Raw genomic sequence first — 115,343 nt, forward strand, 5'->3', positions numbered from 1 at the left:
CCTTGTCGATGATGACGCAACGAAAAAGCACCTGCGCCTGAGTTCGGTAGGTGTCCTCGGTGGCGGCGACGAGCTGCCTGAACTGATCAAGCGCACCAAGTCAACCGTGGTGGTCTTGGCCATGGCGCACCTGAGTTCCAAGCGGATCCGGGAGATTTCCGACAGCGTTGCCGGCCTGGGCGTCAAGGTCTTGATTCTGCCGCCGCTGCAGGAAATGCTCACCCCCGACACCAACCGCGACAAGCAGGGCGGGCTGACCGATTTCCGGGAAATCGATGTTGCCGACCTGATTGGCCGAAGCCCCGTGGAAACCCAGGTGGAGCAGATTGCCGGCTACATCAAGGGAAAGCGTGTTCTTGTCACGGGTGCTGGTGGTTCCATCGGTTCGGAGCTGTGCCGCCAGCTGAACGGGTTTGAGCCTGCCGAATTGGTCATGCTTGACCGTGACGAGTCCGGGCTGCAACAAACGCAACTTTCCATCGAGGGCCACGGCCTGCTCGACAACCAAAACATTGTTCTGGCCGATATCCGGGACGAGGAGGCCTTGGACAAGATCTTTGCGCAGCGCCGCCCGGAAGTGGTGTTCCATGCTGCCGCGCTTAAACATGCGCCGCTGTTGCAGATGTACCCGCAAGAGGCTTGGCAAACCAACGTCCTAGGTTCGCTGAATGTGCTGCGCGCAGCCCAGAATGTAGGCGTTGAAACGTATGTGAACGTTTCCACTGACAAGGCCGCCAGCCCCACGACTGCCCTGGGCCACTCCAAGCGTGCAGCCGAGAAGCTCACTTCCTGGATGGCAGGGGAGACGGGCCAGCGCTACGTGTCTGTGCGCTTTGGCAACGTCATCGGCAGCCGCGGGTCAATGCTGCCGCTGTTCACGGATCAGATCAACAAGGGTGGCCCCGTCACAGTGACCCACCCCGATATCACGCGCTTCTTTATGACCATTCCCGAGGCTTGCCAGTTGGTCATCCAGGCTGGCGCCATAGGGCATGGAGGTGATGTTTTGATCCTGGACATGGGCGAACCCGTACGCATTATGGACGTGGCCGAACGCATGATTGCCATGTCCGGGCGTGATATTGAAATTAAGATCACGGGCCTGCGTCCCTCCGAAAAGCTGCACGAACAGCTCACCGGTGACGACGAAACCAAGGACCCCGACGGGCACGCCAAAATTTCGCACACTTACGCCCCGCCGCTGAATCCGGCAGATCTGGATCTTTCGCTGTGGCTCCAGCGCTGCAAGGATGAGGCTGGTCCCAACGGAGCCAGCATTGATGAGTCCGACGGCGACGTTGCGGCAGGTGCCTGATGGAGACCTGGGCACAAATCACCGTAGGCGCCATAGCGTTGACGCTGGCGCTCGTGCTGCCAGCCTTCGTGCGACCGCTCTTGGCACGCGCCGGCGTCCTGGACGTTCCCAATGCGCGTTCCTCCCACACCCGGCCCACCATTCGCGGCATGGGAATTACAACAGCGGTGGCCCTGCCTGCCGCTGTCCTGGCGGCCGTGTTTTTGCCCCAGTCGGGGAACGGGCGCCAAGGTTCCTTGACCTTGGTAGTCATCCTCGGCGTCGTAGTCGCCGCCTCCGCGATTGGCTGGATTGAAGACATTCGAGGCTTGTCGGTCAAGCTTCGCGCCGGCGCACAGCTGGCCGTGGGCGGATTGGCAACCGCTGCCGTGGCGATTCTTGATCCGGGCGAACAGCAGCTGTGGCTGATCCCTATTGGTGCGATCGCCGTGGCCGCCTATATCAACGTTGCCAACTTTATGGATGGCATCAATGGAATCTCAGGCACGCACGGACTCATTGTGGGCGGGTTCTACGCCTATGCGGGACATGTGGCTGGTCACGCATGGCTGGTCTACGCGGGGATTGCGATCGCACTGGCGTTTGCGGGTTTCCTGCCATGGAACCTTGGCCGCAACAAAGTATTTCTGGGTGATGTCGGAAGCTACCTGTTGGGTGCTTCGATCGCCGTGACGGCAATGTGTGCCTTCCTGGCCGGCGTCCCCGTGGAGTACATTTTCTCGCCCGTACTGATTTATCTGGTGGACACCTTTGTGACATTCCTGCGCAGGCTGCTCGCCGGTGAACGTTGGTATGTGGCGCACCGCCAGCATGTCTACCAGCGCTTGAACATCGTGGGGCTGAGCCATATTCAGGCCACCGGGGTTGTGGGCTGTGCAACCATTCTGGTGAGCCTGTTGGGTATCCTGGCGGCCGAGGGCGGCAACGTAACCCAGGTGGTGGCCACCGCGGCAGGATTTGCGGTGGTGCTGGGCTACCTGCGAACACCGACGTTGTTTCAGGGTTATCTGCGGCGTCGGGCTGCGAAGGCTGGATCTTAGCGTCGCCTCGTGCGCGGCTCCTCCACGTCGCGATCAAGTTCTATCTCGTGTAGAATTGTGGTTGGTGACACTCACCGCCCTCTCTCCGTGCCCTCCCTCAGTCGTGCCGCCCGGCGGCAACGTAACCTGCGGGAATGTGACGGGAGAGGAATCTCCCTGACGATGGAGTTCACATGAAGGACGCAAGCGCCAACAACAGCGCTGAGCGGGGCCCGCTAACGGCCTCGGGTCCCACTGCGAGCCCCAGCTGGAACATCTTGAAAAAATGCCTTCTGGTTGCCGGGGCTGCCGTGGTGATCATGGTGGTTTTGGCGTTCATTTTTACCGATGTTCAGGGCGTCCTCAGCGTACTGTTCGGTGCCCTTTTGGTGATTGTCTTCTTCGGGCTCAGCCTGTTGGTAGGACACATCGTTGGAAAGAAGATGCCGTCAGCTGTTATGGGCGTCTTCGTCATGACCTACTTTGTCAAAGTGGTTGGTTTTGCCGCAGTTCTTTATGCCATGGGCACTCCTGGCTGGCTCAACAAACCTTGGTTTGCCGGAGCCGCCGTTGCGACTGTCCTGCTATGGCAGGCAACCGAGGTAGTTAACTTCACCAAACAACGTTTCTTGGTGTTTGACGAGAGTGCTGCTCAGGCTCCCACCGCCGGCGGCACTGCTGCCGATGGCGAAAAGAAAGGCACCCTTCCGTGACGGACAATGCCCCTGATGCGAATGAGCCAACACATGTGGTAGTTCCACCAAAGTCCAATGCTGGAAAGCTGGACTATACCTACATCATTGGCGGAATCCTGCTCTGGGGTTTGATAGGGTGGGGAGTGGACAATTTGTTGAATACTGGCTGGATTTTGTTCGCCGCCTTGCCTGTTGGCGCGGTGTGCGGTTACTTTCTGGCCCGGCATCATCAAAGGCATGGCCGCCTCGATGACGGGAAACAACAATGATTGCCACCATCAGAACTTCTCACGGTGCTGACCATCCCTGGATGGAACACCATACTTGCCCTATGACCGAAACTGCAGAGAGGACAGCGCGTTGACCGCGTTTGCGCTCCCGATGGCCTCGAATGACGGTGGCTTCGTTCCACCGACGATTAGCGATACCCACCTCCCCGATATCTTGCCTTGGATGTCCGAATACGGCACCGGTATTGGCAAGCAGATGATCATGATCATCTTGTCGGTGGTTTTGATCGCTTGGTTCTTTAAGGCCGCGATCCGAAACCCGAAACTTGTTCCGGGCCGTGCCCAGTTCTTTGCTGAAGGCTTTTACAGCTTCGCCCGCAACACTGTTGGCCGCGACATCATGGGTGAGAAGAACTTCCGCCCCTGGGTACCGCTGCTGTTCACCGTCTTCATGTTTGTTTTGGTGAACAACATCTTTGGTGCCATCCCGTTCCTACAGCTCCCGTCCTTCTCCCACGCCGGCAGCGCTTATGCGATTGCTGCAATCATCTACTTCACGTGGATTGCTGTTGGCGTCAAGAAGAACGGCATCCGCTTCTTCAAGCTTGCAGTGGTTCCCTCCGGTGTTCCCGGTTGGATTTTGCCGCTGCTCGTGCCGTTGGAGATTATCTCCAACTTCATCGTTCGCCCCCTGACGCACTCACTGCGTTTGATGGCAACGATGCTGGCCGGCCACATGATCGTGGTTTTGGCCGGTAGCGGTGCACAGTACCTGATCATGGAACAGGACAACATCCTGCTCAACGCCACTGGCGTTGCCGTGATCGCCGGTTCTGTTGCCATGTATGGCTTGGAATTGCTGATCATGGTCCTGCAGGCCTTTGTGTTTACCCTGCTGACCGCGATCTACATCCAGGGCAGCCTGGAAGCGGATTCACACTAAGTTTTCTTCGCAAGACCCCCAATTTTTCTCGAATACAGAATCACCTCACAACCTGCCGGCACAACGTCGGTATCTTGAAAGGAACGAAATGGAACTCCACGGCTCGCTCAACATGATTGGCTACGGCCTGGCATCAATTGGTTCAGCCATTGGTGTGGGTATGATCTTCGCCGCTTACATCAACGGTGTAGCTCGTCAGCCGGAAGCTCAGCGCATCCTGCAGCCCATCGCACTGCTTGGCTTCGCCCTTGCAGAAGCACTGGCCATCCTTGGCCTGGTCTTCGCCTTCGTCGTTGGCGTCTAGTCTAAAGACTTTTTATCCCGTATTTGCGGGCTGAATTGTTTATGGACGAATATCAGATTAAAGGATAAGTGAGAAATGATTACCGCAGAAGTAATCCTTGCTAGCGAGGGTGTCAACCCGCTTGTTCCCAATTTGTGGGAACTGCTAGTCACTGCCGTAGCTTTCGCTGTCCTGCTCTTTGTGGTGAAGAAGTTCATCGCTCCAACCTTCGAGAAGTCATACACGGATCGTGTAGAAGCCATCGAGGGTGGGATCGAGAAGGCAGAAGAGGCTCAGGCCGAAGCTAATGCCCTCTTGGAGCAGTACAAAGCTCAGCTGATGGAAGCTCGCACGGAAGCCAATGGCATCCGTGAGGCCGCCCGTTCAGAAGGCGCCCAGATCCTGGCCGAGCTGAAGGCGAAGGCTGCAGAGGAATCTGCACGCATCACCGCCCAGGCTCAGGTTCAGATCGAATCCGAGCGCGTTGCCGCCGTGAACTCCCTCCGTAGCGAGGTTGGCACACTGGCAACGTCACTGGCAAGCAAGATCGTCGGCGAAGCGCTTAACGACGACGCGCGTTCAAACCGTGTGGTTGAACGCTTCCTGGCCGACCTGGAAAACCAGTCGAACGCGGGTGCATCGAAGTAATGGCAGGTGTATCGAGCAAGTCATTGGCAGCGGCTCTTGAGTCGCTGGAACCTAAGCTTGCCACTGCGTCGATCGCATTGGCTCAGGACCTCTTTGCAATTCTGGGGCTTCTGGACAGCAACGCCGGCCTGCGCCGCGCCTTGACCGATCCCACCCGCGAGGGTGCGGAGAAGTCAGCACTGGCCACCAGCCTTCTTTCAGGCAAGGTCGGTGCACCTGCACAGGCCGTGTTCCTGGAGCTGGCTGCTGCACGCTGGAGCTCAGCTCGTGACCTGGGCGATGCACTGGAAGTCTTGGCAGCAACATCGGCGATCGCGGTTGCTGAAGGTCAAGGTGACGGCTCTGCCAACCTGGACAAGCTTGAAGAGGAACTCTTCGCGTTCATCCGAGTTGTTGGATCCAGTCATGATCTGCAGCGTGCCTTGGACGATGCGCAGGCTTCGGCAACGGCCAAGGGCGCCCTGGCGCTCAAGGTTGTTCCGCAGGCAGGCGACGTCGCTGCGCTGTTGATCCGCCAGGCCGTAACCGCCCCCCGCGGGCTCAAGCCCACGGCCTTGGTGCAACGTTTCGTGGAATTGGTTGCCAAGCGCCAGCAGCGTTGGATTGCCTACGTCAGTGTCACTCGTGACCTGAGCGCAGAGCAGATCACTCGACTGCAGGCTGGCTTGAACAATCTCTATGGTCGCGATTTGAAGATCAATGTCAACATCGACCCGACATTAGTCGGCGGGATCAAGGTAGTTGTAGGGGATGAGGTTGTTGACGCAACCGCAGCCACTCGACTGTCCGATCTTCGCCGCCGGTTGGCAGTGTAGGAAACGTTTAGTTTTCTTGACAGCCAGTCCACAACAGACTGAATCAAACACTTAGGCTGCCACCACCGAAAATATTTTGGTGGTAGCCACAACTTAGGAGAGCAGGGACTGCAGATGGCCGACTTGACCATCAATGCCGACGACGTCCGGAATGCCTTGAATGAGTTCGCAGCGTCCTATGAACCGGGCAACGCGGAGCGCGTCGAGGTTGGCCGCGTCACCACGGCAAGTGACGGCATTGCCAAGGTGGAGGGTCTTCCCTCCGTCATGGCCAACGAGCTTCTTCGTTTCGAAGACGGCACACTGGGCCTGGCCCAGAACTTGGACACACGCGAGATCGGCGTGGTCGTCCTTGGCGACTTCAACGGCATCGCCGAAGGCCAGCAAGTCCACCGCACCGGAGAGATCCTCTCCGTGCCGGTTGGCGATAACTTCCTTGGCCGCGTCGTTGACCCCTTGGGTCAGCCGATTGACGACCTGGGCGAGATCGAATCCGACACCCGCCGTGCGCTGGAACTTCAGGCACCCGGCGTTACCGAGCGCAAGTCGGTTCACGAACCGCTGCAGACCGGTATGAAGGCTATCGACGCCATGATCCCGATCGGCCGTGGGCAGCGTCAGCTGATCATTGGCGACCGTCAGACAGGCAAGACGGCCCTGGCCGTTGACGCCATCATCAACCAGAAGGCCAACTGGGCTTCCGGAGATGTCAAGAAGCAGGTTCGCTGCGTTTACGTGGCAATTGGCCAGAAGGCATCGACGATCGCTGCTGTTCGCCAGACCTTGGCTGATCACGGCGCACTGGAGTACACCACCATCGTGGCCTCTCCGGCGTCTGACCCGGCCGGCTTCAAGTACTTGGCTCCGTACGCCGGTTCGGCCATTGGCCAGCACTGGATGTACGCCGGCAAGCACGTCCTGATTGTGTTTGACGATCTGTCCAAGCAGGCTGAGGCCTACCGCGCGGTTTCACTGTTGCTGCGCCGCCCGCCGGGACGCGAAGCCTACCCCGGTGACGTGTTCTACCTGCACTCCCGTCTGCTCGAACGTTGTGCAAAGCTCTCTGACGAGCTCGGCGCAGGTTCAATGACCGGTTTGCCGATCATTGAAACCAAGGCAAATGACGTCTCGGCTTACATTCCGACCAACGTCATCTCCATCACCGATGGTCAGATCTTCTTGCAGTCGGACCTCTTCAACGCCAACCAGCGTCCCGCTGTTGACGTGGGTGTCTCTGTCTCCCGCGTTGGTGGTGCAGCACAGGTCAAGGCCATGAAGAAGGTTGCCGGTACTTTGAAGCTTGAACTGGCTCAGTACCGCGACATGCAGGCATTTGCCATGTTCGCCTCCGACCTGGATGCCGCTACCAAGCAGCAGCTGACCCGTGGAGCGCGTTTGATGGAGCTGCTCAAGCAGGGCCAGTACGCACCGTTCCCGGTCGAAAACCAGGTTGTTTCAATCTGGATGGGTACCAACGGCTACCTCGATGACGTTCCGGTTGAGGATGTCCTCCGCTTTGAGAGCGAATTCCTCGAGCACCTGCGTCACAAGACGTCGATCCTGACCACGTTGGCTGAAACCAACTTGTTGGAGCCTTCGACTGTGGACGCGCTCAAGTCCAATATCGACTCCTTCAAGAAGGGCTTCTTCGCGGAGGGTGACGACCAGTTGGTCGGCGCCGGCCACGAAGAGTTCAATGCGCTTGCCGCCGAAGCAGTCGACCAGGAAAAGATCGTCAAGCAGAAACGCTGACACCATCTAATGCTTAGCTTGTCGGTCCTCAGGGGCCGGCAAGCTAAGTAAAGGACAAGGAAAGGACAAACATGGGAGCCCAGATACGGGTTTACCGCCAGAAGATCTCATCGACCACGTCGATGCAAAAGATCTTCAAGGCGATGGAACTTATCGCCGCGTCCCGCATTGGTAAGGCACGTGTACGTGTCACGGCTTCGTTGCCGTACGCCAATGCGATTACCCGTGCCGTTTCTGCCGTTGCGTCCCAGTCCGAGGTTGACCACCCGTTGACCACCGAGCCCGCGCAGATCCGCAGGGCTGCGGTATTGGTCATGACCTCAGACCGTGGTCTTGCCGGTTCCTACTCCGCCAGCGTTTTGAAGCAGGCAGAGCACCTTATCGAATTGCTGCATGAAGAAGGCAAGGACGTCTCGACCTATTTGGTCGGCCGCAAGGCTCAGGCGTACTTCGACTTCCGTGGCCGCGATTACGCCAAGGTGTGGACCGGCGGAACCGACGCCCCGCAATTTGAAACAGCACGTGAACTGCGCGAGGTCCTGCTGCAGGACTTCGCAACCGACTTCGAAGAGGGTGGCGTGGATGAAATCCACGTCGTTTACACCCAGTTCAAGTCAATGGTTGTTCAGGAGCCGACCGTCATTCGTCTGCTGCCGCTGGAAGTTGTTGAGGAAGAAGTTGAGTCCTCGGCCGACTTGTTGCCGCTGTACGAGTTCGAACCGCAGGCCGAAGACGTCTTGGACGCCTTGTTGCCGCGGTACATCGAGTCACGTATCTTCTCAGCACTCTTGCAGGCTGCAGCTTCCGAGCTCGCGGCACGTCAGCGGGCCATGAAGACTGCAGGCGACAACGCCAGCGATCTGATCAAGAAGTACACGCGTCTTCGTAACAACGCCCGTCAGGCCGAGATTACGCAGGAGCTCTCCGAGATTGTTGCGGGCGCAGATGCGCTCAACGCGTCTTAGCAGCCCAATTCATACTTATTCAATGCCATCTACACAAGTGAAGTGAGAGAGATGACTGCCCAACTTAACGAGCAGGGAACCGCTGCGAAGGCCGGTGCCACAGGCCGCATTGCGCGCGTCATCGGCCCGGTTGTCGACGTCGAATTCCCAGCCGACGGCATTCCCGCCATTTACAACGCACTCACCACCGAGATTAATCTCAACGGTGAAACGAAGACCATCACCTTCGAAACCAGCCAGCACCTCGGAGACGGCCTCATCCGCGCCATCTCCTTGCAGGCTACCGACGGACTCGTCCGCGGTACCTCCGTGCAGGACCTGGGCGCACCGATCACCGTGCCCGTTGGCGACGGCGTCAAGGGTCACATCTTCAACGTCTTGGGCGAACCCCTTGACGTGAAGGAATCGGAGCTCAACATCTCCGAGCGCTGGCCCATCCACCGCAAGCCTCCGGCATTTGCCAGCCTCGAGGGCTCCACGGAGATGCTCGAGACCGGTATCAAGTCCATCGACCTTCTGACCCCCTACATCAAGGGTGGAAAGATTGGTCTGTTCGGTGGTGCCGGTGTCGGTAAGACCGTTTTGATCCAGGAAATGATCACCCGTGTTGCTCGTAACTTCGGTGGTACCTCGGTATTCGCCGGTGTTGGTGAGCGAACCCGAGAGGGTAACGACCTTTGGGTTGAAATGGAAGAAGCAGGTGTTCTTAAGGACACCGCGCTAGTCTTCGGCCAGATGGATGAGCCGCCGGGAACGCGTCTGCGCGTTGCCCTGTCAGCTCTGACCATGGCTGAGTACTTCCGTGACGTGCAGAACCAGGACGTGTTGCTCTTCATTGACAACATCTTCCGTTTCACGCAGGCCGGTTCCGAGGTTTCCACGCTGTTGGGCCGTATGCCTTCAGCCGTGGGTTACCAGCCCAACCTGGCCGACGAGATGGGTCTCCTGCAGGAGCGCATCACCTCGACCAAGGGTCACTCCATCACGTCCATGCAGGCCGTTTACGTGCCTGCTGATGACTACACGGACCCGGCCCCGGCCGCGACCTTCGCCCACTTGGATGCGACCACGGAACTTTCCCGTGAAATCGCTTCACGTGGCCTGTACCCGGCCATCGATCCGCTGACGTCCACGTCACGAATCCTTGACCCGCAGTACGTTGGCCAGGCTCACTATGACACGGCTGTCCGCGTCAAGCAGATCCTGCAGAAGAACAAGGAACTTCAGGACATCATCGCGATCCTCGGTATCGATGAGCTCGGTGAAGAGGACAAGATCGTTGTATCGCGTGCTCGCCGTATCCAGCAGTTCCTCTCTCAGAACACCTACACTGCAAAGCAGTTCACCGGTGTCGAAGGCTCCACGGTTTCCATTGCGGACACCATTGAAGGCTTCACCGCGATCTGCGACGGCGACGTTGACCACATTGCTGAGCAGGCGTTCTTCAACATCGGTGGCATGGATGATGTTGAGCGTCAGTGGGCTGCAATCCAGGAATCGACGAAGAAGTAATCATGGCTAATCTCGAAGTTGAAATCGTAGCGGCTGACCACGCTGTGTGGTCCGGTGCGGCGACCCTTGTGAAGGGGTTCACCAGCGAGGGCGAGATCGGCATTTTGCCCGGTCACTCCCCGTTGCTTGCTGTTTTGGCGCCGGGCTTGCTGGAGATCGCACCTGCTGACGGAGCACGTTTCTTCGTTGAAGTAGACGGTGGCTTCTTCTCAGTTGACGAGAACCGTGTGGTAATCGTTGCCGACAATGCGCAGTTGAAAGACGGCGCAACGTCTGGCTCAGGGATTCGCTAGCAATCAATTGATGGACGGAGCCGTTATCGCGTTCATCGCACTGGCCGGAGTTTTCCTGCTGGTTGTTATTACACTGTGCCTGTTCGGGGTGCGCCGCATGATGTTGCGGCGCGCCCTGGGCACAGTTGACGCCTCCATTTGCACAGCGGGCAATCGCTGGGCAATGGGGGTTTGTCGTTACCGGGAGTCGGGCCTAGAGTGGCTGCGGCTTTTTTCGTTAAGCCCCCTGCCCGCCAAAACCATGGCGCGCAGCAAGATCACCATGATTGGCCGCCGCGAACCCAGCGAGCTGGAATTGACGCGGGTTCCGCCAGGGGCGGTCATAGTGGTCTTGTCCTATGAGGGCAAAGAGGTCCTGCTGGCCATGAAGTTTGGCGCCTATGCGGGCTTGTCGTCGTGGCTTGAAGCCGGACCACACACTGGCGTGGGCACCTGGCGCTAGCCCCTCTGCGTCCACTGTGTCTTGGGCCGCCCGGCTTGCACTCAGCTGTTGTGCAGCTCAGTCCCAGCCACGGGCGCTAGTCTCTCTTTGCTTCCCCACACCGTGCTGATCTACGCCTCTGTGGAGCACCTTGAGAGAATGTTGCGAACCTGTGCCCTGGATCAATGAACTGAGCCTGATTGACGGGCCGATCCCCATCGTCTCAGCCGTGATGGCTGCCGTGGCCATCCTCTTTCTTCTCATCCGCCGTTCACCGCGATGGTGGATTTTTGCCGTCAGCACCGCTGCCGCCGCCACTTTGCTGGGCGTGCTGGGCTGCTGGGCGGTGATCCATGTCTTTTATTGGTGGGCCGAAGACCTTCCTGCCACAGTGGTTTCCTATGTAGCGCTCTTGCTGTGGGTCATCACCTTGGGAGGTGCGACGGCGCTGGCTGGCTTGCGTGGCCGGCAACGCAACCGAGTTCTCACCCGGGCGGGCTCGCTGCGCCGGACGTTCGCTGCTGCCGCGACACTCGTTGTCTTGATGTTCATTGGCATTCAGGTCAATGCCTCTTTTGGCCAGTACCCAACGGTAGGGACATTGATTGACCCGCCAGCCCAGATTGCCCAGGCCGCGCCCCCTCAAATGCAGTTTGCGCCAGGTTCGCAGTTTATGACCAGCCCTGTTGCGCAACGATGGACGTCCAAGGGTGCACTTCCAGCCACTGGCAGCGTTGTCTCCGTGAACATTCCAGGAACTGCCTCGGGGTTTCAGGGGCGGAATGCGCTTGTCTACCTGCCACCGGCCTATTCTGCGCCAGATAGGCCAGTGCTTCCGGTCCTGGTGTTGGTGAGCGGCCAGCCGGGTTCTCCGGATTCATGGCTACGGTCCTCAGATTTAGTGGATTCACTTAATGAATACGCCGGCACGCATGGGGGAGTGGCACCATTGGTGGTGATTCCGGATCCCAATGGCAGCGATGCCGCCAACACCATGTGCCTGAACTCCGATCTTGCTCAGGCCGATACCTATATGGCCATCGATGTTCCGGCATGGATCAAGGCGAATCTTGATGCCGATGCCAATCACGCGCACTGGGCCGTGGGAGGCTTCTCCTACGGGGGCACCTGCGCAGTGCAAATGGTGACACGCCACCCTGAAGTGTTCACCTCATTCATGGCTGTTTCTCCTGAACGTGAGCCAGCGCTGGCCGTCAACCGCAATGTGACGATAGAGCGAGCCTTCCACGGCGATGCTGCCGCATTCGACGCGCAGCTTCCCTTGACGCTCCTGTCAGAAAAAAGGTATCCCCACGTGCGCGGGTTTTTTGCTGCTGGCGAGCAGGATGCACAGTATTCTGCCAATGTGAAGATACTTCAAACAGCCAGCCGCCAGGCGGGCATGACGGTGGAAGCCGCGAGCTATCCGGGAGGCCATTCCTGGACAGTGGTTAGTGCCGCACTGCCTCATGGGTTGGCATTCATTTTCAGTGGTCTGGGGCTGCCATGACGGAGCCCCAAGCGACGGGCGTGCAGAACATGGTCCGGCGCCTCTTGCGCTTATGCCGCCGCATGCCCTTGACCCTGGCCCTCATGGCCGCCACGGTAGTTGTCCATGTGGTCTCGGGAGCATTCCTTGACAGGCTGGGCGGGCACGCGGCGGGATTCTGGGGATTCCAGGCCACCGATCTGCTGGGGGTTTCATGGTGGAACGTTTTTTCTACGCTTCTCCTGAGCTCCAATACTGCTTCGATGCTGCTGGCCGTCGCCGTGCTGGCCCTGGTGCTCGGGCTCGCCGAATCCACCGTAGGAACCACCCGAGCCGCGGCACTTTTTATCGGAACCCAGGTGGCCGGCGTCGTCCTCTATGGCGTGCTCATGGCGGTGACGAATTGGACCGGGCTGCACATGCCAGCCGGGCTGGATCACGCCACGCTGCTTGGACCTTTTGCGGCCTCGGCCGGGACGTTGATGGCCGCCAGCCAAACCATCAGCCTGCTGTGGCGGCGGCGCCTGCGGGTTCTGATGCTGGCCATCTCGCTTATGCTCAGCGTTTATGTTGGCCACGCGCAGCACGTTTTTATCCTGTTGGCAGTGGTGGCGGGGCTGGCTCTGGGGAGACTCTTTCTGCCTGCCGTCGGTGAGGGCGTCATCAGCCGGTCCACCTCCCGGGAAGTCCGAACCAATTTGGCCTTGATTGTTGCTGTCTTCGCGATTGGCCCCCTCGTCGCAGCGCTGGCTCATATTCCCGAGGGTCCGCTCGCGGTGCTGCGGACCTGGATCACGAGTCAGGAACCAAACACGCAGCAGTGGCCCGGCGGATGTATTGACAGCGCCTGCCGCAACGCGGCGGACAACCTGGGCTTGCTGGGTTTCGGTGGGCACGCCGTGGCACTGATGCCCATGGTGCTGTTGCTGGCGTGTGCCGAAGGGCTGCGACGGGGAAATAAGTTGGCTCTGTGGGTGGCCGTATATGCGCATCTGTTGATCGGGATCATCTCCGCCTTTTACTTTCAGGTTTTTGCCGGGCTCGGCATGCCCGTGCGCCACGGCCACAGAACCCTCAGCGTGAATGAATCGGTGTGGAATCTTTTGCCGGTGGTTCTTGTCCCGGTCGTCATTGCCGGGCTGCTGATCGCCGGCAGGCGCCACTTCCGTGTTGATCCGGATCCAATCTCGCGCCGGCGCCAAGCCGTCTTCTTGCCGTTGTTCGTTCTGGCCTTTGTTGGCCTCTACACGGCTGTGTGGTTTGCCGAAGGGAATCTGCACGGACGGCTGGGGATCCTGGGCCTGCTGGCCGGCATCCCGCGGATCGTCCTGCCCTATCCTTTTCCTTTTTCCTTCGCGGAAAGTGTCTATCCGCATGGGTTCTTTTCAGAAGTGCTGTTTAGCTTTGGCGGGGCGCTGCTGTGGCTAGTCAGCGGGATCAGTATTTTGAGCGTGTTCCTGAGCCGGGCTCGCCGCAGCGGCGTGGGACAACATGCGAAGGCGCAGTCGCTGGTGCACCAAGGCGGTGGATCCCTGTCGTGGATGACCTTGTGGCCGGGCAATCAATACTGGTTCAACACGGCCGGAACGGTGTGCATCGCCTTCCAGGTCCACAATGGCGTGGCCGTCACGGTCGGTGGCCCCGTGGGGGATGCAGGGCAGGCAGAGCACGCCGTGGCCGAGTTCCTGGACTATTGCTCGCATGAGTCACTGACCCCTTGTTTCTATTCGGTAGCAGAAGAAACGGTTCAGATACTGGCTCAACGTGGATTCAACCGAATTCCCGTTGCTTCGGAAACCCTCCTGGACGTGCGGACCATGGACTTCAAGGGCAAGGACTGGCAGAACATTCGGACGGCCGTCAACAAGGCCGGGAAACTTGGTGTGAGCTCCCAATGGTGCACTTATGGCTCGTTGACCCCAAGCCAACGCACTCAGGTTCACGAGATCTCCGAGGATTGGGTCTCTGGGCAATCCCTGCCTGAACTGGGGTTCACCTTGGGCGGATTGGAGGAACTCAAGGATGACAGCGTGCAGTTGTGCCTGGCCATTGATGAGTCTGGACGCATTCATGCGGTCACGAGCTGGCTGCCTGTCCATGCCGAGGGACAGGTGGTGAGCTGGACGTTGGACTTCATGCGCCGCAATTCCGGCGCCTACAACGGCGTGATGGAGTTCCTGATCGCTGCGGCAGTACAGCACTTCAAGGAATCTGTGGAGTACATTTCACTCTCGGGTTCCCCTTTGGCCAACACTGAGGAACAAGACAACAGCCTTGGCAAGGTCTTGGGGCTGCTGGCCCGAACACTGGAGCCGGTGTACGGCTTTGCCTCCTTGGCAAACTTCAAACAGCGTTTCAAACCCCGCCACGCGTCGTGGTACCTCATGTACCGGGATCCATTGTCGCTACCGGCGATGGCTGGCGCCGTGGCGCAGGCCTATATGCCCAATATCTCGGTGCGTTCCGTGGCCAAACTCCTGCGGACCACAAGGTGACGGTAGAACTCAGCGGGGGCGCACAACAGCCCCCGGCCGTGCGGCCGGGGGCTGTTGTGAAAGAGACGTGGCCTAGAGCGTTGTGACGCCAGTTGCCTGGGGACCCTTGGCACCCTGGCCAACTTCGAACTCCACGCGAGCGTTTTCATCCAAGGTCTTAAATCCACCGCTCTGGATCTCCGAGTAGTGAACAAAGACATCTGCCTCGGAGTTATCCGGGGTGATGAAGCCGAAGCCCTTTTCAGCGTTGAACCACTTGACGGTTCCCTGTGCCATGTATTTTCTCCTTGTGATGAACGGCAACACTGGATTTTCCTGTACTGCCCTGTACTGCCCTGTACTGCCAGGTGTATTGCCCTGCCGTGGCCATGATGCCGGAAGCTGGCGCAATGTCAGCATGGCACGAGTCACTTGCAAGGTCAACGAAGCGGGGCAAAGAGTCTCAATTGTTAACTAGTTCAGCCAGTGACCGGCACGCATGACCCGCTGCAGGGCCAGCTCGGAGTCGACAATCAAAATATCGGCTCGCAGTCCGCGGCGCAGGGAGCCAACCTCGTCCGTGAGCCCGAGGACGGCCGCGGGGACTGTTGTGGCCGAGGTGAGCGCATCGACAAAGTCAACGCCCGCGGCCGTGGTGCGCCGAACAACGTCCAGCAGAGTCGCCGTCCCGCCGGCGATGGATCCGGTGGCGTCCAGGGTGGCAACACCATTGGCCACCGTGACAGGGGAAGGACCCAGCATGTACTGGCCATCGGCCAGGCCCGCCGCCGCCATGGAATCGGTCACCAGCAGGATATTTGCGGCGCCCACCAGGGCAAAGACGGTCTTGACTGTCTCGGGGTCCAGGTGGGTGTTGTCGGCAACAAGTTCGACGGCGGCGTTCCCGGCGCTGGCAGCACGCAGGCACGCCGCGACGGGCCCGGGGGACCGGTGGTGCATGGGCGGCATGCCGTTGAAAAGGTGAGTGACGGTGGGGCGGCCGGAGACGCCGTCGAACCCGGCGGAGTCCATGCCTTCACGAGCCTGCTCCAGGGACTCTGCCGCCGTGACAGTGTCAGAATCGGTGTGGCCCAGCGACGGGGTGATGCCATGGCTCGTGAGCAGGTCCACGAGTTCATCGGCTCCCGGCAATTCCGGGGCGTACGTCATGGTGGTGATGCTTCCGCGGCCGGCCTCGATGAGTGCAGCCGTGAGTTCGAGGTCCGGCTCAAGCAGGAACGCCGGGTTTTGGGCTCCGCAGCGGGTGTGGGAAAGGAACGGACCCTCGAGGTGAATGCCAGCCAGAAGACCCTCATCGGTCATTTTGGCGTAGACGCCGATGCCCTTCAGGAGGTCCTCGGGGGAGGCGGTCACCATGCTGGCCAGAAGAGTGGTGGTGCCAGCCCGGTGCAGGAAATCAACAGCCACCCGGGCAGAGGCCTCATCGCCGCTGGGGAAGTCGCCGCCATTGCCACCGTGGTTGTGAACATCGATCAAGCCGGGCAAAATCCGGTGACCGGCCGGAAGCGAGATGATGTTGGCGGCGCGTAGGTCATGGTCGCCGAAGCCCGGCTCGTCAAAGTGATCGGCACGCCCGGCATAAACGATCCGATCGCCCTCTATGGCCAGCAACCCGTCCTCAACAATGCCGTTGTCGGTGACAACGTCGCCTTGGATGAGGAATTTTTCGGACGTGGGCGCAGCAGTGGGATCAGTCATGCCTCAAGTCTAGTCAAACCAGACGCCCAAGGACGTTAGAACAGGCGGGAAGCGCTGTCATCTACGCCGCGCATGGCGTCGTAGTCAAGAGTTTTGCACTCGATCCCGCGATCAGTGGCCAAGGTTTTGGCCTGCGGCTTGATCTGCTGGGCCGCAAAGATGCCGCGGACCGGGGCTAGCAGTGGATCGCGGTTAAGCAGTTCCAAGTAGCGGGTGAGCTGCTCCACACCGTCGATGTCGCCGCGGCGCTTGAGCTCAATGGCCACGGTGGCGCCCTTGGCGTCGCGGGCCAGAATGTCAACGGGGCCAATGGCCGTGAAGTATTCGCGCCGGATCAAGGTGAATCCATCGCCCAACAGACCAATCTGCTCGGCCAGCAGACGCTGCAGATCAGCCTCGACGCCGTCCTTGATCAGGCCCGGATCCACACCCAAGTCATGGCTGGAATCGCTGACGTGCTCATAAATGTTGATGATGAGCCTGTCGTCGGTCTTGCTCGACTGCACAATCCACTGGTCGATCACGCCGTTCTCAAGTTCGGCGTCGTCCGGGGAAACAGTCCGCATGGTGGCCGGCGGGCTCATCCAGTTCAACGGCTTGTAGGAACCGCCGTCAGAGTGCACCAAAACTGAACCGTCGGCCTTAACCAACAGCAGCCGAACGGCGAGGGGAAGATGGGCTTTGAGGCGTCCGACGTAATCGACGGAGCACTTGGCAATCACTAAACGCACGCCCTCCACTCTAGTCCCCACGCCCTCCCAAGACTAAGCCGCTGGCGCGTCTTCGTCTTGGGGCCCTCGGGCGCGGGGCCCCATGACGCCCTCCCAAGACTAAGCCGCTGGCGCGTCTTCGTCTTGGGGCCCTCGGGTGCGGGGCCCATGACGCCCTCCCAAGACTAAGCCGCTGGCGCGTCTTCGTCTTGGGGCCCTCGGGCGCTGGCTTCGCGCGGCGCGCGCCGGTGCGGCACAATGGTGAGATGCCCCGCTCCAATCAGCCCCGCCGCCGAACATCGCCACGACGGCCCGGCGAACACTCTGACGACGGCGAGGCGGACCTCAACCGGTCGCGCCTGGGTATTCCCGCCACCGAATCTGCGCCGGACGGCGTCTGGGCAGTAAGAACCATCAGCTCCGGCAATGCGCAAAAGGCGTATACCTGCCCAGGATGTCATCGCCAGATCACCCCCGGCACGCCCCACCTGGTCGTGTGGCAGGAAGATGCCCTCTTTGGCGACGAGGCTGGTCTGCGCGACCGTCGCCACTGGCACAGCAACTGCTGGCGCGGACGCAGCTACCGCTACAGGTAGTCTGGATGGCATGGTATTTGACCCCGCCTCCCTCATTTTTAGCCCAGCATCTGGCCCCGTCCGGGCTTCGAGTATCCTGCCGGCCGTGCGGGAAAACATTGAGCTGCATACCGCCGATGGCCTGACGCTGGTGGGGGAGCTGGCATTGCCGGCCGACGGCGTCGTAAACGCCACGCTGATCACGCTCCACCCATTGCCCACGCATGGCGGGTTCATGGATTCACACGTCTATAAGAAGGCTTCCTACCGGCTGCCCGCCCTGGCCGGCATTGCCGTGCTGCGCTTCAACACACGGGGCACGTCCTCGCCGCGCGGCACGAGCGAAGGCATCTTCGAGGAAGGCGTTGGCGAACGGCTGGACCTTGAGGCTGCCGTTGCTTTTGCCGTGGATCGAGGATTGCCCAACCGCTGGCTCGTGGGCTGGTCCTTTGGCACGGAGCTCGTGCTGAAGTATGGGGCAGTGCAGCCGGTAGCGGATGCGGTTGAGGGTGCCGTGCTGCTGTCGCCGCCGCTGCACCGGGCCCAGGACACCGATCTGCGCAGCTGGGCACAAGCTGGCAAACCCCTGACGGTCTTAGTCCCCGAATTTGACGACTACCTGCGCCCGCTGGAGGCAGCACAGCGGTTTGCCCTGGTCCCACAGGCCAAGATGGTGCCGGTGGACGGAGCCAAGCACCTCTGGGTGGGCGAAAAATATGCTGCCCGAGCCCTCAATGAAATTGCCTCTACCGTTTTGGGAACAAAAGTGTCCCTGCCAGTTGAGTGGGACGGGCCTGTTGCCGCGCTTCCCGCCTTTTAGCGCAGGCAGCGGCTACATCTTGTCCTGACGTGCAACGAAGACTTCCTTAACCAACAACATGACGGCCGCTGCTGTCGGGATGGCAATCAAGGCGCCAAGCACGCCGAGCAGGCTGCCACCGGCAATAACGGAGATGACGGCAACGGCACCGGGCACAGCAACAGCTTTTTGCATGATGCGGGGCGATACAAAATACGCCTCAAACTGCAGGTAGGCGAGGTAGCAGATGGCGTAGATGAGTGCAGTCTGCCATCCAACGGTCAAACTCACGGCAATGACAACCACGGCCGCGATCGTGCCACCCACCAGCGGGATGAATGCCATCAGGGCCACCATGAAGGCCAGCAGGACCGTGAACGGGACGTTCAGAATTGTCATGACAATAAAGGCGTAGGCGGCGTTCAGAACAGCAACGCAGACCTGGCCAATGACGTAGTTGCCCACGCCGCGGGTAATTTCCTCGCTCAGTTCTTCAACCCGGGCCCGCCGTGAACGCGGCGCGAGACGGTATCCCCACTTCTTGATCGATGGAAGTGAAGCCAGGAAATACAGGCTCAACACCAAGACAATCAACGTGCCAAAAAGCCCGTTGGCGATGGTGGTTCCAACGCCCACGACACCGCCAAAGATGCCGCCCACGGCTTGGGCGTCCTGGAAGAACTTGGCGACCTGCTCATTGATGGTATCGAGGACGTGATACTGGACATCGAGTTGCTTGAAGAAGTCCGAATTCAAAAAATCGCTGATCCACACCGGGGCCTTGTTCACCAACTGCGTGGTTTGCTCAATGATTGTGGGGATGAGTGTGGCGAAGAAGATAGCCACGGCGCCCAGCAGCGCCACCAACACGATGACAATGCCAAGACCGCGCGGAACCTTCCGCTTTTCCAGCCAGCGGACCACCGGATCCAGTCCCAGGGCAATGAAGAGAGCCGTCACAATCCACAACAGGAGGGACTCGGTATTAGCCAACATGTAGTTCAGGAACAAGGCGATGCCAACGCCTACTGTGCCCATGAATCCGAAATAGATGGGGTGCCGGACCATGCTGGAGGTCTGTGCAACTTCCGGGGTAGTGGCCCCACCCTGCACGCCGGGCTCCATAGGGAGGTCAAAGCGGACTCGTGGCTGGGCGCCGGGAATGGGCTGGCTCACAGCTTTCATAATCCAGGCGCGCCATCCGCGAGGAACCGCGCGGGCGCTCTGACGCGATGCCGCAATATCCGCGGCAACCGGGGCAGCTACGGTCCTGGCGTCGGCATCGACTGCAACAGATGCGCTGTCAGCCGCAGCGGCAGGGGACGGTGTTCCGCCGTCGGAGGTGGCCTTGGCCTCAGCAGTTTGGGGGTTGTTCACGGTGGGAACGGCCGGGGTGTCCTCCGGGCCGGCTGCACTTGATTCAGGGGACGAGCTCACGGGATTGCCTTTGGATCGGTGCGGGCGCAGGTATTGCGACTCTCATATGTGCCTCGAGAGTACCAGCGAGGACCTCTCCGGCCAGCGAGCCACGAGCGGGTAAACGTGAGAATAGTCAAAGATACATGACCATAAGATAACGGTTCGGTTACCCTTGAATTAACGATCACAGCAGTGTTCCGTCGATGTTAGGTAAGTTCTTGCGTTCAAAAATTGCAATCGTCCTGGCCGTGTTAGGCCTCTTGGTGTTGGGTACTGGCATAGGCCAACGCACCATCTGGCTTCCGCCTGCCACGCTGACGGCCAGTGTCCCGGCAGTCTCCAGCCCCGCGCCGTTGACAGTCATTGGTCCCGAACTGCTTAATACGCGCGATGGCAAGTTCACCATGACCATTAAGAACGATGGCCCCATCCAGCTAGCCGTTGCCCGCGAAGGCGACATCACCGGCTGGATTGGCGATGCCGCGTACACCGAGGTTGGTGCAGCCACTGAGGACTTCTCTGCCCTGAGCAGTGAAAGCAAGACCGGTGCCGCATCCGTGCCGAACCCGAGTGGATCTGACATGTGGGTCAGCGAGGAAAAGGGCTCCGGCGAGTTGAGCTACACGTGGCAGGCACCCGGTCACGGTGATTGGGCACTGCTGCTCTCATCTGACGGAAAGGCTCCGGCCCCCACCGATATTTCGATCACGGTTGAAAATCAACAGGGCACTCCATGGGCCGTGCCGCTCATGGTGATTGGTTCAGCATTGCTCGCGCTGGCTGCCCTCCTGTTCCTGGTTGCACCCCGCAAGACCCAGGACGCCGCGGCTGTGGCAGGACGCCGTTCGGCCGTCCGCCCGGCCGATCCGGCCACGGGGGCCGTTGAGGTTGCGAAGATTCTGGCGGCCCGCGAGGGATCCGAACCTGCACCGGAAGCCCCTGCGCACCAGACCATCGCAGATATCAGGCGTGCCGCCGCTGCGGCCAAGAACAACCCCGCGGATGACGGCGGCGCTGCGGCAGCTGCCAAGGCGCCGGCTAACGACGCCACGTCCGCTTTGCCGCTTTCCCTCCGTGGCGAACCCTTGAAAGACGAGTCCCCGCTCGGCGAAGAAGCAGCAGTGGAGCCGGCCAAGGACGATTCCGGATCCAAGAAGGATGCCGACAAGAACTCTGACAAGGACTCCGGAAGCGGTTCGGATTCCGGTCAGGGCGGCAGCCCCAAGGCGGGCAAGCCGACGCGTTGGTCCGCCGCCGCACGCAAGAAGGCAGGGGAAGCGAAGGATGAGAAGAATGAGTTCCGCGCTTCCGGTGAACAGCGTCGAGTCAAGGCTGTGAAGGCCACCACCCGTTGGGGTGCAGCATTGGCCGCCGTGCTCCTGGCCGGAGGTGTCAGCCCGGCCATGGCCGCTGATTCGACCACACCCGCGCCGAGCAACAGTGCTGAGGCACAGCCCAGTGCCGCCGCTGAGACTCCAACGGGATTCCCAAACCTCCTGGACAGCCAGGTTCAACGCATTGCCGACTCGGTGGCCTCGGTTGTGGCCACAGGCGACAATGCCAAGAACGCCAAGGAATTGGAATCACGTGTTGGCGGCACGGCCCTGGAGGTCCGAACCGCCAACTACAAGATCCGCTCGGCCGTTGACACGCAGGCCGCCGTTGAACCGGTCAACGCCACCGTCTTGCTGGCCAAGATCGTCACCACCACGCAGACCTGGCCGCGCACGGCCATGTTCGTAACCAAGGGTGAAAACAACCAGCTGCCGCAAATGCTGACGCTGGTCCAGGCCAGTGCCCGCGAGAACTACAAGCTGATCAAGGCAACCCCGTTGCTTCCGGGCCAGACGCTTCCCAAGGTGGACAAGGAAGGCACAGCTGCCGTAGCCAAGGACGATGCCAAAGGGTTGCTAATGAGCCCCGATGCGGCCGTCTCTGCGCTGAGCGACCGGCTGACCAAGGAGGACAGCTCGTTCAAGGCCAGCTTCAAGGACAGCATCTACATCACGAGCGTCTTTGACCTGCAGAAGAAGGTCGCTGCAGATGCCAAGGACGCCAACTACGTGTTCAGTCACAAGGCCAATACCGAGCAGATGGTTTCGTTGCGAACGGCCGACGGCGGCGCCATGGTGGTGGTTGGCTACACCTTCGGAATTGACGCCACGAGTAAGGAAAACGCCAACCTGACTGTTGGTGCCGATGCAGCGGTATTCACTGGAGGCACGGAAACCACCAAGGGCTTCACCTTGAACTACGCCGAGCCGGTTGTCATGTATGTACCCCCGGCCGGTGGCGAGGACCAGATCACCATCTTGTCCGCTACCCGCGACCTGGTGGGCGGATCGTTCAAGTAGCCTTCGGGCCGCCTTGGTCCTTGGCCAGCCAGCTTCGTTAAGTTTCACCCGCGGCGAGAATGCGCATCGCCGCGGGTCGGCACAGTTAGAGTGAAACCATGAGTCAAAACACCCCCATGCCGCCCAACGCGACGCCCGGGATTAACCTTCGTGGCGCCGTCGACCTTTCAGCCCTGAAAAATAGGGCCACGTCCCCGAGCACACCCTCTGCAGGCTCGCCCTACGCAGTTGACGTGAACGAGGCGAGTTTCCAGGAATTCGTCCAGCTGTCGCAGAAGGTTCCCGTGGTGGTGTCCCTGGGATCGGGTCGCTCGCAGCAATCGGCCCAGATTAACGCCGTGCTGGAAAAGCTGATGAACGACTACAGCGGAAAGATTGCGCTGGGCCGGGTTGATGTTGACTCGAGCCCGCAGGTCGCTCAGGCTTTTGGCATCACCGCCGTGCCCACCGTGGTCGCCCTGATCAACAGCCAGCCGGTTCCCATGTTTGAAGGGGACCTTCCGGAAGCCCAGATCCGGGAGTTCCTGGACGAGCTGCTCAAGGTGGCCGCCAGCAACGGTGTAACCGGGAATCTAGGTGGAGCGCCGGATCCGGAGGCAGCAACGGAACCTCCTTTGCCACCGCTGCACCAAGCCGCTCGTGACGCCATCGACGCCGGTGATCTCGAAGGCGCCGAGGCAAGCTATGAGAAGGCGCTTGCCGAAATGCCCAACGACGCCGCAGCCAAGGTTGGCCTGGCACAGGTGCACCTCATGCGCCGCGCGGCCGAGATCAACGTGGTCCAAGCCGAGGAATTCCGGACCCGGGCGGCAGGAGATCGAGACGATCTCGAGGCGGCCCTGGCCGTGGCAGACCTGGATGTCACAGGTGGCCACGTTGAAGATGCCTTCGCCCGTTTGGTGAAGTTCATCGGCACTCATTTTGGTCCCGAGCGCGACACCGTCCGGGTTCGCCTCCTGGAACTGTATGACGTAGTGGGTGTCAGCGACCCGCGTGTCTCAGCATCGCGACAGGCACTTGCAAGGGCCTTGTTCTAACCAAACAGTATTTTCACACCGGCTTCGCCGCAGCAGATCTGAAGAATCAACTTTCCTCAGAACTGCTGCGGCGAAGCTGTTGCGTTTAAGCGCCAAGCCTCGCGGGGAAGGCAATCTCATCCTTTAGGATCAGGCGCATCAGCACAGCGATTGTTAGTGTGTGGTCATGAACACTTCATTTGCACAATCTCCCAGCGACGGGCGGCCGCCTGCCCTGTCAATCCGCGGATTGACCAAGCGATTTGCTTCCAAGACCGCCGTCGACAGCATTGATCTGGACGTCCCCGCAGGATCCTTCTATGGCCTGGTCGGTCCCAATGGGGCGGGCAAGACTACCTCGCTGTCCATGGCCACTGGCCTGTTGCGTCCGGATGCCGGGCAGGTTCATGTCCTCGGTGTGGATGTGTGGAAGGAGCCGCTGGAGGCGAAACGGCTTATGGGGTTGCTGCCCGATGGCGTGCGTCTTTTTGACCGCCTAAGCGGAGAGCAGCTGGTGAGCTATGCAGGATTGCTGCGCGGCATGGACAAGGACACCGTGAGCTCCCGGGTCAAGGACCTGCTGGCGGCCCTTGACCTCACCCGTGATGCCGGGACCTTGGTGGTGGATTACTCCGCCGGCATGACGAAGAAGATTGCTCTTGCTGCTGCCTTGATCCACGCACCTAAACTCCTGGTGTTGGATGAACCGTTTGAGTCCGTTGACCCGGTTTCGGCCGCCAATATTCGTGACATTTTGGATGACTATGTGGCTTCTGGCGGAACCGTGATTGTTTCCAGCCACGTCATGGATCTGGTGCAGCGCATGTGTGATCATGTGGCAGTGATTGCCGGTGGTCACGTTTTGGCCGCAGGAACGGTCGCCGAAGTCCGTGGCAACCAAAGCCTTGAAGAGAAGTTTGTTGAGCTGGTTGGCGGCCGCAATGAGAGTGCAGGGCTGGCATGGTTGCGCACCTCGTAAGGCTGAAGCTGACGCTGCTGCGGAATTCACTTAAACGCAGTCCCTGGCAGTTGGTGGGGCTCATCATTGGTGGGCTCTACGGTCTGGGCATGCTGGTCACCGTGATCGTGGCCCTTGCTGCGTTGGGAACAGGTGAAGCAGACTTCATTGGCACCGCAGTAGTCCTTGCCGGAGCTGCACTGATTTTGGGCTGGTTGATCATCCCCGTGGTGGCTGCCGGTCTGGACATGACCCTTGACCCGGCACGGTTCACCACTTATGCCATCCCCATGAAGTCACTTCTGGCCGGTTTGCTGGTCTCGAGTTTCATCGGCATACCCGGTGCCATCACCTTGATCGCCTCGATAGGCACGGCGGCCTCCTGGTGGAAGCATCCACTTGCCGGGCTGGTGGCCCTGGTGTGTGGCGTGTTGGGGGCGCTGACATGCATTGCCGCCTCACGTGCCATCACTGCCGCCAGCGCAAGCCTTGCCTCAACCCGGCGTTTCAAGGACTTCAGCGGCATTGTCTTGTTGCTTCCGCTGATGTTCCTTGGCCCCATCATCACCAGCGTGGCCGACGGCGTGAGCAACCTTCGCGAGTACCTGCCGGCGCTGGCGGACACCGTCTCGTGGACCCCGCTGGGGGCCATCTGGGCAGTTCCTGCCGAAGTGGCCCAGGGGCATTTTGGTGCTGCCGGGTTGAAGTTTCTGATTGCCATCGGGACCCTTGGTGTCTTGATCTGGGTATGGAAGGTGTGCCTTTCGCGTGCCTTGGTGACCCCGGCCTATACCGGTGGTGGACGCCGTCGTGGGGGGAAGCTTGGCTTCTTCACCTGGTTCCCGGCAACGCCCGCGGGAGCCATTGCCGCCCGCTGCCTGAGCTACTGGTTCCGCGACCCGAGGTACAGCGCAGGGCTGCTGATCGCCCCGTTGATGCCGCTGATCTTTGTCTTTGCCGGCTCTCAGGCCGGAACCGGTGACACCCTCGGGGTGGCGCTGGGATTTGGCGGGGCGCTGGCTGCGTTCCTGGTTGTCTGGTCCATCAGTGCGGACATTTCCTATGACAACACCGCGTTTGCCCTGCACATCGCCACAGGAGTTGACGGCCGGGCCGATCGTTTGGGGCGTGCCATGGCTGCTGGGGTTTTGGCGCTTCCGCTGGGACTTGTGTACTCCGTGGTCGGTGGAATCGTCATCGGTGACGTGGCTCAGCTGGTGGCCACGGTGGGTCTGGTACTCGGTGTGGTGGGCTCGGGACTGGGATTGGCCAGCGTTTTTTCAGCGCGGTTCACCATGAACGCCCCGTTGCCGGGGGAGAGCCCCATGAAGACTCGTCCGGGAAATGGACTCTCCAGCGCCTTGATCCAGATGGCCGGATTCGCCGGGCTCGGCGTGCTGGTGCTGCCGGAACTGATCCTGGCGATTCTAGCCGTAACGACGGGACAAATTCTGTTCGCTTGGCTGGCCTTGCTGGTGGGCGTGGTGCTTGGCGGCGTGTTCTTCACGATTGGCGTCCGCATGGGTGCCCGAATCTACAACGAGCGGGCACCGGAATTGTTGCTTGCAGTATCGGCCGACCGGTAACCGCCAGTGGTCACCGTTAGTCGAAGACGGCTGACAATCGCTACAGTAGGAGACAGCAACGATCAGCATTAATGAGCATTGCACAGACATCTGTGTGCCCTGAAAGGAAGCGTGTTACATGGAGGTCATCATCCTCCCCAGCAGCAAGGAAGTTGGCGCACTGGCTGCCGACGCCATCGAGGCCTTGGTGCGCAACAAGTCCAACGCTGTTATCGGTCTGGCCACGGGTTCCTCCCCGTTGCCGATCTACGACGAACTGGCGCGCCGCCACGACGAAGAGGGCCTGAACTTCACTCAGGTCAGGGGCTTCGCGCTCGATGAGTACGTGGGTTTGCCTGTTGGCCACTACGAGTCCTACCGCGAAGTGATCCGCCGCGAATTCACGAACCGCGTGGACGTTGCGCCCGAGAACGTCCACGGCCCGGACGGCGCAAGCGAGAACATCACGGCAGCCTGCCAGCAGTACGAGGACGCCATTGTTGCTGCCGGCGGCATCGACCTGCAGATTCTGGGTGTTGGCACCAACGGCCACATCGGCTTCAACGAGCCCGGCTCATCGCTGGCCTCACGCACCCGCATCAAGACACTGGCCGAGCAGACACGCCAGGACAATGCGCGCTTCTTTGACAACATCGAACAGGTCCCGCATCACGTGGTGACGCAGGGTCTTGGCACCATCATGGACGCCCGCCACCTGGTTCTGGTTGCTTCCGGTGCTGGCAAGGCCGACGCCGTCCGCGACTTCGTTGAGGGCCCCGTGTCCGCTTCGTGCCCGGGCTCAATCCTGCAGTTCCACCCGCGGGTCACAGTCATCATTGACGAGGCTGCGGCTGCCAAGCTGGCCGGTGCGGCAACGTACCGCCACGCTTACGACAACAAGCCGGTTTGGCAGGGACTCTAAAGATTTTTAGTTCCGACGGCGGGAGGCGGGTTGCGCAGGCGACTGGCCTCCCTCCGTGCATTGTTGTCCCAGGTCTCAAGAACGTGAACCGCTCCTCGGTGAGTCGCGGAGCCGGAGACGCTAGAATGGTTTCATGAGTTTGCCTCCAGACCCCTTCGAAAACGACCCTGCATACGGTGGTGGCCAGACCGGTGGGTCAACTGCCGTCATTGAACGCCAAGAATTGAAACAAGAAGTTGAGCCGGGCGACAGCGAACGGTTCTCGCACTATGTGCGCAAGGAAAAAATCATGGAATCGGCCATGACCGGCGAGCCCGTCATTGCCCTGTGCGGCAAGGTCTGGACACCGGGGCGCGATCCCCAGAAGTTCCCCGTCTGCCCCGAATGCAAAGAGGTCTACGACGGACTTCGCCCCGAGGGCGGCGGCAAGGGCAAGGGCCCGAAGAAGCCCAAAGAGTAGCAACAGCTACCACCAGTAATTTTCTGCGGCGCAAGCCGTTGTTTGGCCGTGCCCGGATTCGGGTGCGGCAGCGTGAAAGATGTGACGAGGATGGCGGGAATTTTTTGACGGAGACTTTGTTTGGCGGACCGTCCCTGCCCCCGGCCTACCCTGAACGCGCAGCGTGGGGGACGGCCCAGAAGCTTAGGGCCTGGCAGTCCGAAGCCATGGAAAAGTACTTTCAGGAGAACCCGAAGGACTTCCTGGCGGTAGCCACGCCAGGAGCAGGCAAGACCACCTTCGCGCTGCACATTGTGACGCAGCTGATCGCCCGCGGGATCATCAACAGGGTCACCGTCGTGACGCCCACGGACCACTTGAAGCGTCAATGGGCCGATGCCGCGGCCAAGGTAGGCATCGCGATTGATCCCAACTTCAAGAACGCCGACGGCCGCCATGGCAAGGGCTTTGTTGGCGTTGCCGTGACGTATGCGCAGGTGGCCAGCAAGCCAATGCTGCACCGTGCCAAGACCGAGGCCGCCCGGACCTTGGTCATCATGGATGAAATCCACCACGGCGGTGACGCGCTGAGCTGGGGTGATGGCATCCGTGAGGCCTTTGAACCGGCAGCTCGGCGCCTGTCCCTGACCGGAACACCATTCCGCTCCGACACCGCGGCGATCCCCTTTGTGGAATATGCCGAGGACAGGGACGGAATCCGCCGTTCCAAGGCCGACTACACCTATGGCTACGGGGAAGCACTCAAGGACCACGTGGTCCGGCCCGTCATGTTCATGGCCTATTCGGGCCAGATGCGCTGGCGCACCAGTGCCGGTGAGGAAATGGCAGCCAATCTGGGTGAGGCCGTCACCAAGGACGTCACCGCCCACGCCTGGCGCACAGCGCTGAACCCGGCAGGGGAGTGGATCCCGGCGGTCCTGGCCGCGGCAGACAAACGCCTCACCGAGGTCAGGCGTGCAGTGCCCGACGCCGGAGGCCTGGTGATTGCCACCGACCACGAGGACGCACGCGCCTACGCAGCCCAGTTGAAGAAGATCACGGGCGAATCGCCCACAGTCATCTTGTCCGATGATGCCAAGGCCTCCGACAAGATCGATTCGTTTTCGGCCGGCGACAAGCGCTGGATGGTTGCAGTTCGCATGGTGTCCGAAGGTGTTGACGTGCCGCGTTTGGCCGTTGGCGTCTATGCCACTTCGACCGCCACACCGTTGTTCTTCGCCCAGGCCGTTGGGCGCTTCGTGCGTGCCCGCAAGAGGGGCGAGACGGCGTCGATCTTCCTGCCCTCCGTGCCGAACCTGATGGAACTTGCCAACCAGCTGGAGCTCGAACGAGACCACGCGTTGGACCGCCCGGACAAGGACCCGGACGGCTTCATCGAGGAAGACGCCGAGATGGAGGAGGCCAACCGCGAGGAAAAGGCCTCCGACACCATGGAGAAGTTCAAGTTCGAGGCCCTGGAATCTCAGGCTTCCTTTGACAGGGTGCTGTTTGACGGTGGCGAATTTGGCACCGGCGGTGCCATTGGAAGCGACGACGAGCTGGACTTCCTGGGCATTCCCGGATTGCTCGACGCCGACCAAATGGGCCTGTTGCTGCGACAACGCCAGGCCGATCAGCAGACGCGGCGGCGCAAGAAGGCTCCGGCGGCCGAACCGGAGGCTCCGCCACTGGTTGACCACCGCATGCTCATGGACCTGCGCGGCGAGCTGGCCAAGAACGTCTCAGCGTGGAGCGCCCGTTCCGGGATGCCCCACGGCATGGTGCACAGCGAATTGCGGCGCATTTGCGGCGGCCCGGCCGTGGCGCAGGCCAACGAGTCACAGCTCCAGACGCGCATGAAGAAGCTCCAGGACTGGTTCATCGGCCGCAAGTAGCCGTCCATTCATCGAGGGCGTGCCAAGCGGGCGACGGCGTATGAAATTACATACGCCGTCGCCCGCTTGGCACGCCCTCAGTTCGGTGTTGCTACTTGAGGTCCACTCCGGCGTCCTCGAGCTCTTCCAGTGCCTCTTCGGCGGCGTCGTCGTCAATTCCTGCCACATAGTCGCGCAGAACCGTGGTGTTGTAGCCGGCGTTGACAGCGTCCAGCGCAGTGGCGCGAACGCAGTGTTCCGTGGCGATGCCCACCACAACCACGTCCTCGACGTCATTCTCGCGCAGCCATTCGTCCAGGGTTACGGGGTCTTCGGCGTCTTCATCGGCAGCCTGGTTGGCTTCCCGCTCGCCCACGGCCACCTCATCCTCAGGTGCCAGCAACCCGTCAAAGCCGGAGTATGCGGCGTCGAACTTGCCCTTGCGGAAGTAGGCGTCGATGTCCTCGGTATCGAGGTTGCGGTGCAACGCGGCGCCCTTGGACCCGGCCACGCAGTGCACCGGCCAGCTCTTGACGAAGTCCGGGGTTTCCGAGAAATGGCTTCCCGGATCCACATGCCAGTCCTGCGTGGCCACGACGAAGTCGAAATCCGTGGCGTTTTCCAGCAGTTCGCTGATCTCGCTGGCAAGATCGGCTCCGCCGGTCACGGCAAGTGAACCGCCCTCGCAGAAGTCGTTTTGCACGTCAACAATGATTAGGGCCTTGGCCATGGGGTGCTCCTCTTATTTCGCTGCTGGTATTGCTTGTTCGTATTCAGTGGGGATTACCGGTTCCCCGCGCTGGAGCCGGCGGGCTGTGCCGGGCATTTCAGCCATGGAGGCCGCGTGACGGGTGGTGGCCCGCACAACGCCCTCGGCACCGGTCCAACCCGGCACCAGGACTCCGTCAACCATGAATTCTTCCAGCAAGACCCGGTCATTGCTGTCCGAGGCCGGGTTGTGGCCAATGCCAACAACCTCGCTCGTGGCAATGCCGGAACCATTGAGCCGGCGCATTGCGTACTTGCGCCCGCCCACGCTGGCCTTGTTCTTGGCCGCCTTGGCCACCGAGACAAACTCACCATCGTCGCCCTCGCGTGAAACCAGCTTGTAGACCATGGAAGCGGTGGGGGCCCCTGAACCTGTCACCAGGGAGGTGCCCACGCCGTAAGAGTCAACAGGGGCTGCCGCGAGTGCCGCAATGGCAAACTCGTCAAGATCGCTGGTTACGGTGATGCGCGTGTTGGTATTGCCAAGCGAGTCCAACAACGCACGCACATCGCGCGCCTGGGCCAGCAAATCGCCCGAGTCCAACCGTACGCCACCCAAGGCCGGGCCCGCGATGGCGACGGCCTTGCGGACCGCGGCTTCGACGTCGTATGTGTCAACGAGCAAGGTGGTGCCGGCACCCATGGAACCGATCTGGGCGCGGAAGGCCTCTTCCTCGGAATCGTGCAGCAGCGTGAATGAATGCGCGGCCGTGCCTTGGGTCAGGACGCCATAGCGCAGCCCGGCCTCAAGGTTTGAGGTGCTGTGGAAGCCGGCAATGACGGCGGCGCGGGAAGCTGCCACGGCGGATTCCTCATGTGTGCGCCGGGAACCCATTTCGATGCATGGGCGGGAACCGGCGGCGCCGATCATCCGAGACGCGGCGGAGGCAATGGCGGAATCGTGATTCAGGACCGAAAGGACGTACGTTTCAAGGATGCAGGCCTCGGCAAACGTGGATTCAATGGTCAGAATGGGCGAATTCGGGAAGTAAAATTCGCCCTCTGCGTAACCGTAGACGCTCCCGGAGAACTTAAAATCGGCCAACCAGGCGAGCGTTTCGTCATTGACCACCTTGTTTTGGGCCAGGAAATCCAACTCGTGCGTGCCAAAACGGAAGTGTTCCAAGCCTTCCAGAATGCGGCCCGTTCCACCGACAACACCGTACCGGCGCCCGTCAGGCAGGCGGCGGGCGAAGGCTTCAAAAACACTTCGGCGGTGGGCCGCGCCGGAGTGCAGGGCTGCTTGAAGCATTGTCAGCTCGTAGTGATCTGTAAACAATGATGTGCGGGGGTGGCCCCAGCTTGATGGCGTAGTCACGGAATTTACTTTAGTGGGGCGACACTAGAATGGACACATGAGTGTCAGCACAGCCCCGGAAACAGACCGGGAAGTCTCAACGCGTGAACTCATCTCCCCAGACATCCCCTGGGAGTTGATCGTGTGGAATGACCCGGTCAATTTGATGAGCTACGTCAGTTACGTCTTCCAAAGCTATTTTGGCTATTCAGAAGCCAAGGCGGCGAAACTAATGCTTGAAGTTCACACTGAAGGCAAGTCCGCCGTGTCCCACGGGGCAAAGGAAAAAATGGAAGCACACGCCGTCGCCATGCACGGATTCGGCCTTTGGGCAACGGTTCAGAAGGGGGGCCCTCGTGGCTAAGGCCTTCTCCGCCGGCCGCCGGGGCATCACCGGTTTCCTCGAATCGGCCGAGCGTGATCTACTGCGCAAACTTTTCACCGACATCATCACCATGCTTGAACCGAACACGCCCGCCCATGAGGATCCTCTGGCCGCGTTGATCGGCCTGGACATGGATGTGTCCGTCCCCGCCGATCCGGCCCTGCTGCGGCTCCTGCCCAACGCGGTGAAGGATGACGACGACGCGGCCCTTGAGTTCCGGCAGCTCACCGAACGCTCCCTGCGGGAAACGAAGATTGGCGCACTGCGGGCGGCCTCGTTGGATTTGGAAAGTGACAAGCTGGTTTTGACGCCGGAAGGTGCCAAGCTGTGGGCCATGGCCCTGAACGACGTCCGCCTGGTGTTGGCCGAACGGCTTGATATCCGGGACGAAGAAGACGCCGAAAAAATCCACCAGGTACAGGACTGGGGCGACGCCGAGGATGTGGAAAGCTACCTCTCACTCGTGTACAACTTTGTCTCCTGGCTCCAGGAGAGCCTGGTCCAGGCCATGTTGTCCGCGCTGTCGCGCAGCAAGTAAGGGAACTCCGCCAGTGAGGGAACACGGCGGGGAAACTGTGTTGTTGCGCGCAGTTGCCGCTGTAGGACCAACAAAAGAACTATTGTTGAATCGATCATGAGCACACATTCAGTCAACTCAACGCGCACACCAGCCACTAACTCGCGGGCGAGCCTCGTTGCCGAGCGGCCTATCGGGATTTTTGATTCCGGGGTTGGCGGGTTGACGGTGGCCCGTGCGGTCATTGACCAGCTGCCCAACGAGTCAATCCTGTACGTGGGCGACACCGCCAAGGGACCCTACGGTCCACTGCCCATCGCAGAAGTTCGCGCCAACGCGCTCGGCGTCATGGATGAACTGGTTGATTCCGGCGTCAAGCTCTTGGTCATAGCCTGCAACTCCGCGTCTGCGGCCGTGCTGCGCGATGCGCGGGAACGGTACACCGCCCGCTACGGGATTCCGGTCATCGAAGTGATTCAGCCGGCCGTACGCCGAGCCGTCGCGGCCACCCGGACCGGCCAGGTAGGGGTGATCGGTACCGTGGCCACAGTTGGTTCACGCGCCTACAATGACACTTTTGCTGCGGCGCCTGATTTGACCATCACCTCGGTTGCCTGCCCTGACTTTGTCCGGTTCGTGGAATCGGGCATCACTGCCGGTCCCGAACTCTTGACCACGGCACAAGAATATTTGGCCCCCTTGAAGGCCGCGGGGGTGGACACCCTGGTCCTTGGCTGCACCCATTACCCGCTGCTGACGGGGGTAATCTCGTACGTTATGGGCGATTCCGTGACGCTGGTGTCCAGCGCCGAGGAAACTGCCAAGGACGTTTACAAGGCGCTCGTGAGCCATGACTTGGAGCGGGTGTCAGGCGGAGCGCCGAAACACCAGTTCCTCTCCACCGGTGATGCCGCCAGCTTTGGCGTCCTTGCCCGTCGTTTCCTTGGCCCTGAGGTGCTGGACGTGGAACAAGTGAGCCATGTTGCGGCGCACTATCCCACGGGATCACTGGCGCTCATCACGGATGACATGTTAGCCGCTGCCCGAGAAAATGCCCCCGGCGCCGGTGCCAACCGAGTCTCGAATTTTGTTTTGGCCGATTCGGTCGGCAGACTGGCAGTTCCGGGAACAGGCACGGGGGAGCGAACATGAAGTTGACGATTGTTGGATGCAGCGGGTCCTTCCCAGGGCCGTCATCGCCTGCATCTTGCTACCTACTCACCGCACACGACGGTGTGCGGCCGTGGCGCGTGCTCATCGACCTGGGCAGCGGCGCACTCGGTGCGGCGCAAAAGTACATGGACCTGGAAGACATTGATGCGATCTTCCTCAGCCACCTGCACCCGGACCACTGCATGGACCTGTGCGGTCTGCATGTAGCCGTTCGGTGGAGCCCGGATGGCTGGAACCGTGGCAGGATTCCAGTGTGGGGGCCGGCGGAAACCGCCGACCGCCTAGCCACCGCCTACGGCCTGGAACTTGATCCGGGCATGCACGAAGAATTTGATTTTCAGAATTGGAGCGAACGCGAGCCCGTGACGGTGGGCCCGTTCAAGGTGACGCCCTACGCCGTCAATCACCCCGTTCCCGAAGCCTATGCGCTGCGCGTTGAAGTGACCGAGTTCGATGGCACCGGCGTGGATCGCACGGCCGTCCTGACCTATTCCGGGGACACCGATAGCTGCCAAGGCCTGGAGGATGCCGCGATGAATGCGGATATGTTCTTGTGCGAGGCGGCCTTTGAAGAGGGCCGGGACGATCACATCAAGGACGTCCACCTCACCGGAAAGCGAGCAGGCGAGGCCGCCGCACGCGCCACCGTCAGGCGCATGTTGCTGACCCACATCCCGGTATGGACAGACACCAACAAGGTTGTGACCGAGGCCAGCGAGGTCTACACAGGCGATGTGGCTGCGGCTGTCGCGGGCGTTCACTACACGATCTAACTGTCCTTTCGGACGAAGTGTTCATTGTGGGGCGAATATCCTCCGAAAGGACTATCTCCTTATCCGTTGGGGGCGGCTAGGATCGGTGGCAGGAAAGGGCGGCAGCCGCCGTCCTACGTCACGCCACAAAGGATGCCCGCTATGAGCGAAATGCCCCGCTACAACCCCGCAGCCACAGAATTTTCAACGGTTCAGGCACCTGTTGCGCCGCCCATCATGAACACGGTCTTCTATATGCTCATCGGTGCCGCCGTGCTGCAGGTCATCGCCACCATTTTTGCTGTTCTGCAAATGCAATCCGATGACTTCCGCACCCAATTGATGGATCAGTTGCAGACCCAAAACCTGCCAAGCGTCGATGCGAACATGGTCGATACCGCCATCATGGTCTCCACCGGCACCGCGATTGTCATGGGGGTCGTCGCCGTGATCCTCTACGTACTCATTGGCCTGTTCCTGAAGAAGGGCATGGGCTGGGCCCGCATCGTTGGTGCCGTGCTGGCCGTTGTATCGCTCTCGCAGCTCATGGGAATGACGATGCCCGGCGGCATTGCGACCATCCTCCAGATTCTGCTGGGCCTTGGCGCCATGGTGCTGTGCTTCATGGGCGCCGGCGCCGCCTACTTCACAGCCAAAAAGAACTACAAGTTGGCCGCCAAGGGCCGGTAATTCCTTAGGCTTCATGTAGCGGAACAAGATGGCGGCTTCCAGCGATGGGGGCCGCCATTGCCATACCTGGGCGTTAAGCTAGAGACATGACTTCCACTGAAACACTTCGCGCCGACGGGCGCACCAACGACCAGCTCCGCGACATCACCATCACCCGCGGCTGGTCCAAGCAGGCCGAAGGTTCGGCCCTGATCGAGTTCGGCAACACCCGTGTACTTTGCACCGCCTCCCTGACCCCCGGCGTGCCGCGCTGGCTCAAGGGCGAAGGCACCGGCTGGGTCACGGCCGAGTACGCCATGCTGCCGCGCGCCACGAACACCCGTAACTCCCGCGAATCCGTCAAGGGCAAGATTGGCGGCCGCACGCACGAGATCTCCCGCCTCATCGGCCGCTCCCTGCGCTCCATCATCGACACCAAGGCCCTGGGCGAGAACACCATTGTCCTGGATTGTGACGTCCTGCAGGCCGATGGCGGAACCCGCACCGCCGCGATCACCGGCGCCTACGTGGCCCTCGCCGACGCCATCGCCTTCGCCAAGGAAAACAAGCTGATCGCCAAGAACGCTCAGCCTTTGATCGACACTGTCTCGGCCATCTCCGTGGGCATCATCGACGGCATACCGATGTTGGATCTGCCCTATGTTGAAGACGTGCGTGCCGAGACCGACATGAACGTCGTCGTGACTGGCTCCGGCAAGTTCGTCGAGGTTCAGGGCACTGCCGAAGGCGCCCCTTTCGATCGTGACGAGCTCAACCAGCTCCTGGACCTGGCCCTGCTCGGCACCACGGAACTGAGCCGAATCCAGCGCGAAACCCTCGCCAGCTGATGGCCCCCAAGCTCATCCTCGCCACCCACAACCAGGGCAAGCTGAAGGAACTGCGCGAGTTGTTGCGCGGCCAGGTGCCGGGCCTTGACGTAGATACCGACGTGCTCGACGCCGGAGCCATCAATGCACCTGACGTCGCCGAAACGGGGGTCACCTTCGCCGAGAACGCACGACTGAAGGCACACGCCGTGGCACAGTTCAGTGGCGCCTTGGCCATTGCCGATGATTCAGGCCTGGCCGTTGATGTCCTTGGCGGTGCGCCCGGTATCTTCTCCGCTCGCTGGGCCGGACGTCACGGCGATGACAACGCAAACCTGGACTTGCTCCTGGCCCAGCTCTCCGACATCGCCGAAGAACACCGTGGAGCACGCTTTGTGTGTGCCGCCGCGCTTGCCAATGCCGAGGGCTCGCTGGATGTTGTTGAGGAGGGAACCCTTGAGGGAACCCTCCTGCACACTCCTCGCGGCGAGGGCGGATTTGGCTATGACCCCATCCTTCAACCGGTTGGCCTGGGAAAGTCTTGCGCGGAACTGACCAGCGCTGAGAAAAACGCCATTAGCCATCGTGGCAACGCCTTCCGGGCGCTGTTGCCGCACATCATCAAGGCGCTCTCGAACTAGTCCCCGGGGACAGGCTCGATCAGAGTACCGGCGCAAAAAGGCGACCCGCAGCAATAGCTGCGGGTCGCCGTCGTTTTTGGCGCAATCAGGCCTGAGGTGTCTTCTTCTTGCGGTGCGAGAGAGCCTTGAGGAGCTCGATGCCGATCGGGATGATCGACACCGCGACGATGGCAATGAAGATGATATCCAGGTTGTCGCGCACCCACGGCACCTTGTTGCCGAGGATGTAGCCGAGGTAGGTGACACCGCCAGCCCAGGCGACGGCGCCAATGGCGTTGAAGAGCAGGAACTTGCGCATGTCCATCTTGGCCACGCCCACAATCACTGGCACAAAGGTGCGCACGATGGGTACGAATCGGGCCAAGATCAGGGCCTTGCCGCCGTGCTTTTCAAAGAAGGCGTGGGCCGAATCGACGTGCTGCTTCTTGAACAGCCGCGATTCGGGTTTGTTGAAGATGGCGGGACCGGCCTTGTACCCGATGAAGTACCCCAGCTGGTTGCCGATGAACCCAGAGACGATCAACATGGCCATGAGGGCCCAAATGTTCACCGGCATGGAGCCCGTGCTGACCAGGAGGCCCGCCGTGAAGAGTAGTGAGTCGCCGGGCAGGAAGAAACCAACCAGCAAGCCGGTTTCGGCGAAGATGATGCCGCAGGCGAGGACAACCACCCAGGCGCCCATTGCCGGGTTGTCCAGGATCTTCATGGGATCGAGCCAGTCGGGCAGCAAGCCGAGGGAAGGAACGGCTCCGTGTCCCATGAGGGCAGGCAGGGCAGAGTCACTCAAAGCGGTAAGTATCACCCTCCAAGATTACGGTACTTAGCTGAACGCTTCCTCCACCCTGGGGAGGATATCGAGGGGTTGACACATTCTCCATTGCTTATATGGTTAGTTACATGAGTAATGAACCAATGAGGCGAGCGAAGACCTCCACTATCGGGATGCCGGGGGTGGCCGCGTGATAGATGACAGCAAGCCGATCTTTGTGCAGATCGCCGAAATGGTGGAGAACGACATTGTTGACGGAATCCTGGTCGAAGAAGCCCAAGTTCCCTCCACCAACGAATTCGCAGCCTTCCACAGGATCAACCCGGCCACCGCCGCCAAGGGCGTCAACCGGCTAGTTGACGATGGAATCCTTTACAAGAAACGGGGTATTGGCATGTTTGTTGCCACCGGAGCCCGGGGCGTCCTGCTGGGCAGGCGCCGGGATGACTTTTACGAACAATTCGTCCGTCCGCTGGCACAGGAGGCACGCAAGTTGGGGATTGACAACGAGCAGCTGCTGGCCATGATGGCGCGCGAGTCCAGGATGGATGCCGCCACGATCGGCAATTCAGCAGAACCGGAGAAAGAAGGAGCGCTATGAGCAAGCCAATTGTCCAAGTAAGCAACGTCTCCCGCGTCTATCGGGACATCACGGCCCTCGACGGTGTCAGCCTGACCCTGGAGCAGGACAAGATTTACGGACTACTGGGCCGCAACGGCGCCGGCAAGACAACGCTGATGTCCATCTTGACGGCACAAGGCTTCGCCAGTTCCGGCGAGGTGCGGGTTTTCGGAGAACAGCCCTATGAAAATGAGAGCGTTCTAAGCCGAATCTGCTTCATCAGGGAATCTCAAAAGTATCCTGACGATTTCAAGCCCATGCACGCATTCAAAGCGGCAGCACTGTTTTACAAGAATTGGGATCAGGACTTTGCTGCACAATTGGCGCTGGAGTTTGCCCTTCCCATGAAGCGCCGGATCAAGAAGCTCTCCCGTGGCCAGCTTTCGGCAGTTGGCGTGATCATCGGGCTGGCCTCGAGGGCCGAGCTGACGTTCTTCGATGAACCGTATTTGGGCCTGGATGCCGTTGCCCGGCAACTGTTCTATGACAGGTTGTTGACCGATTACGCGCAGTTCCCGCGCACCATTGTCTTGTCCTCGCACCTGATCGATGAGGTGGCCAATTTACTCGAGCACGTCATCATCATCGACAACGGCCGCATCTTGGTTGATGACGATGCCGAGAACATCCGTGGCTCCGCTGTCACCATTGCCGGTATCGGCGCCCAGGTGGAGTCCTTTGCAGCCGGGCGCACTGTCCTGCACCGGGAGAGCCTGGGAGCGTTGCTTTCGCTCACTCTCGACGGTGCCCTCAGCGCCGCCGAACGCCGCGAAGCGCAGGATCTGGGCCTGGAGTTGAGGCCGGTTTCCCTGCAACAAATCGTCATTAGAAAAACGCTCGACGCCGGAGCTTCCTTGGGCAACGACAGTTCGCTGCCGAAAACCCAAGACCCGGTGACCAAGAAGACCCGGATGGGAGCATCACGATGAACCGCGCACTAGGAGTTGCCAAAATGCAGCTCATCAACAAATGGACATTTCTGGGCATACCTGCACTGATCCTGGTGTCCACCTTTGCCATGACCATGGCCATCTGGGCGATGCTGCCGGATTCTGCCGCAGAAGGGGTGAAATATTCCGGAGCCGGGCAGGCAATCATGTGGTACTTCTTTGGTCTTGGCATCCAATCCCTAACCTTGAGTTTCCCTTTCTCGCAGGGACTAAGCATCAGCCGCAGGAACTTTTTCCTCGGAACCGTGGGCCTGTTCACAGTGGTGGCAGCTGTTGTCGCCGGCCTTTATGTTGTCCTGGGCGTTATTGAGACCGCCACGCAGGGCTGGGGCCTGAACGGGCGCATGTTTGCGTTGCAGTGGGTTGCCGATCAGCCGTGGTTCATTCAAATCTTCTTTTACTTCATCCTCATGATGTTCTTGTTCCTGCTGGGTTTTTGGTCAGCCACGCTATACAAGCGCTGGCAGGCCACAGGCTTGTTGGTGACCGGGATTGTCCTTGCCGTGGTGATCGTGGCGATGATTGCCCTCATCACCGTGCTGGACGGGTGGACGGGCGTGGGCAGCTGGATCCTCACGCTCACCCCAGCGACAACAGGGCTGATTGCCCTGGCACTTTCTGCGGCACTGGGGTTGGGAGCCTTCCTCACCTTGCGCCGCGCGACGCCATAGGGTTGGACAGTCCAGTGCACCATGTGAGATCCGGCTCGTGATGCGCCCCGGTGGAGCGCGCGGGGGTAGCCTTGAATGGTGGCTTTGGACTTTACAGCAATCGATTTTGAGACCGCCAACGGATTTCGGGGTTCCCCCTGCTCCGTCGGTTTGACGAAGGTTCGGGGCGGGGTGATCGTCGATGAGGGCTACTGGCTCATGCGCCCGCCGGAGGGTCACGACCACTTCGACTCCCGCAACATCACCATTCACAACATCACCCCGGATGACGTTGCCGCCTCGCCGCGTTTCGCCCAGGTCTTTCCCGAGGTTCAGGCCTTCATTGGCTCCGATGCCCTCGTGGCGCACAATGCGGCCTTCGACATTGGTGTGATCCGCTCCGCCTCGGAAGTCTCGGGAATGCCGGCCCCCGCCTACGACTATGCCTGCACCGTGGTGCTCTCGCGCAAGAACTATTCGCTGCCGTCCTATTCGCTGCCATTCGTTGCTGAGGCCGCCGGAGTGCCCCTGAAGAACCACCACGACGCTACCGAAGATGCCCGGGCCTGTGCCGGAATCATGCTGGATATTGCAGCCAAGCACGGCGCGGATTCGGTCCACGACGTCTTTGCCGCCATGAAGTTGCCCATGCCCCACATTGACGCGTACAACCCGGAGACGGATGCCATGTCCAAGGCGACGCGCTCGGCGTTGGAGAAGATGGCGGAAATGAAGTCCGGAGTGTCCAACCCAACCGCACGGGGCGGCCGCTCCAGTTGGTCAACCGAGGGCCCCAACCCGGTGCCAAACGTCCACGCCGACATGTCCCACCCGCTATTTGGACAGACCATCGTTTTTACGGGCGATCTGGGTTTGGGCCGTCCCGAGGCCAAGGTCCGGGCCGCCAGTCACGGAGCACAATGCGCCAGCAGCGTCACGCTGAAAACCACTGTGCTGGTGGTGGGCAGCGGATTCGCGGCCTCTGACCTGCGCAATGGCAGGCTCACCTCCAAGGCTGCGCGCGTGCTGGAACTACAGCGCCGCGGCCAAGGCATCGAGGTGCTCTCCGAGGGCGAATTCATGCAGATGGTTGGCTAAGACTTTTCTGGCGGGAGCCAGGTGCAGGCGCCTAAGATGCAGGCATGGCCCATCCCAAGATGTACTCCGACGAAGATCCGCTCCTGCAGAGACTGCGGAGCGTGAGCTTGGCGTTTCCGGAGGCCACGGAGAAGGAAGCTTTTGGCCGGCCAACATTTAGGTGCGGGAGGATCTTTGCCTACTATGGGCAAGGGCAAACGGGCCACCCCCGGCCGGCGTCCATTCAGGTTCTTCCGGAAGCCGATGAACGTGCAGCCTTGCTGGCGGATCTGCGTTTTTACATCCCGTCCTACATTGGATCGTATGGGTGGGTGGGACTGGATCTGAGTGCCGACGTACCGGATTGGCAGGAAATCGCGGAGCTTCTGGACAGCTCCTACCGCAGGATCGCCCCACCACGGTGCCTTGCAATATTGGACCGGGACGGTTCGCCCGCAGATCGCCGCGGCTGAGGCCGCGGTTTTAGTCATTCTGCGCAACAATCCTTTAGATCTCCCGGGACCCGGTCTTACCCTGAACCATGACCCAATTCACCAGCAACCACCCAGTAGCCACTGAATTCATCCAGGCTCCACGGCAGGGCGTCCTGAAACGGGTCTTTGCGTTCCCCAATCCGGTCAACGATCACGCCGCAAGGTTCACGGCCGGCATTGTTGTTGTTCTGGCACTTGTTTCACTCCTCGGGCAGCTGCCGTGGCTGGTAGGTCTCATCGCCGGCGGCTTCGTGCTGCGCCTTGCCTTTGGCCCTCGAATCTCTCCGGCTGCGCTGCTCTCAGTAAAGGTTCTTGCCCCGCTAGTGGGAGATCCGAAGCTGGTTCCCGGCCCGCCCAAGCGCTTTGCCCAAGGGATCGGCGCCGCCTTGTCCATCGCGGCCTTCGTGTTGCTGGTGACCGGCGGTTCGCTGCCCGGCTGGACGCTCATGGTGCTCTTGGTTGTGGCAGCCTCGCTGGAGGCCTTCATCGGTCTCTGCCTTGGCTGCGCCATCTTCGCGTTCCTCATGCGCCGCGGCGTCATCCCTGCCGGGATTTGCGAGGAATGCGCCAACATCGGCCTGCGCAAGAGCTAATCCCCGGAGGATCCAGCGGCCACCAGTCTCTTAGTGCCCCGTGGTGAGCTTGATGAACTCCGCTCCAAGATGCCGAATCAGCGCCGGTGCCTCGGCCATGGTCAACCACGACGGCGGCAGGGCAGCTTCCCCGTAGAACGCACCGAGGATGTTCCCGGCGACGGACGCCGTGGAATCGCTGTCGCCGCCATGATTGGCGGCCAGCCTGATTGCCGCCAGAAAATGATCAACAGGCGAAACCGCTCCGCGGGCTGTGGCCAGAACACAGTACATCCCAACTGCCAACGCTTCTTCAGCCACCCAACCCAGCCCCAGCGCATCGGTGAGGGCATCGCCATTCAATGGGTCGGCGTCGTTCGCGGAAAGTCTCAAGGCAGCTTCCAGCCGGGCCAACAGCTCTGGATCGGCGGCCGGCTCGGCAACGGCGCGGTCCCGGGCCGAGGCCGCAGCCTCCTGCAATCCCAACCCGCCCATCACCAAGGCATGGATGAGCCAGCTGAAGGCGCCCGAACTCTGGCGTGCGGCGGGATGGCCATGGGTCAGGGAAGCGGCATCGGAACTGATTTTGTAAATGGTCTCCGCCTCAATGTTGGGCAGTAGACCATACGGGGCTGACCGCATGACGGTGCCGCAACCCTTGGAATCGAGATTCACAGGGCGGAAAACGGTGCCCATTTCACCTGTTGCAAGACCTGTCATGCAGGCATTGCCCGGGTGCCGCTGATGATGCAGCACGCTCTGATGATCGATCCAGCGTGCGGACTGTGCCGGTGCGTGCTCCGCGGCAGCGAAGTCCTGAGTCTTGAGCCAGCGCAGGTAAGCAAGCCACTGGCAGGCGTTGATGTCCGCGCTGACACCGTTGTTGGCCCATTCCAACACATCCAAGAGCCCATCCAGGGTGTAGAGGGTCATCTGGGTGTCGTCGGAGAAGTGCGCGGCACCGACAGCCTGCGACAGATCGACCAACAAGGCAGGGCCGTACTTGGCAGCAATGTCAGCAAGCGAATCAAACTCCACCAGATAGCCGAAGGCGTCACCCAGTGCACCGCCCATCAGCGTGCCCTGGACTCGGGTAGCAAAATCGGCCGGGGGAGTGTTGACGGTTCCTGCAACTGTAGTCATGCAGTCCAATTTACCGTTCCCGGAGAGCACTCTGGTGCCCAGTAGACTCGTAGCCGAACCTGCCACCACCAGAGCATTGAGGAGACCCATGCGCGAACCAGCTTGGCGAAGAACCGGCAAGACCCCCGATTACCGGTTTTCGCTAGCCAATGAGCGCACCTTCCTCGCCTGGGTACGCACTGCGTTGGCCCTCTTGGCTGGTGCCGTGGCGATCGACCAACTGGCCCCGGAGATTGCGCCGCCGCTCATTCGCATCATCCTGTGCATGATCTTGGCTGTCATTGGCGCCGTGCTTGCCGTTGTGAGCTACCGGCGCTGGGCCCACCAGGAACAAGCCATGCGCAACGACGCCGAATTGCCGCACTCCTGGCTCATGTTGGGGATGACGGTGATTGTCTCCCTCGCGGCGATCGTGTTCGCCGTCCTGATCCTCGTCAGGCCCTGACATGGCGGGCCCTACGAGCGGCGGTCCCGGAGCCGGCCCGGACGGCGATTCCGAACGTGACCCTGGCTTGCAGCCGGAACGCACGGCCCTGGCCTGGCGCCGAACCATCCTCAGCGCCGTCATCGCCGACATTCTTATCTGGCGTGGCTGGATTCATGCGCTCGCCGGTGGCACGAGTGACGCCCTCATAGCCACCGAAGATTCGGCCCAGGTGATCGGCCTGGGAATCTGCGCCGTGATCGCCTGCCTGACCACGATCGTCCTGGTGTTCTGCGCCGTGGGCCGGATTCGGCTGCTCCATGCCGGTGTGGGGCGGCTGGATCACAGTGCCCAGATGGCAGTTCCGGCTCTTATGTTACGTACAGCATCGGCCGCTATAGTGGCTCTGGCTGTGGCCACCGTGTGCGCTTTGGCACTGGGTTTTTAGTAACCCGCCACGCCCCACAATTTTTCTTTTCATTTGCAACCGAAGGATTCACACACCATGACTTCATCCGGAACGGCCACGGCCCCGGTGCAGGCCTACCCGCTCAGTACCCGCGTCGCGATCGAGGGTTTGGGCAGCTTCTTCATTGTGTTTGCCGGACTGGGCACTGCACTTTTCAACTCCACCGGCTCGGCCGCGACGATTGGCTTCGCCTACGGTCTGGCCATGGTGGCGGCCATCGTCTCCTTCGGACACATCTCCAACGGTTTCTTCAACCCCGCATTCTCACTGGGTATGGCCGTGGTCGGCCGACTGAAGTTCTCCGCAATGGCGCTGTACATTGTTGCCCAGACCATCGGTGCCGTGCTGGCCTCCGTGGTGTGGCTGTCCATGATGAAGGTTATGCCAGCCGGTGCCACGCCCGAGACGCCGGCGCTCTTCGGCGCACTTGCAAATGGCTTTGATGCCCATTCCCCGTCCCAGGTGCCCATGGTGGGCGTGTTGATCGTGGAAGTTGTTGCCGTTGCCGTGCTGACAGCCATGGTTCTGGGCATCACCTCCGTCCGGAACAAGACAACCCTGGGACCGGTGGCAATTGGTGTGGCCTTTGCCGTCGCCGTGGCCATCACGATGCCGCTGAGCAATGGTTCGCTGAACCCGGCCCGCGCTACCTCCGTAGTGTTCCTGGCGGAATCCTGGGCCGCCGGCCAGCTGTGGCTGTTCTGGCTTGCCCCCTTGGTGGGTGCAGCGCTCGCCGCCGCGATCTACCGTTCCTTCGTGCCGTCCGCTGCTGCCGCTGAACTGACGGACGACGCCGAGGCCTCCTCCGGCGATACCGTTGGCGCCGTTTCTTCCGAGGCTGCTTCTTCGGAAGATGTCGTGACTGGCGCATCCGCCGGCGAGACGGTTGCAGCACCGGTTCCGGCGTCGGGCGTTAAGAGCGAACCGGCACGCGTGGACGATGCGCAGGCCTTCTTCGACGGCACCAAGAAGTAACTTCTTCACTGGTTCAAGGGCCCTTCTCGCGATGCGCGGGAGGGGCCCTTGGCGTTAACCGGGGTCCGCCGCGGTCCGTGAATGTCGGCACCCTCCTATAGCGTGGAACCATGAAGTTACTTCACACCTCGGACTGGCATTTGGGCCGGTCGTTCCACGGCGTGGGCACCCTCGACGCCCAGCGCCGCTTCGCAGGCCAGCTCGTGGATACTGTCATTGCTGAAAACGTTGACGTGGTGCTGCTGGCCGGGGACGTTTACGACAGGGCCCTGCCCAATGTTGACGTTGTCAAGCTTTTTGACGACATGCTGGCACGGCTTACTGCGCTGGGTACCAAGGTGATCATCACGAGCGGCAACCATGATTCCGCCACCCGTTTGGGCTTCGCCGGGCGCGTCATGGAAGCCGCCGGAGTCTACCTGCGCACCCGTATTGCGGACCTTGACACGCCAGTGGTTCTGCCCCTCACCGAGGATGGCAACGGCCCGGTGCTTGCCATCTACGGGATCCCTTTTCTTGAGCCCCGCATTGTTGCCGATGAGCTCGGCGTGGATCAGGCCAGCCATTTCACCGTGACCGAGGCGGCGGTGACCCGCATCCGTGCCGATCTGGCCACCCGGGCCGAGGGCAGCCACGCAGTGGTGTTGGCACACACCTTTGCCAGCGGCGGCATCACCTCGGCCAGCGAACGCGAGCTCGCCATTGGCGGTGTAGGTGCCGTACCCGTTGACCTCTTTGAGGGCTTTGCCTACGCCGCGCTGGGGCACCTGCATGGGCGCCAACAACTGCGCCCCAACGTGCGGTATTCGGGCTCTCCTCTGCCTTATTCCTTCTCGGAGGCCAACCACACCAAGGGTGGCTGGCTCGTTGAGGTTACCGAAGCTGGTCTGGGCCAGGTGCGGGCCGTGGACTGGCCAGGCGAAAGGGCGTTGTCGCTGGTGCGTGGAAAACTCGAGGATCTCCTCATCGATCCGCAATTCTCCGCGGCCGAAGATAGCTATTGCCAAATCACGCTGACAGACGATTCCCGCCCGGCCAACGCCATGGAGCGCCTGCGCGCCCGCTTCCCACACACCCTCGTGCTCATCTTTGAGCCGGAGAACGTGCGCGATGGCGCCGCTCAAAGTTACAGCCAGCGCGTTTCCGGAGCCGTGGACGAGCTCGATTTGTGCTGTGGATTCCTGGACCACGTCCGCCAGCGCCCTGCCACTGAACCGGAAACGGCCGTTCTCCGCGAAACTCTCGCCGCGGTCCACGCGGAGGTGGCGGCACGATGAGGATCCACCGCCTTGAAATTCAAGCCTTTGGGCCCTTTGCCGGCCGTGAAGTTGTTGACTTCGACGTTCTTGGATCCCAGGGTCTCTTCCTGCTCAACGGGTCAACGGGGGCCGGGAAGACCAGCGTTCTGGATGCCATCGCCTACGCGTTTTACGGCCAGGTGCCCGGTGCCAGGCAGGGCTCGGTCCGGCGGCTGCGCAGCCACCACGCGGAGCCCGGGATGGGGCCGGAGGTCATGTGTGAATTTACGGCAGGTGGCCGCCGTCTTGAAGTGACCCGCAGCCCAGAATGGCTGCGCCCCGTGAAACGCGGCACGGGCACCACACGAGAAAACGCCAGCACAGCCTTGCGCGAACGGGTCGACGGCGTCTGGGTGGCGCTGTCACAGCGTAATGACGAGGCCGCCAGCGAAATTCAGCGCCTGCTGGGTATGAACATGGCGCAGTTCACCAAGGTGGTGCTCCTGGCCCAGGGAGAATTCGCGGCCTTCCTGCGCGCCGACGCCAAGGACCGCCAGGAACTCCTGGAGAAACTCTTCGGCACCGAGGTCTACAAGGATCTGGAAATTCATTTGGCGGCGGCGGCCAAGGACGCCCAAGCCGGGGTCACCGCCGGCGTCGCCGAACTCGTGGCGCTTGAACAAGTGGCCCGGAGCCAAGCCGCAGGCGTCCTGCCAGCGGCCAGCGAAGGCGCGGACAGCGAAGAACCAGGGGATCCGGAGCCTTCGGAGGCGGAGACCACCGGAGCCGGGCTCTTCCCCTGGCTGGAAGCCGAACTTGCCGTGGCCGTCGAACAGGCCCAATCCGAACGAGGGCACCTGAATGGGTTGCTCGAGGAAAGCCAACAGGCCTTGAGCGCAGCCCAGGACCGCAAGAGCAGGCACGACGCTTTGGAATCGGCGCTGCGTGAACAGGCCCGTCTGGCGGAGCGGGCCCCGCAGGTGGCCGCCTGGGACACCCAATTGAGCCGCCACCACAAAGCGGAGGTCCTCGCCGGAAGCGTCAAGGCCGACCACGGCGCCGGAGCGGAACTGATCAAGGCAGAGTCGAAGGCTGCGGAAGCGCTGGCACAGCTTTCCCAAGATGAATTGGCCTCCCGTACCGTCACGGCGGTTGGTGCCACAGGCGCAGCAACCAAGACGCTGCCGGCTTCTCAGGCCCAGCCCGGTATCACCGAACTGGAATCCGTTGAGAGGATCCTCAGCGGGCAGGAGGCCACGGTTGCCCAGATACTGCCGCAGGAACTAAGGCTCGTTGCCGTTGACGCCGAACTGATCCGTGGCGAGGAGCAGCTGTTGGCGGCCCAACAAGATGTTGCCAAACTCGAGGTGGCGCAGTCCCGTGGCAAGGAACAACTGACCGAGCTCAAGGAAAAGCTGGGGGTGTTGCGGGCGAAGACCGTGTCACTGGAAAAAGCCAGCCAGCAGCTTGCCGAGTCCACAGCCCAGCTGGCGAGCATCGAGGCGCACACGGCACAACTTGTTGTGGTGGAGACGGCCCACGGTCTTGACCTGGCCGCGCGTGAAAACGTGGTGAACGCCAAGCAGCTGTGGCTGGGCGCCGTTGAGCATCGCCTGGCCCTGGCAGCAGGGGAGCTGGCTGCGGGACTGGTCGATGGCGAGCCCTGCATGGTGTGTGGCAGCACCATCCACCCGGCTCCTTCGCCGCTGGCCGGCTCGGGTGCCGACGCCGTCCGGGCCGAGAAGAAAGCCAAGGACGCGCTCACATCGCTGGAAAAAGCTGCGGTCGAGGCCGCAGCAACGCTCGTAAAAGAACGCCAGTGGCTGGCAGTCCTGGTTGAGCGCGGTGGAGACGGTGTTCGCCACGAGGCTGCCGCCGCCGTCGAACGGTGTACAGCGGCTTTGGCGGCGGCCACCGACGATGCCGCACGGCTTCAAGAGTGGGAAGCGGAGCAAGGACGGCTGGAGACGGACATTGCCGCGTCCTGGACCGTGTTGCTGACCGCCAAGGAGTCCGTGGCGTCGCTGCTCGCAGGAAACTCGGCACTCGTCAAGGAAAGCACCCAATTGTCGGCGGGGCTTCAGGAAGCCAGAGATGGCTATGCAACATTGAGCCTGCGCCAGCAAGCTGTTGCCACGGCGTTGGCCGCCACCACCGGCGCCCTCGCTGCACTCAGGCGCAAGGTTTCAGCGCTGCAATCCAGGGATGACGCGGCCGCCACTTTGCAAGAAGCCCTGCAGCTCAGCGACTTTGCGACGTCGGCGGACGTCGAGGAAAGCCTCATGGCCGCACCCGCTGTCGCCGCCGCCAAGGCCAATCTCGATGACCATGCCAGGGTGCAGACGCTCCTTGCCGCGGCGCTGGAATCGGACCAGGTGGGTGCGGCCCGGCGAGAATCGGAACAGGGCCTTGGCGCCCCCGATCCTGAAACGCTTTTGGCACTGGAACGCTCACTTCTGGAACACCGGAAAGCCCGTGAGGATGCTGGCCTGCGTTTCTCGCTGGCAGAGAACGCCTTGGCCCGGGTTCGCATCACGCACGCCGAGCATGCCGCCAAGGAACTTTCGGTGGCGCCCCTGCGAGACCATGCAAACATGGTGTCCGGGTTGGCGGATGCCGCCCGCGGTGGGGGAGACAACCAGCTGAAGATGACCCTGACGAGCTACGTCCTTGCCGCCCGCCTCGAGCAAGTCGCGGAGGCAGCCTCGCTGCGGCTCTCCACCATGAGCGGGGACCGCTACTCCCTGACACACAGCGATGCGAAGGCCGGCGGGAACAAGAAATCCGGTCTGGGTCTGGCCGTGGTGGATGGCTGGACGCAGCTGAGCCGGGACACCTCAACGCTCTCTGGTGGCGAATCGTTCATGGCCTCCTTGTCCTTGGCGCTGGGGCTGGCAGATGTGGTCCAGCAGGAGTCCGGCGGCCTCGACATTGAGACCTTGTTCGTTGATGAGGGCTTCGGTTCGCTGGATGAGGAATCGCTGGATCAGGTCATGGACGCCCTCGAGGGCCTTCGCGACGGCGGGCGGATGGTGGGTCTGGTCAGCCACGTGGCGGATATGAAATCGCGCATTCCACTTCACCTGCATGTGGTCAAGGGGCGGACCGGTTCCACCCTGCGCGTAGGGGAGTCCGTCTAGTTCCCGCCCGAGCCGAAGCCCACTAGACTGGAAGGGTATTTGGGTTCGGTGTGCCGGGAGGAGGGACGGTGCACACGTACTTTGAGCTGACCGGATACACATGACATCCTCATATTCCTCCCTTCCAGAAGCACCCTTCCCCGACGCGCCTTCCAGCGACAGCGCTGAGGGCGCCGCCGCCAAGAAGAGCACGAGCCGCTACGGCATGCTGCCCCGCCTGGCCGGAAAGAGCTACATTCCCCTGGGCTTGTTTGCCCGAGTGCCGCTGGCCATGCTGACCATTGGGGTCTTGACCCTCGTCACGGCTGTGAGCGCTTCCTACGCAATTGGCGGCTATGCCGCCGGTGCCGTGGGCGTGGGTGCGGCCATCGGTGCACCCTTGGTGGGTTACCTTGCAGACCGTTTCGGGCAAAAACGCATCCTGCTGGTGTCCGCCGTGGCAAACGCCGTGCTCGTGTGCGGCGTCGTCGCCATGGCCTACAGCATTGGCGAGTTCACCGTCTCAGCCACCGTGGCCATGCTGAGCATCGCCCTGCTGGCCGGCGCCAGTTCACCCCAAGTAGGGCCGTTGTCGCGCGTGCGATGGATGGCGCTGAGCAAGAAACTGCCCAAGAAGCAACAGGGTCCCCTGGTTGACACGGCCTTGTCCCTGGAGGGCACGGCAGATGAGGTGACCTTCGTGCTGGGCCCGGCCCTCGTTGGCCTGTTGGCTTCCCTCGCAGCGCCCTGGCTTCCCCTGGTTCTGGCAGCAGCCATGACGCTCACGCTGGTGACACTCTTTGCCATCCACCCCACCCAGGCCGCTGTTGGCGCGCGCCAAAACTCGGTGACGGGCAATGCCGGCTACGTCGCCGCCGAACCCATCAAGTGGCTGCGAGTTGCCGTCCCGGTGCTGGGAATGGTCTTCATGGGCACGTTCTTCGGATCCTCCCAGACGGCATTGACGGCGTTCACCGGAGTCCACGGCTCGGTAGACCAGGCCGGGCTCATGTACGCCGTAATGGGCGCCAGCTCCGCCGTCGCCGCGCTCTCGGTGGCCTATTGGCCTGCCGCGTTTAGCCACGCCTGGCGCTGGGTTCTGACGGCTGCCCTGATGGCCGCCGGAACCATGGCGTTCCTGCTGCCTGAGTCCTTGGGATCCATGATTATTGTCTTGCTGCTGGTGGGAATTCCAGTGGGTCCCACCATGGTGACCATTTTCAGCGTAGGAAGCGTCATTGCCCCGCCGCAATGGATGGGCACCGTCATGACTGCCTTGGCCAGTGGGATCGTGGCTGGCACGGCGCTTGGTTCCTCGATTGCCGGGTCACTGGCCCAAACCGTGGGATATCACACGGCTTTCATTGTTCCCATTGTCGCCGCAAGCGCCCTCCTGGTGCTGGGCCTGGTAGCCGCCTTGCTGCTTCGCAGGACGAACAAAACCAACTAGCCGGCCAGGAAGGCGATGGCTGCGTCCTTGAACTCCCGTGAGGTAACAGCATTGTTGTGAGTGCGTCCGGGAATGACATACTGTTCCGCCTTGCCGTTGAGCTGGGCGAGCAGGTCCATGCTGCGGGCTCGCTCGTCCAGGTCACCGGCCACAAGCAAGATGGGCATTTTGGGAACGGCGTCGGCCGGCTCAAAGGGTTCGAGCTTGATGGCCTGAATCAAGGCCAGCAGGGCGAAAATGTCATTGCTGGGAATGAGTTGGGCCATCTCCAACAACCAGCGGGTGGATTCATCTGCAATGGGGGTGCCGTCGTTGAGGAATGTTTGTGCCGCGTTGAGGTCAAATTCGGCCAGCGGATCCCTGGGGTTCGGGCCTCCGAGCACCATCTTGCGTACCAACTCCGGCTGGGTTGCGCCAAATTCCCAGGCCAACCGGGAGCCAAGCGAATATCCGATTAAATCGACTCCGGAGCCAAGATCGCCGGCTTGCAGCGGCCGGACGCCTTGATCAGTCAGGATTTGAAGCAGGTCTGCACGGATTTTCCCGGGCGTATATGAATCAAGATCGTAGGGTGCCGTGCTCTGCCCATGACCCGGAAGGTCTACCGAAAGCACCCGACGCCCTGCCCTGTTGAGTGCCGCAACCCAGCCGCTCTTGATCCAGTTCAACTCAATGGATGAGGCAAATCCATGGATCAGGAAGACTGGCGGCAATTGTGCGGGGACGTCGGCATCGAAGACTGCCACGTTCAGCCCTGTGCTGGCACCCTCAACAGAATGCGAGGCGCTGGGTGTGGAGTTTTTCCCTTGAACAGACATGACTCCTCTTTCCCGCGGCGGCAGGTGCCGCCGTCGTAGGTCCAGAGTAGCGAAAACTCCTTGTGGACGGTGAATGGCATGCGCGCCGTTGAGCACACCATTCCCCTGAGAGGTTAGTCACATTAATCACCGGATGCAATCTGTGTCCAGTTAGCGCGTTCCTTGGCGGCGCTGCAGCCGTTGGATCAGAGCGCAGACGACGGCGATGCCCGCCACGAGCGTGAACGTTCCGAACAGCTGGCCCCGGCTGGCCTCTTCGAAGAAGCCCACCGCGAAGATTGCGGCAAGCAGCACCAGCCCGAAGATGGTCAACGCGGGAAAGGCCTTCATGCGAAGGGGCAGGACCGTGCCGTCGCGGTCGGCGCGGCGCCGCAGAATCAGCTGCGAGACCAGGGCGATGCCCCAAACAATCAGGCACGTGGAGCCCACCAGATTCAGCAGGGCGTCCAGGACTTGATTGGGGAACAGCAGTTCCAGCACCACGGCGGCAAAGCCGAAGCTGACCGATACAGCCACGGCAGCCAAGGGAACCTGACGCGAGGTGGTGCGGGAAAAGACGCGGGGAGCCTCGCCCCGCTCTGCCAGGGAGTAGACCATGCGTGAGGCGCCATAGAGATTGGCGTTCAGGGCCGAGAGGAGCGCGGCTACGGCTACCAAGGTGATCGCTGTTCCTGCCCATTGGATGCCAGCGACGTTGAGCACGGCCGCGAATGGAGACTCGAGATCCGCAGAGGTCCAGGGCAGCACCGCGGCAATGACAAAAATGGAGCCGATGTAAAACACCAGGATGCGCCAGACCACGGTGCGCACGGCAATGGCAACGCTCCGCTTGGGATCGGCGGTCTCGGCAGCGGCCACCGCCACAATTTCGGTTCCTCCGAAGGCAAACACCACAACAAAGAGCCCTGTGGCAATTCCCGACAAACCATTCGGGGCAAAGCCGCCATTGTTGACAAGGTTGCCCAGCCCCGGTGACTGCGCACCGGGCAGCCAGCCCAGCAGGAGCAGCGCGCCAAAGACGAGGAACAAGACAATTGCGCCGACCTTCAGGAGGGCGAACCAAAATTCAAATTCTCCGTAATTCTTCACGCTGGTCAGGTTGATCGCCGTGAACACCACCATGAAGATCAACGTCAACGCCCAAACGGGAATGACAGGCCAAACACTCACCAGCAGTGCGGCGGCGCCGAGTGCCTCGGCAGCAATGACCACCACCAGCTGAAGCCACCACAGCCAGCCCACCGTGGAACCGGCCACGGGGCCCATGGCCTTTTGCGCATAGACGGAGAAGGCTCCGGAATTGGGGTTGGCGGCAGCCATTTCACCCAGGGCCCACATGACCAGGATGATCAAGGTGCCGGCGGCGAGGTAGGAAATGAGGACGGCGGGCCCGGCTACGGCCAGGCCTTTCCCCGAACCGAGAAACAGCCCAGCCCCGATGGCGCTGCCAAGCCCCATCATGGTCAGTTGTCGCTGTTTGAGGGAATGCCCCAGTCCACTTGTTGACGGTGGCTTGCTGGTATCTGCTAGTGGCAGGGAGCTCATGGAGGGGAATGCCTTCTTCGTGATCCGGGCCGGGTAAGCCCGGAGGGGTGTGCTGTGACTTCGTCTTCCCCCACACGCATTATCCACCAAGGCCCGCGGTGGCCCAAAGTTGGGTGCGGGGTTGCGATGCCGGCTACGACGCCGCGGTGCCGAGGGGAATAACCAGCGGGCTTCCGGTCACAGGGTCCTCGATAACGATATTTGGCAGGTCAAAGACCCGCTCGACCAGTTCTGCCGTGATGATCTCCCGGGGATGGCCCTCGGCCAGGACTTGCCCGTCCTTCATGGCGATAATGTGCGTTGCGTACCTCGCCGCGTGGTTGAGATCGTGCAGCACCGCCACGAGGGTGCGACCATCTTGGTTGAGCGCACGAAAGAGTTCCAGCAATTCGATTTGATGGGCGATGTCCAGGAATGTGGTGGGTTCATCCAGGAGCAAAACAGAGGTCTGTTGGGCGAGGGCCATGGCTACCCAAACGCGTTGGCGCTGACCCCCGAGAGCTCCTCGACCAGGCGGGTGGACAGGCTGGTGGTGTTGGTCGCTGCGAGAGCTTCGGCGACGGCGGTGGCATCCGCCTTGGACCATTGCCGAACCAGGTTTTGGTAGGGATACCGGCCGCGGGCCACCAGATCTGCCACGGTAATGCCACTTGGTGCAATGGAGGATTGGGGCAGCAGCCCCAGCTCCCGGGCGAGCTGCTTGGAGGGGTAGTCGGCGATCTTCTTGCCGTCCAGGAGGATCTGCCCCGCGGCGGGCGACAGCAGGTTGGACAACCCGCGCAGGAGGGTGGATTTTCCGCACGCATTCGGGCCAACGATGACGGTGAAGGAGCCGTCTGGGATGCGAACGGTGAGGTTGTCCGAAATTGTCCGCTGGGCGTAGCCGAGGGTGACTGCTTCTGCTGCCAGCCGTGCGTCGGCGGGCAGCTGGACGGCCGGGGTGGATTCAGGGGTCATGGTGTTTCCTTTGTGCTTCATGGGATGCTCATGCCCGCTTGCGAATCTCGGCAATGATGGCCCAGACCAGATAGGCGCCGCCGACCACCACGGTGACGACACCGACGGGAAGCGGGTGCGGCAAAAGGTGTTGGGCAATGAAGTCCGAGCCCAGCAAGATGGCTCCGCCAGCCAGGGCCGACAGCACCAACGGCAGATAGGGTGTGCGGGCTGCGCGTTGCGCTATTTGTGGAGCGGCAAGGGCCACGAAGGCCACGGGTCCGGCGACGGCGGTTGCCACGCACACGAGCCCCACTCCGATCAAGATGGCAAACAGGCGAACCCTGCCCAGCCGGAGGCCCAGGGCAGCGGCGGCGTCGTCCCCGAGGTCGAGTTGCCGCAGTGCCGGGGCAAGGGTTGCGATGGCAACGAACAAAACAAGGATGGCCAGCGCCGCTCCGTTGACCTGCTCCGGTGTCACGGCATTGAGGGTGCCGGCGCCCCAAGCCGAGGCAAACATGGCTGTTTCCAGCTCAACTTGCAGCAGGATCCAGGTGTTTACCGATGCCAGCATGGCCGAGATGGCAATGCCGACAATGATGAAGCGGAACCCTTGGATCCCGCCCCGGTAGGAAATCATGTAAATGGCCAGGGCCGCCAGCACCCCGCCCGCCACGGCTCCGGTGGCCATGAGCGCCCAGGAGGTGCCAAACGCCAGCACAGTCAGCAGCATTCCCGTGAAGGCGCCGTGGGACAGGCCCACGATGTCGGGGCTGGCGAGGGGGTTGCGTGTCAAGGTCTGGAAGATGGCTCCGGAGACGGCCAGGGCGCCACCCAAAAGGATTGCGGAGAGGATGCGCGGGAGCCGCCAGTCCAGAACCACGGTGCGGGCCAGGCCGTCGTCCGAGCCGTTGAGGACCGCGATGACCTGGGCCAGGGTCAGTTCGTAGTCGCCGTTCATGAGCGCGGCCGCGGCCAGGACAATGATGAACAGCGCGAAGCCGACTGCCACGAGCACGGCTCGCAGGTGCAGCACCGTGTGGAAACCATCGCTGCCAAGGACTAGGCGGCGGTACCCGAACTGGACGTCAGGAGGGGTGGACGCGGTGGCGGCCTTCGAGGGTGTCACAGCGTGCTGGCCTTTCTGCGCCGCACCAGAATGATCAACACGGGGGCGCCGAGGAATGCCGTGACAATCCCGACAGGCATTTCGCCGGGCCGTATCAGCAGCCGCCCCAGAATGTCCGAGAGCAGCAAGAGTGTGGGTGCTAGAAGGATGGAGGCGGCGATGATGATGCGCTGGTCAGGGCCAAACAGCCAGCGGACAACGTGCGGGATCATCAGGCCGACAAAGGAGATGGGCCCGGCGATGGCGGTTGCGGATCCGGCCAGCAGTGTTCCGGCGATGATGACCACCACCCGCACCCGCACCACGTTCACGCCTTGTGCCCGGGCCACATCCTCGCCCAGGGCGATGGAGTTCAGCCCCGGGGCGATGGCGAGCGCCAGCAGCAGGCCCACGGCGATGAAAGGCAGCACCGGCATCAGGATGTCAAAGCCGCGGCCCAGGAGGGTTCCGGCGTTCCAGCTGCGCATTTGGTCGAAGGCTTCCGGATTGCTCAGCGTCATGCCGGTGGTGATTCCGGACAACACTGCGGCGATCGCCACACCAGCCAACGTGAGCCGGATGGGGTCGGCCGCGCCGCGGCCGGAGGAGCCGATGATGTAGACGGCAACCGTGACGAGCAGTGCGCCGGCAAAGGCCAGCCAGACGTAGCCGGAAACCGAGGTAATGCCCAGGAAGGCAACACCCAGGGCCACGAAGAACGCCGCCCCGGCATTGACGCCCAGGATGCCAGGATCGGCCAGGGGATTGCGGGTGAACGCCTGGATCAGCGCCCCCGAAACTCCCAGTGCCGCGCCAACGAACAAACCCGCAACCGTCCGGGGAACCCGCAGCTCCCACAGGACATAGCGGGACTCGGCGTCGCCGCCGCCGGCGAGCGTTTCAACAATGCGGCCCAGACCCAGGGTATTGGCGCCCAGGGCCAGGGACAGCACCACGGAGAGCGCCAGCAAGCCCACCAGGACGGGCACCGCGAGGATGCGCGCCCTGGTGGGCTGCGGGGAACTGGTGCCGGCTGTGTCGGCGGTGGCTAATTCCATGTTGGGGTTACTGTGCATCCTGGAGGATGCGTTCGATGTCGTCGAGGACGGCGTTGCCACCCAGGGGGCCGACGCCGGATACCCAGTAGGACGTATCAACGAGTTTGACCTCGGGGAACGATGCCGCGTTGTCCCGTATTGGGGCGGGGATGGTTCCCGGGTCGTTGACGTCAGTGGTGGTGACGAAGACGTAGTCGGCCTTGGCTTCCAGAATTCGTTCCGGGGAAATGTCTACGGAGATCGACTTTTCCCAGTCGCGGTCAGGAATGCTCAGCCCCGTGCATTCCAGCGTGCTGCCTGCAAATGAGGTGGGCCCGTACAGGCTCAGCACGCTCTCATCGCGTGGGCGGACCAGCTGGGCCGTGACGCCGTCGACCTTGAATTTGGAAGCTATGGAGGTGCAGCGGTCTTTGTAGGTGCCCAACAGCTCCTTGGCCTTGGCTTCTTGGTTGAGGGCATTGCCGACCAGGACTACGTTGTCCTGCCAAGGATCGGCCTGGGAGGCCATGAAGACTGTTGGGGCGATGTCGCTGAGCTGCTTGTACAAGGCCGAGTGGCGTGACTCCGTGCCGAGGATCAGGTCCGGATGCAATGCCGCGATCTTTTCCAGGCTGGGTTCGGGCACGGTGCCCACAGATTCAATGGCAGCGGCTGCCTCGCCCAGGTAGGCCGGGACACCCTTGACATTGCTTGCCACGGCTGCGCCAACCGGGGTAACGCCCAACGCCACGGCGGTGTCCAGCTGGACCGGCTCCAGGACGACAACGCGCTTGGGTGCGCCAGGCACGGCTGCCGTTCCGCGTGCGTGTTCAACGTTGTGGGTTGCCGAAGTTGATGAGGACGACGCCGGCGCGGACTGGCCCGTGCCACAGGACGCAAGGCCGAGGGCAATGAGGGCCGTAGCGGCGATCACGCGCAGGCGGGCAGCGCTGTGTGAGCGGGTTGTGCTGGTGGGCATGGGGAGTCCTTCGAAAATGGTGGGACGGTGATTGTGCATCGCGGGCGGCCACTGTTGCCCCAGCCACAATGACGGCGCCGCTAATAAGGTAAGACTATCCTAAGCTAATTGCCTGGGCACTATTGTGTCCTCCGGGGGCCGGCGTTCCAATAGCCCTGAAAATGAACGCGCGAAGAGGCAATCCCGCACTCCCGAACCAAGAGGTGGCGGAGCTCGGCCGCGAGGGCGGCCTCTGCGGCGATCCAGGCAAAAAAGTCATCACCTCGGCGGGCGGCCGCGGCGCCGGAGTTTTTGGCCCAGGTCATGGCCAGTGAGCGCAGCTGGCTGCCGTAGGGCGATTCGTTCCGAGCCCGCACCGAGGTCAATCCCGGCGCGCTTGGTTTAGGCCAAGCGAGATTGTCCGCCATTTCAGCCACCTCGAGAAAGGCTTGGAGCTGAGTGCCCGGTGCCTGGGCGGCCACGATGTTCCGCATGGCCGGGAATGCGGTTTCGTCCCCAAGCAACAAGAGGTGGCTCGCCTTGCCGGGTTGCCACTGGATGCCCTGGATTCGATTCCCGGCCCGTGCGTCCGGCCCGGAAATGACCAGTTCGTGGCCGGGCTTGGCGTGCATGGCCCAGGAGCTGGCCGGCCCTGGATCCTGGTGCAGGACGAAGTCCACATCGAGCTGGCCAAGCTCCGGGCGGACGGCGCGGGGGGTGTAGGTGCGCATCAGGTTGCGCTTTGCCTCGGGCAAGGCGTTGCGAAGTTGTTGCCAGGTTCGGGTTGCGGGTGAGATTTCCCGAACCTTCCAGAAATCCGCATAGTGCCCCTGCGCATCGGGCAATACGAGTTTGATGCGTTGATCCAGGCCGTACGGGGCAAAGTGCCGTAGTTGGTCATTTTCCAGTGTCACCCGCACGAATCCGGGGGAAATTCGCTCCGCAGCGCGGACGGTCGTGTGAAAAAGCCTATACGGCTCTGTGGTCCGCTCGGTGGTCGGGTCCGTGGGTGGGGAGGGTGTGGGTGTGGTTGTTTCCATCGCTAGCCAGCCTAGTGTGTTGTCCGCTGGCGGGTATCGGCCACTGGCTGTGGCATTCACCAGTCGAGAGGATGTGTTGCGAGATATTTGTTCAGAAGGGGGGAGCGGGCGTAGAATTAGTTTTAGTCAAAGTGACTTTAACTAATTCAGGCTTTAACTTTAGTCAGTGGGAGAAGGTGGTGGCCATGGAGAGCCAAACATTCGTCAGCGCTGCCAACATCAGCGAGCGGCAGGCACTGCCACCCGCGCTGGCCATCTCCACTGTCATCTTTGCCCTGCGCCCCAGTGAAATGAGTGGCCGGCCCACGCTGTGGCTGCCGCTGGTGCGCCGCATTCGCGAACCGTTCAAGGATCTGTGGGCGCTGCCCGGCGGTCCCCTGGCTCAGGCCGACTCCCTTTTGGACGCCGCGGCCAGGAACCTGCAGGACACCACGGGGCTGGCGCCCAACTACTTGGAACAGCTGTACGCGTTCGGTGGCTTGCACCGTTCGCCGAGCCAGCGCGTTGTCTCGATCGGCTACTGGGCGCTCGTGCGGTCCACACAAGCCGATCTGGCGCAGGAAACGGAAAACGTAAAGTGGTTCCGCGCCGATGGTCTGCAGACCCTGGCCTTCGATCACAACGAGATCGTTGACTACGCCCTGTGGCGTCTGCGCAACAAGATGACGTATGGATCGATCGCCTACCACCTGCTTGGCGAAACGTTCACCCTGGCCCAAGTGCGCGAGGTTTATGAGGCGGTGCTCAATCGCAGTATTGACCCGGCCAACTTCCGCCGCCAGCTCAAGCAAACGGCCCATATCGAAGCCACCGATAAATTCCTTCAGGGCGGCAAGCACCGCCCGCCACGCCTTTATCGCTATACCGGCGAGCGCGCCGGCGACCAGCCCGGTTCGCCGCACTCCCGCCTCTAGCCCGTTCCGCAAACCCACCATGAAACTGCCTCACACTTTGGAGCACAGCATGTCATCCGTGAACACCACCATCCAGCTCATCACCCGCGATCAGGCACAGGCCATCGGGGTACCCGGCCGCGTGCAGGAAAGCTGCGATGACGATCTGGCCAAGGGGCCCTGGGAGTTCGATCTGGCCGAGGCCCTTGCCGGTGCCCCCGGTTATGGACCGGGAGCCTCTGATGCTGACGTTGCCCCGGCGGCCACGCCCGTGCAGGGCCAGTTGCCGCAGGAGTACAAGGACGCCTCGGACGCTGAACTTGAGTCGCGCATTCTCGCCGCAAAAGCGGAACTTGGGGAACGCGTCGTCGTGCTTGGGCATTTTTACCAGCGGGATGAAGTGGTCAAGTTTGCCGACTTTGTGGGGGATTCCTTCCAGCTGGCCAACGCAGCAAGGACCCGCACCGAGGCGGAGGCCATTGTCTTCTGCGGGGTGCACTTCATGGCCGAAACCGCTGACATGCTTTCCGGTGACAAGCAGTCAGTGATCCTGCCCAACCTGGCCGCGGGTTGTTCCATGGCTGACATGGCCGATCTGCCCTCGGTGGAGGCGTGCTGGGCTGAGCTGGAGGCCCTGTACGGCACCGAGCCCGACGCCGAGGGCCGGGTCCCGGTCATTCCCGTCACGTACATGAACTCCTCCGCTGCGCTCAAGGCGTTCTGCGGCGAGCACGGCGGCATCGTGTGCACGTCCTCCAATGCTTCCACGGTTCTCGAATGGGCGTTTGAGCGCGGGCAGCGCGTGCTGTTCTTCCCCGACCAGCACCTGGGCCGCAACACGGCCAAGGCCATGGGCGTGCCGCTGGAGCAGATGCCCCTGTGGAACCCGCGCATGCCCCTGGGCGGCAACAGCCAGGACACCATGGAAAACGCCAAGGTGGTGCTGTGGCAGGGATTCTGCTCGGTCCACAAGCGCTTCACTGTCAAGCAGATCGACCAGGCGCGCGTGGACTTCCCGGGCGTCCGCGTGATAGTGCACCCCGAGTGCCCCATGGAAGTGGTTGACGCCGCGGACGAGGCTGGCTCCACCGACTACATTCTCAAAGCCATCCAGGGCGCCCCGGACGGCACCACCTTTGCGATCGGCACCGAGATCAACATGGTCAACAGGCTGGCCGCGCAGTACCCGCAGCACACCATCTTCTGCCTTGACCCGGTGATCTGCCCTTGCTCAACGATGTACCGAATTCACCCCGGCTACCTCGCCTGGATTCTGGAGGGACTCGTGGCTGGTGAGGTGTACAACCAGATCACCGTCCCGGAGGCCACGGCCGTCAACGCCCGCATTGCCCTGGAACGGATGTTGGCTGCCAAGCCCAAGAACGCCCAGTTGCAGGGCTCAGCACGGGCATGAGCAACTCTCACCTGATTGTTGTGGGCAGCGGTATTGCAGGGCTCTACGGTGCCCTGTTGGCCGCGGAATCCGGCATGCGCGTGACTCTCATGACCAAGGGTGCACTGGCCCAGAGCAACACCCATCACGCCCAGGGTGGCATCTGCGCCGTTCTCGGTCCGCAGGATGCGGCTCCCGGAGACACCGTGGAAGCGCACATCGCCGATACCCTTACGGCAGGTGCCGGTCAGTGCGATCCAGCCGCCGTGCGCGTCCTATGCACTGAGGCAGCCTCCGATATCGCCGCCCTGGAACGCTTCGGCGTCGCCTTTGATCGGGACACCGCCAGCGGCAAACGTGCCCTCGGTCTTGAGGGAGCGCACTCGGCGGCGCGGATCCTGCATGCCGGCGGTGACGCCACGGGTGCCGTGATTGCCGACGGCCTGATCGCCGCGGTGCGTGACGCCGCTGAACTTGGCCTGATCACGGTCATGGAAGGCTGCTTCGTCACCGAGCTGCTCGCATCTGCTGTTGCCTCGGACAGCCAATTCACGGGCGACGCCGGAGCCCCGCCGCGGGCCTCAATCGCCGGGGTGGCATACCTTGACTCACGAGGGGAACGCCAGATGCTGGCGGCCGACGCCGTTTTGCTCGCCTCGGGAGGTGCCGGGCAACTCTTTGAGTTCACCACCAACCCGGCTGTTGCCACGGGCGACGGCGTTGCCCTCGCCTGGCGCGCTGGCGCAGCAGTGGGGGACATGGAGTACTTCCAGTTCCACCCCACGGCGCTGGCCGTTGGTGGCAACTTCCTCATCTCCGAGGCCGTGCGCGGTGCCGGTGCCGTCTTGCGCGATGCTGCCGGTGACCGCTTCATGCCGCGCTACCACCGCGACGGTGATCTGGCCCCGCGAGACGTGGTCTCGCGCAGTATTGCCGCGCACCTGGCAGCAACAAGCGCGGTTGCGGATAGCGCTGACTCTGCGGCCTGTGTTTACCTCGACGCAACCGGCGTCGAGACGTCCCACGGTGCCGGGTACCTGGCCAAGCGATTCCCCACGATCGATGCGGTTACCGCCGCCCTCGGATTCGACTGGACCAGCGAATGGCTCCCGATGACTCCGGCCGCCCACTACTGGATGGGCGGCGTGGCTACCGATCTGCACGGCAGAACAACCGTGCCGGGACTGTTTGCTGCAGGGGAAGTTGCCTGCACAGGAGTCCACGGCGCAAACCGCCTTGCATCCAACTCCCTGTTGGAGGGGTTGGTGTTCAGTCGACGTGCCGTCAGGGCATTCGTGGACGCGGTGACCTCGGGGGAGTCCGCCCACTGGCCGGAGCCGGACCTTTCGCCGCGCAGCTTGCCCGGGGTACCAGGCACACAGTCATCCATGTCACGCCAAGCACTGCGCCACCTCATGGGCACCAGCGCCGGAGTGGTGCGTGACGCGGCTGGACTGCAGATGGCCGCGGAAGCGCTAGCCGGCCATCAGCTGAAATCAGAAAGACCTGCCTCATCCACCCAGGACGCAGGCGTGTCTGCGTTCCAGCCGATTCGGCAGCAAGACGCCGAAGACCAGAACCTCGAACTCGTGGCCAGCTTGCTGGTTCACGCAGCCTTGGCCCGTGAAAATTCCGTTGGCGCGCACTTCCGTCGCGATTGTCCCCAAGGACCCGCGGCTGCCGATGCCCGGGAGTCGAGGTTTTGGATCAATCCGAACGCCGAGCCCCAGTCCATGGCCACCGTCTCCTCCGTGGCCGCCGCCCCAACCCAGCGTGAAAGCGAAAAAGTATGAACGCCGTCGCACCTGCCCTCAACGATGCCGCAAAGAAGCTGCCCACGGCCACTCTGCAGCCGCCCACCCTGCCGGAAGAGGCCATTGCGGAGGTTCTGCGTCGCGCCTTTGCGGAGGACGCTCCCTATGGAGACGTGACTTCGCACGTGCTGATTCCCGCAACGGCCACCGCAACGGCCCTGCTTGTAGCGCGCGAGCCCGGGACCTTTTCCGGCGGGGCCGTGTTTGAGGCCGCCATGAAGATGCAGGACCCCGCGTCGCACGTTGCACAGTTCATTGCCGACGGCGCCACCTTCGCCGCTGGCGAGACAATCATGAGCGTCACGGGCCTGGCGCGTGCAGTTCTCACGGCCGAACGCATCGCCCTGAACCTCACCCAACGCATGAGCGCGATTGCCACCCAGACGGCGCTCTACGCAGCGCAGGTTGCAGGAACGGGGGCCCGGGTCACCGATACCCGAAAGACCACGCCCGGGCTGCGCATCCTGGAACGGTACGCGGTGCGGTGCGGCGGCGGGCACAACCACCGCTTCTCGCTCTCGGACGCCGTTCTGGCCAAGGACAACCACCTGGCCGTACTGACCGGCGGGGACCCGGCCAAATTGACGGCAGCGCTCGCAGGCGTGCGGGCGCAGCTGCCCCACACCGTCCACTTTGAGGTTGAGGTGGATTCCCTGGCGCAGATCGAACCTGTACTGGCCGCGGGAGTGGACACCATCATGTTGGACAACTTCACCAACGAAGAGCTGGTTGCAGGTGTTGCCCTGGTGAACGGCCGCGCGCTGGTTGAAGCGAGCGGCAACGTGAATCTGCAGACCATTGCTGGCATCGCCCAGACCGGTGTTGACATTATTTCGGTTGGCGCCCTGACCCACAGCGTCCGTGCCCTCGACCTGGGGCTCGATATTGAGCTGAGCCACCCATTGTGATCTTCCTCGACGCGGCCGCCACCACCCCGGTGCGCAGGGAAGTCATCGAGGCCATGTTCCCCTTCCTGACCAACCAGTTCGGCAACCCCTCCAGTCACCACGAACTTGGCGAACTGGCCGCGACCGCGCTGGAAAATGCCAGGGAAAAATGCGCAGCCGTCCTGGCTGTTCACCCCGAAGAACTGGTATTTACCTCCGGCGGCACCGAAGCTGACAACCTGGCGCTCAAGGGGATAGCCCTGGCACGGCGGGCGGCTGATCCAACGCTGAACCGGGTGTTGATCAGTGCTGTGGAGCATCCCGCAGTGGTTGAATCGGCGGAGTTTTTACGCCGCGTCCACGGCTTCGAGGTGGACGTTGTACCCGTAGATGCGGCGGGGCTGGTTGATCCAGCGATATTTGCTGCGATGGTGGGTGCGGATGCTGTCTCGGGGCATGCTCACGGCGTGGCAGTGGCGTCCATCATGTACGCCAACAACGAGGTGGGCACGGTTCAGGACCTCCCGGCCCTGGCCCGGATCGCCACCGCAGCCGGTGTTCCGCTCCATGCCGACGCCGTCCAGGCCGCAGGGTGGCTCTCGCTCGATGTGCGCGAGCTTGGCGTGGACGCCTTGAGCGTTTCCGGCCATAAGATTGGTGCGCCCAAGGGCGTTGGGCTCCTGTATGTGCGTTCCGGCATTCTCTACGAGCCGCTGATCCACGGTGGTGGACAAGAACGAGGGGCCCGCTCGGGCACCGAAAACGTGGCGTTCGCCGTCGCCCTGGCCACAGCCATGGGCCTGCAGGAGGCAGGCAGGGCAGCCGCCGTCGAACGCGTCACAGCTTTGCGTGAAAGCTTCATTGAGCATGTCCTGAGCACCATCGGCTCGGCCGTGCTGACGGGCCACAGGACGCAGCGGCTGCCCAATGTGGCTTCCTTTTGTTTCCCTGGAACCAGTGGTGAATCCGTGCTGCTGGAGCTGGAACGCCGTGACATCGTCTGCTCCTCGGGGTCCGCGTGTGCGGCAGGTTCGGATGAACCGTCCGCCGTGCTCAGCGCCATGGGAGTTGAGCGCGGCGTGGCACAAACCGCATTGAGATTTAGTTTCCCTGCTGATGTCAGCGAAGCGCAGCTCACCGCGGCCGGCGATGAACTCACTGCCGCTGTGGCCAGAATGTTGCGGCTGGGCGGGAAATAGATCCCAAAAATTTGTACTAATTGGGTAGCGGCATTTGGGCGTACGCTGAAGGAAATCCGGTCGTAGGGGCTGGACACAACGCAAGGGAGAACGCCATGACCGTCACCGTTCCAGTCACAGAATGTGCTGTTTCCAACTGCTCATTCAACGATCACACCCATTGCGGCGCCGCCGGCATTACGATCGGCGGAAACGCCGATCACGCCCAGTGCGCCACCTTCATCGACACCGGTGTGCACGGCGGATTGCCCAAGGTCCTGGCTTCCGTGGGTGCCTGCCAGCGCTCGGAATGCTCGCATAACGAGAACCTCATGTGCGGGGCCCCCTCGGTCCGGGTTGGGCCAGGCGCGGACAACGCGGACTGCCTCACCTACGAGCACACCACCTAGGGAAGTACTGGGGCGCCGTCACTTGTTGCGGCGGCGCCTGCTGGTGTTTGGGCTCCAGCGTTTTTTGCGCCTGCGCCGTGGCGGACCCGCCGGAAAACCCAGTAGCGCAACAAGACAAAACGAGTCACGGCTGAGGCCACGTTGCCCAGCACGATGACCGCCAGCTCAACAGCAATCGAAGCTCCCGGAGAAACCCTATGGAGCACCCAGAGGCTTCCTGCCGTCATGACCAAGGCCAGGAACATAACTCCGAGCCCGCGGCGCTGGTCTCGCCACCACAAGTGACGGGTGCGCAGCCCAAAACTCATGCGGCGGTTCAAATCGGTGTTCAGGACCGAGCAGAGCACGAGTGAAATTGTGTTGGCCCACTGAGTGCCCATCGTGGGGCGAAGCGCCGTAAAAATTGTCATCGAGATGATGGTGCAGATCACTGCGACTCGGGCGAACCCGCGCAACTGAGCCAGGAGCGCTGGTTTCTTTCGCAACCAAGCCAGGGGTGCAGCAAAGACCCCGCGGTCCGCATCTGGGGGAGCGGGGTTCACGGGGGCTGAATCTGGGGGTGCTGCTGTTGCCATAGGAGACCAATCCTGCCAGCTAAACGTGGCAACTCCCAATGCGAGGCATGGGAGCTTGCCATGAGCCGACGGCGCAATTCCGTTGCTGCCGCCGGCCCGTGGGCCGTGCTGAGAGCTTAGACGCCAGCGATCACGGGGTTGCGCAGCTCGCCGATACCGCCCACGCGGCAGATGACCTCATCGCCCGGGGTGAGCTGGCGGCACTCTGCCGGGAAGCCGGTCAGGATGACATCGCCTGGCTGCAGGGTCATGAAGCCGCTGAGGTACACCAGGATCTCCTCGACGCCCCAGCCAAGATCGTTGCTTGAGGCGGGGGCCAGCTCCGTGCCGTTGTGGACAATGCTGATGGCCACGCCGTCGTCCTTCAGGCCAGCCACGATCCACGGGCCAAGCGGGGTGAACGTGTCAGGGCTCTTGGCGCTGATCCACAGCTCGTCAGTCTTCTGCGCGTCACGGGCGGAGACGTCGTTGCCAATCGTGAAGCCCAGGATCGCTTCGCGAGCGTTCTCGAGAGTCAGGTTGCGTGCGGCCTGACCCACGACGACGGTCAGCTCGGCTTCGGGGTCCACGTAACCTACCGTCGGGCTCAGGACAATCGCGTCGCCGGGGCCAACCACAGAGCTGGCGGCCTTGTGGAACGCCTGCGGGGGAAGCGCGCGGCCAGGTGCCCCGGTGTTGTGGGCCATCCCGAAGACGTTGACCGGGGCACACGGTGCCAGGAACGTGAACTGTTCTTCCTCGACGGTTGCGCCGAGCACCCAGCCCTCGCGAGGAGCACTGTTCTGGTTGGCCGGTGATGTTGGGAACGGGGTCTCAACGATCGTCCAGACGCGGCCCTCCGGGCTCTCAAAGTCGGCGGCATCATTGCGTACGAAGAACTGCTCGGGCAGGGGAGCGGCTACTGCGCCTGCTCGTTCAGCATCGAGTGGGCGGACACGGGCAAGGCGGTACGGCGCGTTAGTCATGAGGACATCCTACCTCCTGCCCGGGTGCTATTCATCAAGATTTCCGCTGATGACTTCCAACGCCAATGCCTTGGCGGATACGGCCTTCTCACCCAATTCCTCGGTGAGTGCCGCGATGAGTCCCTCCATGAGGATGGTTTGCGGGATTCGGCTCGTGACAGTGACCTCTTCGCGAAAACTGAGATCCCCCATGCCCACAACCAAGGAAAAATCTGCCATGGCGGCCAGGGGGAACGTGCAAAGGCTGTGATGACCACCAGCGTGGCACCGGCGTCCTTGGCTGCCTGCGCCACGCGAAGCGTCGAGCTGTTGGCCCCGCTGCCGCTGATGATCAGCAGCAGATCCGACGGGGCAAGCAGCCGGGCGGCGATCTGTTGGCCGATCACATCCAGCGGGGATTCCGCCGGACGGCCGATGGCACTCAGCCTGGCGGCCATATCCGAGGCCAGAGGAGCAGACAGCCCATTGCCCACCACCAGCATTCCTCCGGCCGCGGCGATGGCCTGCACCGAGCCGGTCACTGCGGCCGGATCCAAAAGGGCGGCCATGGACGTCACTGCGTTGCCTACCTGAACGAAGGCATCGGCCACCGTGCCGGCGGCACCCACCACCCTGGGGCGCTGGTCGCTGCTGGCATAACCGGCGTCACGGGCCAACAGGACCCGCAGCTGCTGGTATCCGGAGTAGCCAAGGCTCTGGCAGGTGCGCACAACGGTGGCCCGGGAGGCCCCGGCCAACTCGGCAACCTGCTGCGAGGACAGCTCCACGATTTGCTGGGTGTGCTCAAGGAAAACGGCAGCCACTGCCTGTTCTGCGGGCAGCAGCGACGGCCGGGACGAACGGATATGGGCCACGACCTGGCCGGGGGCATGCTCAGTCACTGACTGGCCTTTCATCGAGACGCCGGGATGCGGCGGTGGAATATGCGGGTGGTGTGCGTTCCGTAGCGGCGCGTTCCGCCGGTGTGGCGGCAATCTTCTTCGCAATGTCTGCAACGGTTGCGCCATCCAGATCGAAAACAACGTCCGGGCTGACATCCTTGGGCAGGTGAAAACGGAGTGGCAGCGTTCGCACCCGGGCCACAGTACCGTGCCGGGCAGGTTCCGCGTTGGAGAGCGCACTGATCGTGACGAGAGTGCCCCCGCTTCCCGCGACCGCCCGCTCATGGCCGGGACTGGCCAGCACGTCATTGGAGTTGACGATGCCCGAGGTCACAACCACCGGAATGCTTCCGGAGCCGGTGGCAAGAACATCGCTCAGATGGTGGTGGTAGTGGCCGCTGAGAATGGCCACGGTGTCTGTTCCTGCCAGTGCGGATGCCAGCTCGGCGGCGTTGATCAGTTCGATCCCTTGGTGCAGGGGAGTCACCGGCTCAACAGGCGGGTGGTGGATGACTATGACGCTTCCATGCCCATGATTCTTTGACAGTTCCGATTTCAACCACGCCAGTTGGGTGGCATCCACATGGCCGTGGGTGCGGTGCGGAACGGAGCTGTCCAGGGTGATGATCCGGTATCCGGCCACCTCACTCACGCCAACAATGGGCGCCTCCGATGTTGCAGAAGGTCCGGCCACTGACCTCGCCACGTCTGAGCCGGGGTGGCCCGTGCCGAGCACTGCGCGGAAGCCGCTGCGCTGGTCATGATTGCCCATGGCGTAGACGGCCACGGCACCGTGCCGGCTGGCAAAGTCTCCCGTCAGCGAACGCAAGGTGCGGTATGAAGCCGGGGACCCGTCGTCGGACGCGTCCCCGGACACCACCACGAGATCCAGCGGACCTGCGTTCTCAAACGCGTCAAGGGTGTGGCGGTAGGCGGCCACGGTGTCGACGGTGCCCTGGTGAAGGGCGCCGCCGTCCATGAAGTGGGTGTCGCTGAGGTGGAGGATGCGCAGCCTTGTCATGAAGCCAGCCTAGGTGCCCGCCACGTGCCGTGGATCAGCTTGTTGCGGACGAGTCCGGAGACTTGGTCGATCGCCATCGTGACCACAATGACCACGATGAGCAGCATGCCCACGGCATCCCAGTTGCGGAATTGCACATTGTCTTGGAGCATCTTGCCAATACCGCCGGCGCCGATGAGTCCCAGAATCGCCGAGGCCCGCACGTTGATTTCAAAGCGATACAGCCAGAAGGAGAGAACCTCGGGGGCTGCGGAGGGCCAGACGCCCCAACGGATCAGTGCCAGGGTTCCGCCGCCGGTTGAACGGACAGCCTCCTTGGGGCCGGGATCCACTCCTTCGAAGGCCTCATAACCCCACTTGCCCAATGTGCCGATCGAGCCAACTGCCAGCGCCAAAGCTCCGGTGAAGGGCGTCAGGCCAGTGACCGAGAGGATCAAGATCGCGATGACCACCTCCGGCACGGCGCGGATCACCGCAAAGATCAGGCGCAGGGGAGCATTGACAGTGCGCGGCGCCAAGCCCTTGGATGCCAGAAAGCTTAGGGGAAAGGAGATGATGATGCCCAAAATGGTGCCAATCCATGCCATTTGGACGGACAGAATGGTGGCATTGAAGGCTTCACCAAGTTTGCTCCAATCCGGCGGGAACAGCATCAGGCCAACGTATTTGATCAGTTGGGACGGGAAATCGGCCAGGGCTGACCACTTGATCTTGACGGACCAGAATGCGGCAACGATGATCAGGCTGACAACCAGCCACAGCGTGGTGCGCAGCCTCGATGTTGGTTTGACCGGGCGGGTGGGGTGCTGGCCTTGGGTGAGTGAGGTCGTCACGCTATACCAACTTCTTTCGCAGCCGGGAGGAGACCGATTCCAAGACCAGCACCAGCACCAGGATTTCCAGGATGATCAGGGACAGCTCGTGGTACCGGAAGAAGCTGCGGACGTTGTCAATCAAGATGCCAAGGCCACCGGCACCCACCAGTCCGATGACCGTTGAGGCACGGATGTTCAGCTCGAAGGTGTACAAAACCTGGGACGCAAAGCTGGGAAGGATCTGCGGCAGCATGGCGGCGCGGTTGGCCTTGGGCCAGCTGGCTCCGGCTGCCAATGCGGCTTCCTGTGCGCCGGCGTCCTCACCGTCCAGGGATTCCGAAACCAGCTTCACAATGATGCCAATGTTGAACAGCACCAGGGCCATGATGCCCGAAAGAGCGCCCACGCCCACCACGGCCACAAGAATTGCGGCAAACAGAATGTCGGGAACGCTGCGGATCATGTTCATCACGAAGCGCACACCGGCCAGCAGTCCCGGCTTGGGATTGGTGGCCCGCGAGGCCAAGAACGCCAGCGGAAGCGAAATTGCCGAACCGATCGCCGTGGCGATCACTGCCATCTGCAGCGTCTCCAGGAGTGCCGGAACAGTCTTCGGGAAAAAACTGTAATCGGGCTGGAGCAGCTGGACAATGTTGGTGGTGGCGTTGCGCCAGTTGGCCGCGATCGCCGGCAAGTCAACCTGTACGCCGATCCCGGCCCAGATGGTGATTGCCACGAGAAGCACGACGGCGGCAGCGGACTTGGTGCCATGGCGCGGTTTGGCGGGACGCCCGATTTCCATCATTACTGGGTTGCTCACAGTTCTGCCTTGCTGCCCAAGACGTCTTCGGCCGTCAGCGACCGGCCGTAAATGTTCTCAAAGACCGACTCATCAGCGTCGGCACCGGCACCATCAAAGACAACCTCCCCCGAACGAAGCCCGATCAGCCTGTCGCTGTAGCGGCGGGCCAGATCCAGGAAGTGCAGGTTGACCACAACTGTGATCCCCAATTCGGCGTTGATGCGTTGCAGATCGCGCATCACCACGTGGGAGGTGGGCGGGTCGAGTGAGGCTACAGGTTCGTCGGCCAGGATGACCTTGGGCCGTTGTGCCAAGGTGCGGGCTATGGCCACGCGTTGCTGCTGCCCACCAGAGAGGCTGGAGGCTTTTTCATAGGCCTTGGGCACAATCTCGACTCGTTCCAGGGCCGCCATGGCGAGTTCGACGTCGTCGTTCTTCCATGCGCCCAGCAACGTGCGCCAAGCGGGCGAGTGATACAGCCTTCCCATCAGGACATTGTTGATGACTGTGGTGCGCTTGGCCAGGTTGAAACTCTGGAAAACCATGCCCACATTGGAGCGCAACTCACGCAGATCCTTGCCACGAAGCTGTGCGGCTCCGCGCCCGTTGAGCTGATGCGCTCCCACGGTGATGTTGCCGCTGGTGATGGGGACGAGGCCGTTGATGGAGCGCACCAGTGTCGATTTGCCGGCTCCGGAGAGGCCCACAATGCCGACCATTTCACCGGCAGGAATGCTCAAATTGATGTTCTTCAGGCCGGTGTAGCCGTTGGGATAAGTCACGCAGACATCGTTAAAGCGGATATCCGCCCCGGTGTGCTCCATGGGATCTGCTTTCTTTTGCTGTACCGCCAGCGTCCCGCCCCTCGGAGAGTTGGCCGAGGGGCGGGACAGTGACGTTTCCGTGTTTTTGGTGGTCCTGCGGAATCAGCCGAGGCCGATGGAGCGGGCCGCTTCCTGGGTGGTCCGCAGGCTTTCCGGGTCTGCCAGCTTCATGCCGGTGATTTGGTAGATGGCCGTCAGCGCCTTGACTCCCTCGGGGGTGTCCGCGAAATCGAGCATGGCGTCGCTGATCTTCTTCTGCCAGTCCGAGCTGAGCTTGCTGGAGATGGACACGCCGTCGTTGGGTACTTCATCCGTCAGTGCGAAGACAACCACCTTGCTGCCGACATCCGGATTGTCCTTGGCAACCACTTCACGAGCATCCCAGTAGCTGAAGCCAACCTCGGCATCGCCCTTGTAAACGGCTAGAACAGAGGCGTCATTGGCCGTCACCTTGATGGGCGACACGTCCTCGACAGCAACTCCGGCGGCCTTCATGGCCGCCACGGGGAAGATGTACCCGGCCGGGGAGGCAGGAGAGAGCATGGCCACCGTGGCGTCCTTGATCTTTGCAACCGAGTCCAGCCCAGCGGAGCCGTTGCCCGATGCCGTCCCGTTGCAGTACAGCATGCCGTTGGGTCCCTCGGCGGGCGTATCGGTGCAGTACTTGTCCGGGTTGTTGGTGAACATTTGTGCGGCGTAGCTCGACTTGTCCTTGCGGACCGTCTGCAGGGCAGGTGCGGCGCCATACTTGTCGCAGGCCTGGCTCATCTGCAGGGAAGGGAGCATGCCAATCTGGGCCTGGTTGGCGCCGATGGCCTCAACCGCAGCCTGGTAATCGGCGGTGATGACGCCCGTGACGGGAATGCCCAAGCGGCTGGTCAAGGCATCTTCAAGCGGCTTGACGGTGTCAACTAGCTTCTTGGCATCACCTGAAGGAACCAGCGCAAGCGTCAATTTGGTGGGCGCGGCGGCCGAGGAATCGTTGGTGCCGGTACACGCCACTGCCGAGTTTGCCCCGCCTGAGGCAGAATCTGCCGCGTCCTGGCTGACGCCACAGGAAGAAAGCGCGAGAGTGCCGGTCAGTGCCAATGCGCCCAAGGCTGCGAGTTTGAAACGGAACTTGATCACTGTGGTGCCTTTTCTGAAAGGAGAGTGGACATGCTGGGTTGGGTGGAAATAAAAGCGGCCGGATCGTGGGCCCAGTCGGATATTGCGTCATACAGCAGTTCAAACCGGGGGGCGCGCAAGGTGGCAGCGCCGGTGCGGTGTTCGAATCGGTCAATGAAGGCGGTGGCGCAGCCCTCGCGGGCTGGCAGATCAATGTCATTGCTCCAGACATCGCCAACGCTGAGCAACTCGTAGGGGGCCTTGTTTGCCAGCAGGATGGGAAGCAGATCTGTGAAACCCGCGGGCTTGCGGGCATCGGGAATGATCAGGTCCACGGAATTGGACAAGCCGAGTTTGGACAAGGATTCCTGCACACCATTTAGTGGAGCATTGGTCAAGAGAAGCCGGAAGGCGACGCCGTCCAAGCTGTCGAGAAAGCCGGCCAATCCATCTGGTGCGTCGATTTCCACGGTGCCCTCAGCGAGCCGTTGCCGGCTCGCAAGGTAAGCGTGGTGGCGCCCGGCTGAATTGAGGTGGCCTTCTGCGAGGGCGGCAACCGCCGCATAGCCGTCCTTGTAGGAAGGCGCGTTTGGGTCTTCGGCAAGAAAGGAGGCCAATCCTTGGTGAAGAGTCTTTTGGGCTGCTTTCGGAATTTGATCGGCAACCGCCTCGGCGTAGGCAAGAACTGGGCCGTCGCCGAGGCAAACGGTGCCGTCAAAATCAAGAATTAGTATCGGGAGGGGTTGTTCTGCGGCCAGCTGAGCTGACGTGGTTGTACTCACAAAAGTTAGCGTACGTGCCCATGAACGCTCTGTCCATGAAAAGTGAATCCTTGAAACGATTGTTCACCTGCTGTTTACATGACCGTCCCGTTGGCCCTTGGCTGTTGGCCAAAATCGCCCGAGAACATGGCGATGGCCAGGGCTGTCGATGGGATTGAAACCGTGGCGCATGCCGTGGCTCCGGGGCCGGGTCCAGCACGGTGACATAGAATCCGAGGCATGAGTAAAGGAACAGCCCGTCCCCTCAGTCGTGTAATTGCCGCAGCTTTGACGGTTGGAGCGGCGGGGACCGCTGCCGTCATAGGGGCTAGGGCGTTTCGAGCCGGCATGGGCGGAGCCTCTGGCAGTAACCCGGCTGGGATTCGTTCGGGCGGGCCGGGAGTTGTCGCGCCGTCGGGCTTTACAAGTTCGGGTTCAGAAATGGAAGCTGGCGAGAGTGGAAGCCGTTTTGCCCAGAAGGCTGCGGACCGGCTCAGTGAACTCATCACATTCCGGACGGTGTTTTCTGGTTCCCGGGATCAAATAGAACTCGAAGAATTCACCGGTTTCATTGAGACGTTGGAGCGGCTTTATCCGGCCGTGCATTCCTCATTGCACCGAGAATTTGTCAATGGTCATGCCCTGTTGTTCAAGTGGCCCGGCTCAGGGTTTGAGGCCGCAGCAAAGCCAGCAGTTTTTATGGCTCATTACGATGTTGTTCCCGTGGATAGTCGAGACGATTGGACGCACCCCGGGTTCTCCGGCCATCAAGACGGGGAGTACGTGTGGGGGAGAGGGGCTTTGGATGACAAGGGCGCGCTGGTTGTCATCATGGAGGCTGTTGAGTCTCTTCTGAAAGAGGGGTTTGCGCCCGCCCACGATGTCTACTTGTCGTTTGGCAATAACGAAGAAACTGCCGGAGACAGCGCAGTTGTGGCTGCGGCGTTGCTGGCCAAACGCGGAGTTGCGCCGTGGCTTGTGCTAGATGAAGGTGGTGCTGTTGCAGCAGATGCATTCCCCGGCCTGAAGGCGCCTGCGGCTGTCATTGGAGTTGCAGAAAAGGGCATTCTGGATTTGGAGCTTCTGACGCGCGGCGCAGGCGGTCACGCCTCCACACCGCCGCGTATGGGGGCCACTGCACGATTGGCACAGGCCGTAGTTGCATTGGAGGAGACACCGTTTCCGGCGTCAATGCCGGAACCGATTGTTGAAATGATGCGCCGGATTGGGATGAACAGCGGTTTTGCCCTCCGGATCGTGACTGAGAATATGTGGGCCTTCAAATCATTGCTGACTCAGGCCTTTGGGCTTGTGGGCGATGAAACCCGGGCACTGACTCGCACCACAGTGGCGGTGACCATGTTGGAGGGAAGTAAGGCAGCAAATGTGTTGGCATCCACGGCACGAGCCAATGCCAACATCAGAATCGCAGTCGGAGAGAGCATTGAATCTGTGGTTGAACACGTGCGCACAATTATTGACGATCCTTCGGTCGAGCTGAGGGTAATCTCCGGACACAACCCCTCGTCAATTTCTTCGTTTGAAAATGAGCAGTTCTTGTTGCTGACGCGCGCCGTTGAAGCATCCTATCCAGACGCGGTGGTGGCTCCGTACATCCAAACCGGGGCCACGGATTCAAGGAATTTCACGTCAATTTCCCCTGCCGTCTACCGCTTCTCACCGCTCCTCATGGATGCTTCCGATCGAGGCAGCCTGCACGCTGTCAACGAACGAGTTCGCATCAGTTCACTTGGTTCTGGCGTGGTGTTTTACCGCGAGCTTTTGCGGGGATTGGTTTAGCAGCCGATGCCTTGTGGGTTTTGGATGCAGTTGTCGGCGTAGAGGTTGGTTTTTGCCCGCCAGACGGTGAGGGGTAGTGGCGGTGAGGCGATGTTGCCTTGGCCGGGGATGGGTAGTTGTGGTCCGTTGTTGACGGTGTAGCTTCCGTTGAAGTGGGTGGTGAGGTTGATGGTGAGGTGGCCGGTTTTGGTATAGATGTGGCTGGTTTGGGTTTGTTCGCCGATGCGGTCTTGGTGGAGGGGTGCTCCGTGGGTGGGGGTGGGGCCCCAGATGGTGCCGTCGCCGTAGTTCCAGGTGTAGGCGGTGGGTGTGGCGGTGATGGTGACTTGTTGGCCGAGCATGGTGAGGTTGAAGGTTTGGGTGGTGGCTTCGGCCCAGACGTTGGTTTCCTTGCCGCGGAGGGTGTGGGGGCCGGGTTGGCTGCCGATCGTGGCTGCGACGATGGGGCTGCGTTGAAACTCGTGAGCTATTGAAGCGGCTATTTCAGCCAGGATGTCACGAGGCTTCTCACCATGGATGCACTCGGGACCAGAGAAGTAGTACCACGCGATTGGTACGACTTCCTTACTAGCCCGATACCAGTAAATTGCCGTTCCTGGTTCCCCGTCGGGGTCATTAGCGCCCGTTGAGCACGACGGCATCACCGTGGCACAAGCCGGAAAAATCGTACTGTCACCACCTGTGCACGCGAGCCGAGCTTCGTAGATGAAGCGGTCTACCGGACCGGTTGCCGGGGCCTGGCCAAAATGATTTTCCGAGCCAGGAATTGGCACCCAGATGCCGACGCCAGCACCGTCCTGATTCCATCCTGGTTCGCTAACGTCAGGTTCGGTTGCGTACGCGGGCCGCGTTGCAATGCTCAATGCACAGACCAAGATCGTGGTGGCTAGCCATGCGCGGAGCGGATAGCTTTTCATGACGGGCTGGGGCCGTCTAGATGCTCGACCGTGATGGCTAGCCATGCGCCGTCTTGATATGAACCAATAAGGATGTCTTCCTCGGCAACGTGGACTCCGAGGTCCTTCGACAGAGTCTTATCTGCCTTGTAGTACTTGACTTGTTCTTGTCTGGCCATCGTGATTACCTGATAACTCCCGTCAGCCGTCGGAACAAAGGACGTGCTAGGGACTCCGATGACCATTTTCCCGCCCATGATCCATTTATCGCCTTCATGCCCGGCCGCGACACCTTTTCCCATAACAGAGCATGTCTTGCAGTCCGGGGCGCTGATGGTCATCATGGGTTCGGGATCGCCTGTTTCGAAGGCGTAGCCCAGGGTGCTGTACCAGTATTCGGTGAAGGCGATCAGGCCTTCCTTGCTGAATTCTTGGGCTTTCGCCGGTAACACGGGTTTGGGTACATTTTCGGCTGGACCGGTATCGCTCGCGGGCTTGTAGACCGCGGCCGTGGGCGGCGGCACGGCCGTGGTCGTGGTGGGGGGTGTGGTTTCTCCTGCTGTGCCCGCCGGTGAGGTGACTCCTGGGCTCGGATCATCACCGGAACTGGTGCACCCAGACAGGACAAGCATCACGCTAAGGAACACCACCACCCCTGGAACCACCCACCCACGGCGCCCGCTTCGATACCCATACCCGTCGCCGTGCCGGTGCTGATGCCGGTCGCCGTGGTGGTGTTGGTGTGGCTGGCCGTGTCCCTGCATGGTTATGGCGTGTGTGGTTGTGGTGTTGCTATCCATCATCACCGGCCCCCAGAGGTGCTGTAGGAGTAGCAGGCCTCCTCGTTGAGGCCCGCCGCGTGTGGCTTCCTTCCAAAATACACACAGCCACCAGATCCTGCCAGAACTTATCCACACCCCCGAACCACCACGGACCGAACCTTATCCAAATGGACAAGACACCCCACCACCACCCAGCAGGTCAGCAAGGGCTTATCGCTACGGGCGGGGTTGATTCCTCCACAGCCCCTCACCGGTGGATACTTGTGCAGCAATGGGCCAGGGGCTGGGATGAATGTCAGAGCCCTGTTTTAGAATATATGTATGAGTACAACGGCAAGACAGCCGGAACACCGTTCACCGGTGGGAGGCGATACACGGGTTGGTGAACACATTCATCAACTCCTCAATCTTGCCCACGCCCTCGTCCACGCCACCACCACCGCCACTGCTGCTGTTGGTGGTGGGGTGGTGTGTGGTGTTCAGCTGGGTGGGTTGAGTGATCAGGAATTAGTGGGCTGGGCTCAAGACCTAGAACATCTGGCCCGGTTCCAGCAAGCCCTCAACGTCCAGGCCGCAGCCGAAATAGCTCACCGCACCAGTGCCGGCCGCTACACGGCCCTCGGGACCCGAGGACCCAAGGAAATGCTCGCGCAATCACTACAGATCAGTACCGGTGAAGCCGCCCGCCGGCTCGGGCTAGCCGAGGCGATCCTGCCCACGATCGATACCATCACCGGGACCCCGGCCCCACCGACTCAACCCGTCCTGGGCCAAGCGTTCCTCACCGGAACAATCGGTCAAGAACAAGCCATCATGGTCTCTAAATTCGTCACCGACGCTCAAACCCTGCTCCACGACGGACGAATCAGCGCCACAACCCTGCACGAGGTCCAAAGCACCCTCGTCACCTCGGGACAAAACGAGAACCCAGACTTCCTACGCCGCATCGGTACCCGCGTCATGAGCCTTCTAGACCCCGATGGTCAACAACCCGGCCCCGCCGAACTCCGCGCTAAACAAGGCATCACCTTCCGCCAACCCCGCCGCGGACTCGTCGGCTTCAACGGCTACCTCACCCTAGAACAACACGAAACCATCATGACCATCATCAGCCGCTTCACAAACCCCAACCACCACAAAAACATCAACCCCACCACCACCACCAATGCAGGCGATACAGACACCACAGCTGCGGCAGACTCGGCGGGTCTGGCAGGTGGCGTGGGGAGGCTCCAGGAGCAGGAACTCACAGAACAAGCGACCTTATTCGAGGAACTCGCCGAATTCGCCACCCTGTTCACCCCCACCAACCCCACACCACCCGATCACTCCCCAACTCAATCCCCAGCTCAATCCCTGGGTGAATCCCCAGACGATTCCTCGGGTGCATCGGCGCCGAAAGCTTCTACCCAACCCCCGGAACCCCGAGAACCCATTGATCCCTCTGATCCCTCAGGTGCGTCAGGTTCTTTGGATCCCTCGGGGCCAGGCGATGCTGGGTGGGATCCGATCTGGGACGACACCGGACCCCTCACCCCACCAGAGGCCACCACCGCTCCACCCACCACCACAACCAACACTGGAACTGGCACAACGGATGGTGGGGTGCGGGTACCGCCCCCGGGCTCAGAAGAGATGGTCGCGGGTCTAGACCCGATCGATCCGAACAATACCGACCCGGCCGTGAAAGATGATCGGAGCTACGCGCAGAAACTCCTCGATGGCGTCATCGACTGCCTCAAACTCGCCGCCCGCACCGACACGCTCCCGCTCAACGGCGGACTGAAAGCTCAACTCATCATCACCACCCGCCAAGAAGACCTCGACCGCAACGACAACCAAGGCCTCGCCTTCACCGTTCACCACGGCCCCGTACCACTAACCCTGTTCGAGCAATCCCTGTGCGATCCCGACATCACCCGCATCACCCTGGGAACCGGTCAAGACATCCTCAACGCCGCCCGCACCGAACGACTCTTCACACCCGCCCAACGCAAACTCCTCCTCGCCCGCGATCTCGGCTGCACCTTCCCGGCCTGCACAGCATCAGCCCTCTGGTGCGAAGCCCACCACATCATCCCCTGGCACCAAGGAGGCGAAACCAACCTCAACAACGCAGCCCTGCTCTGCAGCCACCACCACACCATGATCCACACCACCGACTGGACCATGGAACTCATCCACGGCACCCCACACTTCACCCCACACTTCACCCCGCCCTACCTCATCGACCCCACCCAAACACCACGCCACAACACCTACCACCACGGCCTCCCCACACCCACCTACCCCACCACCTACAACCAAGGCTGGAACACCCAAAACAACACAAACACCACCAAACAATAAAAAACAACGGACCCCGATCCAAAGATCAAAGCCCGCTGCTCGGTAAGTAAGAATTCGGTGAACAAAAATAGGTGGTGGAGTCAAAGAGTCGGTCTGGTACAGGCCGTTTTATCGATCAAGAATCGATCGGCGCAGCTTGCCGGTTAGAGCCAGCAGAGTGCCCATCTCATCGTCGGTCAAGGCATTTTCCATGATCTCCATGATGTGCTGAACATGCGCCCGGCCAACTTTCTTCTGCAACTCGGCTCCGGCTTCTGTCAGCCCGACCAAGACGCCGCGTCGATCCTCCTCAACTGTCTTTCGTTGAATCAAACCTCGATCTTCCAAGCGATCGACCATGCGAGAGATGCTCGGTTGCGTCAGTAGAACGTTGTCGTTGAGCTCATTGAGCCGTAGCCACCCCGTAGGGCACTTCGAAAGGCTGAAGAGCACGTCGTACTCGCGGCTACCGACCTCCTTGAAGAGCGGTTCCTTGTGCAATTCACGCATCATCGAAACCTGTGAATGAAGCAGCGACTCCCAAGAGTCTGTGGTCAGCCGGCGATGCGCCGCGGCAGACATGCTACTTCACCTCCGCTGAGGCTGAGGTGACAGCAGCAGCCTGGGCGGCGGCGCGGCGAGCCTCAAACGTCGGCGCGTCCGGAACAGATGCCGGCCGGTTGGCGGCAAATTCCTTGCGGAGCGTCGGAAGTACCTCGGAACCAAACAGATCAAGCTGCTCCAGAACTGTCTTGAGAGGCAGGCCGGCATGGTCAACCAAGAACAACTGGCGTTGGTAGTCGCCGAAGTAGTCGCGGAACGTCAGCGTCTTTTCAATCAGTTCCTGCGGGCTGCCCACGGTCAGAGGCGTTTGCGACGTGAAGTCCTCCATCGACGGGCCATGACCGTAGACCGGGGCATTGTCGAAGTAGGGGCGGAATTCATTGACGGCATCCTGCGAGTTCTTCCGGATGAAGAACTGTCCACCCAATCCCACGATGGCTTGCTCCGGGGTGCCGTGGCCATAGTGTGCGTAGCGTTCGCGGTACAAGCCAATCAACTGCTGGTAGTGCTCCTTGGGCCAGAAGATGTTGTTGGCGAAGAAACCATCACCGTAGTAAGCAGCAATCTCCGCGACCTGAGGGGTGCGGATGGCACCATGCCAGACGAAGGGGGCGACGCCGTCGAGCGGGCGGGGCGTGGAGGTGAATCCGCGCAGGGGAGTGCGGAACTTGCCTTCCCAGTTGACAACTTCTTCGTCCCACAGGCGGCGCAGCAGGGAGTAGTTTTCCACCGTCAGTTCTACTGAATCCTGGTTGTTCTTGCCGAACCAAGGGTAAACGGCGCCCATGTTGCCACGGCCCAAGACGATGTCTGCACGGCCATCGGCCAGATGCTGCAGGGTGGCGAAATCTTCGGCGATCTTTACCGGATCATTGGTGGTGATCAAGGTAGTGCTGGTGGAGAGGATGATCTTCTCGGTCTGGGCAGCAATGTAGGCCAGGATCGTCGAGGGGGAGCTGGGGTAGAACGGTGGGTTGTGGTGCTCTCCGGTAGCAAAAACGTCCATGCCGATGTCTTCAGCGTGCTTGGCGATGGTGGTGATTGCCTTCAGGCGCTCGTGTTCGGTGGGCGTGCGGCCGGTGGTCGGGTCCATGGTGATGTCGCCAACACTGAATATTCCGAACTGCATGTTTGCTCCTTAGCCCCACGGGTCACCGTGAGATATATGCGTTTGTATCTATTATACGTCTCAACCGGCAGTCGTGGCAAAATGTTCCCGCAATCAACCCGGTGCGCGAAAGCGGCCAACTTCCGGGGATAAAAACCCAGTGAGTACTAGGCTTCTCCCCAAAGGGATGTAATGCATGTCATAGAACTCGCGAAGGAATTTCATGACTTCAGTGCAACGAGGGATGGCCGGAGCCGGCCTCCGAATGGCTCCGACGGCGACGGCGGTGGTCGGCTTCCTAGTGCTGGTGGAGATCACCAGCGGCATCTTGCAAGGCTATTACACGCCTTTGCTGACCGATATTGCCCGTGCACTGGGAATTCACGACGCCGATGTCAACTGGTTTGAAGCAGCCCAATTGATGGTTAGTGCCTTGGTGGTACCCGTGCTGGCCAAAATGGGCGACATGATCGGACACAAGAAGGTGCTCCTGATCTCCACGGCATTGACAGCTGGTGCTTCCTGGGGCGTCGCCTTCGCACCCAACTTCTGGATATTCATCATTGCGTGGGCGCTCCAAGGTTTCTACGTTGTCTGGCTGCCGCTGGAAATTGCGCTCATTTACAGCCGCTCGCACCAACGCCCGGACGGTGCAGCCCTTACCCGGAAGTCGGCCGGAATCCTCGTTGCGGGCCTCGAATTCGGCGTAATCGCCGGCGCTCTTGCCGGCGGCTTCATCGGTGGAGCGTTGCCAGGCCAGCTGTGGCTGACATTAACGATCCCCGCGATTGCGGTCACGCTGTGTTTCTTCGTGATTCTTTTTGGTGTCCCAGAATCCAACAGCCGCACGGGTGGTCGCCTGGATCTCATGGGGCTGACCCTGCTCTCCACAGGTTTGTTGTTGATCACCGCCGGATTGACATTCATGCGGATCAACGGCCCCGGCACGTGGTGGGCTTGGGCCGCCGTCATGCTTGGTATTGCGGCGCTGGTGCCCTTCACCCGACACCAACTAGGCCACAAAGATCCGCTAATCGACATCCGGCTCCTGCGTCAGCCCAGCATGTGGCCGGTCCAACTTACGGCATTCCTGTTCGGGGTCTCGGTCCTGGGTGCTCAGGCGCCGCTGTCCACATTCGCACGCACCGACCCTCAGGAAGTGGGCTACGGCCTCGGCGCAACATCTGGAACGGTCTCGATTCTGATCGGTGTTTACGTTTTGGGTCTGCTCGTTGGCGCGCTGCTGTACCCCCTCGTGACAAGATGGACGACGCCGAGAATCACCTTGATGGGGGCCGCTTTCCTTGTGGCGGTGGGTTACCTTTTGTTCCTGCCGTTCCATGGATCGGTAACCGAGGTCTTGAGCAACATGGCCATAGCCGGAATTGGCAGCGGCGCTCTGGTTGCGGCGCTGCCCTCCGCAGCGGCGGCTGCTGCCCCGCTGACGCAGACGGGCATGGCAACTGGACTGACCAACGCAACGAAAACGGTGGGCGGTGCCTTCGCTTCGTGCGTGTTCGGCATTGCCCTCGCGGGCCAGGCCTTGGGATCCTTGACTGCTGGGTCCGGAAACACTGCTGCGCCTATTGGGGGCTACATGCTTGTGTGGACCATCTGTGGTGTCACCGCGCTCGTTGCGGCCGTGGCGTTGTACTTTGTGCCAAAGCTGGCCTTCGGAGCAACACTGCCCCACTAGATGCGGCCACCGGCTAAATCAGTCGGCGGCGCGGCGGCCACGGACCTTCGGAATAGCCCCGGTGGTCCAGTCCTGAAATTCGGGAGCCTGCCCTGTGGGTGCTGAAACCGAGTGTGAGGTGCCGGAAGCAGAACCGGAAGGCGCACTCGGGGTGTGAACAACCTTGAGCGCCTTGATCAAGGAATGACGTTCTTTCCGGCCTTCAATGAGCCGGTAGAGAACAGGCACCAGAATCAAGGTCAGCGCAGTAGAGGAGACCAGACCGCCGACCACCACAACGGCAAGCGGCTGAGCAATGAAGCCGCCGCCGCCTGTCAGCCCGAGAGCCATGGGGGTGAGGGCAAAAATGGTGGCCAGCGCCGTCATGAGGATCGGCCGGAGTCGTTGGCGGGCGCCATGTTCAATGGCGTCGGCCACGTTCATTGCCGGTCGGTCACCAGAAGGTTGGCGGTATTGGTTGATCAGGTCAATGAGCACGATTGCGTTGGTGACCACGATGCCCACCAGCATCAGCATGCCGATCAACGATGGCAGGCCAAGGGGGATCCGCGTGATGAGCAACAGCCCAATGGCGCCAGTGGCGGCGAACGGAATTGATACCAGCAGGATCAGGGGCTGGATCAAGGACTTGAACGTGGCCACCATGATCACGTAAACAATCGCAATGGCTGCCAACATGGCCAGGCCCAGCTGCTGGAAAGATTCGGCCTGTTGCGTTGCTGCCCCGCCAAGAGAGGCAATGACGCCGCTCGGCAGCTCGGTGGCATCGAGACGTTTTTGAACCTCGGCACTTAGCGAGCCCAGGGAGTTTCCCTCGGGCGTAACGGAAACCGTGGCCGTGCGCTGTCCGTTGGACGATGTCACAGTCAACGGAGTCTGAACTTCCTCAACGCTGGCCACTTGGGAGAGTGGGATGAGTCCTGAAGCCGTGGGAATCTGGGCTGCTGCAAGGGCAGCGACGGAATTGAACTTGGTCCCCAAACCAATCTGGACCCGGTAGTCGGTGGTGTCGATGCGTACGGTGCCGCCCGGGATCGGGCTAACAGTGGCGGCAAGCAGTCCAGTGATTTGTTGTTCATCCAACCCGGCGGCCACGGCCTTGGCTCTATCGACGCTCACCTGGACAACTGGTTGGACCCCGCTGAGGTTGCTCGCGATCGATTGTGCACCCGGCACTCCTGCCATGGCTTTGACAAGGACATCGCTGGCCTCTTGCAGTTCTTCGCCCGTGGCTGCCTTGATCGTGATGTCCACCGTGCTGGACGTTCCAAAACCACCGCCCTGAGCGCCGATGCCGATGGTTCCCGCATCCCTGATGCCTGCAATGGCCGTGCGAACCGTTTCCTGCAGGGCAACCTGATCGGCGCTCGGATCGGTGATGACCTGGAAAGAAGCGCTGGAGGCGCCCGAAGACAACAACGCGGCAAAGCCACCGGTGCCATTGCCCACGGTCACCTGAACATCGGTAACGCCGTCAATGCCAACTAGGGCAGCCTCTACCTTCTTGGCGGCCTCATTGGTCACTTCAAGGCTTGTGCCAGCGGGCAAATCCTGTTGAATGCTCATGCTGTTTTGCCCCGTGTCACCGAGCAGGTTTGTGGGCAAGAAGGGAGTCATCGCCAGAGTTGCGGCCAAGAGAATGCCGCCGGCAATCAACGTCACCACAGGGTGCTTCTGCGTCTTGGAGAGGATGGGCAGGTAACCGCGCTGCAGCCAGGACGAACGTTCCTTCTCTTCCACAGCGGCAAGCAGCGCCTTTCCGCGCAAGGCGGTGCCGCCGTCGTTCGCTGCAGCGGAAGACGGTGAAGTTACAGCGTCAACGGACGGGGATTTCAGGAACCAGTACGCGAGCACGGGAACAATCGTCAAGGACACCAGCAGCGAAGCGACAAGGGCAAACGTCACGGTGAGTGCGAAGGGGCGGAAAAGCTCGCCGGCCAGGCTGCCCACGAACGCGATGGGCAGGAAAACGGCCACAGTGGTCAGCGTGGAAGCCGTGATGGCCGCAGCCACCTCGCGAATAGCGGCAAGAATGGCAGTCTTCTTGTCCTCGCCGTAGCTCAGGTGCCGCTTGATGTTTTCGATGACCACAATGGAATCGTCCACCACCCGGCCGATCGCGATGGTGAGCGCGCCCAGAGTCAGGATGTTCAGCGAGTACCCCGTGGCCCACAGCCCAATAAAGGTGACCAGCAGGGAGAGCGGGATGGAGATGGCCGTGACCAGGGTGGAGCGGACCGACATTAGGAAGATCAGGATAACCACGACGGCGAACCCGAGTCCCAGCAGGCCCTCCACCGTGAGGTCATGGATGGACTTTTCAATGAAGGGTGCCTGGTCCAGCACGGTGGTGAACTGGACGTTGTGGCCCATCGAGGCAGTGATCTCCGGCAGCACATCGGCAACCTGCTGGGAGAGGGTGACCGTGTCTGCGGCAGGCTTCTTGGTGATGGACAACGCCAGCGTGGCCTCGCCGTTGGTGCGGGTGATCGAGGTGGTGGGGTCATCAGCCAGCGCAACGGAAGCCACGGAGGCAATGGTGGGCGCGGTGCCTGAAGACGAAGAAGAAGCCAGGGGCAATGCCTTGATGGCATCAAGCGAATCGACGGGGCTGCCGGCCTGAATGGAGAGCGTGGTGCCGTCAGTGCTCAGCGAGCCAATGGGCACCAAGGTGCCGTTGTTCTTGAGGGCAGTGGCGATGGCACCGGGGTTCACACCCGCGGCCGCCATCTTGGCAGGGTCGGGAAGAATCTCGATGTGCTGAGAGTTGGCACCGCTGACATCGGCGCTGCGGACGCCGTCGATCTTCAGCAGCTTGGGAACGGCAATGCGCTGCAGATCGGTGTTGAGCGCAGCCAGGTCTTGATCCGATGAGACGGCCAAAAACACGATCGGGAAGTCGGCAATGCTGCCGGCAATGGGCTGCGGCTGGACCCCGGAAGGCAGCCGCCCGCTGACATTGGAAATGGCGCGATCAATTTGATTCCGTGCACGGTCCAGATTCGTGCCGTACGTGAAGGCGAGGTTGATGGTTGACACGCCGCTGCGGGAGGTGGAGGTGCTGGATTCCAGCCCCTCCACCGCGTTGAGCGCAGCCTCAAGAGGTTCGCTGACCTGTTTGTCGACCACGGCCGGAGATGCGCCGGGCATGGCCGAGACAACCGTGATCTGCGGGAACTCAATGCTGGGGATAAGTTCCTGCTTGAGCGAGCCGAGCGTGATCACCCCGAAAACCATCGCGAAGATGGTGATGAGGGCAATCAACGCCCGGTTGCCGAGCGACATCTTGGCCAAGCTAAACATCAAACTACTCCCACGTTGTCATGCCGGTCCCCATCCAGCGATGCAGGGGATTTTAGGCGTTGTCAGTCATCAACTGCAAGGAGGCTGCCGTGGAGGCCAGGCTCTTTTCAAAGAGTTCCGCATCATCGTTCAGCTTGGTGCCGTAGGTGGGCATCATGCCACGCAGGGAGTCTTGCCATTCAAGCTTGAACTTGCGCGGGAAGCAACGCTGCAGCAATTCCAACATGATCGGCACGGCCGTGGAAGCACCCGGGGATGCACCCAGCAGTGCTGACAGGGTGCCGTCGGCGGCCGTGATGACCTCGGTGCCGAACTGCAGCACACCGCCCTTCTTGGTATCTTTCTTGATGATCTGCACGCGCTGGCCTGCCGTGATCAGCTCCCAATCCTTGCCGTCTGCTTCGGGGAAGTACTCGTGGAGAGCGTCAACCTTGCCGGCGCGCGACTTGGTGACCTCGCTCACCAGATACTTGACCAGGTCAAGGTTGTCCTTGCCAACAGCGAGCATCGGGATGATGTTGTTGGGGCGGATGGACCCGGGCAGGTCCATGTAGCTACCGGTCTTGAGGTACTTGGTGGAGAATCCACCGTACGGACCAAACAGCAGTGAGCGCTTGCCGTCAACATAACGAGTATCGAGGTGAGGGACCGACATGGGCGGGGCGCCCACGGAAGCCTGCCCGTAAACCTTGGCGCTGTGCTTGGCTGCAACGGTTTCATCCGTGCAACGGAAAAACTGACCCGAAACCGGGAAGCCTCCGAAACCCTTGCCCTCGGGGATGCCGGACTTTTGCAGCAGGTGCAGGGCGCCGCCGCCGCTGCCGATGAAGACAAACTTTGCCTTGACCTTGCCGTATTCACCGGAGGACGGGTGCTTCAATGAAACATCCCACGCGCCGTCATTGGTGCGTGCCACATCGGTGACGGTGGTCCCGTAGTTGATTTCGACGTCGTTCTTGCCCATGTAGCCGATCAGCTCACGGGTCAGGGCGCCAAAATCAACGTCGGTGCCCTCGGCGGAACGAGTCGCGGAAACCTGCTGTGAAGCATCGCGGCCCTTCATGACCAAGGGAGCCCACTTGGCAATCTGTGCCGGGTCCTCGGAGTACTCCATGGACGCGAAGACCGGGTTGGTCTTCAGTGCCTCGTGGCGGGCCTTGAGGAACTTCCGGTGCGCTTCGCCAATAACGAAGCTCATGTGCGGAACGGTGTTGATGAAGCCCTTGGGGGAGCCGATCAGCGATTCGTCCACCAGGTGCGCCCAGAACTGGCGCGAGAGCTGGAACTGCTCGTTGATGTTGATGGCCTTTGCCGGGTTGACGGATCCGTCAGCGGCGGCGGGGGAGTAGTTAAGCTCGCAAAGCGCGGAGTGGCCGGTACCGGCATTGTTCCACGGGCTGGAGGATTCCAATCCTGGCGTATCGAGCTGTTCGAACAGCACAATCTTCCAGTTTGGTTCGAGTTGCTTGAGCATGGTGCCCAGCGTGGCGCTCATGATGCCGCCTCCGATGAGTACGACGTCAGCGTCTTTGGTGTTCGAAATGAAGGTCACAGTCAACTCCGGTAGAGGCTCTTCCTAGCGCTAGAAGCGTATCGCGGCAGGGGCTGGATGCGTAAATCCGGAGCGGGTGAGAGCGCTCATTGAACGTCCGACGGCGTGAGCCCGGCTTGGGTGGGGAGCCGTCAGCCAGTGGAAGGAGTCAACTTCACCATGTTGAAGACCTCGTTCAGGACCGGGCTCAGAGGGTAGCTGGCAACCCGGTCCGAGAGCGCGATTGCTGAGATGGGGAACGCAATGGGCACAGCAGGAACTGTCTGTGCGAGTTGTTCACTGATGGCCTGGTAGGCGGCCACGCGGTCCGGACCGTTGGGCATGCTGCGGGCGCGTGTGATCTTGGAGACCAATTGCGGATCGTTCATGGAGAGCTGGGCGTTGGGGGCGCCAAAGAGTGCACCAACAAAGTTGTCCGGATCCGCGTAGCTGCCGTTCCAGCCCAGCAGGCTCAGGGCGTGGTCACCGCTACTGGTCACGGCTGAAACGTAGCCTTCGCCCCACGGGACGGGGACGGGTTTGATGTTCAGACCGGCCGCGGTGAGCTCGGTGGCGATCTGGGCGTAGACCTTTTCCGGCGACGGCAGGTAGGTCCTGGCGGCATTGGTTGGGTAGTAAAACTTCAGTTCCTCGCCCTTGTAGCTTGAGGCCGCCAGGAGTGTCTTGGCCTTTTGCGGGTCATAGGGGATCCCTGCAACGGCGTTGTTGAAACCGCTGAGTTTCGGCGGGATGAATTGCGCCGTGGTGGCGGTTCCTGCGATGAAGTAATTGTTCACAATGGTGGACTTGTCGATGGCGGCGGCGATGGCCTCGCGCACTTTCTGATCGGCAAGGGCAGGAATGCTTTGGTTCAGGCTCAGGTACATGACCGAGAACGGATCCCGTTGCAGGACCTGTTGTCCGGATTTGATGAGCTTGTCCAAGTTGTCCGGCGTGACGGGATCAAAGCCGTCGATGGATCCGTCCTCGAGCGCGGCTATGCGGGTTTCCGGCTGCTCGTAGGTCTTGAAGTTCAGGGTTTCGATTTGGCCCTTGCTACCCCAATAGTCGGCGTTGGCGGTCATGGTCACGGAACCGGGCTTTGCCTGTGTGAAAGTAAAAGGTCCGGTGCCCACGGGGTGCAGGGCGTACTTGGAAACCTTGTTCGCCGAGAACGTCTGGTCCAGAACATCCGCGGTTCCGGCTTTCAGTGCGGTGGGGGAGGAGATGGCGAATGCGGGCAAGGTGAGTGCCTCGAGGAATCCGGTGAGCCGCATTTTCAGGTTTAAGGTGACTTTCAGATCGCCATCAACCGTGCAGCTTTCATAGAGCGAGTTGGCTGAGTCGTCCTTGAATCCACGGAAGACCTGCTTGAACATGGAGGCCGATCCATCGCCCCGGGTCGCGGGCTTGAACGCGTACCAGCGCTCAAAGTTGGTGCACACAGCTGCGGCGTCGAATGCGGTTCCGTCGTGGAACTTTACGTTTGGGCGCAGGGTGAAGCTGTAGCTCAATCCATCGTTGAGCTCCGTCCAGGTGGTGGCCAGGCTGGGTGCCGGCGCCCCGGTGACGGGGTCGATCGTGAGCAATCCTTCCAAGACCTGCCGGGTCACCCGGTACGATTCCGTGTCCGAGACAAGCGCCGGGTCCAGGCCCGAGGGGTCGGCACCGGTGCCAAAGCTGAACGTGGCGTTGGCGATGGTGCTGGCCGTTGTTGCCGCGGCAGTTGTTCCCGGGGCCGGGTCCGGAGTAACCGTGCAGGCCGTTGCGCCGAGAAGAACGACGGCGGTCAGTGACACCGCGCGCAGGAGCACCTGGCGACGTGGCACGGTGCTTGATGGCACAGCACACAGCGAGTCGGCGGGGTGTGGCACGATTTATTTCTCCTTGCAGCACGGATGGTCCATCAGCCACTCATCTTAGTAGGGCAATCTTGGGAGTTCCCCCTGATGGCTGTCAAAGGTGGTCAAGACTACTTCTTGGAACCGGTAGTATTGTTCATGCTTCAATGCACTAGCGCGAGTGGTGGAATTGGTAGACACGCAGGTTTTAGGTACCTGTGCCTTCGGGCGTAGGGGTTCAAGTCCCCTCTTGCGCACAACAACAAAGGCCCCGTTCAGATGAACGGGGCCTTTGTCATATCCGGCTCACTACTGAGTTGGTGGCTGCGAGTCCGGCGCAACAGAGGCCAACCATTCCCGTCCTATGCGGCAGCGATCTTCAAATCCCGGTGCAACTTGGCGACGTGGCCCGTTGCGCGAATGTTGTACTGGGCCACGGCAACCTCGCCCGCCTCATCAACAACAATGGTGGAGCGGATCAGGCCCTGGTACGTTTTGCCGTAATTCTTCTTCTCACCCCAGGCAGCGTAGGACAGCGCCACGGCGTGGTCTTCGTCGCTCAGCAAGGGATAGTTGAGACCGTCGCGGGCAACAAACTTTTCCAGCTTCGCGACGGGATCGGGGGAAAGACCCACTACCGCATAGCCCGCAGCTTGCAACGAGGGCAGGCTGTCACGGAAGTCGCAGGCCTGCTTGGTGCATCCGGGAGTCATGGCAGCCGGGTAGAAGAAAAGGATCACCTTGCGGCCGGCAAAGTCCGCCAATGAGGTGGTTCCGCCATCGGCATTCGGCAGGCTAAAAGTAGGGGCCAAATCGCCCGGGACTAGACGCTCGGTCATGTTTTACTCCTCGTTCGCCCCGGTGCAGCGCCAAGTGGCGAAAGCTGGGGAAGTTGTTTTGGGCACTCTCTCAAGCCTAGTGCGTTGCGCGGATGTCCCACACAGGCGAGCTCCCACAGGGGGAACAGGTTACCGTGGATCCCAACTTCTCTTGCACCCGGCGGCTGCCGCTGGCTGCGCGAGACCACCACCGACGTAGAACGGACTGAAATTCTTGGACACCACAGCCTCATCCCATTCGGAGTCCTCCGTCGACAGTGCGAATGCAACGGCCGCTCCACGGGTCATTCCATCCCTGCAGCGGTGGACGGCACAAACCGGGACAACAAGCCTTGCCGGGGAATCGCCGTCGAACATTCCCCGGAACTGGCCGCCACCGCCACCACGTTACTCGCCGACTTTGCCGAATTGACGAGTTCCTCCCTGGGCCGCGGGGTGCAGCCTGTCACGATTGAACTGGCCCTTGACCCGGACCTTGAGTTCTCCACCGAGAATGCCACCGCGGCCACCGAAGGGTATCTGCTGGAGATCAACGGCGGCGTGAAAATCACGGCGCGGACGGATACCGGGGTCTACTGGGGAACGCGCAGTTTGCTGCAGATGCTGGCATCGTCCCTGACCCTGCCGGACGGCATCGCTGTTGACTGGCCCAACTATCCCGTGCGTGGCTTCATGCTGGATGTGGGCCGGCGTTTTGCCCGGCCGGAAGCCGTGCGTGACTACATCCGCATGATGAGCTGGTTCAAGATCAACACCTTCATGATCCACCTCAACGACAATGAGATCACCAAGGACACCAAGCGCAGCTGGGACGAGGCGCAGCAAGGATTCCGGTTGGCCTCGGATTCACCCTGGATCGCGGGTCTGGCATCCGAGGACGGAGCCTATGACCGCGTCGAGTGGGATTCCTTCGAGGATCTGGCAGCTAGCCGGCATGTGCAACTGGTTCCGGAATTGGATGTCCCGGCACACTCACGCTCCATCATCCGGTGGCGTCCCGAGACCGGCCTGAACGGTGGGGACTCGGACATGCTCGATCTCGGCAAGACGGAAACAATTCACCTGGTGAAGGGACTCTTCGATGAATTCGTGCCGTGGTTCCGTGGGCCTGCGGTCCATTTCGGTGCCGACGAATACAGCAAGGAACACAGTGAGGATTACCGCAGGTTCTTCAATGCCATCAGCACCCATCTTCGATCGCTGGGCAGGGACCCCGTAGCGTGGGGGAGTCTGAGTACCATGTCCGGGGGAGCAGGAAGCACCGGCACTGAAGGCTACAACCGCGACGTTGTCATCTGTGCATGGAACAACGATTGGTACAGCGGCCAGGCCGCCGTAACCGATGGGTACAAGGTCATCAACACGAACGACGACTTGCTCTACATAGTCCCCTTTGCCGACTATTATCACGGCGGTGCCTTGGATGCGCAGCCCTTGTTTGAAACTTGGGAACCGCATGTTTTTGGCGAAGGCAAGGACCTCTGTGCGCTGCACCCACAGCTGTTGGGTGCGGCGTCGGCAGTATGGAACGACTTGGTCTTGAACAACTACGACGAACAAGCGGTCTTCGATCTGGTGAAGCCCGCATTTGGTGTGCTGGCCCAAAAAATGTGGGTCGGTGCGGTGGCCGGACTTCTCTACGAAGAGTTCACGGAACGAGGTGAAGCATTGTCTCGGTGGCCCGGCCGAGCGCATTTCCACTAGCCGCCCATACGGCTATCGGCGTTTGAGCAACAATGCCTGGCGCGTATTCCACGAAAGAAAAGAAGAGCATGGCCGTATGTGGTGTGGGGATCGAAGACCTGCCAGCCCCATGACAAACGCGCGTCTTGGGGCAACAAAAAAACCGCTTCACTACTGGTTGTTACCAGTAGTGAAGCGGTTACCCTTTGTGCACCCCTCCGGACTTGAACCGGAAACCCATTGATTAAGAGTCAATTGCTCTGCCAATTGAGCTAGAGGTGCATTCATTTGTATTTGCAGTAAAAAACCGCACCGACACCGGTTGTTACCAGTGTCGGAGCGGCTTTACCCGTGCACCCCTCCGGACTTGAACCGGAAACCCATTGATTAAGAGTCAATTGCTCTGCCAATTGAGCTAGAGGTGCATCTTTTTCACTGCTGGGAACCACTTCGGATTGTGTCCGCGGTGTTCCTCGCAACGACATGAAACTATACGGGTTTTTTCCGTGAGTGTGAAATCCAAAAGCACTCTTTTGGTGATTTTGAGCCACGGATCACAGCAGCGATAGATGGGATCCGCGGAATCTAGCGGTTTTGACCCCAAAAAATCGTTGAATATTTTTGTCCCGCTTGGCTATGAAGCCCGAGTGAAGACCTGGGAGCGGCGGGGGTAGTGACGTAGTTCACTAGCGAGTCGTAGACTGACGCACATGAGCGCCCGCAGAAGTGCCGTCGAGAGCAGTGCAATGGAAAACAATGCCATGACCAACAACGCAGACTCACCCAGTCCGGGCGCCGTGTCAGCGGACGCGCTTGTCCTGGCTGCGGACGGCAAACCGGACATCAAGCCCCGCAGCCGAGTGGTGACCGATGGCATCCACGCAACACCATCGCGCGGCATGTTTCGCGCCGTCGGCATGGGCGACGACGACTTCCGCAAGCCCCAGATCGGCGTCGCCAGTTCGTGGAATGAAATTACCCCGTGCAACCTCTCCCTGAACCGTCTGGCCCAAGGCGCCAAGGAAGGCGTGTTCGCCGCCGATGGATTCCCCATGCAATTCGGCACCATCTCGGTTTCCGACGGCATCTCAATGGGCCATGAGGGAATGCATTTCTCGCTCGTTTCACGCGAGGTCATCGCCGACTCCGTGGAAACCGTCATGATGGCGGAGCGCCTCGATGGATCAGTATTGCTGGCCGGCTGCGACAAGTCCCTGCCCGGCATGTTGATGGCCGCAGCCCGGCTCAACCTCGCAAGCGTCTTCCTGTACGCCGGCTCCATCATGCCGGGCTTCGCCAAGCTCGAGGACGGCACGGAAAAGGAAGTGACCCTCATCGATGCCTTCGAGGCCGTGGGTGCCTGTGCCGCCGGCAAGATGAGCCTGAAAGACCTCGACAGCATTGAACGCGCCATCTGCCCCGGAGAAGGCGCCTGCGGCGGCATGTACACGGCCAACACCATGGCGTGCATCGGCGAGGCATTGGGCATGTCCCTTCCGGGTTCCGCCGCCCCACCCAGCGCCGACCGCCGTCGTGACATGTTTGCCCGCAAGTCGGGGGAGGCCGTGGTGAACCTGCTGCACCTGGGTATCCGTGCCCGCGACATCATGACCAAGAAAGCCTTTGAGAACGCCATCGCCGTCACCATGGCCTTCGGCGGATCCACCAATGCGGTGTTGCACCTGCTGGCCATTGCCCGCGAGGCCCAGGTGGATCTGACCCTGGCCGACTTCAACCGGATCGGAGATCGTGTTCCGCACCTTGGGGATCTCAAGCCGTTTGGCCGCTACGTAATGTTTGATGTGGACAAGATCGGCGGGGTGCCGGTCATCATGAAGGCCTTGCTCGACGCCGGACTCATCCACGGCGATTGCCTCACCGTCACCGGAAAGACTGTCGCGGAAAATCTGGCCCTGATCAACCCGCCGGACCCGGACGGGAAGGTGTTGCGAGCCATGGACAACCCGCTGCACAAGACCGGCGGCATCACCATCTTGCACGGTTCCATGGCCCCCGAGGGTGCCGTGGTTAAAAGCGCCGGGTTCGACCTGGACGTCTTTGAGGGAACGGCCCGAGTTTTTGAACGTGAGCAGGGTGCCCTGGAAGCTCTCGACCGGGGCGAAATCCATGCGGGCGAGGTGGTGGTGATCCGTTACGAAGGCCCCAAGGGTGGCCCGGGCATGCGCGAAATGCTGGCCATTACCGGCGCCATCAAAGGTGCCGGGCTGGGTAAGGACGTTCTGCTGCTCACGGATGGGCGCTTCTCCGGCGGCACCACCGGGCTGTGTATTGGTCACGTTGCCCCGGAAGCGGTCGACGGCGGACCGATCGCCTTTGTGCGCGACGGTGACACCATCCGGGTTGATATCGCGGCCCGGACCTTCGACCTGCTGGTGGATCCGGCGGAGCTGGATGCGCGCAAGGAAGGATGGGAGCCGCTCCCGGCCAAGTTCACCACGGGAGTTTTGGCCAAGTACGCCAAGCTTGTCAACAGTGCCTCAACGGGAGCCTACTGCGGCTAATCAAAGCGCGAATTTGCAGGAATATTGCCGAAAAATGGACACGATGACCATAAGGTGGACTTAGCGTCCACAATGTGAGACGCGGGTGTGGCCTGTTTGACACTCAGGATCGGGAAACGGGAGACTTGCAGACATGCAACGAAATCTCGTAGTCGTCATTAGCTAGCGCGTGACGCGAAGTGACCGCACCCAAGGTCATAGATCCCGTGACGCTCGCATGAGAGTATGTCACACCACGTGCATACCCCCTCGCCAAGTGACTTATGGGCTGAGGGGTTTTTTGTTTCCACCACCAGCGGCAACTCGTAGTACTGCGTCAACCATCCACAATTGAACGCAAGCAAAGAAGATTGACCCCAAGCATGAGTTTCCCAAAGGAAGAACCGATGAGTAAAGGAACGCCCGCCAGCCCAGCGCTGATGGCAGCCAAGTCCTCCGGACACGGTGCCCACGGTGGCACCACTTCTGGTGCCGTTGGCACCACCACCCCCGCCTCCGACGTCGTCGGGCCCAACAACGTTGTGGCGCCTGTACAGATGTCTGGCTCCGAGGCACTTGTCCGGTCCCTTGAAGAGCTTGGCGTCAAGGACATCTTCGGTTTGCCCGGTGGAGCAATCCTTCCTACCTACGATCCGCTCATGGCGTCGTCCCTCAACCACATCTTGGTCCGCCACGAACAGGGCGCCGGCCACGCTGCACAGGGCTACGCCATGGTCACCGGCAACGTTGGCGTTTGTATCGCCACCTCCGGCCCCGGTGCCACCAACCTGGTGACGCCTATCATGGATGCCCACATGGACTCGGTGCCCATGGTGGCCATCACGGGCCAGGTGTCCAGTGCCGTCATCGGCACCGATGCCTTCCAGGAAGCGGACATTGTGGGCATCACGATGCCCATCACCAAGCACTCCTACCTGGTGACGGACCCCAACGACATCCCGCGCGTGCTGGCTGAGGCCTTCCACCTCGCCTCCACCGGCCGCCCCGGCCCCGTTCTCGTAGACGTGTCCAAGGACGCCCAGGTTGGCCAGATGACCTTCTCCTGGCCGCCCGTCATTGACCTGCCCGGCTACCGCCCCGTGTTCCGTGGACACTCCAAGCAGCTGCGCGAAGCGGCCCGCCTGATCCGCGAATCCAAGAAGCCCGTACTCTACGTTGGCGGCGGTGTGCTCAAGGGCAATGCCTCCGACGAGCTCATGGTCTTGGCCGAACTGACCGGCGCACCCGTGGTCACCACGCTGATGGCCCGCGGCGTTTTCCCGGACTCCCACCCTCTGCACGTTGGCATGCCCGGCATGCACGGCACGGTTTCGGCCGTGACCGCGCTGCAGCAGTCCGACCTGCTCATCACTCTTGGCGCCCGTTTCGACGACCGCGTCACCGGCGTGCTGAGCAGCTTCGCCCCGCACGCCAAGGTGATTCATGCCGACATCGACCCGGCCGAAATCTCCAAGAACCGTACGGCCGATGTTCCGATCGTGGGATCCGTCAAGGAGATCATCCCCGATCTGAGCGCCGCCGTGAAGGTGGAGTTTGACACCAACGGAACTCCCGACCTCGGTGACTGGTGGGCGTTCCTTGGCAACTTGCGCGACACCTACCCGCTGGGCTGGACCGAACCCGAAGACGGGCTCATGTCCCCGCAGCACGTCATTTCTCGTATCGGCGCCCTGACCGGCCCCGAGGCCGTCTACGCCGCAGGCGTTGGGCAGCACCAGATGTGGGCTGCGCAGTTCATCAAGTACGAGCGCACCCGCTCATGGCTCAACTCCGGCGGCGCCGGCACCATGGGCTACTCGGTTCCGGCCGCAATGGGTGCCAAGGTGGGCAACCCGGACCGCGTGGTCTGGGCCATTGACGGTGACGGCTGCTTCCAGATGACCAATCAGGAGCTGGCGACCTGCCGGATCAACAACATTCCGATCAAGGTCGCCATCATCAACAACTCCTCCTTGGGCATGGTGCGCCAGTGGCAGACGCTGTTCTACAACAGCCGCTACTCCAACACGGACCTGAACACGGGCCATGACAGCATTCGAGTACCGGACTTCGTCAAGCTGGCCGACGCCTACGACTGCGTGGGTCTTCGTTGCGAGCGGGTCGAGGACATCGACGCGACGATCGAGGCGGCCTTGGCCATCAATGACCGCCCTGTCATCATTGACTTCGTGGTCAGCCCAGATTCCATGGTGTGGCCGATGGTGCCCTCGGGTGTCAGCAATGATCAAATTCAAGTAGCCCGGAACATGACCCCGGTGTGGGACGAGGAGGACTAAGCATGACTCGACATACTCTTTCCGTACTGGTTGAAGACAAGCCCGGCGTCTTGACCCGCGTGGCAAGCATGTTTGCCCGCCGCGCCTTCAACATCCACTCCTTGGCTGTGGGCCCCACCGAGATTGAGGGAGTTTCCCGCATGACCGTTGTGGTCGACGCCAACGGTGACCTGATTGAACAAGTCACCAAACAGCTGAATAAACTAGTCAACGTCATCAAGATCGTTGAACTAGTTTCAGAGAATTCCGTGCAAAGGGACCACATCCTGGTCAAGGTACGTGCGGATGCCGCCACGAGACTGCAGGTAACCCAAGCCGCAGACCTCTTTAGGGCCTCAGTAGTTGATGTGTCCACAGACTCATTGACCATCGAAGCCACCGGTTACGCGGACAAGCTTGCAGCATTGCTGAACGTTCTGGAACCCTTTGGGATCCGGGAAATCGTGCAATCAGGCACCTTGGCCATTGGGCGGGGATCCCGCTCAATGAGCGACAGGGCCCTTCGCGCTTCCTAGCGCAAGGCTCCGATAGTGCACCGGCCCCTTGGGGTCCACAAGAATTATTTTTCAAGACATCAATACACACCATTTATTCAAGGAGTTCCACAGTGACTGACATGTTCTACGACGACGATGCAGACCTGTCCATCATCCAGGGCCGCAAGGTCGCCATCATTGGTTACGGCAGCCAGGGCCACGCCCACGCTCTGAACCTGCGCGATTCCGGCGTCGACGTTCGCGTTGGCCTCAAGGCAGGCTCCAAGTCCATTGCCAAGGCAGAAGCAGAGGGCCTGCGCGTCCTTAGCGTTGCAGAGGCAACCGCCGAAGCCGATGTCATTATGATCCTGACCCCGGACCAGGTGCAGCGCTTCGTCTACGCCGAGGACATTGCCCCGAACCTGAAGGCTGGCGACGCCCTGTTCTTCGGCCACGGCTTCAACATCCGCTTCGGCTACATCACGCCCCCGGCTGATGTTGACGTTGCCCTGGTTGCTCCGAAGGCTCCGGGTCACACCGTGCGCCGCGAATTCGAAGCCGGCCGTGGCATCCCCGATTTGATCGCCGTTGAGCAGGACTTCACCGGTGGCGCCAAGGCTCTTGCCTTGGCCTACGCAAAGGGCATCGGCGGAACCCGTGCAGGCGTCATCGAGACCACCTTCACCGAAGAGACCGAAACCGACCTGTTCGGCGAGCAGGCAGTTCTTTGCGGTGGCACCTCGCAGCTGGTTCAGTACGGCTTCGAAGTTCTCACCGAAGCCGGCTACAAGCCGGAAATCGCTTACTTCGAGGTACTGCACGAGCTCAAGCTCATCGTTGACCTCATGTGGGAAGGCGGCATCGCCAAGCAGCGCTGGAGCGTTTCCGACACCGCAGAATACGGCGACTACGTCTCCGGCCCGCGCGTCATCACCCCCGAGGTGAAGGAAAACATGAAGGCTGTTCTGGCCGACATCCAGAGCGGTGCGTTCGCCACTCGCTTCATCGAGGACCAGGACAACGGCGGCGTTGAATTCAAGGCGCTGCGCAAGAAGGGCGAAGAGCACCCCATCGAGGCCACCGGCCGCGAACTGCGCGGACTGTTCTCCTGGATCAGCAACAGCGATGACTACACCGAAGGCTCCGTAGCCCGCTAATCCCCACGCCCTCCCCAAGCAGATCCGCTGGCGCGTATCCGCTTGGGGCCCCTCGGGCGCGTGGGCCCAGACGCTTCGGGCGCCTAGGTCCAACTACGTTCGACGGCGCCTGCCGGAACCCACTCGGGTCCGGCAGGCGCCGTCGTACTTTGTTTACTCGGGGCGCCCTCCAAAAGTGTGGTGTCCCGGCGTCAGCGGTGGGGGCCTATGTCGCTGAGGACGCGGTTGAGCACCAGGTGGGCGGCGCCACGCAAGCCGGAGTCCTGGCCGGTGGAGGCTGCGCCGATATGCAGGTTCTGTGTCATGAGCGGGTGGCAGCCCTCGTACACGCGGCTGCGCACGGCGGCTATGAACATTTCGCTGGAGGCCATATGGCCCGTCAGATAGAGCGAATCCGGGTTGAAGAAGTTCACAATCGTGGCGAGAACCTCGCCAAGGTGGGTGCCGGCCGTGCGCAGGGCCGTGGTGGCCAGCGGTTCGGCGCGGTGCACCAGTTCCAATACGTCGGCGGTTGTGGAAACGTCCAGGCCTTGGCGCCGGAGCCGGCGGACGAGGCCGGCACCACTGGCAATAGTCTCCAAACATCCCATGTTTCCACAGGTGCATGGTTCGTCCATGGCGGCCGCCACTCGCGTGTGCGTGACGTCCCCCGCGGCGCCGGTGGCCCCGCGGTGCAGTTGGCCGCCAACAATAATGCCACTGCCGATGGCGGTTCCGGCCTTGACCGTGATGCTGTGCTGGTTTGGTCCCAGGGTGGCGTGATGTTCGCCCAGGGCGCTGAGGTTGGCGTCATTGTCGACGATAACGGGCAGGCCGATCTTCTCTTCCAGCCATTCCCGGATAGGGAAGCCTGCCCACTCCGGCATGCGGGACGGCAGCCGGACGGTCCCGGCGCCCACATCCACAGGGCCAGGCAGCCCGATCCCCACTCCACGCAATCCACTCAGGTCTGCGCCGGTGCCACCTGCCACGTCAGTCCATGCCTGCAGGATTGAGTTCAAGGTGGCTTCGGGCCCCGATTCCACGCTGACCTGAACTGTTTGAGTTGACAGCAGTGTGCCCGTTAGGGAGAAGCGGCCCAAGCGTGCGTGGCGACTGCCGAGGTCGGCGGTCAGGATTTGCCCCTGGTCCTCGGCCAAGCGCAGGAGTCGCGGCTTGCGCCCTCCCTTGGAGATTCCCGTACCGTCCTCGACGAGCACTCCCAGCTCCGTCAGCTCCGCGATTCGCAGGGATACCGTGGACGGAGCCAAGCCCATCTTCTTCGCCAATTCGGCTCGAGTGGTTGCCGTGCCATGGGCAACCAGCGAGATGATCTGCTGGGACTGTCCTGGAATCGAGGGTGTCGGCGGCTGTTCCCGCATGATCTTTTCCTTTGTGTCGAACTAAGTGGTTTGGCGCGTTAGTGCCAGCATAGGCGCATCGGCGGAAGCAAATCCGAGATGGCACGATGGTCCGGCGTCAAGGTGGCACTTCACGGTTCCCATGCCACGCATTCCCGCGGAATCATGCGGATAGGTTCCGGAATTCCAAAAATGTTCTCCCAAACATCGGATGAATAGCTTGGTGATTGGAAGATGATCTGCGACACTTACTTTACGCGATAGTGAATGTAAGTAAGTACGAGCGTCGAATTAAGTCCCCGCTTTGCCATCGCGGCTGAATCCATCATCATTCGTCGAACAAGCCTTGGCACTCAAGTGCCGAGATCCGAGGAGTTAAATTCAATGAGGAAATCTCAAATTGGCATCCTGGCCGTCGCGGCCGTCGCCACCCTTGCCTTTACCGGTTGCGGCAGTGGAGCAACCACCGGTGGCGGGGCAGGTGACAACAGCATCGTCATCGACATGTGGTCAGGTAGCGAAGATGACACCACCGCACTGAACGAACAACTTGCCATCGCCAAAGCGGAAAACCCCGATTTGGACATTACTTTGCGTACGGCACCGTGGGGCGACTACTTCACCAAGATGACCACCAACATGGCATCGGGCAACATGGCCTGCATCTCGGGCATGAACTCCGGAATGCTCTCGGGCTACACGGCCGGCTTTGCTGCGCTGACCGCAGACGATTTGAAGGCTGCAGGGCTGAACGAAGCCGACTTTGCACCCGGCGCCCTGGAAATCCTGAAGAACAAGGGCGAAATGTACGGCGTGCCGTTCGACATGTCCACCATGCTCGTCTACTACAACGCCGACCAGCTGAAGGCTGCAGCCGCTGATACGCCGAAGATCGGATGGACGTTCGGCGACTTCGAGAAGACGGCGAAGGCTGCTACCAAAGACGGCAAGCAGGGCTTCGGCGTGGGCATGGGCGACTTCCAGTGGCAGGCATTGCCGATCTCCATGGCAGGTGCTCAGCCCGTCACCGAAGACGGCACGCTGGATTTGACCAACCCTGACTTCCTCAAAGCGTCGGAATGGTACGGCGAGCTCGTCACCAAGGCGAAGGTTGCCGCCCCCGTGGCCAGCGCCTCCGACACCGGATGGGGCGAGAACCAGTACTCCAGCGGCAACGCGGCCATGGCCGTGGACGGCACTTGGAACGCAGTGGGCTACCTGAACAATGATCCCGGCTTCGAAGCGGGCATGGCACCCCTGCCCGCAGGCGACAAGGGTTCACTTGGCCTGGTCCTGGGCTCCGGCTACGGCCTGTCCAAGGAGTGCAAGAACAAGGACGCTGCCCTGAAGGTCCTCGGATCACTGCTGGGCGAAAAGTCACAGGACTACATTGCAACCTCGGGCCGCAGCTACCCGGCCCGCCTAGCCTCACAGCCGCTGTACTTCGAAACCATTGACGCCAAATACCGCGACCAGGTCAAGAGCGTCTTTGAAGCAGCATTTGAAAACGTTGAAGGCCAGCGCGTCAGCGACCAGTGGTCGAAGGTCGGCACCTACATCCAGCCGAACCTGGTCAGCGTCTACAACGGTCAGGAATCCATGGCCAAGGTGCTCGAATCGGCACAACAGCAGTTCGCCAAGTAAGCAACAAGAGAGTTTGTCCCTATGACTACCACCGTAAACGACCGCCGTCGTGGTGCGCTGGCCAAGGTTGAATCGCGCCAGGCGCTGGGCTTCGTAAGCCCAGCCCTTGCCGGTTTGGCAGTGTTCACCGTGTTGCCAGTTGTGCTGTCAATCATCATGGCGTTCTTCGACTGGCCCACGTTTGGCGAGAAGAAATTCATCGGCTTCGACAACTACATCAAGCTGTTCACCAACAGCCCTGATTTCTGGCCATCCCTGCGCAACACAGCAGTCTTCACCATCTTGTATGTGCCCCTGAGCGTCATCCTTTCCCTGACACTTGCACTCTCCCTTCACGAACGCATTCGTGGCCGCGCCGCGCTGCGGATCCTGTTCTTCATCCCGGTGGTAACCCCCATGGTTGCCAACGTTCTTGTCTGGAAAATGATCCTTCAGCCCCAAGGGATGCTCAACGGCTTGTCCGTGGAATGGTTCGGCTACCAGTTGCCCAACTTCCTCGCCGATCCCCAGTGGGCCATGGTCATGGTGGTCCTCATGTCTGTCTGGCAGGGCCTTGGCTACAACATGCTGATCTTCTCCGCCGCTGTGGAGCAGCTGCCGGATTCCGTGATGGAAGCCGCCAAGCTCGACGGCGCACGCGGACTTCGCTTGTTGTGGAAAGTTAAGCTCCCCCTCATCTCGCCCTCGATCTTCTTTGCCAGCGTGATGACAATGATTTCCTCGTTGCAGGTCTTCGTGCAGCCGCAGCTGCTGACGGGTGGCGGCCCTGGCAACTCCACCCAGCCGCTTGTGCAGTTCATCTACAACCAAGGCTTCAAGTTCCAGGACCTCGGCCTTGCCGCCGCAGCCGCATGGATCTTGTTTGCCATCATCATTGTCCTGACAGCCGGGCAGTTCGCCGTGCAGAAGAAGTGGGTGCACTATGAGCACTGATGTCCTGGAAACTCAGACCCGATCGCGTCGGGGAGCCGACACCTTGGCCGATAAGCCCCATAAGCTCAACAAGCGGCGCGCCCCCACGACCCGGGGAGAGCGCATCCGCCTGGTCATCGCGCACATCGGCATCTACCTTGCGGCCCTGATCTTCCTGGCACCGCTGGTCTACGCCTTCTTTGCAGCGCTAAAGCCCAACGGCGAAATGTTTTCCATGCCTCCGCGCCTGATCGGCTCCGAAATGCGGTGGGGCAACTTTGCCGCAGTTTTCGAATATGGTCCGTTCGTCACGTACATCGCCAACTCGTTCTTCGTGGCCATCGCCGGCACCTTGGTGGTGCTGTTTGTCTCCACCACCGCCGGCTACGCCTTCGGCCGACTGCGCTGGAAGGGTCGGGACGCTGTGTTCGTGCTGTTCCTGGCCACCTTGATGGTGCCGCAGGAGGTTACGGTCATCCCCATGTTCATCCTCATGCAGTGGCTGGGCTGGGTTGATACCTATCAGGCGCTCATTCTGCCTTTCGCGTTCACCGCATTTGGCACCTTCTTGATGCGCCAGTTCTTCCGCGGCATCCCCTATGAGCTGGAAGAAGCCGCCCGTGTTGACGGGGCCGGACCCATTCGTTGCTTCCTGGAGATCATCCTGCCCTTGGCAAAGTCTGCCGTGGCCGTTCTGGCAGTCTTCACGTTCATGTCGTTCTGGAACAGCTACCTGTGGCCCTTGATCGTCACAGTTGACTATGACACTTTGGGGACCCTGCCCGTGGGCCTTGCCTCGTTCTCCGGTTTGACGGGAACGCGTTGGGACCTGCAGATGGCCGCGGCGATCATCTCCATGATCCCCACCACCATCTTGGTGATCGCGCTTCAGAAGCACCTGGTCAAGGGTATTTCCATGGCGGGACTCGGTGGACGCTGACATGGTGGAAAGCAGTACAAATGCCGTCGTTGCTGGCATCGACCTCGGTGGGACCAAAACCACCGTGGTTCTGTGCCGGCGCGACGGCAGCATTGCAGCGCAGGCCACCATTGCCACACCCGCCCGTGAGGGTGGCGCGGCAATGAGCGCCGCCGCTTCGGGTCTGGTCAAGGAGATGGAATCCTCTTCGGGATTGCACGCCTTGGCCGTGGGTGTCGGCGCCGCCGGCGTCATCGACCAAAAGGCCGGTGTGGTGACTGCCGCGTCGGCCTCCTTCAAAGACTGGGCAGGATTCCGGCTTGCCGCAGATCTTTCGGCCAGGGTAGGTGTTGGCGTTGTCATCGACAATGACGTCAACGCCTTCCTCCGCGGGGAGATGGCCTATGGTGCGCTGATCGGCTGCACCGATGCCGTGGGCATCATGCTTGGCACCGGTGTTGGCGGGGCCTTGGCTCTGAACGGTTCGGTTTTCGCCGGACCGCGTGGGGCCGCCGGCGAGATCGGACACACGCCGGGCTTCGGTGCGCTGCCTTGCAGCTGTGGCCAACAGGGCCATTTGGAGACCTTGGCCTCTGGCCGTTCCATTGCCCTGCGCTACACCGAACGCTCAGGAAGGGCGGCCAACGGAGCCGCGCAGGTTGCGGATTTTGCCCGCGCCGGCGACCCCCACGCCCTTGCCACCTTTGATGCCGCAGGCCGGGCCCTGGGCCAGGCCATTGTCACAACCGCCACGATCCTTGATGTTCAGGACGTGGTCGTTGGCGGCGGCGTCCGTGGGGCGTGGGATCTGATCGAACCGCCACTTGCCAAGATGCTTGAACACAACATGCCCGTGTCGGGTTACCCCCTGATTGTCCACCCGGGCAGCCTTGGCGGCAGCTCGGCAGTCCTGGGCTCGGCCGCTGCCGCTTGGGAATCCCTTGCACACTCACCAGAACTCGCGAACACAATGAAAGTAGGATCCTCGTGTTGAACCCAACCGAGCCAATGGAAGCCTCAAAGATTTGGTCCGGCCCGCTGGCCCTTTTGGCATCTGGTGGACTGAGCCGTCCGCGCATCGGCGTGGCGGGGATTGCCATTGAATCCAGCACCTTCAGCCCGCACATCAGCGGCGACGCGGCGTTCACCGAACGCCGCGGGGAGGAACTCATGGCGTACTACGGCTTCCTGAACCCAGGCGATGAACTGCGCGAGGCAGCAGACTGGGTGCCGCTCGTGCAAGCCCGCTCGTTGCCGGGCGGCGCCGTCGACCCCGAAACCTACGCTCGTCTGAAGGCGGAAATCTTCGAAGGCATCCGCACGCAAGGTCCGTTTGACGGTTTTTGGTTCGACATCCACGGAGCCATGAGCGTCGTCGGACTGGACGATGCAGAAGGTGATCTGGGCCAGGCCGTGCGCGACGCTTTGGGCGCGGACACGTTTGTCTCCACCTCCATGGACCTGCACGGCAACGTCTCCCGGGAACTGTTGGACATGTCCGAGCTCATCACCTGTTACCGCATGGCACCTCACGAGGACGCGTGGAACACGAAGCAGCGCGCAGTCCACAACATGCTGGAACGGCTGCGCGGGCCGCAGGGTTCCGACGTTGACGCGCGCCGCCCGTACAAGGCGTGGCTGCAGGTTCCCGTGCTGCTCCCAGGTGAAAAGACCAGTACACGGATCGAGCCGGCCCGCTCCCTGTACAACGCGGTGCCGGAAGTCGAAGCCCTGGACGGGGTCATCGACGCCGCCATCTGGGTGGGCTACGCCTGGGCGGATGAACCGCGCTGCCAGGCGGCCGTCGTCGTCACCGGCGATGACGCAGCCGTGGTGAAGGAGGGCGCCGAGCGCCTGGCCCGCGCCTACTGGGATGCCCGTGATGAATTTGTTTTCGTCGCCGACGCCCTGCCGCTCGCGGAGAGCCTCGACGCAGCACTGGCCAAGGACGCCCCGCGCCCGTACGTCGTGTCAGATTCCGGCGACAACCCCACTGCCGGCGGCGCCGGGGACGTGTCCTGGACCTTGGGTGAGCTGCTGGCCCGCCCCGAGTTCGCCGACGCCACCACCACCGTTGTGCATGCCTCTATCTTTGACGCAGACGCCGTGGCGCAGTGCGTCGCGGCAGGGGTTGGCGGCACCGTCCAGCTCCATGTTGGCGCCAAGGTCGACGCCGGACCCCGCGGTCCCGTGGCCATCGACGGCACAGTCTTTTCCCTCACCGAGGGGGACAAGGACGCAGGCACGCAGGCCGTCATCAAGGCCGGCGGCGTGCACGCCATCATCACCGAACACCGCAAGCCGTTCCACCACCTCCACGACTTCACCATGCTGGGCATCGACCCGCACGCCATGGATGTGGTGTGCGTGAAGATCGGTTACCTCGAACCGGAACTGTACGAACTTGCTGCGGGTTGGAAGCTGGGCCTGACGCCCGGCGGCGTGGACCAGGACCTCCTGCGGCTGGGCCACAAGAACCTGGCCGACGGCGTGTTCCCCTTTGCCGCTGCCGCAACGGCGCCGGAACTGGAAGCGGTAGTGACACGAGTGCAGGCTGGAAAGGTTGAGGAGATTTAGTCATGTTGAACTTTGAAACGCGGGTGGGGCCAGACTTGGGCGCCAACGCACCGAGCTACCCGCTGAACGAGGTGCCCGAGTGGTACCGCGACGCCAAACTGGGTTTCTTCATCCACTGGGGCCTCTACTCCGTCCCTGCCTGGGCCACGGCCCACGGCGAGGGCGGCGTTCCCACGGAAGAATCGTACGCGCACCACCAATACGCCGAATGGTACGGGAACACCGTGCGGATTCCCGGCAGTCCCAGCTGGGTCCGCCACCAGGAAAAGTACGGCACCGGCACCAGTTATGAGGACCTGGCCGAGCACTGGGACGCCGGCAACTTTGACGCCGCGGAGTTCGTGGGCAAGCTGCGTGCGGCAGGCGCCCAGTACATCATCCCCACCACCAAGCACCATGAGGGATTCTGCCTCTGGGACACCGACACCACAGAGTTCAACGCCGTCAAGCGGGGCCCCAAGCGGGACCTGATTGCCGAGCTTGGCACGGCCACCCGCGAGTCAGGTGCCCGTTTCGGCGTGTACTTCTCGGGCGCCCTGGATTGGCATGTCAGCGACTTCCCGCCCATCGAATCGGACACGGACCTGTTCCGCTTCCGCCGCAATGATGAGCAGTTTGCCAAGTACAGCGCCGCGCAGCTGGAAGAACTCGTGGAACGTTTCTCCCCGGACATCCTCTGGAATGACATCGAGTGGCCCGACGGCGGCAAGGACAACACGGAATATTCTGTGGCCGCCCTGCTGCGCCGCTACTTTGACGCCGTTCCGGACGGCGTGGTCAATGACCGCTGGGGAGTCCCGTACCACGGCTTCATCACGCGCGAATATCGCCACGTGGAGAACATCATCGAGCAGCCCTGGGAGTCCACCCGCGGCCTGGGCTACTCCTTCGGCTACAACCAGGAGGAGGGCACTGAGCATTCCCTGTCCGGCGAGGCGCTGATCCGCCTGCTCGTGGACGTGGTGTCCAAGAACGGGAACTTGCTGATCAACGTGGGCCCCCGCGCCGACGGCACCATCCCCGAGCTGCAGGAGGCGGCCATGCTGGCCATGGGCGCCTGGCTCGAGGTCAACGGCGAGGCGATTTACGGCACCCGCCCGTGGCGCCGACCCGGCGACGCGCTGGGCGGTTCGCCTCTCTCGTACACCACCAAGGGCTCCGATCTTTACGTCCTGGCCACAGACCCGGCCGCCGGATTCATCACCCTTCCCGCCGAGCTGCGTGTAGCTGGCGAGCTGTCCTGGACGTCCGACGCCGGTGCGCCCGCGGTTGCCGCTGTTGGCACCGACGGAGTAGTGGCTATCCCTGCCGAACTGTGCGGAAGTGCCGTCGCCGTGGCCACTATTTCCGGGGCAATCCAACCGTGACCATCCACAACGGCACGGCGGCTTCCGGCACTCATCCCTGGCGCCCCGCACTGGAGATTGCCGTGCAGGATCCGGCGGGGGCCAAGGTGGCAGCACTGGCCGGGGTGGACAGGCTGGAATTGTGCTCCGGCCTGTCCACCGGCGGGCTGACCCCGTCTCCGGGCCTGGTCCGCATGGTTGCTGACGCGGCCGGTCCCGGGCGCGTGCACGTATTGGTGCGACCCCGCGAAGGCGGCTTTGTGTACAGCCCCGCCGAAGTGGACCTCATGGTCCAGGACGTGCGGATGCTGGCGGCAACCGACGGCGTTGCCGGTGTTGTGGTGGGCGCCCTCGCCCCGGGTGGCGCGCTGGATGTGGACGCCACGGCCCGCATGGTCGAGGCCGCCGGCTCACTCGAGGTCACGTTCCACCGTGCCATCGACGTCTGCCCGGACCCGCTGACACTGCTCGATGGACTGTTGGAACTGGGCATTGCCCGCGTCCTGACATCCGGCTGTGCCGCCCGAAGCATCGACGGCATCGAGACCATTGCGGCGCTGGCGCAGCGGGCGGGCAACCGCCTGCAAATCCAGGCCGGCGGGGGAGTGCGGATCCAGGACTTCCCCGCACTCCTGGCGGCCGGCGCCGCGGCGGTTCACCTGTCCGCGCGCCGGCAGGAAAACTCTGCCGGACCCAGCGGTCCCGGCGGTGGCAGCCAGGGATTCGACGTGACAGATCCGCAGATTGTTACGCAGGCCGTTGCGGCGGTTGCCGCCCTGCGGTGACCGCCCCGCATCGAACGGCCCGACGGCGCCTGCCGGACGCACCCGAGTCCGGCAGGCGCCGTTGTCCTTCCCTGGCGGATGAAAGTTAATAGTCAGTGACCACAGTTTGGACAAAACCGTGCAACTGATGTGATTTGTGTCGCTTACGTCGGTGTACTTGCCAATTGTTACGGGCCGGAAGTCGGACTCCCATAAACTGGAGTCCGGCTTTTCTGTTGGAATATCAACATAAGATCCATCACCAAAATCCCCACAAGAACACTATCGATAAGCTAAAGAGGTCACCGGTGACAGCCACCAAGCCAGTAGTACTCCTCGCTGAGGAACTTTCGCCCGCCACAATCGAGGCGTTGGGTCCCGATTTTGAAATCCGTCAGACCGACGGCGCGGACCGCTCCCAGCTGCTTTCCGCCATTGTTGACGTTGATGCGATCCTGGTTCGCTCCGCAACTTTGGTCGATGCCGAGGCCATCGCCGCAGCCAAGAACTTGAAGGTCATTGCTCGTGCCGGTGTGGGGCTGGACAACGTTGACATCAAGGCTGCAACGCAGGCTGGCGTCATGGTGGTGAACGCGCCGACCTCCAACATCGTCTCCGCGGCCGAGCTGACCATCGGCCACATCCTGTCCCTGGCCCGCCACATTCCCGCCGCCAGCACCGCGCTGAAGAACGGCGAGTGGAAGCGCTCCAAGTACACCGGCACCGAATTGCTGGAAAAGAAGCTGGGCATCATCGGTCTGGGCCGCATTGGCGCCCTCATCACCGAGCGCGCCAAGGCCTTCGGCATGGAGGTTGTTGCCTACGATCCCTACGTCACCTCGGCCCGTGCCGCCAGCCTGGGCGTACAGCTGCTCTCCCTCGACGAGCTGCTGGAGCAGTCGGACTTCATCACGATCCACATGCCGCGCACGCCCGAGACCTTGGGCATGATCGGCACCGAAGCGTTCAAGAAGATGAAGAAGACCGCCTACGTCATCAACGTGGCCCGTGGTGGCCTCATTGATGAAGCAGCCCTGAACATCGCCCTGCGCGAAGGCGAAATTGCCGGCGCCGGCATCGACGTATTCGTCAAGGAACCTGCCACTGATGTGGATTTCCTGGGCCTGGACAATGTCATTGCCACCCCGCACCTGGGTGCTTCCACTGATGAAGCTCAGGAAAAGGCCGGCGTCTCCGTTGCCAAGTCGGTACGTCTGGCCCTGGCCGGCGAGCTGGTTCCGGATGCCGTGAACGTTGCCGGTGGCGTCATTGCCGCAGAGGTTCGCCCGGGTATTCCGCTGATCGAGAAGCTGGGCCGCATCTTCACGGCGCTGACCCACGCCTCCGTCACCCAGATCGACGTCGAAATTGCCGGTGAAATTGCCGCCCTCGACGTCAAGGCCCTGGAACTCTCTGCACTGAAGGGTGTCTTCAAGGACGTCGTTTCCGAGCAGGTCTCCTACGTCAATGCCCCGATTTTGGCTGAACAGCGTGGCATCAAGACCAACTTGATCACCACGCTTGAATCAGCCGATTACCGCAACGTGCTGACCATCCGTGGCGCGCTTTCGGACGACTCCCAGATCTCTGTTTCCGGTACCTTGACCGGCCCGAAGCAGATCCAGAAGATTGTCTCCGTCAACGGCTACGAGCTTGAAATCCCCATGAGTGATCACCTCCTGGTCATCTCCTACGCCGACCGTCCGGGTGTCATCGGCACCCTGGGCCGCCTGCTGGGCGAGAACGGCATCAACATTGCCGGCATGCAGGTTGCTCGCAACACTGAAGGTGGCCAGGCCCTGTCCCTGCTGACGGTCGACAGTGCCGTGCCGCAGACTGTGCTCGACGCCATCAAGACCGAAATCGGTGCCACCATGGCCCGCGAGGTCGACCTGGAGGACTAACATCCCCTAGTTGCCACACGGTGGCTGGATTCCCGGAGCGGGGATGGATTTTCAAGGTCGCCCAGCGACCGCCGAAATCTTACTGCACGCGAGGGAACCCGGCCGCCGTCGTGCGTTAAAGCGCGGTGGCGGGCTTCGTTAGCGGAAATCTTACTGCCCGCGAGGGAGCTCGCCCACCGCACACCCAGAGTCACGAATCGGTGTTTGGGCGGCCGACACGGTAAATTCGTAGGGTGACATCTACTGAATCGGCCAAGACGCCTTACTACCTCACCACCGCCATCACGTACCCGAACGGTGTTCCGCACATCGGGCATGCCTACGAATACATCGCCACCGATGCCATGGCACGCTTCAAGCGCCTGGACGGCTTTGACGTGAAGTTCCTGACCGGCACGGACGAGCACGGTATGAAGATTGCGCAGGCGGCCGAGAAGGAAGGCATCACGCCCAAGGAACTCGTTGACCGCAACGCCGCCATTTACAAGGAAGCACACGCGGCCCTGGGCATCAGCTACGACCGGTTCATCCGCACCACAGACGCCGACCACTATGCCGCATCTCAGGCCATCTGGAAGAAGATGGAAGACGCCGGGGACATCTACCTTGGCAAGTACGAGGGCTGGTACTCCGTCCGCGATGAGGCTTACTACGGCGAAGATGAGACCGAACTGCGCGAGGACGGCAAGCGTTACTCCAAGGTTACTGACACAGAACTGACCTGGACCGAAGAGGAAAGCTACTTCTTCCGCCTGTCGAACTACCAGGAAAAACTGCTGGCACTCTATGAAGAGCAGCCCGAATTCGGAGCCCCGCGTACGCGTTTCAACGAGGTCATCAGCTTCGTCAAGGGTGGGCTTGAAGACCTTTCCGTCAGCCGCACCACCTTCGACTGGGGAGTACCCGTTCCCGGCAACGACAAGCACGTCATGTACGTGTGGGTCGACGCCCTGACCAACTACCTCACGGGCATTGGCTACCCGGATGTTGAGTCCGAGGAGTTCCAAAAGTTCTGGCCGGCCGACGTCCACATCATCGGCAAGGACATTTCCCGTTTCCACGCCGTCTACTGGCCTGCTTTCCTCATGTCCGCCGGGCTGGAACTGCCCAAGCGCGTCATGATCCACGGCTTCCTGCACAACAATGGCGTGAAGATGTCCAAGTCTCTGGGCAACGTTGTTGCTCCGGGCGACTGGGTTGCCCAGTACGGCCTGGACCAGGTCCGCTTCTTCCTCCTGCGCGAGGTGCCTTTCGGCGCCGATGGTTCGTACAACCACGATGCCGTTGTTGGCCGCATGAACTCCGATCTGGCCAACAACCTTGGCAACCTGGCCCAACGTTCACTGTCCATGGTGGCGAAGAACTGCGAGGGTCTTGTTCCGACCCCCGGCGCCTTCACCGATGCCGACGAAACCATCCTCGCCGCCGCGCATGAGCTGCTGGAGATGTCCCGCAACGCGTACCAGGTGCAGGACTTCCACGGTTCGCTGGAGAAGATCTGGCACGTCCTGGGCGACACCAACGCCTACTTCGCCGATCAGGCCCCCTGGGTTCTGCGCAAGACTGACGTTCCCCGCATGGAAACCGTGCTGTACGTGACCCTCGAGGTGCTGCGTATTGTCTCGATCCTGATCCAGCCGGTTGTGCCGGACGCAGCGGCCAAGTTGCTGACAGTTCTGGGTCAGGGCACATCCGCCGACGACGCCGTTCGCCAGTTCGCTGCGATCGCCACACCGCTGGTGGCCGGTACCGTCTTGCCTGCCCCGGCACCGATCTTCCCGCGGTACGAAGAGCCCGCACCCGTCGAGGCGTAGAGGCGGCGCCCAAACGCGGGCCCACCCTCCCTTTCAAAAATGCCGCCGTTCGCGCATTTTGCCGCAAGTAGACCTATGGCAAAATGCGGGAGCGGCGGCATTTTTACTATTACTTTGATAGTCCTGCTTGACGGAGCGGCTGTTCGAATCGATTCCTGTCGCTGAGTTCTTGCCACGTCCACCGCACAAAGCGGACGCCCTGGGCACGAATCTGGTCCTCACGTGCTTTTTCTTTCATAACCCGGTCTTGGATCGACAAGCCGCCTCCCCAATCGGAGCGAGTGTATTTTCCTTTACCGTCGAATTCACCGGCCAGATTCTGCTCCTTGAACCAAAAGTCCACAAAGGCGTCGCTGCCATCCCGCAGCAGGTAGTGCTTTTGCAAGACTGGCGGTGGGAATCCAAGCTGATGCATTTTCGCGCGGCTGATGGATTCACCAGCAGAACCGGACAACGCTGACGCGAAGTTGATGACTGCCGAGGTGCGCTCTCGGCTAGCCCGGCTCGTGAGCTGCCCGGCCGCAGCGAGGAGGTCATGGCAGGAGAGCTCGGACCCTTGGGTGCCGTCGGTAGTCCATGATGGTTCGTGGAGGACTGGTTCAGTGCCTGCCGGTGTGAACTGATTGACGGCCTGCCGTTGTTCTGGAGTGCGCAAGGCAGAGTCGCAGACCGCCACCGCATAGGGGAAAGACAACTCCTTGATCAATGCAATGGTGGTGGTCTGCTTGTCGGTGAGCAGGAACTGTCCGCACTGCACAATGCCCTCCGTCAGGGAACCTACGTGACGGATGACGCCGTTGTTGCTTCGGCCGCTTGTGGCAACTTCTGTCACAACGTGCAGTTTGCTTGGCAACCCGACAACCCACAGACCCCACAAGAGTGCCGCCGTTGCGTGGCACAGCACGGGCTGTCGGGGCACCAGCGCCTGGAATGCCGCCACCCGCAGCCCGTATTGCTCTGTCGGGTTCAGGCTGTTCCAGTCGGTGGACTTCGCATAAACACCGCGACGGAGCCGCACCAGCTCTCCCTTGCGGTGGAGCTGCGCGAGTTTCCTTGGATCCTGTCCCACGAGTCTGAGATCGGACGGAAGAATCAGGCGGGGCTTGTTCATACCTACAAGGGTTTCATGGTGCTCGGCCCTATATAAGGGGCAAAATCGCTTCTGTGGATAACCTCCAGGTGTGTCCACCAGGCAAATTCTGGACAGCTGGCGAAAATGCCGCCGTTCCCGCGTTTTGCCGCAAGTCTACTTGCGGCAAAACGCGGGAACGGCGGCATTTGTCGGTTGAGGGCAGCGGAGATTAGTCCATGGCCAGCCCTTCAACGGGTGAGAGCTTCGCCGCGCGGTGTGCAGGGACCACCGAGGCCAGCAGGCCGGCCACTGCCGCAACACCCACCACGGCCAGGATCTGTCCCCACGGGATCACGGCAGTGACGGCCGCAAAGCTGCCAAGGGCCGATTGGGCGCCGGCCCAGCCGTACACCGCGCCGAGTGCGGAGCCAATAAGCGCCGCAACCCCGGCAATCAGCACCGCTTCCAGTGCGAGCATGCCGCGCAGCTGTCCGCGGGTCAGCCCCAGGGCCCGCAACAGCGAGTTCTCGCGGGTCCGTTCCAGCACCGAGAGTGAGAGCGTGTTGGCCACGCCGATCAGCGCGATAAACACCGCCACGGCCAGCAAACCCGTGACCACCAGCAAGAGCATGTCGATCACCTGGTTGAACATGACCTTTTCCAGGACACCTCCGCCAATCTGGTTCTCGTCAATGTGCAGTGCTTGTGCCAGGGAAGTGCGCAGGTCCATCAACCCATTCGCATCCAACGCCGGGTCAACCGTGATCCACAGCGGTGCCGTCATTTGGGCATGCAGTGGATCGTCAGCCGGCAGCGCGTGGAATGCGTCCAGGGAAACCAAGGCAGTCATGCCATAGGCGGTGGAGGAGGTTGCAGCCAGATTCGTGGTCTGCGTCCCGGCGACCAGACTGGCCGCACTGCCCGCGGTGCCCTTGGGCAGCACCACGGATGTGCGGGTGGGACGGTTTGCCGGATTTGCCAACAAGGCGAGGGCATCGGCGTCGGATATTCCGTAGGTGGCCAGCTGGGAGTCGCCCGCGGTCACCATTCCCACGAGCTCCAGGCGGGCGATGTGCTTGACACCGGGAAGGGCTGCGGCGGTGGCCATTTCGGCGTCCGTAATGTCATTCCCACCTGGGTAGGTTTGCGCCGCCAGATCCACCGGGTACGTTCCGTCGAGCTCAGAATCAAAAGCGTGCCGGGCGGTTGCCGCGCCCGTCATCATCATGGTCACGAGCGTGACGCCAATGAGCAGGGCCGACGCCGTCGCGGTGGTCCTGCGCGGGTTGCGCACGGCGTTCGCGGCAGCCATCTTCCCGGGCACACCGGCCGGGCGGGCCAGAGTTCCGGCCAGCGAAACCAACTTGGGCACAAAGAGCGTCGCGGCCATCAGGAAGCCGATGAATGACGCCGCGCCGGAGGGCAGCGCCAACAGCAGGTTCGCGGAGATGCCGCCTGCAATCAGTCCCACACCGCCAGCCAAGATCAGCACCACCCCAATTGTGAGGCGGATACGGCCGCCGGAATTGTGCACCGACGCGTCATCAGCGGGTCGCAGCGCAGCCAGTGGCGCCACCGCGGTCGCGGCCCGAGCCGGCACCAGTGCGGCCAGGACGGTGAGAAGGGTTCCCACCACAATGCCGGCAATAATGGCCGACGGCGGCACCGCCAGGGTGGCGAAGCTGAAGTCCGGGTTTTGGCTCAGCAGGCTCAAAACGAGAGCCATGGTTCCTGTGGCGGCCAGAACACCAAGGACGGATGCCGTGAAGCCGACGATGAGGGCCTCCACAATAACCGAGCTCCGGACCTGGTTGCGGCTGGCGCCAACACAGCGCAGCAGTGCCAGTTCGCGGGTTCGCTGCGCCACCAGGACGGAGAAGGTGTTGGAGACAACCAGGGCGGAGACCAACAGGGCCACGCCGGCAAACGCAAGCAGGACGATGGTCAGCTGGTCCTGGCCGCCGGTAAAGTTCGCCACCTGCTCGGTGGTCTTCTCATCCGGAGTCATGATGGTCTCGATCGGCTGGTTCAGGGCGGCAGCGAGGGACTCCTTGGCCTCCGTGATGGATGTGCCATCCTTCAGGTTCACCGAGATGGTGCGGTAACCGTCGTGCGGGGTGCCCAGAGCATTCACCGCGGCCGGGGTGCCGACGAATTGGGCTGTCCCCGATGACTGGGGGTCAGTGGAGGTCGCCGTGATGCCCGTGATCGTGGCCGTCAGGGTCGGCTTCTTGACGTCCCCGAGTTCGCCGGTGCCTTGGCCGGTCAACGTGGTTGCACTGCCCACGGCCAGTGTGTTGCGTTCGGCCGTGACGGTGTCCACCACAACCTCATGGTCATTTCCTGGCCAGGTGCCGGAAAGGAGCTTGACTGGTTCCAGGGATGGGAACGAGGACATGTTGCGGAACGAAGCACCAATGGAGGACTTGCCCAGATCAGTCTGGATGTACAGCGAACGCTGGGCGTATGACTCGCCCACCGCAGGGGACGCCGCCACTGTGGCTGCGGCCGACTCCGTCAAGGGTTCGTTGCCGGGAGGGGAAACCACCAGATCGGCCGAGGCGTAGGACTGTCCGATGCTGGCCTTCAGGGACGCCTTGGTGGAGGCATTGACCATGAGTGTCGCCGAAAGGAATGCGACGGCGAGCAACACAGCCAAGGTAATGGCGATAAACCGCCGGGAATGAGTCTTGAGCTGACTCAGGGCTACCTGCAACATCGTTTAGGCCCCCAGCGAAGCGAGCGAAGCCAGCACCGAATCGGCGGTGGGGTTCTCCAACTGGCCCACCAGCTCGCCGTCGTTCATCAACACCACGCGGTCGGCGTAGGAGGCGGCGACGGGATCGTGGGTGACCATGATGATGCTCTGGCCCATCTCCCGCGAGGAACGGCGCAGCATGCCCAAAACCTCGGCGCCGGAGCGCGAATCCAGGTTGCCTGTGGGCTCGTCACCGAAGATGACGTCGGGACGGGTGAGCAGCGCGCGGGCCACGGCCACACGCTGCTGCTGGCCACCGGAGAGTTCGTGTGGCTTGTGCGCCAGCCGGTCGGTGAGGCCAAGCGTGGAGGTGACGAAGGAGAACCATTCCTTGTCAACGGTGCCTCCGGCCAGGGCCACAGGCAAGGTGATGTTGGCTTCCGCCGTAAGCGTGGGGACAAGGTTGAAGGCTTGGAAGACGAAGCCGATCCGGTCCCGGCGCAGTTGTGTCAGGGCCTTGTCGTTCAGGGTCGTCAGCTCGGTCTCGCCGAGGTGGATGGTGCCCGAGGTGACCGAATCCAGGCCCGCAAGGCAGTGCATGAGCGTTGATTTGCCGGAGCCCGATGGGCCCATGATCGCGGTGAATTGGCCGGCAGGGAAGTCCAGGTCCACGCCCTTGAGCGCCGCCACCTCGGTCTCGCCCTTGCCATAAGTCTTGCGCAGTCCGCGGGCCTGAACCGCCAGGGTGCGTTGATTGTGCTCTGTAGTGATGGTCATGGCCCCAGCCTATTATTTGACCGTCCGCTGCGGATCGGAGCGTAGGTGGATATGCCCGGAACGCTCGACGCCGAACCCTCCTACCCAGGGTGGAGCCCGGTTCCGCCGGGACTGGTTGGGCGGGGCCGGAACCAGGCATTCCGTTGACGATTGCGCGGGAGGAGAATGAGGGGATGGATGCAGCAGAGGACAGGCCGGCGGGTGGTGGTCCAGCGTTTTTAGGCAAGGTCGTTGTTGCGGCAACCGGGTTTGCGGAGCTGGCCAGTATTGCGATGGGGGACAAGCTGGGCTGGTATCGGGCCCTGAACGATGCGGGCAGTGCCGGACTCAGTTCGGACGAATTGGCCGAAAATACCGCAACGAATCCGCGCTATGTGCAGGAGTGGTTGGAGCAACAGGCAGTGGCGGGGCTCCTCACTGCATCGCGGCAATCGGAGGACGACGCCCCGGAAGAACCAGGCGGCAGCTTTCGCTTCAACCTTCCACCCGGTGCCGCAGCAGCCCTCGTTGACGACGATTCCTTGGACAATCTTGCGCCCATGGTGCGAATGCTCATGGCCGGACTCGCGAACTTCCCGGAGCTATTGGCGGCCTACCGGAATGGTGGGGGAGTGCCGTGGTCGGTTGTTGGTGATGAGGCCCGGGATTCGCAGGCACGGGGCAACAAGGCGTGGTTTGAAACGCGGCTGGGGACTGCCCTTGCCGGTGTCGGGGACGTCCATGCCATCTTGGCCAGAGCAGGTGCCCGAATTCTCGATCTGGGTGCCGGGTATGGCTGGTCAACCTTGGCGCTGGCCAAGGCCTACCCGGGGGCCGTCGTC

The 115,343-nt window shown here is 61.6% G+C and carries 102 protein-coding genes, 3 tRNA genes and 1 pseudogene (2 of these 106 only partly in view); 68 read left to right on the top strand and 38 right to left on the bottom strand.

Annotated elements, in window-relative coordinates; all coding sequences use genetic code 11:
- From BLV41_RS01540 to BLV41_RS01610, 15 genes are all read left to right on the top strand, one after another.
- Positions 1-1,315: the 3' portion of a polysaccharide biosynthesis protein gene (locus BLV41_RS01540; protein WP_074713029.1), read on the top strand. 569 nt of this gene lie to the left of the window's left edge; only the last 1,315 of its 1,884 coding nucleotides appear in the window; its start codon lies off the left edge, out of view; its stop codon occupies positions 1,313-1,315.
- The gene (locus BLV41_RS01545) at positions 1,315-2,355 is read left to right on the top strand and encodes an MraY family glycosyltransferase (RefSeq protein WP_074709940.1); all 1,041 of its coding nucleotides are present in this window, start codon (positions 1,315-1,317) and stop codon (positions 2,353-2,355) included. Before BLV41_RS01540 ends, BLV41_RS01545 begins: the two co-directional genes overlap by 1 nt.
- A 173-nt stretch (positions 2,356-2,528) precedes the next feature.
- A complete protein-coding gene (locus BLV41_RS01550; protein ID WP_074709943.1) occupies positions 2,529-3,047 on the top strand; it encodes a Cg1360 family ATP-synthase-associated protein in 519 nt (172 codons plus the stop codon).
- Positions 3,044-3,298, top strand: coding sequence for a hypothetical protein (locus tag BLV41_RS01555; protein WP_044571623.1), 255 nt, complete (start codon positions 3,044-3,046; stop codon positions 3,296-3,298). The genes BLV41_RS01550 and BLV41_RS01555 overlap by 4 nt, the downstream gene beginning before the upstream one ends.
- A gap of 91 nt (positions 3,299-3,389) precedes the next feature.
- Positions 3,390-4,202 carry a F0F1 ATP synthase subunit A gene (gene atpB, locus BLV41_RS01560; protein WP_044571621.1) on the top strand — a complete coding sequence of 271 codons (813 nt, stop codon included), beginning with the start codon at positions 3,390-3,392 and terminating at the stop codon, positions 4,200-4,202.
- 88 nt (positions 4,203-4,290) lie between these two features.
- On the top strand, positions 4,291-4,506 hold the full coding sequence (locus BLV41_RS01565) for an ATP synthase F0 subunit C (protein WP_044571619.1): 216 nt from the start codon (positions 4,291-4,293) through the stop codon (positions 4,504-4,506).
- Positions 4,507-4,581: 75 nt separating this feature from the next.
- On the top strand, positions 4,582-5,133 hold the full coding sequence (locus tag BLV41_RS01570) for a F0F1 ATP synthase subunit B (protein WP_044571617.1): 552 nt from the start codon (positions 4,582-4,584) through the stop codon (positions 5,131-5,133).
- On the top strand, positions 5,133-5,948 hold the full coding sequence (locus BLV41_RS01575) for a F0F1 ATP synthase subunit delta (RefSeq protein WP_074709946.1): 816 nt from the start codon (positions 5,133-5,135) through the stop codon (positions 5,946-5,948). Before BLV41_RS01570 ends, BLV41_RS01575 begins: the two co-directional genes overlap by 1 nt.
- A 114-nt stretch (positions 5,949-6,062) precedes the next feature.
- Positions 6,063-7,700 carry a F0F1 ATP synthase subunit alpha gene (gene atpA / locus BLV41_RS01580; RefSeq protein WP_044571612.1) on the top strand — a complete coding sequence of 546 codons (1,638 nt, stop codon included), beginning with the start codon at positions 6,063-6,065 and terminating at the stop codon, positions 7,698-7,700.
- Between the two features lie 71 nt (positions 7,701-7,771).
- A complete protein-coding gene (locus BLV41_RS01585) occupies positions 7,772-8,665 on the top strand; it encodes a F0F1 ATP synthase subunit gamma (protein ID WP_074709949.1) in 894 nt (297 codons plus the stop codon).
- Between the two features lie 51 nt (positions 8,666-8,716).
- Positions 8,717-10,177, top strand: coding sequence for a F0F1 ATP synthase subunit beta (atpD, locus tag BLV41_RS01590; RefSeq protein ID WP_044571608.1), 1,461 nt, complete (start codon positions 8,717-8,719; stop codon positions 10,175-10,177).
- 2 nt (positions 10,178-10,179) lie between these two features.
- Complete coding sequence (locus BLV41_RS01595) at positions 10,180-10,470, top strand: F0F1 ATP synthase subunit epsilon (protein ID WP_044571607.1); 291 nt, start codon at positions 10,180-10,182, stop codon at positions 10,468-10,470.
- Between the two features lie 10 nt (positions 10,471-10,480).
- Complete coding sequence (locus BLV41_RS01600) at positions 10,481-10,912, top strand: DUF2550 domain-containing protein (RefSeq protein WP_074709952.1); 432 nt, start codon at positions 10,481-10,483, stop codon at positions 10,910-10,912.
- Between the two features lie 151 nt (positions 10,913-11,063).
- Positions 11,064-12,401 (top strand): alpha/beta hydrolase, encoded by a 1,338-nt coding sequence (locus BLV41_RS01605; protein WP_074709955.1) that lies wholly within the window; start codon positions 11,064-11,066, stop codon positions 12,399-12,401.
- Entirely contained in the window at positions 12,398-14,875 is a 2,478-nt protein-coding gene (locus tag BLV41_RS01610) for a bifunctional lysylphosphatidylglycerol flippase/synthetase MprF (RefSeq protein WP_074709958.1), read from the top strand. The genes BLV41_RS01605 and BLV41_RS01610 overlap by 4 nt, the downstream gene beginning before the upstream one ends.
- Positions 14,876-14,947: 72 nt before the next feature.
- On the opposite strand, the gene BLV41_RS01615 is transcribed toward BLV41_RS01610, so the two are convergent.
- The 3 genes from BLV41_RS01615 to nucS all read right to left on the bottom strand — a co-directional run bounded on the left by BLV41_RS01615 (position 14,948) and on the right by nucS (position 17,304).
- On the bottom strand, positions 14,948-15,151 hold the full coding sequence (locus BLV41_RS01615; RefSeq protein WP_044571602.1) for a cold-shock protein: 204 nt from the start codon (positions 15,149-15,151) through the stop codon (positions 14,948-14,950).
- A gap of 177 nt (positions 15,152-15,328) precedes the next feature.
- Complete coding sequence (locus BLV41_RS01620) at positions 15,329-16,573, bottom strand: N-acetylglucosamine-6-phosphate deacetylase (RefSeq protein WP_074709961.1); 1,245 nt, start codon at positions 16,571-16,573, stop codon at positions 15,329-15,331.
- A 35-nt stretch (positions 16,574-16,608) separates the two neighbouring features.
- On the bottom strand, positions 16,609-17,304 hold the full coding sequence (nucS, locus tag BLV41_RS01625; protein ID WP_044571598.1) for an endonuclease NucS: 696 nt from the start codon (positions 17,302-17,304) through the stop codon (positions 16,609-16,611).
- Between the two features lie 245 nt (positions 17,305-17,549).
- Here nucS and BLV41_RS01630 point away from each other — a divergent pair, with 245 nt between their 5' ends.
- Both BLV41_RS01630 and BLV41_RS01635 read left to right on the top strand, forming a co-directional pair.
- A complete protein-coding gene (locus BLV41_RS01630) occupies positions 17,550-17,879 on the top strand; it encodes a hypothetical protein (RefSeq protein WP_074709964.1) in 330 nt (109 codons plus the stop codon).
- A 10-nt stretch (positions 17,880-17,889) separates the two neighbouring features.
- Complete coding sequence (locus BLV41_RS01635) at positions 17,890-18,678, top strand: alpha/beta hydrolase (protein WP_074709967.1); 789 nt, start codon at positions 17,890-17,892, stop codon at positions 18,676-18,678.
- Between the two features lie 12 nt (positions 18,679-18,690).
- Here BLV41_RS01635 and BLV41_RS01640 read toward each other — a convergent pair whose 3' ends face one another.
- Positions 18,691-20,094: an AI-2E family transporter gene (locus tag BLV41_RS01640; RefSeq protein ID WP_425284250.1), complete on the bottom strand. Its 1,404-nt coding sequence runs from the start codon at positions 20,092-20,094 to the stop codon at positions 18,691-18,693.
- A gap of 200 nt (positions 20,095-20,294) precedes the next feature.
- Between BLV41_RS01640 and BLV41_RS01645 the strand changes: the two genes are divergently transcribed.
- The 7 genes from BLV41_RS01645 to BLV41_RS01675 all read left to right on the top strand — a co-directional run bounded on the left by BLV41_RS01645 (position 20,295) and on the right by BLV41_RS01675 (position 29,225).
- Positions 20,295-22,430, top strand: a complete 2,136-nt coding sequence (locus BLV41_RS01645) for a DUF8094 domain-containing protein (RefSeq protein WP_139244177.1) — start codon at positions 20,295-20,297, stop codon at positions 22,428-22,430.
- 98 nt (positions 22,431-22,528) lie between these two features.
- A complete protein-coding gene (locus BLV41_RS01650) occupies positions 22,529-23,467 on the top strand; it encodes a tetratricopeptide repeat protein (RefSeq protein ID WP_074709973.1) in 939 nt (312 codons plus the stop codon).
- Between the two features lie 166 nt (positions 23,468-23,633).
- The gene (locus BLV41_RS01655) at positions 23,634-24,425 is read left to right on the top strand and encodes an ABC transporter ATP-binding protein (RefSeq protein WP_074713031.1); all 792 of its coding nucleotides are present in this window, start codon (positions 23,634-23,636) and stop codon (positions 24,423-24,425) included.
- On the top strand, positions 24,407-25,990 hold the full coding sequence (locus BLV41_RS01660; RefSeq protein ID WP_074709976.1) for a transporter: 1,584 nt from the start codon (positions 24,407-24,409) through the stop codon (positions 25,988-25,990). Before BLV41_RS01655 ends, BLV41_RS01660 begins: the two co-directional genes overlap by 19 nt.
- 118 nt (positions 25,991-26,108) lie before the next feature.
- The gene (gene nagB / locus BLV41_RS01665; protein WP_074709978.1) at positions 26,109-26,891 is read left to right on the top strand and encodes a glucosamine-6-phosphate deaminase; all 783 of its coding nucleotides are present in this window, start codon (positions 26,109-26,111) and stop codon (positions 26,889-26,891) included.
- Between the two features lie 133 nt (positions 26,892-27,024).
- On the top strand, positions 27,025-27,351 hold the full coding sequence (locus BLV41_RS01670) for a DUF3039 domain-containing protein (protein ID WP_044571588.1): 327 nt from the start codon (positions 27,025-27,027) through the stop codon (positions 27,349-27,351).
- A gap of 104 nt (positions 27,352-27,455) precedes the next feature.
- Positions 27,456-29,225, top strand: coding sequence for a DEAD/DEAH box helicase (locus BLV41_RS01675; RefSeq protein WP_074709980.1), 1,770 nt, complete (start codon positions 27,456-27,458; stop codon positions 29,223-29,225).
- Between the two features lie 91 nt (positions 29,226-29,316).
- Here BLV41_RS01675 and BLV41_RS01680 read toward each other — a convergent pair whose 3' ends face one another.
- Positions 29,317-29,934 (bottom strand): isochorismatase family protein, encoded by a 618-nt coding sequence (locus BLV41_RS01680; RefSeq protein ID WP_074709983.1) that lies wholly within the window; start codon positions 29,932-29,934, stop codon positions 29,317-29,319.
- A 12-nt stretch (positions 29,935-29,946) separates the two neighbouring features.
- Entirely contained in the window at positions 29,947-31,251 is a 1,305-nt protein-coding gene (locus tag BLV41_RS01685; protein WP_074709986.1) for a nicotinate phosphoribosyltransferase, read from the bottom strand.
- A 76-nt stretch (positions 31,252-31,327) separates the two neighbouring features.
- Between BLV41_RS01685 and clpS the strand changes: the two genes are divergently transcribed.
- The 7 genes from clpS (at position 31,328) to rdgB (ending at position 36,233) form a co-directional block, all read left to right on the top strand.
- Positions 31,328-31,633, top strand: coding sequence for an ATP-dependent Clp protease adapter ClpS (clpS, locus tag BLV41_RS01690; RefSeq protein ID WP_044571580.1), 306 nt, complete (start codon positions 31,328-31,330; stop codon positions 31,631-31,633).
- The gene (locus tag BLV41_RS01695; protein WP_074709988.1) at positions 31,626-32,192 is read left to right on the top strand and encodes a DUF2017 domain-containing protein; all 567 of its coding nucleotides are present in this window, start codon (positions 31,626-31,628) and stop codon (positions 32,190-32,192) included. The genes clpS and BLV41_RS01695 overlap by 8 nt, the downstream gene beginning before the upstream one ends.
- Before the next feature lie 96 nt (positions 32,193-32,288).
- Positions 32,289-33,323 (top strand): glutamate racemase, encoded by a 1,035-nt coding sequence (gene murI, locus BLV41_RS01700; RefSeq protein ID WP_074709991.1) that lies wholly within the window; start codon positions 32,289-32,291, stop codon positions 33,321-33,323.
- Positions 33,320-34,117: an MBL fold metallo-hydrolase gene (locus tag BLV41_RS01705; RefSeq protein WP_074709994.1), complete on the top strand. Its 798-nt coding sequence runs from the start codon at positions 33,320-33,322 to the stop codon at positions 34,115-34,117. Before murI ends, BLV41_RS01705 begins: the two co-directional genes overlap by 4 nt.
- A gap of 141 nt (positions 34,118-34,258) precedes the next feature.
- Entirely contained in the window at positions 34,259-34,786 is a 528-nt protein-coding gene (locus BLV41_RS01710) for a hypothetical protein (protein WP_074709997.1), read from the top strand.
- 86 nt (positions 34,787-34,872) lie between these two features.
- The gene (gene rph, locus BLV41_RS01715) at positions 34,873-35,613 is read left to right on the top strand and encodes a ribonuclease PH (protein ID WP_074710000.1); all 741 of its coding nucleotides are present in this window, start codon (positions 34,873-34,875) and stop codon (positions 35,611-35,613) included.
- The gene (gene rdgB / locus BLV41_RS01720; protein WP_074710003.1) at positions 35,613-36,233 is read left to right on the top strand and encodes an RdgB/HAM1 family non-canonical purine NTP pyrophosphatase; all 621 of its coding nucleotides are present in this window, start codon (positions 35,613-35,615) and stop codon (positions 36,231-36,233) included. The genes rph and rdgB overlap by 1 nt, the downstream gene beginning before the upstream one ends.
- Before the next feature lie 85 nt (positions 36,234-36,318).
- Here rdgB and BLV41_RS01725 read toward each other — a convergent pair whose 3' ends face one another.
- Positions 36,319-37,020, bottom strand: a complete 702-nt coding sequence (locus BLV41_RS01725) for a DedA family protein (RefSeq protein ID WP_083360541.1) — start codon at positions 37,018-37,020, stop codon at positions 36,319-36,321.
- 172 nt (positions 37,021-37,192) lie between these two features.
- Here BLV41_RS01725 and BLV41_RS01730 point away from each other — a divergent pair, with 172 nt between their 5' ends.
- The 6 genes from BLV41_RS01730 (at position 37,193) to BLV41_RS01755 (ending at position 41,388) form a co-directional block, all read left to right on the top strand.
- A complete protein-coding gene (locus tag BLV41_RS01730) occupies positions 37,193-37,603 on the top strand; it encodes a GntR family transcriptional regulator (RefSeq protein WP_244516693.1) in 411 nt (136 codons plus the stop codon).
- Positions 37,600-38,553, top strand: a complete 954-nt coding sequence (locus tag BLV41_RS01735) for an ABC transporter ATP-binding protein (RefSeq protein WP_074710009.1) — start codon at positions 37,600-37,602, stop codon at positions 38,551-38,553. Before BLV41_RS01730 ends, BLV41_RS01735 begins: the two co-directional genes overlap by 4 nt.
- Complete coding sequence (locus BLV41_RS01740; protein WP_074710012.1) at positions 38,550-39,245, top strand: hypothetical protein; 696 nt, start codon at positions 38,550-38,552, stop codon at positions 39,243-39,245. Before BLV41_RS01735 ends, BLV41_RS01740 begins: the two co-directional genes overlap by 4 nt.
- A 78-nt stretch (positions 39,246-39,323) precedes the next feature.
- Positions 39,324-40,322 carry a 3'-5' exonuclease gene (locus BLV41_RS01745; RefSeq protein WP_074713033.1) on the top strand — a complete coding sequence of 333 codons (999 nt, stop codon included), beginning with the start codon at positions 39,324-39,326 and terminating at the stop codon, positions 40,320-40,322.
- Positions 40,323-40,366: 44 nt separating this feature from the next.
- The gene (locus BLV41_RS01750; protein WP_074710015.1) at positions 40,367-40,774 is read left to right on the top strand and encodes an MmcQ/YjbR family DNA-binding protein; all 408 of its coding nucleotides are present in this window, start codon (positions 40,367-40,369) and stop codon (positions 40,772-40,774) included.
- Between the two features lie 68 nt (positions 40,775-40,842).
- Complete coding sequence (locus BLV41_RS01755) at positions 40,843-41,388, top strand: DUF4395 domain-containing protein (protein ID WP_083360542.1); 546 nt, start codon at positions 40,843-40,845, stop codon at positions 41,386-41,388.
- A 30-nt stretch (positions 41,389-41,418) separates the two neighbouring features.
- Here the strand turns inward: BLV41_RS01755 and BLV41_RS01760 are convergent, their stop codons facing one another.
- Positions 41,419-42,510 carry an ADP-ribosylglycohydrolase family protein gene (locus BLV41_RS01760; protein ID WP_074710018.1) on the bottom strand — a complete coding sequence of 364 codons (1,092 nt, stop codon included), beginning with the start codon at positions 42,508-42,510 and terminating at the stop codon, positions 41,419-41,421.
- A gap of 88 nt (positions 42,511-42,598) precedes the next feature.
- On the opposite strand from BLV41_RS01760, the gene BLV41_RS01765 reads away from it, so the two are divergent.
- The 6 genes from BLV41_RS01765 (at position 42,599) to BLV41_RS01790 (ending at position 50,185) form a co-directional block, all read left to right on the top strand.
- Positions 42,599-42,955, top strand: coding sequence for a YidH family protein (locus BLV41_RS01765; protein ID WP_044571556.1), 357 nt, complete (start codon positions 42,599-42,601; stop codon positions 42,953-42,955).
- Between the two features lies 1 nt (position 42,956).
- Positions 42,957-43,382 (top strand): DUF202 domain-containing protein, encoded by a 426-nt coding sequence (locus BLV41_RS01770; RefSeq protein ID WP_083360543.1) that lies wholly within the window; start codon positions 42,957-42,959, stop codon positions 43,380-43,382.
- Positions 43,383-43,439: 57 nt separating this feature from the next.
- Positions 43,440-44,378, top strand: a complete 939-nt coding sequence (locus BLV41_RS01775; RefSeq protein ID WP_074710021.1) for an aquaporin — start codon at positions 43,440-43,442, stop codon at positions 44,376-44,378.
- A 110-nt stretch (positions 44,379-44,488) separates the two neighbouring features.
- Positions 44,489-45,655 carry an exonuclease SbcCD subunit D gene (locus BLV41_RS01780; protein ID WP_074710023.1) on the top strand — a complete coding sequence of 389 codons (1,167 nt, stop codon included), beginning with the start codon at positions 44,489-44,491 and terminating at the stop codon, positions 45,653-45,655.
- A complete protein-coding gene (locus BLV41_RS01785; protein WP_074710026.1) occupies positions 45,652-48,756 on the top strand; it encodes an AAA family ATPase in 3,105 nt (1,034 codons plus the stop codon). Before BLV41_RS01780 ends, BLV41_RS01785 begins: the two co-directional genes overlap by 4 nt.
- A 100-nt stretch (positions 48,757-48,856) precedes the next feature.
- Positions 48,857-50,185 (top strand): MFS transporter, encoded by a 1,329-nt coding sequence (locus BLV41_RS01790; protein WP_074710029.1) that lies wholly within the window; start codon positions 48,857-48,859, stop codon positions 50,183-50,185.
- On the opposite strand, the gene BLV41_RS01795 is transcribed toward BLV41_RS01790, so the two are convergent.
- From BLV41_RS01795 to BLV41_RS01825, 7 genes and pseudogenes are all read right to left on the bottom strand, one after another.
- Positions 50,182-51,003, bottom strand: coding sequence for an alpha/beta fold hydrolase (locus BLV41_RS01795; RefSeq protein WP_074710033.1), 822 nt, complete (start codon positions 51,001-51,003; stop codon positions 50,182-50,184). The two genes, BLV41_RS01790 and BLV41_RS01795, sit on opposite strands and share 4 nt — an antisense overlap.
- A 150-nt stretch (positions 51,004-51,153) precedes the next feature.
- Positions 51,154-52,548 carry an amino acid permease gene (locus tag BLV41_RS01800; protein WP_074710036.1) on the bottom strand — a complete coding sequence of 465 codons (1,395 nt, stop codon included), beginning with the start codon at positions 52,546-52,548 and terminating at the stop codon, positions 51,154-51,156.
- 133 nt (positions 52,549-52,681) lie between these two features.
- Positions 52,682-53,505 (bottom strand): annotated as a pseudogene (locus BLV41_RS01805) (ABC transporter ATP-binding protein).
- A 28-nt stretch (positions 53,506-53,533) separates the two neighbouring features.
- Positions 53,534-54,613, bottom strand: coding sequence for a FecCD family ABC transporter permease (locus tag BLV41_RS01810; RefSeq protein ID WP_074710039.1), 1,080 nt, complete (start codon positions 54,611-54,613; stop codon positions 53,534-53,536).
- A complete protein-coding gene (locus BLV41_RS01815) occupies positions 54,610-55,650 on the bottom strand; it encodes a FecCD family ABC transporter permease (protein WP_139244178.1) in 1,041 nt (346 codons plus the stop codon). The genes BLV41_RS01810 and BLV41_RS01815 overlap by 4 nt, the downstream gene beginning before the upstream one ends.
- 7 nt (positions 55,651-55,657) lie before the next feature.
- Positions 55,658-56,608, bottom strand: coding sequence for an ABC transporter substrate-binding protein (locus BLV41_RS01820; RefSeq protein WP_074710042.1), 951 nt, complete (start codon positions 56,606-56,608; stop codon positions 55,658-55,660).
- A 119-nt stretch (positions 56,609-56,727) separates the two neighbouring features.
- On the bottom strand, positions 56,728-57,627 hold the full coding sequence (locus BLV41_RS01825; protein ID WP_074710045.1) for a siderophore-interacting protein: 900 nt from the start codon (positions 57,625-57,627) through the stop codon (positions 56,728-56,730).
- A gap of 185 nt (positions 57,628-57,812) precedes the next feature.
- Here BLV41_RS01825 and BLV41_RS01830 point away from each other — a divergent pair, with 185 nt between their 5' ends.
- The 6 genes from BLV41_RS01830 to BLV41_RS01855 all read left to right on the top strand — a co-directional run bounded on the left by BLV41_RS01830 (position 57,813) and on the right by BLV41_RS01855 (position 64,202).
- Positions 57,813-58,541 (top strand): NUDIX hydrolase, encoded by a 729-nt coding sequence (locus BLV41_RS01830; protein WP_074710048.1) that lies wholly within the window; start codon positions 57,813-57,815, stop codon positions 58,539-58,541.
- Between the two features lie 49 nt (positions 58,542-58,590).
- The gene (nadA, locus tag BLV41_RS01835) at positions 58,591-59,934 is read left to right on the top strand and encodes a quinolinate synthase NadA (RefSeq protein ID WP_074710051.1); all 1,344 of its coding nucleotides are present in this window, start codon (positions 58,591-58,593) and stop codon (positions 59,932-59,934) included.
- Positions 59,931-61,706 (top strand): L-aspartate oxidase, encoded by a 1,776-nt coding sequence (nadB, locus tag BLV41_RS01840; protein ID WP_074710054.1) that lies wholly within the window; start codon positions 59,931-59,933, stop codon positions 61,704-61,706. Before nadA ends, nadB begins: the two co-directional genes overlap by 4 nt.
- Positions 61,703-62,635, top strand: coding sequence for a carboxylating nicotinate-nucleotide diphosphorylase (gene nadC / locus BLV41_RS01845; RefSeq protein ID WP_083360544.1), 933 nt, complete (start codon positions 61,703-61,705; stop codon positions 62,633-62,635). Before nadB ends, nadC begins: the two co-directional genes overlap by 4 nt.
- Positions 62,632-63,813, top strand: coding sequence for a cysteine desulfurase family protein (locus BLV41_RS01850; protein ID WP_074710057.1), 1,182 nt, complete (start codon positions 62,632-62,634; stop codon positions 63,811-63,813). The genes nadC and BLV41_RS01850 overlap by 4 nt, the downstream gene beginning before the upstream one ends.
- Positions 63,814-63,908: 95 nt before the next feature.
- Positions 63,909-64,202 carry a DUF1540 domain-containing protein gene (locus tag BLV41_RS01855; RefSeq protein ID WP_044571537.1) on the top strand — a complete coding sequence of 98 codons (294 nt, stop codon included), beginning with the start codon at positions 63,909-63,911 and terminating at the stop codon, positions 64,200-64,202.
- Here BLV41_RS01855 and BLV41_RS01860 read toward each other — a convergent pair.
- The 9 genes from BLV41_RS01860 to BLV41_RS01900 form a co-directional block, all read right to left on the bottom strand.
- Positions 64,199-64,777, bottom strand: coding sequence for a GtrA family protein (locus BLV41_RS01860; RefSeq protein ID WP_074710059.1), 579 nt, complete (start codon positions 64,775-64,777; stop codon positions 64,199-64,201). The genes BLV41_RS01855 and BLV41_RS01860 overlap by 4 nt on opposite strands.
- A gap of 116 nt (positions 64,778-64,893) precedes the next feature.
- Complete coding sequence (locus tag BLV41_RS01865; RefSeq protein WP_074710061.1) at positions 64,894-65,742, bottom strand: fumarylacetoacetate hydrolase family protein; 849 nt, start codon at positions 65,740-65,742, stop codon at positions 64,894-64,896.
- Positions 65,739-66,623 carry a MurR/RpiR family transcriptional regulator gene (locus BLV41_RS01870; RefSeq protein WP_170835404.1) on the bottom strand — a complete coding sequence of 295 codons (885 nt, stop codon included), beginning with the start codon at positions 66,621-66,623 and terminating at the stop codon, positions 65,739-65,741. Before BLV41_RS01870 ends, BLV41_RS01865 begins: the two co-directional genes overlap by 4 nt.
- Positions 66,616-67,644 carry a metallophosphoesterase gene (locus BLV41_RS01875; protein ID WP_074710063.1) on the bottom strand — a complete coding sequence of 343 codons (1,029 nt, stop codon included), beginning with the start codon at positions 67,642-67,644 and terminating at the stop codon, positions 66,616-66,618. The genes BLV41_RS01870 and BLV41_RS01875 overlap by 8 nt, the downstream gene beginning before the upstream one ends.
- A complete protein-coding gene (phnE, locus tag BLV41_RS01880; RefSeq protein ID WP_074710065.1) occupies positions 67,641-68,477 on the bottom strand; it encodes a phosphonate ABC transporter, permease protein PhnE in 837 nt (278 codons plus the stop codon). Before phnE (BLV41_RS01880) ends, BLV41_RS01875 begins: the two co-directional genes overlap by 4 nt.
- Before the next feature lies 1 nt (position 68,478).
- On the bottom strand, positions 68,479-69,279 hold the full coding sequence (gene phnE / locus BLV41_RS01885) for a phosphonate ABC transporter, permease protein PhnE (RefSeq protein ID WP_244516694.1): 801 nt from the start codon (positions 69,277-69,279) through the stop codon (positions 68,479-68,481).
- Entirely contained in the window at positions 69,276-70,085 is an 810-nt protein-coding gene (gene phnC, locus BLV41_RS01890) for a phosphonate ABC transporter ATP-binding protein (protein ID WP_074710067.1), read from the bottom strand. The genes phnE (BLV41_RS01885) and phnC overlap by 4 nt, the downstream gene beginning before the upstream one ends.
- A 102-nt stretch (positions 70,086-70,187) precedes the next feature.
- A complete protein-coding gene (phnD, locus tag BLV41_RS01895; RefSeq protein WP_074710069.1) occupies positions 70,188-71,213 on the bottom strand; it encodes a phosphate/phosphite/phosphonate ABC transporter substrate-binding protein in 1,026 nt (341 codons plus the stop codon).
- Entirely contained in the window at positions 71,210-71,974 is a 765-nt protein-coding gene (locus tag BLV41_RS01900) for an HAD family hydrolase (protein ID WP_074710071.1), read from the bottom strand. The genes phnD and BLV41_RS01900 overlap by 4 nt, the downstream gene beginning before the upstream one ends.
- Positions 71,975-72,193: 219 nt before the next feature.
- Here BLV41_RS01900 and BLV41_RS01905 point away from each other — a divergent pair, with 219 nt between their 5' ends.
- Complete coding sequence (locus BLV41_RS01905) at positions 72,194-73,753, top strand: M20/M25/M40 family metallo-hydrolase (RefSeq protein ID WP_083360546.1); 1,560 nt, start codon at positions 72,194-72,196, stop codon at positions 73,751-73,753.
- On the opposite strand, the gene BLV41_RS22375 is transcribed toward BLV41_RS01905, so the two are convergent.
- Positions 73,750-74,670, bottom strand: a complete 921-nt coding sequence (locus BLV41_RS22375) for a hypothetical protein (protein ID WP_244516695.1) — start codon at positions 74,668-74,670, stop codon at positions 73,750-73,752. The genes BLV41_RS01905 and BLV41_RS22375 overlap by 4 nt on opposite strands.
- Positions 74,667-75,452, bottom strand: a complete 786-nt coding sequence (locus BLV41_RS01915) for a DUF6318 family protein (RefSeq protein ID WP_139244179.1) — start codon at positions 75,450-75,452, stop codon at positions 74,667-74,669. The genes BLV41_RS22375 and BLV41_RS01915 overlap by 4 nt, the downstream gene beginning before the upstream one ends.
- 300 nt (positions 75,453-75,752) lie before the next feature.
- On the opposite strand from BLV41_RS01915, the gene BLV41_RS01920 reads away from it, so the two are divergent.
- Entirely contained in the window at positions 75,753-77,780 is a 2,028-nt protein-coding gene (locus tag BLV41_RS01920) for an HNH endonuclease signature motif containing protein (RefSeq protein ID WP_083360547.1), read from the top strand.
- 108 nt (positions 77,781-77,888) lie between these two features.
- Here the strand turns inward: BLV41_RS01920 and BLV41_RS01925 are convergent, their stop codons facing one another.
- Both BLV41_RS01925 and BLV41_RS01930 read right to left on the bottom strand, forming a co-directional pair.
- Positions 77,889-78,341 carry a MarR family winged helix-turn-helix transcriptional regulator gene (locus BLV41_RS01925; RefSeq protein ID WP_074710078.1) on the bottom strand — a complete coding sequence of 151 codons (453 nt, stop codon included), beginning with the start codon at positions 78,339-78,341 and terminating at the stop codon, positions 77,889-77,891.
- Between the two features lies 1 nt (position 78,342).
- On the bottom strand, positions 78,343-79,452 hold the full coding sequence (locus BLV41_RS01930; RefSeq protein ID WP_074710080.1) for an LLM class flavin-dependent oxidoreductase: 1,110 nt from the start codon (positions 79,450-79,452) through the stop codon (positions 78,343-78,345).
- A 202-nt stretch (positions 79,453-79,654) separates the two neighbouring features.
- On the opposite strand from BLV41_RS01930, the gene BLV41_RS01935 reads away from it, so the two are divergent.
- Entirely contained in the window at positions 79,655-81,127 is a 1,473-nt protein-coding gene (locus tag BLV41_RS01935) for an MFS transporter (RefSeq protein ID WP_083360548.1), read from the top strand.
- Positions 81,128-81,145: 18 nt separating this feature from the next.
- Here the strand turns inward: BLV41_RS01935 and BLV41_RS01940 are convergent, their stop codons facing one another.
- The 3 genes from BLV41_RS01940 to BLV41_RS01950 form a co-directional block, all read right to left on the bottom strand.
- Positions 81,146-84,430, bottom strand: coding sequence for an efflux RND transporter permease subunit (locus BLV41_RS01940; protein ID WP_074710083.1), 3,285 nt, complete (start codon positions 84,428-84,430; stop codon positions 81,146-81,148).
- 52 nt (positions 84,431-84,482) lie between these two features.
- Positions 84,483-85,982: a malate:quinone oxidoreductase gene (locus BLV41_RS01945; RefSeq protein ID WP_074710086.1), complete on the bottom strand. Its 1,500-nt coding sequence runs from the start codon at positions 85,980-85,982 to the stop codon at positions 84,483-84,485.
- A gap of 131 nt (positions 85,983-86,113) precedes the next feature.
- Positions 86,114-87,835 (bottom strand): ABC transporter substrate-binding protein, encoded by a 1,722-nt coding sequence (locus BLV41_RS01950; RefSeq protein ID WP_244516696.1) that lies wholly within the window; start codon positions 87,833-87,835, stop codon positions 86,114-86,116.
- Positions 87,836-87,977: 142 nt separating this feature from the next.
- Here BLV41_RS01950 and BLV41_RS01955 point away from each other — a divergent pair.
- Positions 87,978-88,059, top strand: a tRNA-Leu gene (locus tag BLV41_RS01955).
- 105 nt (positions 88,060-88,164) lie between these two features.
- On the opposite strand, the gene bcp is transcribed toward BLV41_RS01955, so the two are convergent.
- The gene (gene bcp / locus BLV41_RS01960) at positions 88,165-88,641 is read right to left on the bottom strand and encodes a thioredoxin-dependent thiol peroxidase (RefSeq protein WP_074710088.1); all 477 of its coding nucleotides are present in this window, start codon (positions 88,639-88,641) and stop codon (positions 88,165-88,167) included.
- Between the two features lie 303 nt (positions 88,642-88,944).
- On the opposite strand from bcp, the gene BLV41_RS01965 reads away from it, so the two are divergent.
- Positions 88,945-90,345 (top strand): beta-N-acetylhexosaminidase, encoded by a 1,401-nt coding sequence (locus BLV41_RS01965; protein ID WP_074710091.1) that lies wholly within the window; start codon positions 88,945-88,947, stop codon positions 90,343-90,345.
- A 188-nt stretch (positions 90,346-90,533) separates the two neighbouring features.
- Here BLV41_RS01965 and BLV41_RS01970 read toward each other — a convergent pair.
- Positions 90,534-90,606, bottom strand: a tRNA-Lys gene (locus tag BLV41_RS01970).
- A 70-nt stretch (positions 90,607-90,676) separates the two neighbouring features.
- A tRNA-Lys gene (locus BLV41_RS01975) sits at positions 90,677-90,749 on the bottom strand.
- A 336-nt stretch (positions 90,750-91,085) separates the two neighbouring features.
- Between BLV41_RS01975 and ilvD the strand changes: the two genes are divergently transcribed.
- The 4 genes from ilvD to ilvC all read left to right on the top strand — a co-directional run bounded on the left by ilvD (position 91,086) and on the right by ilvC (position 96,755).
- Positions 91,086-92,846 carry a dihydroxy-acid dehydratase gene (gene ilvD, locus BLV41_RS01980; RefSeq protein WP_074713042.1) on the top strand — a complete coding sequence of 587 codons (1,761 nt, stop codon included), beginning with the start codon at positions 91,086-91,088 and terminating at the stop codon, positions 92,844-92,846.
- 386 nt (positions 92,847-93,232) lie between these two features.
- Complete coding sequence (locus tag BLV41_RS01985; protein ID WP_074710094.1) at positions 93,233-95,122, top strand: acetolactate synthase large subunit; 1,890 nt, start codon at positions 93,233-93,235, stop codon at positions 95,120-95,122.
- Between the two features lie 2 nt (positions 95,123-95,124).
- Positions 95,125-95,637, top strand: a complete 513-nt coding sequence (gene ilvN / locus BLV41_RS01990; RefSeq protein WP_044579493.1) for an acetolactate synthase small subunit — start codon at positions 95,125-95,127, stop codon at positions 95,635-95,637.
- A gap of 92 nt (positions 95,638-95,729) precedes the next feature.
- On the top strand, positions 95,730-96,755 hold the full coding sequence (gene ilvC / locus BLV41_RS01995; protein ID WP_074710097.1) for a ketol-acid reductoisomerase: 1,026 nt from the start codon (positions 95,730-95,732) through the stop codon (positions 96,753-96,755).
- A gap of 191 nt (positions 96,756-96,946) precedes the next feature.
- Here ilvC and BLV41_RS02000 read toward each other — a convergent pair whose 3' ends face one another.
- Positions 96,947-98,116, bottom strand: a complete 1,170-nt coding sequence (locus BLV41_RS02000; protein ID WP_074710099.1) for an ROK family transcriptional regulator — start codon at positions 98,114-98,116, stop codon at positions 96,947-96,949.
- Between the two features lie 363 nt (positions 98,117-98,479).
- Between BLV41_RS02000 and BLV41_RS02005 the strand changes: the two genes are divergently transcribed.
- The 9 genes from BLV41_RS02005 to metG all read left to right on the top strand — a co-directional run bounded on the left by BLV41_RS02005 (position 98,480) and on the right by metG (position 109,975).
- Entirely contained in the window at positions 98,480-99,739 is a 1,260-nt protein-coding gene (locus BLV41_RS02005; protein ID WP_083360550.1) for an ABC transporter substrate-binding protein, read from the top strand.
- A 21-nt stretch (positions 99,740-99,760) separates the two neighbouring features.
- Complete coding sequence (locus BLV41_RS02010) at positions 99,761-100,672, top strand: carbohydrate ABC transporter permease (protein WP_044579486.1); 912 nt, start codon at positions 99,761-99,763, stop codon at positions 100,670-100,672.
- Complete coding sequence (locus BLV41_RS02015; RefSeq protein ID WP_083360551.1) at positions 100,662-101,591, top strand: carbohydrate ABC transporter permease; 930 nt, start codon at positions 100,662-100,664, stop codon at positions 101,589-101,591. The genes BLV41_RS02010 and BLV41_RS02015 overlap by 11 nt, the downstream gene beginning before the upstream one ends.
- Position 101,592: 1 nt before the next feature.
- Positions 101,593-102,564 carry an ROK family protein gene (locus BLV41_RS02020; protein ID WP_074713044.1) on the top strand — a complete coding sequence of 324 codons (972 nt, stop codon included), beginning with the start codon at positions 101,593-101,595 and terminating at the stop codon, positions 102,562-102,564.
- A gap of 14 nt (positions 102,565-102,578) precedes the next feature.
- Complete coding sequence (locus BLV41_RS02025) at positions 102,579-104,147, top strand: M81 family metallopeptidase (RefSeq protein ID WP_074710101.1); 1,569 nt, start codon at positions 102,579-102,581, stop codon at positions 104,145-104,147.
- Between the two features lie 2 nt (positions 104,148-104,149).
- The gene (locus BLV41_RS02030; RefSeq protein ID WP_074710103.1) at positions 104,150-105,514 is read left to right on the top strand and encodes an alpha-L-fucosidase; all 1,365 of its coding nucleotides are present in this window, start codon (positions 104,150-104,152) and stop codon (positions 105,512-105,514) included.
- Positions 105,511-106,278: a copper homeostasis protein CutC gene (locus tag BLV41_RS02035; protein ID WP_244516698.1), complete on the top strand. Its 768-nt coding sequence runs from the start codon at positions 105,511-105,513 to the stop codon at positions 106,276-106,278. Before BLV41_RS02030 ends, BLV41_RS02035 begins: the two co-directional genes overlap by 4 nt.
- 287 nt (positions 106,279-106,565) lie before the next feature.
- Positions 106,566-108,161 carry a phosphoglycerate dehydrogenase gene (gene serA / locus BLV41_RS02040; protein WP_044579479.1) on the top strand — a complete coding sequence of 532 codons (1,596 nt, stop codon included), beginning with the start codon at positions 106,566-106,568 and terminating at the stop codon, positions 108,159-108,161.
- Positions 108,162-108,394: 233 nt separating this feature from the next.
- Positions 108,395-109,975, top strand: coding sequence for a methionine--tRNA ligase (metG, locus tag BLV41_RS02045; protein ID WP_074710106.1), 1,581 nt, complete (start codon positions 108,395-108,397; stop codon positions 109,973-109,975).
- Positions 109,976-110,084: 109 nt separating this feature from the next.
- Here the strand turns inward: metG and BLV41_RS02050 are convergent, their stop codons facing one another.
- The 3 genes from BLV41_RS02050 to BLV41_RS02060 form a co-directional block, all read right to left on the bottom strand.
- On the bottom strand, positions 110,085-111,086 hold the full coding sequence (locus BLV41_RS02050) for a type IV toxin-antitoxin system AbiEi family antitoxin domain-containing protein (RefSeq protein WP_074710109.1): 1,002 nt from the start codon (positions 111,084-111,086) through the stop codon (positions 110,085-110,087).
- 190 nt (positions 111,087-111,276) lie between these two features.
- Positions 111,277-113,766: an ABC transporter permease gene (locus tag BLV41_RS02055; RefSeq protein WP_074710112.1), complete on the bottom strand. Its 2,490-nt coding sequence runs from the start codon at positions 113,764-113,766 to the stop codon at positions 111,277-111,279.
- Between the two features lie 3 nt (positions 113,767-113,769).
- Positions 113,770-114,522, bottom strand: a complete 753-nt coding sequence (locus BLV41_RS02060; protein ID WP_074710115.1) for an ABC transporter ATP-binding protein — start codon at positions 114,520-114,522, stop codon at positions 113,770-113,772.
- 173 nt (positions 114,523-114,695) lie between these two features.
- Here BLV41_RS02060 and BLV41_RS02065 point away from each other — a divergent pair, with 173 nt between their 5' ends.
- Positions 114,696-115,343, top strand: the 5' portion of a protein-coding gene (locus BLV41_RS02065) for a class I SAM-dependent methyltransferase (protein ID WP_074710118.1). Its footprint extends 471 nt past the window's final position; the window shows 648 of its 1,119 coding nt (coding positions 1-648); it begins with the start codon at positions 114,696-114,698; the stop codon falls past the right edge of the window.

The sequence above is a fragment of the Arthrobacter alpinus genome, from assembly GCF_900105965.1.
GTDB classification, from domain to species: Bacteria; Actinomycetota; Actinomycetes; order Actinomycetales; family Micrococcaceae; genus Specibacter; species Specibacter alpinus.

Excerpts from the sequence above, each read along its gene's own strand:
- BLV41_RS01780 (WP_074710023.1), top strand. The coding sequence starts at position 44,489 with ATGAAGTTACTTCACACCTCGGACTGGCATTTGGGCCGGTCGTTCCAC.
- BLV41_RS01930 (WP_074710080.1), bottom strand. The coding sequence starts at position 79,452 with ATGCAGTTCGGAATATTCAGTGTTGGCGACATCACCATGGACCCGACC.
- rdgB (WP_074710003.1), top strand. The coding sequence starts at position 35,613 with ATGGCCCCCAAGCTCATCCTCGCCACCCACAACCAGGGCAAGCTGAAG.
- BLV41_RS01630 (WP_074709964.1), top strand. The coding sequence starts at position 17,550 with ATGCCCCGCTCCAATCAGCCCCGCCGCCGAACATCGCCACGACGGCCC.
- BLV41_RS01575 (WP_074709946.1), top strand. The coding sequence starts at position 5,133 with ATGGCAGGTGTATCGAGCAAGTCATTGGCAGCGGCTCTTGAGTCGCTG.
- bcp (WP_074710088.1), bottom strand. The coding sequence starts at position 88,641 with ATGACCGAGCGTCTAGTCCCGGGCGATTTGGCCCCTACTTTTAGCCTG.
- BLV41_RS01710 (WP_074709997.1), top strand. The coding sequence starts at position 34,259 with ATGAGCGAAATGCCCCGCTACAACCCCGCAGCCACAGAATTTTCAACG.
- BLV41_RS01620 (WP_074709961.1), bottom strand. The coding sequence starts at position 16,573 with ATGACTGATCCCACTGCTGCGCCCACGTCCGAAAAATTCCTCATCCAA.
- BLV41_RS02060 (WP_074710115.1), bottom strand. The coding sequence starts at position 114,522 with ATGACCATCACTACAGAGCACAATCAACGCACCCTGGCGGTTCAGGCC.
- BLV41_RS02025 (WP_074710101.1), top strand. The coding sequence starts at position 102,579 with ATGGAAGCCTCAAAGATTTGGTCCGGCCCGCTGGCCCTTTTGGCATCT.
- BLV41_RS01795 (WP_074710033.1), bottom strand. The coding sequence starts at position 51,003 with ATGTCTGTTCAAGGGAAAAACTCCACACCCAGCGCCTCGCATTCTGTT.
- BLV41_RS01655 (WP_074713031.1), top strand. The coding sequence starts at position 23,634 with ATGAACACTTCATTTGCACAATCTCCCAGCGACGGGCGGCCGCCTGCC.
- atpA (WP_044571612.1), top strand. The coding sequence starts at position 6,063 with ATGGCCGACTTGACCATCAATGCCGACGACGTCCGGAATGCCTTGAAT.
- BLV41_RS01705 (WP_074709994.1), top strand. The coding sequence starts at position 33,320 with ATGAAGTTGACGATTGTTGGATGCAGCGGGTCCTTCCCAGGGCCGTCA.
- BLV41_RS02000 (WP_074710099.1), bottom strand. The coding sequence starts at position 98,116 with ATGCGGGAACAGCCGCCGACACCCTCGATTCCAGGACAGTCCCAGCAG.
- BLV41_RS01670 (WP_044571588.1), top strand. The coding sequence starts at position 27,025 with ATGAGTTTGCCTCCAGACCCCTTCGAAAACGACCCTGCATACGGTGGT.
- BLV41_RS22375 (WP_244516695.1), bottom strand. The coding sequence starts at position 74,670 with ATGAAAAGCTATCCGCTCCGCGCATGGCTAGCCACCACGATCTTGGTC.
- BLV41_RS01815 (WP_139244178.1), bottom strand. The coding sequence starts at position 55,650 with ATGGAATTAGCCACCGCCGACACAGCCGGCACCAGTTCCCCGCAGCCC.
- BLV41_RS01855 (WP_044571537.1), top strand. The coding sequence starts at position 63,909 with ATGACCGTCACCGTTCCAGTCACAGAATGTGCTGTTTCCAACTGCTCA.
- ilvN (WP_044579493.1), top strand. The coding sequence starts at position 95,125 with ATGACTCGACATACTCTTTCCGTACTGGTTGAAGACAAGCCCGGCGTC.
- BLV41_RS01785 (WP_074710026.1), top strand. The coding sequence starts at position 45,652 with ATGAGGATCCACCGCCTTGAAATTCAAGCCTTTGGGCCCTTTGCCGGC.
- rph (WP_074710000.1), top strand. The coding sequence starts at position 34,873 with ATGACTTCCACTGAAACACTTCGCGCCGACGGGCGCACCAACGACCAG.
- BLV41_RS01735 (WP_074710009.1), top strand. The coding sequence starts at position 37,600 with ATGAGCAAGCCAATTGTCCAAGTAAGCAACGTCTCCCGCGTCTATCGG.
- BLV41_RS01825 (WP_074710045.1), bottom strand. The coding sequence starts at position 57,627 with ATGGAAACAACCACACCCACACCCTCCCCACCCACGGACCCGACCACC.
- nadC (WP_083360544.1), top strand. The coding sequence starts at position 61,703 with ATGAACGCCGTCGCACCTGCCCTCAACGATGCCGCAAAGAAGCTGCCC.
- BLV41_RS01585 (WP_074709949.1), top strand. The coding sequence starts at position 7,772 with ATGGGAGCCCAGATACGGGTTTACCGCCAGAAGATCTCATCGACCACG.
- murI (WP_074709991.1), top strand. The coding sequence starts at position 32,289 with ATGAGCACACATTCAGTCAACTCAACGCGCACACCAGCCACTAACTCG.
- BLV41_RS01565 (WP_044571619.1), top strand. The coding sequence starts at position 4,291 with ATGGAACTCCACGGCTCGCTCAACATGATTGGCTACGGCCTGGCATCA.
- BLV41_RS01860 (WP_074710059.1), bottom strand. The coding sequence starts at position 64,777 with ATGGCAACAGCAGCACCCCCAGATTCAGCCCCCGTGAACCCCGCTCCC.
- phnC (WP_074710067.1), bottom strand. The coding sequence starts at position 70,085 with ATGGAGCACACCGGGGCGGATATCCGCTTTAACGATGTCTGCGTGACT.
- BLV41_RS01750 (WP_074710015.1), top strand. The coding sequence starts at position 40,367 with ATGGCCCATCCCAAGATGTACTCCGACGAAGATCCGCTCCTGCAGAGA.
- BLV41_RS01935 (WP_083360548.1), top strand. The coding sequence starts at position 79,655 with ATGACTTCAGTGCAACGAGGGATGGCCGGAGCCGGCCTCCGAATGGCT.
- BLV41_RS01765 (WP_044571556.1), top strand. The coding sequence starts at position 42,599 with ATGCGCGAACCAGCTTGGCGAAGAACCGGCAAGACCCCCGATTACCGG.
- BLV41_RS02055 (WP_074710112.1), bottom strand. The coding sequence starts at position 113,766 with ATGTTGCAGGTAGCCCTGAGTCAGCTCAAGACTCATTCCCGGCGGTTT.
- BLV41_RS01545 (WP_074709940.1), top strand. The coding sequence starts at position 1,315 with ATGGAGACCTGGGCACAAATCACCGTAGGCGCCATAGCGTTGACGCTG.
- nagB (WP_074709978.1), top strand. The coding sequence starts at position 26,109 with ATGGAGGTCATCATCCTCCCCAGCAGCAAGGAAGTTGGCGCACTGGCT.
- clpS (WP_044571580.1), top strand. The coding sequence starts at position 31,328 with ATGAGTGTCAGCACAGCCCCGGAAACAGACCGGGAAGTCTCAACGCGT.
- BLV41_RS01985 (WP_074710094.1), top strand. The coding sequence starts at position 93,233 with ATGAGTAAAGGAACGCCCGCCAGCCCAGCGCTGATGGCAGCCAAGTCC.
- BLV41_RS01550 (WP_074709943.1), top strand. The coding sequence starts at position 2,529 with ATGAAGGACGCAAGCGCCAACAACAGCGCTGAGCGGGGCCCGCTAACG.
- nadA (WP_074710051.1), top strand. The coding sequence starts at position 58,591 with ATGTCATCCGTGAACACCACCATCCAGCTCATCACCCGCGATCAGGCA.
- BLV41_RS01790 (WP_074710029.1), top strand. The coding sequence starts at position 48,857 with ATGACATCCTCATATTCCTCCCTTCCAGAAGCACCCTTCCCCGACGCG.
- BLV41_RS01905 (WP_083360546.1), top strand. The coding sequence starts at position 72,194 with ATGAGTAAAGGAACAGCCCGTCCCCTCAGTCGTGTAATTGCCGCAGCT.
- atpD (WP_044571608.1), top strand. The coding sequence starts at position 8,717 with ATGACTGCCCAACTTAACGAGCAGGGAACCGCTGCGAAGGCCGGTGCC.
- BLV41_RS01650 (WP_074709973.1), top strand. The coding sequence starts at position 22,529 with ATGAGTCAAAACACCCCCATGCCGCCCAACGCGACGCCCGGGATTAAC.
- ilvD (WP_074713042.1), top strand. The coding sequence starts at position 91,086 with ATGACCAACAACGCAGACTCACCCAGTCCGGGCGCCGTGTCAGCGGAC.
- BLV41_RS01635 (WP_074709967.1), top strand. The coding sequence starts at position 17,890 with ATGGTATTTGACCCCGCCTCCCTCATTTTTAGCCCAGCATCTGGCCCC.
- BLV41_RS01760 (WP_074710018.1), bottom strand. The coding sequence starts at position 42,510 with ATGACTACAGTTGCAGGAACCGTCAACACTCCCCCGGCCGATTTTGCT.
- BLV41_RS01820 (WP_074710042.1), bottom strand. The coding sequence starts at position 56,608 with ATGCCCACCAGCACAACCCGCTCACACAGCGCTGCCCGCCTGCGCGTG.
- BLV41_RS01875 (WP_074710063.1), bottom strand. The coding sequence starts at position 67,644 with ATGACAAGGCTGCGCATCCTCCACCTCAGCGACACCCACTTCATGGAC.
- BLV41_RS01920 (WP_083360547.1), top strand. The coding sequence starts at position 75,753 with ATGAGTACAACGGCAAGACAGCCGGAACACCGTTCACCGGTGGGAGGC.
- BLV41_RS01660 (WP_074709976.1), top strand. The coding sequence starts at position 24,407 with ATGGTTGCGCACCTCGTAAGGCTGAAGCTGACGCTGCTGCGGAATTCA.
- BLV41_RS01615 (WP_044571602.1), bottom strand. The coding sequence starts at position 15,151 with ATGGCACAGGGAACCGTCAAGTGGTTCAACGCTGAAAAGGGCTTCGGC.
- BLV41_RS01770 (WP_083360543.1), top strand. The coding sequence starts at position 42,957 with ATGGCGGGCCCTACGAGCGGCGGTCCCGGAGCCGGCCCGGACGGCGAT.
- BLV41_RS01925 (WP_074710078.1), bottom strand. The coding sequence starts at position 78,341 with ATGTCTGCCGCGGCGCATCGCCGGCTGACCACAGACTCTTGGGAGTCG.
- BLV41_RS01830 (WP_074710048.1), top strand. The coding sequence starts at position 57,813 with ATGGAGAGCCAAACATTCGTCAGCGCTGCCAACATCAGCGAGCGGCAG.
- BLV41_RS02050 (WP_074710109.1), bottom strand. The coding sequence starts at position 111,086 with ATGAACAAGCCCCGCCTGATTCTTCCGTCCGATCTCAGACTCGTGGGA.
- BLV41_RS01570 (WP_044571617.1), top strand. The coding sequence starts at position 4,582 with ATGATTACCGCAGAAGTAATCCTTGCTAGCGAGGGTGTCAACCCGCTT.
- BLV41_RS01755 (WP_083360542.1), top strand. The coding sequence starts at position 40,843 with ATGACCCAATTCACCAGCAACCACCCAGTAGCCACTGAATTCATCCAG.
- BLV41_RS01680 (WP_074709983.1), bottom strand. The coding sequence starts at position 29,934 with ATGGCCAAGGCCCTAATCATTGTTGACGTGCAAAACGACTTCTGCGAG.
- BLV41_RS02030 (WP_074710103.1), top strand. The coding sequence starts at position 104,150 with ATGTTGAACTTTGAAACGCGGGTGGGGCCAGACTTGGGCGCCAACGCA.
- BLV41_RS02005 (WP_083360550.1), top strand. The coding sequence starts at position 98,480 with ATGAGGAAATCTCAAATTGGCATCCTGGCCGTCGCGGCCGTCGCCACC.
- BLV41_RS01915 (WP_139244179.1), bottom strand. The coding sequence starts at position 75,452 with ATGATGGATAGCAACACCACAACCACACACGCCATAACCATGCAGGGA.
- BLV41_RS01610 (WP_074709958.1), top strand. The coding sequence starts at position 12,398 with ATGACGGAGCCCCAAGCGACGGGCGTGCAGAACATGGTCCGGCGCCTC.
- BLV41_RS01600 (WP_074709952.1), top strand. The coding sequence starts at position 10,481 with ATGGACGGAGCCGTTATCGCGTTCATCGCACTGGCCGGAGTTTTCCTG.
- BLV41_RS01740 (WP_074710012.1), top strand. The coding sequence starts at position 38,550 with ATGAACCGCGCACTAGGAGTTGCCAAAATGCAGCTCATCAACAAATGG.
- BLV41_RS01865 (WP_074710061.1), bottom strand. The coding sequence starts at position 65,742 with ATGACTAACGCGCCGTACCGCCTTGCCCGTGTCCGCCCACTCGATGCT.
- BLV41_RS02020 (WP_074713044.1), top strand. The coding sequence starts at position 101,593 with ATGGTGGAAAGCAGTACAAATGCCGTCGTTGCTGGCATCGACCTCGGT.
- BLV41_RS01595 (WP_044571607.1), top strand. The coding sequence starts at position 10,180 with ATGGCTAATCTCGAAGTTGAAATCGTAGCGGCTGACCACGCTGTGTGG.
- BLV41_RS02010 (WP_044579486.1), top strand. The coding sequence starts at position 99,761 with ATGACTACCACCGTAAACGACCGCCGTCGTGGTGCGCTGGCCAAGGTT.
- BLV41_RS02015 (WP_083360551.1), top strand. The coding sequence starts at position 100,662 with ATGAGCACTGATGTCCTGGAAACTCAGACCCGATCGCGTCGGGGAGCC.
- BLV41_RS01775 (WP_074710021.1), top strand. The coding sequence starts at position 43,440 with ATGACTTCATCCGGAACGGCCACGGCCCCGGTGCAGGCCTACCCGCTC.
- nadB (WP_074710054.1), top strand. The coding sequence starts at position 59,931 with ATGAGCAACTCTCACCTGATTGTTGTGGGCAGCGGTATTGCAGGGCTC.
- BLV41_RS01940 (WP_074710083.1), bottom strand. The coding sequence starts at position 84,430 with ATGTTTAGCTTGGCCAAGATGTCGCTCGGCAACCGGGCGTTGATTGCC.
- BLV41_RS01800 (WP_074710036.1), bottom strand. The coding sequence starts at position 52,548 with ATGAGCTCCCTGCCACTAGCAGATACCAGCAAGCCACCGTCAACAAGT.